This window comes from Curtobacterium sp. AG1037, from assembly GCF_003349855.1.
In the GTDB taxonomy this organism is placed as follows: Bacteria; Actinomycetota; Actinomycetes; order Actinomycetales; family Microbacteriaceae; genus Curtobacterium; species Curtobacterium citreum.
Window position 1 is genome coordinate 1 of record NZ_QQAO01000002.1, and the last position, 110,493, is coordinate 110,493.

Genomic DNA, 110,493 nt, shown 5'->3' on the forward strand with positions numbered 1-110,493 from the left:
ACCTGCACATCGTGTACGACACCGATCCCATTCGAACTGCTTGGGAAGCCCAACAGGCCGGCGGTAACCCCCGTTCATGAAGCAGCGAGCGACTACCCGATCATCACGAGCACTGCGTACGGGTTCGTCAGGAAAGTGTCGTCCCGCGTCGGGACTACATCCACGACGCCAGCTCGCTGGGTGACCCACCAGGCGGCCAACAACACGAGCGCGCCGGCAGGGGGGCTGAACACGAGCAACCGTTTCCTCATGGGATCACGGTACGGCGGCACGAAGCGTCGCAACGGCCGATGGCACGCCGTTCCGCCTAAAGGAGGACTCGTTCTTTGGGCGGATCGCGCCGAACTTCCGCCCTCCGTCCGATGAACGATCGGTTGACGAGACAGCCCCTCTGCGCCATGTTCGTGGGATGCCTGAGTGGAACGGTCTTCAGATCCCGGTGACTGATCTCCGTCTCGTGTTCGATCGGATCCTTCAGCACGTCGAACATGCGAACGGGGAGTCGGTCGTGCTGCGTGAGGACTACTTCTACTCGTTGCCCGCTCCGGGCCTGTACGACGTGTCGAGCAATCCACCCGAGGCCACGATCGGGCAGCTGACCGAGTCGTGGGACAACCTGACGTCAGCGCCGGCCGCCGACCGGACGTTGAACTGGGAACTCGTTTGGCTGGGCGACGTCCTACGAGCCATCGGGCATCTTCTGCCCGAGGGCGAGCAGCGTTCGGCAGACCGGTAGCCGATCCGCCATCGGGACATGTTGCAGGCGCGCGTGCGATCCTGTGAAGGTGCGCTATCGACTCATGAACGACTACAGCGCCGACTGGCCGCTCTGGCGGGACGACGGCGGAGCGCCGGATGGGGAGCCGCAGCTACCGGCGTGGCTCGAGGCAGACATTCGCCAATGGGCTGCCACATTCAATTCGCTGTACTCCTACGAGACTGGCTGGCCCGATACACGGACTTGCGATGAGCAGCGACTCAAGGGTGAGCGTCTGGCCGGGGCGATTGCTCGGGAACTGGGTCTGGGCGACTCAATCGTGTTCGCACACTGGGAAACGAACGTCGCCGGGCGGGAGTCCTAGGACGTGCCAGTGTGCCCGCCGGTTCTCATCTTGAGCTCGGTCAGCGAAGGCGGACCGTTGTCTCGGTAGCCGATCGGCTACCGGACGTTCGAGGAGCTGCGATACTCCCCCGGAGCCTGTGAGCAGCTCCGCTCGGTGTCGCCCTTCTAGCTTCGCTTCGTATCGCCTTCCTGGAGCAGCCGGATGCGGCGGTACAGGGTGGCGCGGGACATCCCAAGGTCGCGGGCAACCTGGGAAACTGGCTCACCAGCGTCGAGGAGCCGAACTGCGGCTCGAACCTGGCTATCCGTGAACAGCGCACGTCGGCCACCAAGATCCTGGCTGGCGTTGCGGCGTTTGGTGACGGAGTGGCGGACCCGTTCGCGCTTGATCTCGAGTTCAATCTGCGCGAGGGCCGCCATGACGGAGAACACCATGGACCCCATCGGCGTTGCCGTGTCGACGTCACCGCCCCCGCCACCGAGGTTCAGCACGCGAAGCCCAGCGTTCCGGTCACGGAGCTGCGCAGCAAAGCTGAGCATGTCGATCGTGGACCTGCCGAGTCGGTCGAGGGTGGTGACGACCAATGTGTCACCGTCATGCAGCGCGTCGAGTGCTCGGTCGAACGCCGGGCGCGAGGCGCGGGCTCCGGACACGCCGTGGTCGATGTAGAGGTCGTCGCGGCGGACACCCGCGGCGAGCAGGTCCTGTTCTTGCCGGTCGGTGTCCTGTTGCCGGGCCGATACGCGCGCGTACCCGATGAGCTTCACCAAGGTGCCGCCCGCGTCTCGCAACCTACCTTCACGACAGTGATTCTGTCCGTTGCTTGCGACACATAGTTGCGAGACTCGTCGCGCTACGGGATCTCGCGGATGTTGCGGGAGCGGTCGCGGCGCTGACGAGACGTCTCGCAACCATAGGGATCCACGACAAATGACGATGACATGCCCTCGCATGCGCACGAACCGTCATGGCGCGCCGAGGACGACTTAACCCTCAAGCTCGCCGCGAGACCGGCCACAACCTGCGCAACGAAGGCCCCGCGCTACGCGACGGCAGAACGCGTCAGGGCGGGCGCACTGCCAACAGTGCACCCGCCCGTCCGAGACGATTCAGTCGCGCCAGAAGTGATACTTCGAGATTAACTAACCCTCTGCTTCATGCATATCAACACGGTCAATAGGAATGCTTCATGAGTTATTTGCGCTCAGCATAAATTCAAATCAACGAATTTTTTTCCAAGCATCCCCAAGGAGCAACTTCGATCGCGGCCCGCAGCGGGCCTGCGTCATCAGCAACCGATCGCGCTCCTCGGGATCTGCCTGCACTGACAAAAGAAACTTGTCCAGGCTGCGACGCGTCATTTTCCACAAAGGCATCGATAGCTTGAGCGCTACGGGAGCATTCCAATTGCCGCCAACGGACTCCGCGTCGAGGTCGGCATCTTGCGAAAGCATCCACAGAACCTCTGCCTCCGTCCCGTTATTTCCAGCGAGGGTCTGTCGAACGCCGAGGGATGCGTCCCGAGATAGAACCAGGGCGACATCCGTCGGAAGCGCTGGATTGGCCGCCAAAGCAAGACGCTCCTCATCGGAACCAAACCTGGCGTAGTGCGCCGCGACCCGAGCGGGCAGCGAGGTGGCAGAAAGGCCCTCAACTCCCGGATACTCTTTGTCAGAACTTGCAGTCACTTGAGATCCCATTTGCACACTTCGCATCTCCCGAAGCTTCCCAGTCGGTGAAACGCTGCTTTCCATGCTTCACCGCTAGCTCCGTGGTGAAGTCGATTGTTTTACCACTCATTCGCTGGGGGGTTGTGAGGTACTTTTCCCAGTGGCCATTCATGTAGCCACTTCTCCAGCCCGTACTTGCAAGGTCCGCCTGCGAGAGGAATCCAATTTCGCGCACCTTCGACTGATAGGTCAGCCCATAGAAGAACCCAGTAGAAGGCGAATAAAGAGTGTTGTACTCAATGCGGCTAGTTTTGTTGCCTGGGTCAACAATCCAACGAAGCTTCACCTGATCCTTCAACACGCTAACGCCACGGCTGTTGATGACCCAGTGCTTAGCCCATTTGGTCTGCTCGTAAGAATAACCGCCATAGATTGCACCAGCAAGCACGACAGAGCCGTGTGACGACTTCGTTGACTTCATCGAGCTTCTAGTCGCCACAGGCTTACCCGAGCTGTCGTCAACCGCCAGGGTTTGCGCCTCGGCCGGCAGATCGGTGCCGTTACTCACAGCGGTCGCCGTCTGGGATGCAAGGCGAGCGGCGTCATCAGTGCTGAGCGAGGACAAGCCTGGGAAGTTCGTGGAGTTGCCGTTGGCGAGCACCTCACTCAGACCGTTCAGGCTTGCCGCCGTGGAAACAGAACCGTTGTCCGCCACCGCCCGATTGACCGCGTCCGCAAGTGTATCCGAGGACTGAATTGTCCAGTCAACGTCATCGGCCGCTGGGGCTTGCGCAGTAAATGTCCAGATCGGCGTCAATACCGTGATCGGCGTCGCACCGCCTCCGGACACACCGGTAATCGATGCCCGCCAATAGTATTGCTGCGCGCTCTTCAGGACTCCGTCTGGCATCGGGAAGCCCGCTGCGGCATCAGTCGGGTCGGACTGAGCGATGATTGATTTCATGTCCGAGGTGGTGCTTACAGAGAACACAACCTCCGCGCCGCTGTCAATCGCATCAGTTGCTGATTGAATACTCAAACTCGGTTCAAGATTCGTGGTGATACCGTCCGTGGGTGACTCAATGAAAGCTGCAGATGCCCAGTCTCCGAAGCCGACGACATATGGTGCCGAGACTGCTGTTTGGTTCTCGTCATCAGCATCGACGAGGCTCGCACTCAGCTGTGCTGCCCAGGCGCGTTCGGCACGTCAGCCTCAACGGTGGTCTGCGAATTTGTATTGAGCGCCAGAAGCGCACTCTCTTTCCCGTCCAACTCCACACGGACTTGCTGGCCACTGAAAGCAGCCGCCGGAACGGTAACGCCACAGACAGCGGGGCTCGACGGGAGCTCCTTGGCCCAGAAGCCATTTGCGTAGTTCTTACATACAATAGTTGGCGCCTGCGGGTTGGCGTACCAACCTTGCACGTCGATCACGTAGTTGGTGGCGTCCGCGACGTTATTGAGGGACACCTTCCCGGTTGTGCCGAGGGGCACGGTGATGGTGTTGGTGCGGATGGTGGTCTCGTCAAAGTTGATCGACGTCGTATTCGGGCGCGTTGTGCCATCGGCCCAAACCGTGGCGTTGCCTGAACCGGCGGTGCTCTTCAGTGCGGTGAGGGTTAGCACGACAGCGTTGATGCCTGAGCCCATGACGGGCACGCCGGCCTTGCCAGCGATCTGGACCGAACGTGTCTCGTTCTTGCCCATGACCGTGTTCCCGCTCGTGCGAGTGTCGTAGGCCCGCCCAGCACCGGGAGTGAAGACGGCGCCGCCCTTACCAGCGGCAGTGAAGTACCCCTGGATGTCGAGGACGAGATCGGCGGTGCTGTCCTGGTTGAAGACGGTCAGCTTGCCAGCAGAGGAGAGCTTGACCTGTGCCTGCATCGACGTCGCAACCCCGCCGCCGGCGTAGTTGAACGAGTTCGGGGGCCTGGTGCTGCCGGTCGGGTACGGGGTGAAGTAGCCAGAGGTGCTGCCCGTGTTCGCGGCGATCATGTTCACGATCACCGCGGACGCGTCCTTCGGCACGCCGGCGACGCCACCGACCTGCAGGTCCACGGTCTTCCCTGACGTCAGCGCCGCCTTTGGGGCGCCGGTGCCGTTGCGGGTGTCGACGATGCGGGACCCGTTCATCGGGACGAAGCCGCCAGGAGCGGTGCCATCGGTGTTCGCCGTGTAATAGCCCTGCACGTCCAGCAGGAGACGAGCGTTCGTCTCCGCAGACACCTGGATCGTGCCGTCACTGTTAATGGCCAGGACAGCGGAGAACGAGGTGTTCTGCTTGTTCTCGCCGCCGTAGATCCCCATCGTCGTGCTCGGCTCGTCATCGTTCGGCCGGCCGGTCAGGATGCCCTGGTTCGAGATCCCGATCAATGTTGCGACGACCGCGACCGAACCGGCGGAACCATCAGACGGAACTCCGCCCTTCCCAGCGACCTGGACCGTCTTCCACTGCTTGGCGGTCATCGCGCTATCGACGATGCGCGCCCCACCAACCGGAACGAAGACACCACCAGTACCGGTGTCGCTCAGCGCCTGAGCCGGCGTCGCGGCCAGGAAAGAGCCCAAGAGTGCCAGTGCAGCCAAAGCCGCGATGACAGCGCTGCGCTGTCGAACACGTGAAGCGTGCAAGCTGAGCACGAGACCCCCTCAGTCAGGCGACAGCACGGGCTGCTGTCAACTTGCGCAGCGTAAGAGGTGCGCGGCGGAGCCGAGATGCCACCGGTTTGGGTCACGGAAGGTAAACCCCCGGTCAGATCCGGTTGTACCGCGATGGACTGAGCTTTACTTCATACAAGGTCATCCGGCAGGCCGACCCCGGTAGCCGCCCGGACACCCGCCAGACAGACGCCCCACCCAGGGGCGGTACACAACGGACGCAACCTCGGCGCCGGCTGTGCTCGACCTCACCCGACACGGACCGCCACCAAAACGACGCCACAAAGCGAAGCTGCTCACAGCACAGTAGGACGGCACTCCCGGCGTCTCGTTAGCCGGTCGTCAACCGGACGCTCGGCAGTGAGGACGAGGTCTTTGAACGACTGCGCCGTCGCACTGTGTGACTGCTCACGCTGATCTGCGCGGTTCTGATCACGCTCTCTTGCCTCACTCACCCGCGGGTGATGCTGCGCGGAGGTAGGCGTACACCGTCTCTCGGCTGACGCCGTACTCCTTTGCCAGTACCGTCTTCGGTACTCCGGTGCCGGCGCGGTATATCAGCTCCGCGATCTGCACCGCACCAAGCGATCGCGCCCGGCCGCGATACACGCCACGCTGCTTCGCCAACGCGATGCCCTCGCGTTGGCGTTCGCGGATCAGTTCGCGTTCGAACTCCGCAAACGCACCCATCATGTTCAGCAGCAGGTTCGCCATCGCGCTGTCTTCACCGGTGAAGGTCAGCTGCTCCTTGACGAATTCGACGCGAACCTTCTTCTCCGTCAGCCGGCGCACGACCCGGCGGAGGTCTTCAAGGTTCCGGGCGAGCCGGTCCATGGAGTGCACCAGCACGGTGTCCCCGTCGCGGACGAACCCGATCATCGCGTCGAGCTGCGGCCGGTCGACGTCCTTCCCGGATGCCTTGTCCTCGAACACCCGATCCAGCGCGACGCCGTCGAGCTGCCGCACAGTGCTCTGATCCAATGTGCTCACCCGCACGTACCCGACCCTCTGACCCGACACGGTGCCTCCAACCCACATCTGTCAGGTTAGAGTCTATGAGCCTCCCACGCCTCTGTCAGAGAAGGCCGAATTGGACCCTAGTCGGACGCGCGTCGACCGCTCATGTTGACGTCTAGTTGGGGTGTACCTCAGGTGGGCGATGTCGAAGGCGACGCTGCGTCTTGAGAACCTGCACCATTGAGGTTGACGGTGACGCTTTCACACAGGCGCCCGTCGGCAAAACGATGAACCCAGTGCACCAGTCCTGCGTCGGCGCGGTATGCAATGTCGAGGCGTTCTCCCCCCTCCACGAGGGCGAGAGCGCGAGTCAACGTAGCCATCACCTCCGGGTTGGTGTATGTCGCCGTGGTGAATTCATCTGCACCCACTTGTACGGAAGTGGGCTCGTCGATGTCGGCGAGGAGTGGCCGAACGTCCAGATAGGTACTCACGGCGGATACTTCGTGCCCGTCGAGCTCGATCGTCTCCGAGTCGTACGAGGTGACGAAGACCGATCCGACGACGCGCACGGTGTGCCAATCGTCACGATCCCCAGAGCTGGTCGCGGCGATGACGTTGCGGTTTCCGTCAAGAGCGACGGTCCATGTTCCTTCCCGAGGTGCACTACCGGATGGCTCTGCTCCAGGAATCGGGTAGAGGGTCCCAGGGTGACCTTCCACCCGATCCCAGAAAGCAGCGTTGCTGAGCAGCTGGTCCCGCCAGAACCGCATTTCGACCGTCGTGGCGGTGTCGTTGGATGACATGACGCTGCTCCTGTGACGTGCTTCTAACTGCAGGTGATCGTGTTGACGTTGCCCGTCACGTTGCCGTAAGTACGGTTCTTGACCTTGAGGTTCCATGCAACCGGTCGGAAGTGTGCGCTACCTCGGCACTTCGCGTACGTGTGCGCGACGTGATACGCGCCCGCGGTGTACGCCCCACCGTTCGCCGCGACATCCTCGCAGTCGAAGTCTTCCGGACCGCCGTCACGGGTGCAGTACTGGATCGCGATACCGGTTCGGGCAGCGACGCTCTCCGTGCACCGTAGCTGCGATCCCCACTGAAACTCGTGCTCTGCCGGGACGGCAGTGACGGCGGTGAAACTGCCCTCGCAACCCCCGATCGTCACCTTGGACTGCCCGAATCGCGGGTCGGTCGTGCCGTCAGTCGGGATCGGAATCTTCCAAGTCTCCGCCGCGACCGTGTCCGTGCTACCCGGCGTGAGAACCACCGACGCGGCCGCATCGTTACCTGGCGTTGTGTCTGCGGTCGCCGCTGTCGCCCCTCCGAACGCTAGAGCGAGCCCCGCAGCACAGGCCGCGAGAACCATCGCAGCGCTTCGCTGCTTCGAGCCAAAGAACATCTCAATCCCCTAACCGATCGGCCCAGTGCCGATGCGCCCAAAGCTAGGGATGCTGGTATCCACCGCACCGGAGCAGTCAGGTGAACGTCACCTGTACGGACGCCTCCGCTAGAAGCGCAACAGATCGCGAGCGAGATCGTGCATGTCATCGCGAATCATCACACGGACACCAGTTGTCCCAGCAGCTCCGGGGGAGTGGCACAGCTCCTTGAACGTCCGATAGCCGATCGGCTACCGGGACGCGGTCATGGATCCTGGTAGCGCCATATGGCTGCTCGCAAGGCTGATCCGCGCCAGGGTCGTCAGGCTGTCTTGGGTGGTGCGAGGAGTGTGCCGCGGATGACGGAGCCGTGGAAGGTGCGGACGGCGACGGTGATCCACGCGGTGGCGAGGCCGGCGTAGTAGACGACTGCGAGGACGGCGACGACGGTGAGTCCGGAGTGCAGGGCGAGGCCGTTGAGGCCGGTGACGCAGGTGCCGACGGGGAACGTGAACGACCACCAGGTCAGGCTGAACGGCAGGTGTTCTCGGGCGGTCCGGATGGTGATGGTGAGGGCGATGACGGTCCACAGCAGCGCGAAGCCGAGCATCGCGAACCCGTACACGAGCGCCACGACCAGCAGCGCGTGGGCGGTCGAGGCGTCAACGACGGTGTGCGCGTTCGAGGCGAGGAGGTTCACCGCAGTGATCGACTGCCCGACCGGTCCGAGGACGATCCACAGGGTCGGCACCATGCCGGCGGCTCCGACCCTGTGCTGCGCGAGTCGGTTCCAGATCAGCGTGATCACAACCAGCGACGTGATGAGGCTGAGGCCGAAGAAGCCGTAGCAGGCCCACAGCAGTGTCTCGCGCGCCTGTCCGGCGGGGGCGTACGGCAGGAGGAGTGCGCCGGTGGAGGCGGACACCATGGGCGGGACGATGGGCATCAGCCACCCGCCGAACGCGGAGTCGGGCTTGTTCTCGTGACGGGTGAACGCCAGGTACGGCACGAGGACTGCGGTGAGCAGCCCGCCGACCGTGCCGATGGCCCAGAGGACCCAGTCGACGGTGACGGCCGCGGGGAGGCCGATCCAGTCCTTGCCGAGCAGGATCGTGCCGGCGCCGACGGTGAGGAACGCCATTGGCGGTGCCCCGTAGAAGTGCGAGATCACCGGGTGCAGGTGGTGCTTTGCCGCGGTGCTCCGGTATCGGACCCAGTGCAGGACCGTCGCGATGGTGAGGGCGACGAGCAGGATCGCGGCGATCGCCCAGACGACTGTTGCGGCGGTGCGGAGCCCCGGGAACTGCAGTGGGAGTGATGCAGCTGCGACGGCGACGATCCCGGTGCCCATGATCGACGCGAACCAGTTCGGGGTCAGGTTCGACACGATCAGACCGGGCCGCTCCAGCTCCCGGAACAGCCGCCGGTCGCGCGCATCGTGCTCGGACGTCGCGGGTGCGTGGGCGAGGTGAGCGGACATGAACCCATCGTGCGTGTGTTCCCCGTGGGTCGGGAACGGCGGACTCGTTGGCAGGGCACAATGATGGTTTGTGGGACTGCGGCGGTTGACGGACCGGACTCTGGACCTCGACACCCTCGAGGTCCTCCTCCGCGTCGCGGAGACCGGTTCGTTGACCCGCGCGGCCGAGGTGTTGGGGGTGACGCAGCAGGCGGTGTCTGCGCGCTTGCGTGCCGCGGAGCAGGCGACCGGTCAGCCGCTGGCGCACCGGACGGCGTCCGGGACCGCGCTGACCGACGCCGGCCGGGTGGTGCTCGGTCTGGGCGTCCCGGTGTTGGAGGCATCCCGGCGGCTCGAAGCAGGCGTCGCCGCGCTGCGGGAACCGGCTGGATCCCTCGTGGTCGCAGCGTCGCAGACGATCGCCGAACTTCTGCTGCCTGGATGGTTGCTCGCCCATCGGGCTGCCGCGCCGGATGCGTCGGTGCGGTTGATCGCGGGGAACTCCGCCGACGTGACCGACCTCGTCCGTTCCGGCGCTGCCGACGTCGGGTTCACGGAGACTCCTGCTGCGCCGGCTGATCTGTCCTCGCTGGTGGTCGACGAGGACGAACTGGTGGTCGTCATCGCTGCGCACCATCCGTGGGCGAGGGCTTCGGGCATCACCGCGGATGACCTCGCGGAGACGCCGCTGCTACTCCGTGAGGAAGGGTCCGGCACCCGCGCCACGGTCGAGGCATGGCTCGACGACGCGGGTCTGACGCTGGTTCCGCCGGCGGCGGTGCTGGAGACGACGGGCATCATCCGCGCCAACGCTCGAGCGGGCATCGCACCGGCGGTGATGAGTCTCCGCACCGTCGACACAGACCTCGCCGACGGTGCCCTCGTCCGAGTGCCGCTACTCGGCCCGCCACTGATCCGATCGCTGCGCGCGATCTGGACCGGCCACCCGGGGCCCGCCGTCACGGCATTCCTCGACAGCGCTCAACAGTCCCGATAGCCGATCGGCTATCGAGACACCCAATTGCGGCCGCGTTGCGCGACGCGAACGTCTGTGGTCCTGCTGTGACCGTTCACGCTGTGTTGCCTGGTTCTGGTCACGCTGTTGTGCATCATCCGATGACGAGTGTGCTGGCTGCTGCTTCGATGACGTCGTCGGTGATGGTGTCGAGCTCGTTGATCTTGAGGACGCGAGCGACCTGGGGGAAGAGGCGTTCGAGGAGCCGGAGGTTTCCACGTGTGATGCGGGCGATGGCCGCAACGGCTTGGTGATCGGTGAAGTCGTCTGGGTCGAGTTCGTGGCCGAGGCGTTTCCACTGCCGGTCGAGGACGAACATGAGTTCCTCGGTGGTGAGGGGTTGATAGTTGTGGGCGAACCCGAGCCGGCTGAAGAGCTGCGGGTAGTGGCGGAAGCGTTGGTTAAGGCCCGGCATGCCGATGAGGACGACGGCGACGCGGGTGCGGTCGTGGAGGTCGCGGAGCATCTCCAGCGCGGTGGCGGAGAGGCGTTCGGACTCGTCGATGATGATCAGCTCGACGCGGCTGGGGCTGGTGGGTGTGAGAGTTTTCCAGTCGTCGAGATGTTGGGTGATGAGCAGGTCGATGTCGTCGCCGAGTCGCTTGAGTTCGCTGGTGAGGTTGCGGGTGCCGGTGGTGACGGGCGGGGTGTAGAACACGCTCCGAGCACGCCCGGCTGCGGTGACGAGCTTGTCGTCGATGTCCCGTGGGCCGAAGTGTCCGCCGAGGTGGGGTTCGATGGTGTCCCAGTTGGCGTAGCGGCGGCCAGACATCGTCTTGCCGACGCCGGCGTCGCCGTAGCAGATCCCGATGGTGTGTTCTTTGCGGACGACGTTGGCGAACTCGGTGAAGCGGCGGTGTTCCTTCGTGATGATGAACTTGCCGGTCATGGGTGGTCCTCTTCGTAGGTCCGGAGCTTCGGTTTGGGCCGCGGGGTGGGCGGCACAGACTGGTCGGGGTCACGCGCGGGTAGGGCCCGTGGGATGCGTTCGTTGATGCCGGCACGAAGTTGCCGGCGTCGTGCCCGTCGTGCGGTGTCGATGTCGTGCAGGGAGGGGCGGAGGTTGGGGTGGTCCTCGTCGACGGCGACGCAGATGATGGTGTCGTGATCAAAGATGCGGATCTCGGAGACGTCGCGGGGGTCGTAGCGCACGGTTACGGGGTGACCGACGAAGCTGGCGAGGGTGGGGGCGAGGTAGCGCTGGCCGAGGAAGTGCACACCGTCGCGTTGCACGATTCGGCTGGTCGGCACGGTCAGCAGCAGTCCGTCGAGAGCTTCGAGCGAGTCAGGTAGGCGGGGCAGCCAACCGTCACCGATCCACGCGTCGTGGGGGCTGGTCTTAACCTCTCGATGCGTGCGGGTGTTGTAGCTGCTGATGAAGGATCGGACGGCGTCGTCGAGGTCCGGTAGCCGCAGCGTCGGCACGGCTTCGGTACCGGCGGCAAGGTGCCCGGGCAGCGTTGGGAGCAGTTCCGTGTTGATGGTGCCGAAGAAGCGTTCGATCTTCCCTCGGCCCTGTGGGCGGCCGACTGTGGAGTGGATGATCCGGACGTGCAGATCGCGGGTGGCGTGCTCGAGGTGGTGGCTGATGAAGTCGCTGCCGTGGTCGACGTGCAGCACGTCTGGAACACCGCACATCGCCCATGACGGGTCAGGTTTCGGCCAGATCGCTTGCCGGAGCGCGAGTGCGGTGTTCATCGCAGACGGTGCGCCGGAGAAGACCATGTAGCCGCAGATGGCGCGGGAGTAGTCGTCGAGGATGACAGTCAGCCACGGCCGGTCTGGTTTGTCGTCGGCGCCTCGGATGAGGATGTCGAGCATGGTGTGGTCTGCTTGCCACACCTGGTTCGGACGGGTTGCCCGTCGCCGGAGCACCAGTTCGTGCTTGTCGCGGTACGACGTCGGCCCGTCGAGGGCGAGCGTGATCATCGCGGGGTCAAGGCCGCGAACGATTCGTCGCACCGTTGAGTACGACGGTGCGATCGTTCCCACATCGGCTGCACCCTGGGCCACGAGCCGATGCAACGTCGCGACGGATGGTCGCGGCCTCGACAGTGCTAGCCCCTCGATGAGTCGGACCAGTTCCGGAGGCGTGGTCCGCTGGCCACTGTCGGAGCGGCGGGCGGTATCAAGTCCCGCGGCCCCGGCTTTCCGGTAGCGCGCCAACCAACTCGCGAGAGTCCGGACGGGGACGCCACTGTCGCGGGCGAGGACAGCGAGCGGGACCCGATCCTCGACGTGCAATCGGAGGATCTGCCACCGTGCTTCCGCGTCCACGCTGCGCTCGTTACATCGGTGACGTCGCTCCCGCGGCGTCACCCTGCAGGTGCCGGTAGATGGTGGGGCGGGAGACGCCGAAGGTGTCGGCGATCTCCTGGACGGTGTGCCCGCCGGCGTTGTACATCGCTCGGGCTTGCCGAATCTTGTTCGCGGTCATCTTGAACTTCGGCCCGCCGGAGCGTCCGCGGGCGCGGGCGGCGGCGAGTCCGTCGTGGGTGCGTTCGACGATGAGGTCGTGCTCGAACTCCGCGATCGCGGCAAGCATGTGGAAGAACAACCGCCCGCCCGGTGTCGTGGTGTCGATGCCCTGCGACAGCGCGCGGAGACCGACGCCGCGGTCGTGGAGCTCGTCGGCGATCTGCTTCAAGTTCTTCACCGACCGTCCCAGGCGGTCGAGCTTCGTCACCACGAGCGTGTCACCGCGGCGAAGGTAGCCGAGTGCTTCGGTCAGCGCCGGCCTCGTCGCGAGCGTGCCGGAGGCGTAGTCGACGAACACCTTCTCGCAGCCGGAGGCGTCGAGGACGTCGGTCTGCCCCTCGGCATGCTGCTCTCGCGTCGAGACTCGCGCGTATCCGACCGATGCCATGCGGGAACTGTAACGCGAACGCCGGGTTCGGTACATAGATCACGGACACGGATCACGAGACAGCGGCGCGCCGATTCCGCGCCAAGGCCAGCGCGCGTCTCGTGAACGACCGTTCACGAGTTGGATGCTTTCGCCCTAGTAATACCCCCGATACGGGTATATGCTCGATGTATGAGCACAGCCGAACTGCGGGAGCCGGCGTTCTGGGTCCTGACCACACTCGCTCGTGGTCGGGCCCACGGTTACGGGATCATTCAGTCCGTCGCCGAGCTTTCCGCGGGCAATGTCACGCTCGCAGTGACGACGCTCTACAAAACACTGGAACGGCTCGAGTCAGACGGTCTGGTGGAAGGCGCCGGAGACGAGGTCGTTGGGGGGCGTCTCCGGCGCTACTACACGCTTACCTCAGCGGGAACGCAGCGCTTGGAGGACGAAACCCAGCGCCTCGCGCTCAAGGTACGAGCTCTCGAAGCTGGCCTCCGTCGACCGGCCGTGGTCTCCGGTCGGGCGGTTGAAGCATGACCAGCGCAATGGAGCACCGGTACCGTCGCCTTCTCGCCTGGTATCCCCGCTCCTGGAGGGCGGCGCACGGCGAAGCCTTCCTGGGAACGCTCCTCGACGTCGCCGACGGTCAAAGCCGTGCGCATCCAACGTTCAAGGAGCGCTGGGCGATCGCCGAGCACGGGCTCGAGGCCCGCCTCGACCGTGTCGTCGTTCCAGAGGTTCGGAACGCCGCGAGCACCGTCGCGCTCGCGATGGGGGCCGGCCTGGCCCTGGCCGAGTTCGTCTTCACGAGTTGGTCTCCGTGGATCCGCAGCAACCCGACTCCGGGACTGATGGTCCAGGTCGGACCGTTCCGGGACACCGGCTTCGCGTTCGCCGCGCTCTGGATCATCGCGCTCCTGGCGGCGCTGACCGGGCGGTGGGCGATCGGGAGGGCAACGCTGTTCATCCTGATGCTGCTCGCTGGGGTGTCGCCGTACTTCTTCGCCTCCCCGTCCGGAGTGTGGAGCGTCGATCGAGCGACACTGTTCCTGCTCAGCATGTGTGCTGCCGTTGCGGCGATAGGCCGGCCGCACCGGTCGCATCACACCGCAGCCGCGACTGTTGGCTGGGCGCTGCTCGGTGCGCTCAGCTACGCCTCGACGAGCGACTTCACCGAGTGGCTCTACAGCCGATCGATCTGGAACGGAAACCTCTATGCCTGGTACGCAACGGGCGTCCTCGAGCTCGTAGCGATCGGGCTGGCTCTCGCCCGCTACTGGCGTCCTGCCTTCACGATCGTGCTGAGCCTGGTGCCGTACGTCGGGGCGCTCAGCTTCAATAGGCTTCGCGGGTACGTCGGTGACAGTGGTTCCGTCACCATCCTCGCCGTCCCACTCATCATCGGCTTGCTACTCCTAGCCCTTCATAGCGCTGGACGCCTGGAACTACCCCGCCCGCCGACCAAGCGGACAGCCAAACGAAGCGGTAGCTGAAGTTCGACGGCCGACTAGTTACGGCAAGAAAGCGTGACCACTTCTACGCAACTCAGCGTGAACGGCCACACGCACTGTCCGGATGAGTGGTCCGGAATAGGTTCCGGTGAAGGTCCGCTTAGCGAGACGGCCAAGCAGCTGAGTCGGCCTGCTCGTCGGCCTTCATTCGGCGCGACGGAACGCCGACTGGCCGGCCGAACGAATCACGTCCTCAGCTCGCTCGTTCCGAAGGGCTGCTGCTGGGCTCAGGCCGTTCAGGTCATCGTCAGGAGCATTCAGCGCGAGTTCGCAGACACCACGTTGAAGATCAACGGCGCCGCCCCCGGCCACGTCGCCACCGACTTCAACGACTTCCGCGGCACTCGCACACCCGACGAAGGTGCGGCTGTGGCGGTACGCCTGGCGACCCTGCCCGCGGACGGCCCCACCGGCGCGGTGTTCGAGGACGACACGCAGCTCGCCTGGTGACCGGGGCACCCCGGCCGGCCGGCGAGCAATCCGGTCTCCCCACGCACGGGGTCGCTCCGGAGCGTCCGCCGGAAGCGACGGGTCAGAGGCGGCGGAGGTTGATCCACACCGCCCGGGCGGGCCGATCGGACACGTTGCTCACGAGGTGCGCCCGCCGAGCGCTGAACTGCGCGACGTCCCCGGCGGCGGCGGAGAAGATCTCGCCGCCCAACTGCAGCTCGAGCTCACCCTCGAGCACGACCCCGATCTCGTCGCCCGGGTGCTGCGACGGGGTCCGCGCGTGCGAGGTGTGCGGGTCGAAGTCGTCGACGTAGACCTCGATGCCGAGGTCGGCGCGGTAGGCCGCGGTCCGCCGGTGCAGACCACCGTCGGTGACGTCCCGGATCTGGTCGCGGAACTCGACGATCGGTGAGTCGTCCGCGCCGCTCTGCGCGAAGAGCGTCGTGATCTGGACCCCGAGGGCCCGTGCGATGGCGTGCAGGGTTCCGAGCGACGCGGTGGTCCGACCGCGCTCGACGGTGCTGAGCATCGACAGGCTCAGCGACGTGCGCTCGGCCAGGTCCTGGAGCGTGAGCTCGTTCTTCTGCCGCAGGGCCCGGATCCGCTCGCCGATGCCGGCCACGACCGCGTCGAGGTCGTCGCCGTCCGGCATCGGGGCCGCGTCCGGACCGGCACTGGTGGCGGTCGCGTCCGCGCTGGTCGGGGTCGATGCCTGCATGCACCCATCATCGTCGGCGTGGCGCCCGTCGAGCGACGGGTGCGCCAGTGTTCACACACGGAAACACAGCTGCAACAATGTGAATGTAACTTTTCGCATCAGAGTGAAACACCCTGCTCGATCCCGATCCGCAGAGGACACCTGATGACCACCCATGCCGCTCCCCCGTCACCGCCCGCCAGCGCGCCCGCGCCCACCGTGCTCTCCGTTGGCTTCGGTGAGCGACTGCCCGCCGGACGCACCGCGCTCTTCGCCGTCCAGCACCTGCTCGCCCTGACCGGCATCTGGGTCTTCCCGAACGTGATCGGCAGCGCGCTGAAGCTGTCGTCCGACGAGGTCGCCCTGATGATCCAGGCGTGCTTCCTGCTCACCGGCGTCGTGACGATCCTGCAGTCCAGCCGCGTGCTGAAGCTCCCGATCGTGCAGGGCCCGACGGCGGCGTTCATGGTCGCGATCATCTCGTCGGGCGCCGCGTACGGACTCGGGACGGCCTTCGGGTCGATGGCGGTCGCGGGACTCGTCTTCATGCTGCTCACCGTCCCGCTCAAGCGCTTCGGGCTGTTCGGGCACGTCAGCGCCTTCGTCTCCTCGCCCATCGTCCTCGGCACGCTGTTCGTCATCATCGGGGCGCAGCTCGCGTCCATCGGGGCCGGCGGCTGGTTCGGCACGGCCGGGACGCCGTCCTACGGTGTGCTCGCGCTCGTCGTGACGGTCGCCACCGGGCTGATCGTCCTGCTGTGCCTGGTCGTCGGCACCGGGATCCTCAAGCGGGGTGCGATCTTCTGGGGGATCGTCGGCGGAAGCATCGTCGCGCTCCTGGTGGGGCAGTGGTCGTTCCCCGACCTGTCGGCTGCGCCCCTGGTCGGGGCGCCGCACCTGCTGCCGTACGGCTTCGGGGTCTCCCTGCCCGTCGTGGTCCTGATGCTCGTCGCGTTCCTGCAGGCCGGCACCGAGTCGATGGGGATGTACACGATGATCGCCAGCTGGGGCGGTGAGACCGTCGACACCGCCCGGGTCAACCGCGGGCTGTTCGCTGAGTTCGCCGGCACGGTCCTGGGGGCACTCTTCGGTGGCATCGGCACGACGTCGTACCCGGAGAACGCCGGCATCGTCCGGGTCTCCGGCGTCGGCAGCCGGTTCGTCACGATGACCGCCGGGGGCGTCGCCGTCGCCCTGGCCTTCTTCCCCCCGGTCAGCCTGTTCCTGGCGGGGATCTCCGGGCCGGTCCTGTCCGCGGCGACGACGATCCTGTTCGGGATCATCGCGGTCAGCGGCATCCAGATGCTCGCCGCGGTGCGCTGGGACGACCTGAACCTCGCCGTCGGCGCCACCGCGTTCATCGTCGCCCTCGGCGCGCAGTTCATCCCGACCGCGATCTCGTCGGCGCTGCCGTCCTCGGTCGCCACGGTCGTGACCAGCCCGATGATGATGGGCATGTTCCTGCTGCTCGGGCTGCACGGGGCGGTGAACCACGGGCTGCGACCGCTCCTCGCTCGTCGGGGTCAGCCCCGCCGGGTCGTCACCCCGCTCGTCCCCCGCACCGAAGGGAACACCCACGCATGACCACGATCACCGTCCACGGCACCCAGCGCACAGCCGACCCGCACGGTCCGCTCCGCGACTGGTTCGACCCCACCCACACCGCGATCGTTTCGATCGACATGCACGAGGGACACCTGTCCGAGGACCCGGCGTGCCCGTGCCCGGCTCCTCGCGGCCGGGCGATCGTCGGACCGATCGACGACTTCCACCGTGCGGCCCGCGCGCTCGGCATCCCGGTCGTGCACGTCCGGTCCGAGCTCCGCGCCTCCGGCATCGACGACGTCGGTGGGACGTCGGACAGCGCGTGGCGGACGACCTTCCCGCAGCACGTCGGTCCGATCCCAGGCGCGGCGGACCACGCACTCGCCGGGAGCCGGTGGACCCGGTTCGTCACCGAGGTCGAGCCGCAGGACGAGGTCGTGACCGGCAAGAAGCGCCTCTCCGCGTTCTACCCGACCGACCTCGACTTCCTGCTCCGTCAGATGGGCGTCCGAGCGGTGGTCCTCGACGGGATCATGGCCGACTGCTGCGTGCTCAACAGCGCGTTCGACGCGTCGAACCTGGGGTACCGCGTGTCCGTGCCGTCGGACCTGGTGCGCGGGACCGACGAGGGGCTCGAGCGCGCGGCGCTGTCGATGGTGTCGCTGCACCTGGGTGTGGTGACCGAGTCAGCCGAGCTCCTCGCTGCGTGGACGTCCGCGACGGTGGGCAGCCCCGGGCACCTGACCGCGTGACGACGACCGAGGAGCAGACAGCCCTCCCGACGACCGGTCGGACCGTCCGCGGGGCGTCCCCCGTGCCCGCCGCGGTCGTCACGGTCGGCACGATGGCACTGGCGACCGTGCCCACGCCGCTCTACCCGGCGTACGCACGCGCGTTCGACATCGACGAGACCGGCACCACGGTGCTCTTCGCGGTCTTCGCCCTGGGCGCCGTGGTCGGGCTGTCGATCGTCCGCACGCGGCGCTGCGCACGCTGGCCGGTCCGCGGTCGCATCGTCGTCGCCGCGCTGCTCGGGGCCGCGGCAGCCGTCGTGCTCGCGGTCGTCCCCGGTCTGCCCGCCTTCGTCGTCGGTCGGCTGCTGAGCGGCCTCGGTGTGGGCATCGCCGCCGCGAGCGCGGTCACCTTCGTCACCGACCGAGCCCGCGGAGCCGGGCGGCACGTCCGGTTCTGGGCGACCGTGACGCCGGGGCTCGCGATGGCCGGTCTGGCCCTCGGCCCCGCGGCAGCGGCGCTCCTGGTCGGGACCGGCGCGCTCCCGCGGTGGGCGCTGTACGTCGTGGTGGCGACCGTCCTGACGACGAGCGCCGCCCTGCTCGCACCCCGTGCCTCCCGTCCGGTCGTGCCGGAGGCGGCACACGGCGGACCGCAGCCGACGTCGGGTGCTGGCACGCGGTCACGCGTCCCGCGGTGGCCTGATCGTCTCGGCGCGTGCGCGGCCTTCGCCGTCACCGGTTGCTTCGGCGCGTTGACGCCGCACCTGCTCGCCGGCGGCGACCGTCAGCCGAGCGTGACGGAGGTCGGTGTGGTCGCCGCCCTGCCGTTCCTCGCCGGTGCGGTCGGGGCCACCGTGCTGTCCGAACGCGGCCGGTGGGCGTTCCCGCTCGTGGTGACCGGTTTCGTCCTGGTCGCGGTGTCGACCGCGACGGTCCCGGGGACGGTCGCCGGTACCGCCACGTTCGCCGTCGGGGCCGCGATCGCCGGTGCCGGCGCGGGGATCGTGTTCAGCCGCGCGCTCGGGTCCGCGCTGCGGAACGCGAGCCCGGACCGGCGTGGTGCCGCCGCATCCGACACGTTCACCTGCGCGTACCTCGGGCTCGCGGTGCCCGTCGTCGCGGTGGGGTCGCTCCTCGGCGTCGTGCCGCAGACCGTCGTGATCGTCGGGTTCACCGTCGTCCTCGCCGGTGTCGGGACGGTCCTGGTGCTGCGGCCCGGCTCGGGCCTCCGGGGCGCAGGACGGTAGCCGGTCGGTCGGACCCCTCGACAGCGCGCGTCCGTTCTGCCATCGTGTTATCGACCGATAACCCGACGGGAGGGCCGCCCCAGCATGAACGCGCGGCGTCTCCCTGCTCGGAACGACGAACTGCTCGCCGCCGCGGTGTCGGCGTTCGCCGCTCGTGGGTACTTCGGCACGACCACCGCACAAGTCGCTGCGGAGATGGGCGTCTCGCAGCCGTACGTCATCCAGGCCTTCGGCTCGAAGCGGGAGCTGTTCCTCCGTGCACACGCGCACGCCGGTGCGCGCATCGTGGCCGCGTTCCGCGCCGCCGGTCGTGACGGATTCGACCCGGCACGGCTGGGCGCGGCGTACATGCGGCTCGTCCGCACGGACCTGTCGGCCGTGCTCGTGCACGCCCACGCGTTCTCCGCGGCACCGGCGGAACCCGCGATCGCCGAGGAGGCGCGGCGCCTGTTCCGGGAGATCACCGCGGCCGTACGGGCCTCCGGTGCGACGGTGCCGGAGACCGCTGCGTTCCTCAGCCGCGGGATGCTCATCAACAACCTGCTCCTGATGGACGCCGCCGGCTCATCCGAGGACGCCGACGTCCTGGCCGTCGTCGCGGCGATCCTCGGCCCGACCGCACCGACCGCACCGACCGCACCGACGGCACCGACAGCACCGACGGCACCGACCGCACCGACCGCACCGACCGTCCCCACCCGTCCACCGACTGAAGCAGGACCGAGATGACCGAACACGTCCCGTTCACCGACAACGTCACCGACCTCTCCAACGAGGACGGCTTCCAGTTCGAGTTCCGCTGCGAGCGCTGCGGCAACGGCTTCCGGTCCGCCTTCCAGCGTGACCTTCGCTCGACCGGACAGAAGCTCGCCCGCGGACTCAGCGGGTTCCTGGGCGGCCCACTCGCCCAGGCGGGCTACATGGCGGACCGGCTGCTCGACCGCGGGACGAACTCACCGGCGAAGGACGCGGCGCTCCGCACGGCGACCGCCGAGATCGCGCCCCGCTTCCACCAGTGCCGCGGCTGCGGTGACTGGGTCTGCGGCGACGGCTGCTGGAACACCGACGTCGGGCAGTGCGTCCGGTGCTCGCCGGTCGTCGTCGAGGAGCTCGCCCGGCTGCAGGCGGAGGCCCGACGGAGCCAGATGCAGCAGCGGCTCGAGTCCGTCGACCTGGTCGGGAGCACCCCGCTGTCCCAGCAGGCGCAGCCGAGGTGCCCGTCGTGCGGTGCGCAGTCCCGCGGCGGGAAGTTCTGTGTCGAGTGCGGCGTATCCCTGGTGACCACCCGCGCCTGCTCCGGCTGCGGCACGGACCTGGCGCCGAACGCGCGGTTCTGCGCAGAGTGCGGGACGGCTGCCTGACGATGGCTCTGCGGACCGGGAGCCTGCTCGTCGTCGCGGTCGGTCTGGTCGTCGGGCTCTCGGGATGCGCCGGGACTGGTGCGGACGACGGGCCGACCGGCACCACGCACCGCGCCTCGACGAGTGCGTCGTCCACACCGTCTGCCGCTGGTTCCTCGGCCACCGCTGCCTCGGACGACGAGCGCGTCGCGTCCTTCTGCGCCGCGAACGCCGCGGCAGCGGAAGCCGTGCAGGGCGACGTCGCCGGGGACATCACGGCTCGACAGCGGCAGGCCGAGGCGACCCGGGCGCTCCTCCCGGTCCCCGATGCCGATTCCGATGTCTCCGCCGGAGCCGAGAAGTTCGCCGCTGCGGCCGACGAGACGGTCGCGATCCTCCGGACCTTCCCGCCCGAGAGCAAGGTGTCCGACGTCGGGACCGATCCGCGGTTCCTGCAGTCCGACGCGATGCGGGCCGCCGCGAGCGACGCCGAGTACCGGGCGTTCCTGGCGTGGGTGCTGCAGACGTGCATGACGACACAGTGAAGCGGGACCGGTCGACGCCCCCGGTTCTGGCTCCGATCCCAGTCCCTTCCTTCGAGAGGCATCAGCTCCCGGCACCGTCACACGGGCGGTCACCAGCTCCGCCCCGATCGTTCCGGTACTGTTCATGACGTACGAGGGGCGCGTCCCTATCGGGGGACCTCGTCTGGTTCGATTTCCGGAGCGCTCCACCACTTCACGCCGTTCGGCTGCTTCAGCCGTCCTCGGTCAGCAATCGCACGGTCGGCGCCCCGGGCTCGTTCCAGCGGAACAACACCAGGTGCCAGAGCCCTGGTCGCTTCCGGGACGGGTCGATCAGGCCGTGGGCCCCGGCCTCGACCAGGCGGTCGCGGACCGACCACGACGAGGGCACTCCCCCTGCGGCGACGACCTCCTGCCACGGCGCGGTCGCGTCGGCGAGGTCGATCCCCAGCTGCGCGAGGACCAGCGGGTCCCGCAGGTCGACGATCCGGGTCGCCTCGACATCGACCGCGACGATCGCGGGCTCTCGCGCCCGTGCGTCCCGGTGCGCGATCATCGCCGCCTCGACCCCGTCGACCGAGGAACTCAGGTAGAGGGTCGGTTCGTCCGCACGCGAGTACCGGCCGGGCAGACGGGACCCGGCGAGCACGGAGTCGTGGAACCGCGGGTCGACCGCGCGGTGGAACGTCCCCCGGACTGCGGGTCCGAGAGCCCACGGCACATCGCCCGTCATCGCAGCGGTCACGTCAGTACCCGCGTCGGTACAGCACCCGGAACACGACGACCCACGCGACCAGCAGGACGAGCCCGCTCCCGCCGACCCACGGCCCGACCGATCCCCCGGCGATCAGGGCGACGAAGCAGCACGCCGCCAGGAGCCCGGTCACGACGGCGAGCGGGATCCGGTAGCGCACGGTCCAGGTCCGCTCCCCGACCCGTCGCAGGTCGTCCCCGCTCACCGCAGCTCCAACCCCTGGTCCGCAGCCCGGAACCGGTCCGCCAGGAACCGCCCGTTCACCACGACCGCCGCCGCGTCCCGCCCGACGGCCGCATCGCGCATCCCCCGGGCAGCGGCCTCGAGCGCGTCGAGCTGCCGCCGAAGCGCCTCGAGCGGGGTGGACCCGTCGGACAGCCGGTGGGTCGCCGCCCAGTCCGCGGGCAGCGCCGCGTACGCCCGGAGCGTGTCCGGCAGGTAGACGGTCGCGGTGCGCGTGACGACGACCTCCGCGTCGCTCGCCAGGTCACCGGCGACGCGCGCCAGCGCGTCGGAGAGCAGCTCCACGATGCGGCCCACGGTGGTCGCGGCATCGGCCGGGAGGCGCGTGGCGGCCGCCGCCGACAGCGCGGCCAGTCCGCGTGGGACGTCCGCATCCGCGACACGGAACGCGTCGACGGTCCGGATGCCGAGCCTCCCGAGTGATGCGGCGACCGCCGCCGTGTCGCCGGCCGCGTCCGCGGCGACCGCCGCGACCTCACCCGCGAACAGGCCGAGCCAGGCCCCGAGGGGCGGCTGCCGCCGGGCGATGGTGACCCCGCTGGAGACCTGGGCGGCCTCGGTGACGAGTCGTCGGCCGTCGAGCTGCAGGGTGAGCGTCTCGCTCGCGCCCGTCAGGCGGAGCGAGCGGACGGCGCCGGGTCGGCCGGCCAGGCGGTCGCCGAGCGATCGGCTGCGGTCGACCGCCAGGACCTGGTCGACGACCGCCGGCGGCAGGGCACGGACGGCTGCGGTGGCGAGTCCGTCGAGCAGCGCCTGCGGGTCGTCACCGGCATCGAGGGGTGCGATCGGTCCGTCGGTCATCGATCGGTGAGGGGCAGCACGAGCGTGGGGGTCTCGATGACGTGGTCGGGACGGAGCGAGCGCACCGCGGTGCCGATCGCGAAGAACTCTGTCGTGTGGCCACCCCAGCGGTGCGGGAGCGACAGGAGCTGCACGCCGACGATGCCCTCGGCGGCCAGGTGCTCGGCCTCGCTCTGCATCCGGCCCATCGCGAGCTCCCGCGCGTCGTAGAGCGCCTCGGTGTACTGCGGGATCTCGGTGTTCATCCCGAAGGTCGTCATCGACGCCATCATCCCGCGGTGGGCGATGTGGTAGACGCAGGTGCCCATCGTCAGGCCGAGCGGGGCGTAGCCGGCCTGGATCAGCGTCCAGAAGTCCTGCCCGGACAGGTCGGACGTGAACGGCAGGCGCTTCGCGTTCCGCCACGTGCCCGTGGGCGGCGGGGCGTCCGCGACGACGGCGGTGCCGACGGCGATGAACTCGGCGAGGTCGTTGCCGTACTCCTTGAACTCGATCTCGAGCCGGACCCCGACGATGCCGTCCGCGCCGAGCCGGTCGGCCTCGGCCTCCATCCGGGTCATCGCGAGCTCGCGGGCGTGGTACATCGCCTGGCTGAGCTTGTCGAGCTCCATGTTCTTGGTCCAGCGCCCGGTCTGGATGCCCACGTGGTACACGCTCGAGCCCAGGACGAGGCCGACCGGGCGGAAGCCGGCCTGGCGGACGAGCAGGAACTCGTTCACGGACAGGTCCGAGGTGAAGAGCCGTCCCGCGCCGTCGGCGAGCCGGGCGGTGGCGTCCGCGGGGAGCGGCACGCTGCCGAGGTCTGGGGTGCTCATGGTCGGGCCTCTCGTGGGTCGGGTTCAGCGGTGTCGGGATGCGGAGCGGACGCCAGGGTCGGTCAGCGGGATGACGGACGTGACGTCGCGCCGGGTGACGGCCTGCGCGGAGCGGTCACGGAACGCGTGCATCGGTCCGGGAGCGATCGCCGTGCCGATGAACAGCGCCTCGGCGTGCAGGTCGACCTCGTCCCCGCACGAGGTCTCGAACTCGCCGACCGAGCTGCCGGTGACGACCAGGTCCGAGGCGCGGAGGGTGCCCGCGCGACGGGTGAGCTGCTGCCGGGCGTCGTCCCGGGCGGCCTCGAGCAGGTGGGTCAGGCCGTCGACCTCGGTGTTGCCGGCCCACGTCGAGCGCTGCTGCTGCAGGAGCGCGTCCTCGTGCTTCGTCGACACCGAGAGCCCCAGGGCCATGCCGCGCGGGACGTACCCGGACTGCAGCAGGGCCGTGGTGTGCTCGGCCGAGAAGCCGGCTGTCCACGGACCGGGTGCTCCGGTCCGCGCGCCGCGTCCTCCCGCTCGTGGGCTGACGGACGTGTCGAGCGTCCGGACGGCGGTGCCGACGGCGGTGAACTCCCAGATCTGCCCGTCGAGCCGGCGGCGCCGGACCTGCACGCCGACCACGCCGTCGGCGGCGAGCAACCCGGCCTCGGCGACCATCCGGTCGTGGGCGCCGTGCCACGCCCGCGCGAAGGCCTGCACGTACGCGCCGAAGCCCGCGTTCCGCCCACCGCGGCCACCCGTGGTGAGCACCGGCGACGTCCAGCCGCCGAGCATCCCGCGGCCGAGGGCGCCCATCCCGCTCCCGCTACCGGGGCCGAACGGGGACGCCGTCGCCCAGATGCCGCAGCCGCCGCCGGCCCAGCCGAGCTGCACGACCAGGGAACCGAAGACCTCGCCGACGGGCTGCAGGGCGACGGAACCGATCGCCGCGGCACCGGGAGCGGACAGCAGCGAGCCGGCGACACCGCTCTCCCGCTGGCGGGCGGCGCGGGCGTGCGCGGCCGGTGGGAGACCGTCGGACCAGGTCGCCATGCGCACCACCCCCGGGAGGCCGTCGTGCGTCGGATGCCGCACGTCGCTCAGCCTGGCACCGCCGGGGCCGGGTCAGTCGGTGGCTGTCGACAGTCTCAGTCGGCGCTGCGCTGTCGGGCCCGGCGCAGGGTCTCGCTCGGCTGCTCGCCGTAGCGCTCGGCGTACGAGGCCGCGAACCGACCGAGGTGCGTCAGGTGCCACCGCCGGGCGGTCTCCGCGACCCGGACGCCCTCGCCCCCCGCCACGAGGTCGCGGTGGGCTCCCTCGAGGCGCTCGGCCCGGAGCCGTTCCATCGGGGACTCCCCGTAGGCCCGACGCATCGCGCTCTGCACCCCGCGTTCGCTGAGGCCGACGGCGTCCGCGACGTCCCGCAGCGTCACCGCCTGCTGTGCGTGGTCGCGCAGCCAGGCGGCGGCCCGCGCGGCACTCGTGGTGGGCTCGGGCTCCTCGGCGTCGACGAGGGGGAAGGCGTCGATGACCGCGTCGGCGATCTCGGCGTTCAGGGCGAGGCGCTGGTCCTCGTCGATGCGGCCGTCCATGACCTGGGGCGCCCGGGTCCGGATGATCGCCCGGAGCGGTCCGAGGGCGACCTCGATGTCCGGCTGCTGGCCGAACACGAGCGGGCCCCGGACGAACCGGCCGCGGCGGGCGAGCGCCGCCCGGAGCACCCGGTCGGACAGGTGGAGGATCGTGATCTTGCGGGTGTCGGTCTCGAACGCGTACGACGACGAGGCGGAGAGCACGTAGGGGTGTCCGGGGACGGGGTGGAGCCGGGACCCGTCGCCCAGGTCCTCGACCACGGCGCTGCCGTCGCCGATCCAGAACACGATGTGCTCGGCGCGAGCGTCCATGCGTCCGGCCCGGGTCCCCTCGACCTCGGCGCCCCGCATGGACACGTCGGCGTCGCCCGCCCCGACGTAGCGGAAGGTCTCGAGCGCACTGTCGACCCCGCCGCTGATCCCGTAGATGCCGTCGAGCTCGTCCCCGCGGTCCTCGCTGATCGCCTCGACGTGGAAGCGACGGAAGGACCGGGGCTCCCCCTGCTCCGGCATCGTGGACATGACGGCATCATGACAGCACGACGACCTTGCCCGCGATCCGACCCGCGGCGCCCTCGGCGTGCAGGGCCGGGAGTTCGTCGAGCGGGATGCGCCGCGTGACCTCGACGTCGAGCTCCCCGGCGTCGACGAGGGACACCAGCTCGGTCAGGCGACCGCGGTCCGGCCGGACGAACACCGTCGCCGCGCGGACGTCGCGGTCGTCGTCGCCCGGGGTGGCCATGAACGCCGTGGTGCTGACGACGGTGCCGCCGTCGCGGACGAGCGCGACGAGCGCCGCGAAGTCCTGCGGGTCGATCGGCGCGAGGTTGAGGAGCACGTCCACCGGTCGGTCGACCGCGTCGTGCAGGTCGGTGGTGGTGTGGTCGACGACCTGGTCGGCGCCGGCGGCGCGGACGGCCGCTCCGCTCCGCGGGCTCGCGGTCGCGACGACGTGCGCCCCGAGGCGCTTCGCGAGCCGGACCGCGTACTTGCCGACGACCCCGCCGGCACCGACGACGAGCAGGCGCTGTCCGGCCGTGACGTGCCCGTCGTCGACGAGGGCCTGCCACGCGGTGAGAGCAACGGACGGCAGGGCCGCGGCGTCGACGAGCGGGATGCTGGTCGGGGCGGGGACCAGGGCCTCGGCCGGGGCGACGACGTACTCCGCGGCACCGCCGTCGCGCTCCATCGGGAGGAACCCGACGACCGCGTCGCCGACGGTGAGCCCGGTGACGCCGTCGCCGAGCGCGTCGACCGTGCCCGAGACGTCGTAGCCGGGGACGTGCGGCAGGACGACGGGGATCGGGAGGAACCCGCCCCGCATGCCGTTGTCCGCGGCGTTGTACGCCGATGCTGCGACCTGCACGCGGACCTCGCCCGCGGCGGGCTGCGGGACGGGGACGTCCTCGACCCGCAGGACCTCGGGTCCGCCGACCTCGTGGAACCGGACTGCCTTCATGGTGGCGCCTTCCGTCATGTGCTTCGAGTTCGAAGCATCTGACAGTGACGGTACACCTGCTTCGAGTTCGAAGCAACAGATGACAGCGGAACGGACGGGAGGCGCGTGGCGATGCCGCCATGCGCCTCCCGTCCGGACCTGGACCGGACCGCCTACCCGCGGTCACCCATCGCGTGTGCCGCCTGGTCGTACAGGCCGGTCGCCAGGTCGTTGAGGACCTGGTGGAGTTCGCCGCCGTGCGATCCGTCGACGGTGCGCAGCATCGCGCCGTAGCGCGCGCGGTAGTCGTCGACGACGGCCTCACCGTCGGGGAGCAGCCGCAGGAGCGACCCGCGCCGGTCCGAGGGGTTCGGTGCGCGCTCGACCAGACCGGCCGCGCTCATCCGGTCGATCATGTTCGTCACCGCACCGGACGTGAGCCCGAGGTAGCCCGCGACCTCGGTCGGGGTCGAGTACCCCGTGTCGCTGACGAGCACGAGCGCCCGCAGGGCGTTCTCGTGGATCCCCGCGCGTGCGCTCAGCTCGCCGACCAGGCTCGTGTTCGCGCGGACGACGGCGGCGAAGGCGGCCATCAGGTCGGCGTCCGTGGAGGGTGCCACTCGGGTCTCGTCTCGTCGGAGGGGGACGGCGTCCCCCGCTCTGGGGTAAGTGTACGACTGGCCAAGTTGGTTAATGGTTGATTATCTTGATGAGTGAAGCAAGTCGGCCCGAACCACGTGCTTCACCTTCTTCCGAACACCAACCGAACCGATGAGGTACACCGTGTCCAAGCTCCGCACCTCCGCGATGAAGCGGGTCCGTTTCGCCCCCGTGGCCCTCGTCGCTGGCCTCTTCGCCGCCGTCCTGCTCTCCCTCTCGCTCACCGGCACCCTCTCCGGGTTCGCCGCGAGCATCACGAACAGCGGCAACTCCGCCGCGTCCGGCACGCTCGTCATGCAGGAGCAGAACGCCGGAGCCACCGTCACGTGTCTCAGCACCGACGGCGGCTCGGTGTCCACCAACGCCGCGACCTGCTCGACGATCAACAAGTTCGGCGGCAGCACGACGATGACGCCGGGCAACACCGTCAACACCGCGATCTCGATCAAGAACACCGGCACCGCGAACGCGGCAACCTTCACGCTCACCCCGGGCGCGACCTGCACGCAGTCGAACAACGGCGCGCAGAACGGCACCGCGACCGACCTCTGCGCCAAGATGAACCTCGTCATCACCTCGGGCTCGACCACCGTCTTCAGCGGCACCCTCGCCAGCTTCAAGGGCGCGGCCGCCTCCGCCTTCACGATGCCGCCGGCCCCCGCCGCCGGTGCCGCGGTGCCGTTCAACTTCGCCGTCACGCTCGACAGCAGCGCCGGCAACACCTACCAGGGCCTCGCGGCGTCCGTCCCGATGACCTGGACGTTCACGGCCTGATCCGGCTCCGGTCCGGTCCCGCCCTGATCCCGGGCCCGGGCCCGGGCCTGGTCCCCGGCCCGACCAGGTCGCAGCTCCGACCCGACCAGCATCCCGACCCCGGGAGCGGCGCACGACACCCGGCGCCGCGACCGGCCTCCCGGTCCCCCACCGGGACCCACCCCCGGCGGTGTCCGACCGATCCCCCCATCCGGTCGGGCACCGCCTCCCCCGTCCACCACCGCCGCGTGACCCCACGCCACCTCGCACCACGTCACGCCACGTCTCGTCCGATCGGAGCAGCGCATGAGCCAGACCGCAGCCCTCCCGCTCAGCGGAACGCTCGACCGCCCGTTCCTGCGCGGTCGGCAGACCAGCCGCTCGGAGACGGTCGCCGCCTGGACGGTCGCGGTCGTCGCGGCCCTGCTGCTCGGCGCCGCGGTCCTGTTCCTCGCCGCCGGCGGTCGCTGGTTCGTCGTCGAGACCCCCTCGATGGGCGAGGCCGCCCCGGTCGGCACCCTCGTGCTCGACCTGCCGGTGGACGTCTCGACCCTGCACGTCGGGGACGTCGTGTCCTTCGAGACCGCGGCGAACCGGGGCGTCGTCTACACGCACCGCATCATCGCGATCGACGCCCACGGCGGGCTCCACACCCGCGGCGACATCAACGGCGCGACCGACCCGTGGACGCTCGGCCAGGCCGACGTGATCGGCTCGCCGGCGCTCCTCGTCCCGCACCTCGGTTGGCTCTTCCGCGCCGCGCCGATCCTGCTCATCGGCACCCTGCTCGTGTGGACCGTCACGAGCGTCTTCACCGACCGGGTCACCCGGAGCAGCCTGCGCATCGCCGGCGGCGCGCTCACCGCGTCGTACGCGGCGTTCGTCCTCAAGCCCTTCGTCAACGTGACGACGATCACGAACACGTCCAGCCCCGCCGGGGTCGAGGCGACCATCGTCTCCTCCGGTGTCTTCCCCGTCCGGGTCGAGGCGCACGGCGGCAACACCCTGCACCTCGTCGACGGGCAGGTCGGCCGCGTGGTCATCCACGAGCTCACAGAGAACGGGCACTACCAGATGACGTCGAACATCGACCTCGACCCGGTCGGCTGGGCCGCGCTCATCGCCGTGTGCCTGGTCCCGCTCGTCCTCTGCCTGGCCGTCGGCCGCGTCGAGACGGTGCGTGCATCATGACGGGCCTGCACGCCCTCCCGCGCGTCCGCCGTCGCCCGCTCGCGCTCCTGCGGCTGCGCCAGCCCGCGCTCCGGCGCCTGCGCGACGGCCGACTCGTCGCGGTGCTGCTCGTGGTGGCGCTCGCAGCCGTGGTGCTCCTCAACCAGTTCGCGCCGACCCGCTCGGCGTACAGCGCGGTCGTCACGGACTCCACGAACACCGCGGGCACGGCGCCGTACTTCACCTGCGCCGGTGCGGTCAGCGCGGACGCCTCCGGTGCGCTCTTCGCCTACCGGCTCGGTGAGGTCTCCGGGTCCCGGACCGCGGCCGACGCGTCCGGCAAGGCCGCGAACGGCACCTACCAGGGCAGCATGGTCGCGGCGACGCCGAACCCGAACGGGTGCGTCCGGGACACCGGGACCGCGTACGTGCTCAACGGCTCGACGAGCTTCGTGTCGACGCCCCGCGCGTACACCAACCCGACGACCTTCAGCGAGGAGGTCTGGTTCCGCACCACGGTCGCCGGCGGCCTGCTCATCGGCTTCGGCAGCAGCCAGACCGGGACCTCCGGCCAGCACGACCGCCAGACCTGGATCAACCCGTCAGGGCAGCTGGTCTTCGGCGCCTACAACGGGACGACGCAGACGATCACGTCGCCGCAGACCGTCACCGACGGCGCGTGGCACCACGTCGTGTCGACGATGTCGCCCGGGAACGGGATGCGGCTGTACCTGGACGGATCGCTCGTCGCGTCGAACGCCGCCTACACCCAGCCCGAGAACGCCACCGGGTACTTCAAGATCGGGTACGACACGATCGCGTACTGGCCCGGTTCGCCGTCCAACTACTCCTTCACCGGTTCGATGCGCTTCGCCGCCGTCTACGGCACGGAGCTGACCGCGGCGCAGGTCGCCGCGCACGCGGCAGCCGGACGCTGACACCGCGGCGTTCGCCGACCGGGCCGCGACCGGACGGGAGGCGCGTGGCCGGCCCGCCACGCGCCTCCCGTCCGTCCGTCGCGCACCACCGTGGGCCGGTGCGCCGACCGGACAGCCGTCCCGCGGACGCTCCGTGTCCTCCGGGGCGGCGCGCGTACCAAGGAACCTCACCGATCCACACGGAGGAACCACCCATGAGCAAGGAAGCGAACACCGCCACGCAGGAGACGCTCGGGGGCATCCTCGAGGCACGTGACTGGGGCCGCATGGCCGAGGCGTGGCACGAGGACGTCGTCGACCACGATCCCGCGCCGGGTCAGGCGCCGGGCCTGCAGGGGATCGTCGACTTCTGGCAGGAGTTCACGGCCGCCTTCCCCGACGTCACGCTCGAGGCCGACCCGCTCGTCGTGACCGACGACTTCGTGACCGCGGTCTTCACGATCCGCGGGACCCACACCGGACCGTTCCAGGGGCACGAGCCGACCGGCCGCTCCTTCGAGGTCCGCGGCATCCAGGTGTCGAAGTTCGTCGACGGTCGCATCGCGGAGCGGTGGGGCTCGACGGATCAGCAGGGCATCGAGGAGCAGCTGCAGCTCGGAGCGTCCGACGTGCAGTTCGTCAGCAAGGACTGACGAGCACTCGGGTACGCTCGCGCTCGTGCGTCTCCGGGTCCTCCTCGCCTCCGTCCTCGTCGCTGCGACCCTGCCGGTGGTGCTCGGCGCGGGACCCGCGTCGGCGCACGACGTCCTGGTGTCCTCGGACCCCGCGGCGGACGCGTCCGTGTCCGGCGACCTGGACCGGGTGACCCTGACCCTGTCGGAGCCGCCGCTGTCCGGCCTGCAGAGCGGGATCGTGATCAGCGTGACCGACGCCGGCGGCAGCGAGCACGCGCGGGGGGACGTCAGCACCGACGGGAACACCATCGGCACCGCGGTGGACCTGACGGACGCCGGGGTGTACCAGGTGCGCTGGCGGAGCGTGTCCGTCGACGGGCACCCGATCTCGGGCGAGTACGCCTTCACGTCGACCGGGGCGACGGCGACGGCGCCGGCGCCGTCCGCGTCGGCGCCGTCTTCGTCGGCCACGGCCGGTACTCCCGCCGTCGGCCCGTCACCGTCGGCCACCGCCACGGAGGTCGCGGAGGCGCAGGCCCCCGCGGCGCACCAGCACGGCGCCGCCACGACGATCTGGCTGCTCGCCGGACTCGTCGTCGTCGCCCTGCTCGCCGTGCTCGTCACCCGCCTGGTGCAGCGCCGGCGCGGCCCGGCGCCCACCGCCGAGGACGACCGGTGACGGCAGCCGCCGCCCGCGCCGCGCTCGCCGCCCTCGCTGCGGACCCGGCCCCGATCGCCCCGGTCATGCCGACGACGGCCGACCCGCGCGCAGCGGCCGTGCTCATGCTCTTCGGCGAACTCGACCACGTCCCGAGCACCCGTCCGGCGCGGGCCGAGGCCGTGCACCGGGACCTCGACGTCCTGCTGCTCGCCCGTGCTTCGACGCTCCGATCGCACCCCGGCGAGGTCGCCTTCCCCGGCGGACGGCTCGACCCCGGCGACGCGGACGCCCCTGCAGCGGCACTGCGCGAAGCCCGCGAGGAGACCGGGCTCGACCCAGCGGGCGTCGAGGTCCTCGGGACCCTGCCCGCCGTCCCGCTCGCGCACTCGAACCACCTGGTGCGGCCGGTGCTCGGCTGGTGGCGCGCACCGTCGCCGGTGCGGGTCGTCGACGAACGGGAGTCCGCAGCGGTCTTCCGGACACCCGTCGCGGACCTGCTCGACCCGGCGGTCCGCGGGGTGACGGTCCTGCGCCGCGACGGCCGGGAGTGGCGCGGGCCGGCGTTCGCGGTGCACTCGGAGCAGGGCGTCCACACGCTGTGGGGCTTCACGGCGATGCTGCTCGACGGGCTGTTCGACCGCCTCGGCTGGACCGAGCCGTGGGACCGGTCACGCGAGCTGCCGCTGCCGACGGAGCGCTGACCCGTGCTGTCGACCGTGCTCGCCGGCGTGCCGTGGGCGGCCTTCGTCGTCCTGGTCGCGGTGGTGGTCGTCGCACCGTTCGTCGGAGTGCTGCTCGCGCGGACGCCGCGGACAACGACGGTGCTGCTCGTGCTCGCGACGCTGGCGGTGCTCGGGCTGACGCTGTACCCGGACGGTGACCCCTCGCCGGCGGCGACGTGCTCGGTGGGGCTGCCGTACCTGTCGCCAACCGCCGCGGAGTCCGTCGCGAACGTGCTGCTGTTCGTGCCGCCGGCGTTCCTGGCCGGGATCCGCTGGCGGCACCCGCTGGTGGCCGTGGCGGCGGCGAGCGGACTGTCCGCTGGCATCGAGGCGCTGCAGGCCGTCGTGCTCGGCATCGGCCGGGCGTGCGACACCGGCGACTGGGTCACGAACACCATCGGTGCCGTGGTCGGCGGCCTCCTCGCGTTCGCCGCTCTGACCGTGGTCCGCCGCCGGTGCGCCCGTGGTCGTAGGGTCGTGGCATGACCGTCGTCGCGCTCGTGTTCGCCGCCCTCGCAGCGCTCCTGCACGTGTACATCTTCGCGCTCGAGTCCGTCCTCTGGACCACGCCCCGCGCCCGGAACACCTTCGGCACGACCGCCGAGGAAGCCCAGGCCACCCGGCAGCTCGCGTACAACCAGGGCTTCTACAACCTGTTCCTCGCGGTGCTCGTGATCGTCGGCGTCGTCGTGGTCGCCGCCGGCGGCACCGCGGTCGGTCTCACGCTCGTGGTCGCGGGCACGGCGAGCATGCTCGGGGCCGCCGTCGTGCTGTTCGCGAGCGACGCCTCGAAGCGCCGAGCGGCGAGCACCCAGGGGGCCTTCCCGCTCCTCGCGCTGCTGTCGCTCGGCGTCGCCGCACTCGTCTGAACGAGCGCAGCCAGGAGCACGAGCGCAGCCCGGGCGCCCCCGCTCAGTCCAGCGACGCGAGCAGCGCCTCGACCCGGCCCCGGATCTCGTCCCGTACCGGGCGCACCTGCTCGAGCGGCAGCCCGGCGGGGTCGGTGAGCGCCCAGTCCTCGTAGCGCTTCCCGGGGAACACCGGGCACGCGTCCCCGCACCCCATCGTCACGACGACGTCCGCCTGCCGCACGGCGTCGGTGGTCAGGACCGCCGGCTCGGCGCCGGCGATGTCGATGCCCTGCTCCGCCATCGCCTGCACCGCGACGGGGTTCAGCCGGTCCGCGGGCTCCGACCCGGCCGAGAACACGTCCACCCGGTCGCCCGCCAGGTGCCGCAACCACCCCGCGGCCATCTGGGAGCGGCCGGCGTTGTGGACGCAGACGAACAGGACGGCGGGCTTGGTGTCGGTCACGTGACCATCCTGCCGCGGAAGCGGCGGGGCGGGGGTGCACCGCGCCTCCAGGCAGGGGGGTGCGGTAGCGTCCGCGACGTGATCGTCTGGATCAACGGCACCCACGGGGCGGGCAAGACCACGACGGCGCGGCTGCTGCAGCCGCTCCTGCCGGACGCGCGCGTGCTCGACCCGGAGAAGATCGGCGAGGTCCTGATGGACGTGCGGCCGCCGCTGCCCGACCACGGTGACTTCCAGCACTGGGCCCCGTGGCGACCGCTCGTCGTCGAGACCGCGACCCGGCTGCTGGACCACGTCGGGGGCACGCTCGTGCTGCCGCAGACGGTCCTGGTCGAGGCGTACTGGCGAGAGATCGCGGACGGGTTCGCGGCGCGTCGGGTGCCGGTCCGGCACGTGGTCCTCGACGCCGACCAGGACACGCTGCGGGCGCGGATCGAGGGCGACACCGTCGTGGGCTACTCGCTCTTCCGGATGAGCCGGCTCGCGCCGTACGCCGAGGCGGCGCGCACCTGGCTGCACGACGCGGCCCAGGTCGTGTCGACGGTGGGGCGCGCACCGGAGGAGGTCGCGCGCGAGATCGCGCGCAGCGTCGCGGCGGGCTGAGCCGGTGGGCTGATCCGGCGGCTGACCCGTCGGTCCGTCGGTCCGTCGATCCGGCCGTCGGTCCGGCCGTCGGCCTGGAGGATCGGAGCCGGTCAGGTGGACACGGCCGGCTGGCAGCGTGGGCACCACCACACCCGCCGCGGTGGGGAGCCGACCACCTCGACGTCGTCCCGTGCCCGGACGCTCGTCCCGCAGCGGAGGCACGGTCGTCCCGCCCGGCCGACCACCCAGTGCCGCTCGCCGCGGCGGAGGACACCGGTCGTCACCTGGTACGCGTCCGGGACCGTCGCCGAGTGCCGGAGCATCCGCTGCGCCGTGTCCACCAGCGTCGGGACGTCGACGGTGCCGATCGGGCGGTCCGGGTGCAGGCCCCGGACGAAGCCGAGCTCGTTCGCCCAGAGGTTCCCGAGTCCGGCGACCCGACGTTGGTCGAGCAGGGCACGGCGCACCGGCAGGCCCGGATCGGCGGTCAGGCGGCGGACGGCCTCGACGCGGTCGAGGTCGTCGTGCAGCAGGTCCGGCCCGAGGTGCCCGACGGCGCGGTGCTCGTCGCGGGTCGGCAGCAGCTCGACCACGGGCAGGTCGAGGCCCCAGACGGTCCGGCCGTCCTCGAGGGCCATCCGCACCCGGGCCTGCTGCGCGGCGTGCACGGGGAGCCGGCGCCCTGCGGCGGTCACGGTCCACGAACCGGTCATCCGCATGTGGGTGTGCAGCGTGGTGCCGTCGTCGAACCGGGTGAGCAGGTGCTTGCCGTGGGTCGCGTGCCCGGTGATCCGGCGGCCGGTCAGCGGGGTGCCGGTCGCGTCGCCCCCGCGGAGCTCGCCCGAGCGGACACGGGCGCCGTCGACCGCGCGGAGGCGTGCCGCGAGTCGGTGGACGGAGTCACCCTCGGGCATGCGGCGACGGTAGTCCCGGCCGCCGACACCGGGACCGCGTGCGGTGGGTCGGTTCGTCCTGCCCGTGATGGAGCAGAAGACGTCGGGTGCTCGACCGGCGCCCGACGTCTTCTGCTCCACCGAGACGGCGGCGGGTCTCAGGCGGCGGTGGTCTGCGGGGTCCGGAGTGCCGGGCAGTGCTCCTGGGTGGGGTGCTCGGTGATCGCGATGACCTCGTCCAACCGGGCGCGCGCGGCCTCGAGCTCGGCGAGCTGCGCCGTGATCCGGTCCCGCTCGGCGACGAGCAGGGCGAAGGTCTCCGGCGTCGCCCGCCCCGCGTCGACGCAGGGCAGTAGCTGCACCACGGTCCGACTGGGCAGGCCGGCGGCGAACAGCTGCTGGACCAGGCGCACCCGGTCGATCGACGACTCCGTGTAGGTGCGCTGACCGCCCGCCGTGCGGACCGCGGTCAGCAGGCCCTGCTCCTCGTAGTACCGCAGGGAACGGACGCTCACCCCGGTCGCCGCCGCGAGGTCACCGATGCGCACGTCTTCTCCGATCCGGGCTTGCACCTGACACTGATGTGAGGTCTTAGCGTAGCCGAGCCGCCGCGGGAAGTGCCCGCCCGGCAGGAGGACACCATGGACATCGCCGGATCCGTCGCACTCGTCACGGGCTCGAACCGGGGCATCGGCCGCCGCTTCGCCGAACAGCTGCTCGAGCGCGGCGCGGCCAAGGTCTACGCGACCGCCCGCCGTCCCGAGCTGGTCGACGTCCCGGGCGTCGAGGTGCTGCCGCTCGACATCACCGACGAGGCATCGGTCGCCGCCGCGGCCGCTGCGGCACCGGACGTCACCCTGCTCGTGAACAACGCGGGCATCTCCACGACCGGGTCGCTGCTGCGCGGGGACCTCGCCGACGCCCGCCGCGAGATGGACACCCACTACTGGGGCACGCTCTCGGTGCTGCGGGCGTTCGCGCCGGTGGTCGAGCGGAACGGCGGCGGGGCGATCGTCAACGTGCTGTCCGCCCTGTCGTGGTTCGTGTACCCCGGGTCCGGGGCGTACGCGGCCGCGAAGGCCGCGGAGTGGAACCTCACCAACGCGGTCCGGCTCGAGCTCGTCGGCTCGGGCGTCACCGTGCAGGGGCTGCACCTCGGGGCGGCGGACACCGACATCATGGCCGGGTACGAGGGACCGATGATCGACCCGGCCGAGGTCGCACGGGCGTCCCTGGACGGCGTCGAGCGCGGCGTCGCCGAGGTCCTGGTCGACGAGTGGAGCCGCGGGGTCAAGGCGTCGCTGCAGCACGAGCCGGAGGCGTTCTACCAGCAGTTCGCCTGAGCACGAGCCGGCCGGCCCCGTCAGCCTGCGCCGCCCCCGGGACCGCGTGGTCAGGCCACCAGCGGTGCGAGCACGTCGACGACCAGGTCCGGGCGGGTGACGAACGGGTGGTGCCCGGTCGGGAGCTCCACCGCGTCCGAGGCGCGGGCGGCGTGCTCGCGCTGCAGGCCGGGGGTGGTGCTGCGGTCCTCGGTGCACACGAGCGCCGTCGACGGGACGTCCGCCCAACCGGCCCGGGTGGTCGGCGTCCCGAAGGCGGCGGCCGCCTGCGTCGTGGTCCGGGCGAACGCGTCGCGCTGGGTCGCCGCGTCCCCGTCCTGCAGGAAGCGCGCGCCGAACGTGTCGACGTCGTACCCGTCGAGGGCGATGCGGCCGTCCTCGACACGGATCGCCACCGGATCGGGCTCCGCGCCCATGATCGAGCCCTGCGTCGCCCCGACCGGCGGCGTGTAGCTCGACACCAGGACCACGTGCCGGACGGCCGGGTGGGTGCCGGCCTCGGCGATGACCGTCCCGCCGTACGAGTGCCCCACGAGGACGACGTCCCGGTGGGCGTCGAGCACGGCGCGGAGGGCGGCGGCGTCGGCGGCCAGGTCGGCGTCGGTTCTGCCGGAGCCGGGGGTGCCGGGCACCTCGCCGCAGGACGGCAGGGCGACGGCGACGCTCGGGCTCCCCGTCCGCTCGAGGAGCAGGTCGGCGGTCAGCTGCCACCACCACGCACCGTCGCGGACGAGGGCACCGTGGACGAAGACGACGGTCGAGGTCATGGTGCCGAAGGTAGGCACCCGCCTCGGCCGTCGTCCGGTCCGTTCGCTGACAGCGACCGAGCGGGGGTCGACCCCGTCGACCCCGTCAGCCGCGCAGGAAGTCCGCGATCGGGGTCGCGCCGCCGTTGAAGCGGATCGTCCGACCGGCCGTCGAGGGGTCCTCGAGCACGTCCGCCACCACGTGCGCGACGTCCGCGCGTGCCACCTGCGACGACGAACCGTCCCAGTCGACCCGGCCCGTGGACTCGTCGTCGGTCAGCGTGCTCGGCGCCACCACGGTCCACTGCAGGTCGGAGTCGCGCAGCACGGCGTCGGCGATCATCTTCGACTGGGCGTACGCGAAGAAGTCCTGGTCCTGCGGGACCCCGTGGTCGAGCTGCGACCCGGACCACGAGACCATCACGTACCGGTCGACCCCGGCGCGTGCCGCGGCCTGCACCGAGAGCACCGCGGCGTCCCGGTCGATCGCCCACGTCCGGTCGACCGAACCGCCACCGGCTCCGGCCGACCAGAGGACGGCGTCGTGCCCGCGGACCAGGTCCTCGAGGTCGGTGAGGGACTGCTGCTGCACGTCGGCGACGCGGGGTTCCCCGCCGTGGGCACGGACGTCGTCCTCCTGCTCCGGGTTGCGGATGACGGAGGTGACGCGGTGGCCCCGGTCGGTGAGGATGCGGGTCGCGAGGAGGGCGACCTTGCCGTGGCCGCCGAACAGGATGATGTCGCTCATGCCGCGGACGGTACGCGGACCGGCTCCGAGCGACCCGCACCGCGTGGTCCCCCGCAGGCCGCGCGCCCCGTCGTCAGTCGGTGGAGGTGCGCCGCCGCAGGCGCCGACGGACCGACGACCACGGCCCGGCCGCCGGGGTCCGTTCGCTCGGCGCCTCGACCTCGAGCCCGTAGTGCTCGCCGATGCGTTCGAGCAGGACCTCGCGCTCCGCCCGGTCGTACACGCGTCGCTCCCGCCGGAACGCGATCACGAGCGACCAGCACGTCAGCAGGAGCACGACGCTGAAGGGCAGCGCGGTCGTGATCGCCGCCGTCTTGAGCGCGTCGAGCCCACCGGTCAGGAGCAGCGCCACCGCGAGCAACGCCGTCACGAGCGCGAAGAACACGCGCAGCCGGTTCCGTGGCTCGAGCTGCCCGCCCGACGCGATCATCGCCATCACGAGCGACCCGGAGTCCGACGAGGTCACGAAGAAGATCCCGATCAGGATGATCGCCCCGAACGTCAGGACGACACCGGCCGGCAGGTCGCGGAGCAGCGTGAAGAGCGACCCCTCGACGTCGACCGAGCCGTCGGCGCCGACGAGTCCCCCGCCACCGGAGACCTCGCGGTGGATGGCCGCGCCGCCCATCACCGCGAACCACAGGAAGGTCAGGAGCGTCGGGACGAGCAGGACGCCGAACACGAACTCACGGACCGTCCGGCCCTTCGACACCCGGGCGATGAAGATGCCGACGAACGGCGCCCACGACATCCACCAGCCCCAGTAGAACGTCGTCCAGGCGCCCTGCCACTCCTCGCCCGCGGAGCCCTGCTGGGCGGTGACGTTGAAGGACAGCCCGACGACGTTCTGCAGGTACGCGCCGATGGACTGCACGAAGTCGCGGAGCAGGTACTGCGTCGGTCCGACGACGAGCACGAAGACCAGGAGCGCGGCGGCGAGCAGCAGGTTGAGGTTCGACAGGATCTTCATGCCCTTCGCCACGCCGGTGACGAGCGACACGATCGTCAGGGCGGTGATCACGGCGATGATCGCGATCTGGCTGACGGTGGTGCTCTCCGCGATGCCCGCGCTCTCGAGCCCGGCTCCGATCTGCAGCACGCCGAGGCCGAGCGACGTCGCGACGCCGAACAGCGTGCCGATGAGTGCGACGACGTCGATGACGTTGCCCCAGCCGCCGCGTACCCGTCGACCGAGGAGCGGCTCGAGCGCCCACCGGATCGACACCGGACGGCCGCGGCGGTGGATCGCGTAGGCCAGGGCCATCCCGAGCACGACGTAGATCGCCCAGGCGTGCAGCCCCCAGTGCAGGAAGGTCTGCGTCATGGCCTCCTGTGCCAGGTGCTGTTCCGACCCGGAGACCCCGGGGCGCGGCGAGGCGAAGTGGCTGAGCGGCTCCGAGACGCCGTAGAACACGAGTCCGATGCCCATCCCCGCCGCGAAGAGCAGCGAGAACCACGACCGGGTCGAGAACTCCGGTTCGTCCCGGTCCTTGCCGAGCTTGATGTCCCCGAACCGGCTGAAGCCGACGAAGAGCGCGAACGCGACGAAGAACGCCGCGGCGAGGACGTAGTACCAGCTGAAGTTCCGGACGATGCCGCGCTGCAGGGTGGCGAACACCGCCTCGGCCGATGCGGGAGCGACGAGCGTCCATCCCACGAACCCGAGCACGAGCACGGCGGCGGGCCAGAACACCCACCGGGCGACCCCGGTCGGCGGCGGCGTGGTGGTCGCGGGGTCAGCGGCGGGTGGTCTCGTCGTTGCCATCGGCCCATCGTGCACGCCCGGCCTGCTCCCTGTCTGGATGCACAGGGAACGAACGCGCGGCGACGCGCGAGTACCGTCCGACGGGACACGACAGGAGCGTCATGAGCAAGCAGCAGCACGAGCAGCACACCCTCGTCCGGAGCCTCGCCCTCGGGGTCCTGAGCGGCGGACGGAGCAGCACCCCGCTGGCCGTCCTCGCCCTGAACCACGACAACAGGGCCGTCAAGGGTGACTGGCAGCAGTGGAAGGCGTTCAGCACGCCCCTCGGCCGCGGTCTCCTCGTCGCGTCCGCGATCGGTGAGCTCATCGGCGACAAGTCCCCGAAGGCTCCCGCCCGCATCTCCCCGATGGGGCTGGTCGGCCGCATCGCCGCCGGCGCGTTCGCCGGTGCCGCGCTCGGCACCACCGGCCGTCGCGACCTGCGCCTCGAGGGTGCGGTCCTCGGCGGCATCGGCGCGGTCGTCGGCAGCTTCGTCGGATGGGCCGCCCGGAAGTCGCTCAGCGGCGCCGGTCTGCCGGACGCCGTCGGCGCGCTCGCCGAGGACGCCGCCGTCATCGCCGGCTCGGTCCGGGCCGTCCGCAGCGCCTGAACGCTGCTCGCCCGTCGGTCGGGAGGCGCGTGGCGGACCCCGCCCCGCGCCTCCCGTCCGTCCCGTGGGGCACGGACAGGGCCTGTCGGGGCCGACGCGACGCGCCTAGCGTGAGCACCATGCGCATCGTCGTCATCGGGGCCACCGGCCACATCGGCACGTTCCTCGTCCCCCGTCTCGTCCGCGCCGGCCACGACGTCGTGGCCGTGTCGCGGGGCACCAGCACCCCGTACGCCGACGCCCCGGAGTGGACGCGCGTCGAGCGCGTCGTCGCGGACCGGGAGCAGGAGGACCGCGACGGCACCTTCGGCGACCGGGTCGCGGCGCTCGCCGCGGACGCCGTCGTCGACCTCGTCTGCTTCACCGTCGAGAGCGCCGAACAGCTCGTCCGCGCGCTGCGCGGCAGCAGCACGCACCTGGTGCACTGCGGCTCGATCTGGCGGGCCGGCGTCTCGCACGTCCTGCCGATCACCGAGGCGACGATGACCCCGCCGTTCGGCGAGTACGGCGTCCAGAAGGACGCGATCGCACGGCTCCTGCAGGAAGAAACCGCCTCTGGTGGTGTCGTCACGACGTCCGTCCACCCAGGGCACATCAGCGGACCGGGGTGGATGCCGATCGGCCCGCTCGGCAACCTCGACCCGTCCGTCGTCACGAGACTGACCCGGGGCGAGACCGTCGAGGTGCCCGGCCTCGGTGCGGAGGCGATGGCCCACGTGCACGCCGACGACGTCGCCCAGCTGTTCCAGCTGGCGGTCGAGCAGCGTGACGCCGCGTCCGGCGGCGCCTTCTTCGCGACGGCTCCGACCGCGCTCACCGTGCGCGGGTACGCCCAGCTGGTCGCGTCGTGGGGAGGCCGGGAGGCACGGCTCGAGTCCGTCTCGTGGGACCGGTTCCGCGAGACCACGACTCCCGAGCACGCCGACGCGAGCTGGCAGCACCTGTCGCGCAGCCAGGTGTTCAGCACCGCCGAGGCGGAGCGGGTGCTCGGCTACGCGCCGGCGTGGACGGCCTCGGAGACGGTGCGGGACGCGCTGCGGTGGCAGGTCGAGCACGGTGGGCTCGAGGTCGGAGCGGGCACCACGGTCTGACGTCGGCTCCTGCCGTGGCGGAGCAGAAGACGTCGGGTACTTCTCCCGTGGTGGAGCAGAAGACGTCGGGTCGCCCGGGCGCGCCCGACGTCGTCTGCTCCATCGTCGGCGAAGTTGCGCACCCGACGGCGGTCGGGCTGGCCGGATTGCGTCAGTCGAGCTCGCGGAGCGGCACCGAGAGGATGCGGTCGTCGCCGTCCCGCGGGTCGCCGCGGCCGTCGGTGTTGTTCGTGACGAACCAGAGCGTGTCGTCGGGACCGGCGAGCACCGTGCGGATCCGTCCGAACTCGCCGGCGAAGGACACCGTCGACGTCGTGGGTTCGGCGACCGGCACGGCCCGGACGGACTCGCCGCGCAGGTTCGCGACGTACACGGTGTCACCGATCACGGCGAGGTCGCTCGGCGAAGCGTCGTCGGTCGCCCACTGCTGCACGGGGTCGACGAAGCCGCGGTCCTCGCCGCCGACGCCCTCGACCTCGGGCCAGCCGTGGTTCTCCCCCGCGACGATGACGTTGAGCTCGTCCCAGGCGTCCTGCCCGAACTCCGCGGCGAACATCGTGCCGTCGGCCGCCCAGCCCATGCCCTGCACGTTGCGGTGGCCGAGCGACCACACAGGTGAGCCCGGGAACGGGTTGTCGTCCGGCACCGCCCCGTCCGGCGTCACGCGGAGGATCTTGCCGGCGAGGGAGTCCCGGTCCTGCGCAGCCGGCCGGTCCCCGGCGTCCCCGACGCTCACGTAGAGCATGCCGTCCGGGCCGAACGCGATCCGGCCACCGTCGTGGAACGTGTTCCGGGGCAGGCCGTCGAGCACGGTGGTGGCGTCGCCGAGCCGGTACGAGCCGGTGTCGCCGGTCAGCGAGAAGCGCTGCACGCGGTTGCCGTCGTCGGCGGTCGAGTAGACGAACAGGTCGCCGTCGTGCAGGGCGAGCCCGAGCAGTCCCCCTTCGCCGCCGTGCCGGACGCCGGGGACGGTGCCGACCTCGCGGGTGGAGCCGTCCGCCCGCAGTTCGAGCACCCGGGCGGAGTCGCGCTCGCTGATGAGCGCGTCGCCGGAGTCGCCGACGGGGACGACCGACCACGGAGCGTCGAGTCCGGTCACGACCTCGGTCGTCGCCGCCGCGGTCGCCGGGCTGGTCCGGGACGGGGCGCTGCTCGAGCCGGACGTGCCGGTCCCACCGGTGCCGTCGGGGTCGCCGTCCGAGCAGGCGACGAGCGCCAGGGCCGCAGCCGCCACCAGCCCGACCGCGGACCACGACCGACGGGCACGGCCGACGGACCGACGTCCGGCGCGGCCTCCGGCGGAGCGAGCGCTGCGGGTCGTGCGGGTGCTGCGGGTGGTGTCCACGGTGATCCTCCCGGTTCGTCCCCCGAGTCCACACGACGCAGGCGGGAAAGCCCTGAGGGTTCCTGGCCGTGCCTCCCAGGACGCGGGACGTCGGCCTACCGTCGGGCGCACACCACCTCCGGAAGGACCACCCATGACCACCATCGCCATCGTCGGCGCCGGCAAGGGCCTCGGCGCCGCGGTCGCCGAGCGCTTCGGACGCGAGGGCTTCGCCGTCGCCCTGATCTCGCGCAACCAGGACCGTCTCGACTCCCTCGCGGCACAGCTCGGCGAGTCCGGCGTGACCGCGAAGGGCTTCGCTGCGAACGTCCGGGACGGCGACTCGCTCCGTGCCGCGCTCGAGGCGGCCACCGAGCAGCTCGGCCCGATCGAGGTCCTGCAGTACAGCCCGCTGCCGGCGAAGGAGTTTATGCGACCGGTCCTCGAGACGACCGCCGAGGACCTGGTCGGCCCGGTCGAGTTCTCGGTCTACGGCTCGGTGAACGCCGTCCGTCAGGTGCTCCCCGGCATGCGTGCGCTCGGCACCGGCACGATCCTGTTCGTCAACGGGGGCAGCGCGGTCCGTCCGGGCGCCCGCGTGACCGGCACGTCCGTCGCCTTCGCGGGCGAGAGCGCCTACGCGCAGCTCCTGCACGACGCCGTGGCCGAGGAGCACGTGCACGTCGGCCAGCTCATCATCCCGTTCGGCATCGACGACGGGCAGGACGCGCACTCGTCGGCGGCCGTCGCCGAGCAGCTCTGGACGATCCACTCCGAGCGCGGCGACTTCCGGACGTACGCGGAACCCCTGCCCGAGTGACCCCGGGCCGGGCCGACAGTCCGGTCCGGGTCAGGCGGCGGTGCGGGATATGGCGGCGGCCATCGCCCGCGCGACGCCCTGGTTCGCCTCGGCCGTCGGGTGGATGCCGTCCGGCGACGTGCCCGGCTTGTACGCGCCGTCGGCGGCACGCAGCGCCGTGAACGGGTCGACGAACGCCCACCCGTGCTCCGCCGCGTCGGTGCGCAGGGCGTCGGTGAGCACGATCTGACCGGTCCGACGGTCGGCGCCCCACCGGCTGTGGGTCCAGTCCGACGGCGGCCCGGCGACGACCAGGACGCGCTGCGCCCCGACCTTCCGGACGATCGCCCCGACGTTCGCGATCGTCGTCGCGGTCGGGACGGCCTGGTTGACGTCGTTCGTGCCGACCTCGACGACCAGGACCCGGGCGCTCGGCACGGGACCGATCTGCTGCAGCACCTGGTCGGCGCGGTACCCGCTGTGCGCGTAGCCGCCGACGGCGTGCAGCTCGTCGTCGGTCTCGAGCTGGTGCAGCCAGGAGTCCGGCCGTGCCGTGATCGAGTCGCCCGCGTAGGCGAACGGCACCGCTCCCGGCAGTGCGGGGGTGTCGAGCGCACCGGTCACGAACTGGTCGGGCGTCCGCGGGTCCGGCAGCGCGGTACCGGCGCGGTGTTCGGCGACGGCCGCCACGGGGCGGTCCTCGGCGCTCGCGGTGCGCGGCGTGGTGGTGACGAGGACGCCTGCGGTGACGAGGCAGGCTGCGGAGACGATGCTCGCCACGAGGACGAGCCGGCGGGTGCGGGACACGGGTACGAGCTTCTCCGGTGATCGGGGTGCGGGCCAGTCCCCCGAGCTGGGGAACGCGCGTTCTGGCTGAGGGTCCTCGCTGCCGTTCACAGGATTGCGGCCGGCGTCTCGACGAGGCGGTCGGCCCAGGTCGGTCGCGCGGCCACGGTGGTGCTGACGAGCACACCGGCGCCGTCCCCGGCCAGGCGACGGAGCAATCGTACGACGGTCGCGTCCCGCGGTTCGTCGGCGAGCACGAGCACCGGCGACCCGGCGATGTTCCGCGCGACGGTGACGAGCCGCTGCTCGGCCGCGGTCAGGTCGTCGGGGAGCGTGTCCGAGGGAGCGGTCACCCCGACCCGGGCGAGGGCGGTCGTCGCAGCGGCGATCGCTTCGTGGGTGTCCCACCCGTCGAGCTCGAGGGGCAGCGCGGTGTTCTCGAGCACCGTCAGCGACGGGACGAGGCGGTGGTCGGTGCACACCGTCCCGACCAGCCGTCGTCGGAGCGCCGTCGCCTCGGCGACGGCCAGACCGTCGAGCGTGCGGTCGCCGATGCGCGGCGCGTTCCGGACCGACGTCATCACCGCGGAAGCGCCGTCCCCCGTGATGGCGACCACCTCACCCGCGTCGACTCGCAGGACAGAACCACCATGGGTGGTCACCGCGACGATCGTCGCGGTCTGCCGCCGCCCCGTCCCGACGAACATGCCGCTGCCGGCATGCTTCGTCGCCGCACCCTGTGCCCCCACGTCGTCCCCCCGGTTCCGTCCAACGGACGCGACCAGTGTGCACCGGCCCCGCGTCCGCACGCGAGCGCCGTTGCCGAGTCGTGATGCAACGGACGGGAGGCACGGTGCCAGCTGGCACCGCGCCTCCCGTCCGGTGGGTGGTCGCGTCCGCGACCCGCCCGCTCAGCCGTGCAGCTTCGACAGCTCCGCGAACTCGTCGTCGGTGAGCTCGATCGTCGCGCCCTGCAGGTTGTCCTCGAGGTGGTCGACGCTCGACGTCCCGGGGATCGGCAGCATGACCGGCGAGCGCTTGAGCAGCCACGCCAGTGCGAGCTGCGCCGGGGTCGCGCCCTTGCGCTCGGCGATCTCGGTCAGCGGGGAGTCCTCGCCCGTCAGGCCGCCGGTCGCGAGCGGGAACCACGGGATGAAGCCGATGCCCTGCTGCTCGGACCAGTCGAGGAGCTCCTCGGCGTCGCGCTTCTGCAGGTTGTACAGGTTCTGGACGGAGACGATCGTCGCGACCTCCTGGGCGGCCTTGACCTCGTCGACCGACACCTCGGACAGGCCGATGTGCCGGATCTTGCCCTCGTCCTGGAGCTTCTTGAGCTCGCCGACCTGGTCCTCGAGCGGGACCTTCGGGTCGATGCGGTGCAGCTGGAACAGGTCGATGCGCTCGAGGCCCAGGCGGCGGAGGCTCATCTCGGCCTCCTGACGCAGGTACTCCGGGCGGCCGACCGGCGGCCACTCGTTCGGGCCGGTGCGGGTGAGGCCGGCCTTCGTCGCGATGACGACGTCGTCGCCGTACGGGTGCAGCGCCTCGCGGAGCAGGTCCTCGGCGACGTAGGGGCCGTAGGAGTCGGCGGTGTCGAAGAAGTCGACGCCGAGCTCGACGGCGCGCTTGAGGACGCGGATCGCCTCGTCGTGGTCCTTCGGCGGGCCCCAGACGCCGGGTCCGGTGAGCTGCATGGTGCCGTAGCCGAGGCGGTGGACCTCGAGGTCGCCGCCGATGCGGAACGTGCCCGAGGCGGCGGCAGGACGGTTCGTGGTGTCGGTACCGGTGGTCATGTCCCCGGTCTACGCCGTGACCGTGTCCCGTCCCTGAGCCGGTGTCCCCCGCGCCCGGCCTGGCCCGAGTCTCGGGCTGGGCGACGAGTTCCGGGTGCCGGGACCCGAGTCGTGTCGCCGACGGCGAGACTCGGGGCGGCGAAACCTGCGGGCGGCATGCCGAGGGTCAGACCCAGTGCGGCTGGTCGAACACCCCGCCCGGGTCCGCCTGCTCCGCGATCCGGTGCAGCCGCGAGGTGTTCACGTCGAAGTACGCCGTGGGGTCGGTGATCGCCGCGTCGCAGTAGTTCGCGTACGCGCCGTCACCCCACGCCGGGGTCATCGCCTGCCGGAATTCACGGACGTACGCGTCGAACGGCGCCGGGTCCGCCCCGTCGGCGAACACCGCCGTGTACTGCACGGTCATCAGGGCGTCCCGCCACGGGAACGCCGAGTCCGTCCGCCCGACGTCGGCCACGACGCCGCCGAGCGCGTCGAGCGAGACCCCGCCCTCCCGGTTCCCGGCGACGTCCCCGGCCGCCGCGGCCCGTCGGACGAGCACGTCGACCTGGTCGTCGGTGAGCTTCCGGCCGCCGATCGACGACGTCGCGGCCTCGGACACGCGCTGCGGCGCCCCGGCGAGTCGCACCATTGCGTCGCCGTAGGACAGCTCGTCGGCGGTGTGCGACGTCGGCGAGGCCCCGGTGGCGGCGATGAACCCGTCGACGGAGGCGTCCGCCCCGGTCTTCGCACCGGTCCACACGCCGGTGACGGTGACCGTCGGGGTGGTGTGCCTCGTGCCGTTCAGGAGCTTCAGGGTCGACCAGAGCTGCGGGTCGGCGACCGGCGCCCAGTCCTGCCACGCCCGCACCACCGCGGCCGCGGCGGACCAGGGGAACACGATGCTGAACAGCAGCACGTCGGGGGCAGGCTGCGTCCGGAAGGTCATCGACGTGACGACCCCGACCGTCCCGCCACCACCGCCCCGGCATGCCCAGAACAGGTCCGGCTCGGCGGTCGCGGAGACCTGGTGCACGGCGCCGTCGGGCGTCACGAGCGTCACCCCCGTGAGCTGGTCGCACGTCAGGCCGAACGACCGGACCAGGACGCCCACCCCGCCGCCGAGCGTCAGTCCGCCGATGCCGACGGTCGGGCACGACCCGGCGCCGATCGCCCGCCCGGCCCGGGCCAGTGCCGCGTACACGTCGGCGAGCCGGGCTCCCGGACCGATCGTCGCGGTGTCCCCGTCGACGCGGACGGCGTCCAGGTCCTGCGTGCTGACCACGAGCGAGCGCGGGACGTCGGTCCCGGGCGCACCGCCGGCGGACCAGCCCGTGTACGAGTGCCCGCCGGCCCGGAGCGCGACCGGCGTGCGGGTGTTCCGGCCGAAGGCGAGCGCGGCCTGCACGTCCGTGACGCCGGCGACGCGGAGCACCGCCTGCGGATCGGCGTCGTCGTAGCGGGGGTTCTGCAGCTTCCGTGCGGCGTCCCACCCGGACGACCCGGAGCGCAGGAGCGTCCCGGTGACGGCCGCGGCCAGGGCGTCCCACGAGTCCGGCCCTCCGGCGGCGGTCGGGGTCGGCGGGGTCGGCGTGGACGGTGCGCCCGAGGACGACGCGGACCCGGATGCGGACGGGCTCGGTGCCGGCCCCGGCCGCGAGCACGCGGCGAGCACCCCGACCAGACCGAGTCCGACCCCGCCGGCCAGCACCGTACGTCGACCCGGCGTCCCGCTCCCCCGTCGCTCCTGCACCCGACCTTCCTACGCCGAGGCGCCCCGGGCCGTGCGGGTCGGCGCCGCGCTGCTGATCCGCACCGCGTCCGCCCACGCGTGCACCCAGTCGGGCAGGGTGAGGTCCCGCGGCGCCCCGCCGGCCGCGGCGACGAGGTCCTCGGGCGTGACCGTGCCGCCGGTCCGACGGAGGAACCGGGCCTGCACGACCGCCCGCGCGACGACCGATCCCCGCCGCTCGAAGGTCTGCTCGATGTACACGGCGCGGTCGTCGACGCCGAGCACCCGGGTGACGAGGGTGAAGCGCTGCCCCAGCGTCAGCGACCGCTTGTAGGTGATCGTCTGCGCCGCGACCACGGCGTACCAGCCGCGCCTCGAGGCCTCGTGCCAGAAGCCGGACCGCGTGAGCAGGTCGTACCGACCGAGGTCGAGCATCGACAGGTACTTGCCGTTGTTCACGTGCCGCAAGGGGTCGAGGTCGGTGAGCGCGACCCGGAACGGCGTCCGTCCCTCGTCCCAGAGCGAAGGCCGTCGGCCCGAGCGGAGTCCCGCGAGACGGATGCGCACGGTCAGGAGGAACAGTCGCAGGTACAGGTTCACGGGCACGATCGAACCACAGCCCGGCGCCGACACGACAGACCGGCCAGGACGCGTGGGACGAGCTGGCTCAGCCGAGCGGGCCGCCCCCGGCACCGCTGATGCCCGGGTGCGCGGACTTGGCCTGCCCCTCGACGATCGCGTGCGCCGCCGAGGCCTGGGACATGGCCCGCTCCCCGATGCGCGGGTCGACCGGCTCCAGGTGCGCGAGCGTCCGTCGACGGCGCACGTTCTGCAGCTCGAGCACGACGAGCAGCGCGGCGATGGCCACGGCCACCCCGATGACGATCCCGATGACCACCACGGTGTCCCCCTCCGGTCGCACGGACCCTGTCCGTCCCCGCAGCCTAGCCCCGTCGGTGCCTCCCGCACAGGGGGTCGGCAGGAGTAGACCTGCACCCATGCAGACACACACGCTCGCAGACCTGGAGGTCGGCGCCGTCGGCCTCGGCACCATGGGCATGAGCGCCTTCTACACGGGCGCCGGCACCGACGACGACGAGTCGATCCGCACCATCCACCGCGCGATCGACCTCGGCGTCACCCTGATCGACACCGCCGAGATGTACGGCCCGTACACGAACGAGGTCCTCGTCGGGAAGGCCCTGCAGGGTCGCCGCGACGACGTCGTCCTCGCCACGAAGTTCGGTCTCGTCGAGCACGTCCCCGGCGAGACCCAGCCGAGCACCGACCGCAAGCTCACGAGCGCACCGGAGTCCGTCCGCGAGGCGCTCGAGGGCTCGCTCCGCCGCCTGGGTACCGACCACATCGACCTCTGGTACCAGCACCGCGTCGATCCGGTGGTCCCGATCGAGGACGTCGTCGGCCAGCTCGCCGGCTTCGTGCAGGAGGGCAAGATCCGCCACTACGGCCTGTCCGAGGCAGGGTCCGAGACCATCCGCAAGGCCCACGCCGTGCACCCGGTGACGGCTGTCCAGAGCGAGTACTCGCTGTGGACCCGCGACCCCGAGGACGACGTGCTCGGCACGCTCCGCGAGCTCGGCATCGGCCTGGTCGCGTACTCGCCCCTCGGCCGCGGCTTCCTGACCGGTGCGATCACGAAGCCGTCGGACCTGGACGCCGACGACTTCCGCCGCGACAACCCCCGCTTCCAGCAGGAAGCGTTCGAGCAGAACGTCCGCATCGTCGACGAGGTCAAGGCCGTCGCGTCCGAGGTCGGTGGCACCCCGGCGCAGGTCGCGCTCGCGTGGCTCCTCGCCCAGGGCACCGACGTCGTCCCGATCCCCGGAACGAAGCGGGTCTCCCGCCTCGAGGAGAACGTCGGCGCCGCCGACCTGACCCTCTCGGAGTCCCAGCTGCAGCGCCTGTCCTCGCTGCCGGTCCCGACCGGCGACCGCTACCCCGACATGTCGAGCATCGGTCGCTGACGCGACCACAGGACGGACGGGAGGCCCGTGGCGGATCCGCCACGGGCCTCCCGTCCGTTCCGTCCCCATCTGTGGAACGCGCGTTCCGGCGCGCGGTCGCGTGATCCGGGCGACCCACCGCCGACACGGCACGGAAACACCCGCTCCGTAGCGTCCGAGGAGACGAGTCCGACGACGCCGAGGGGGCACCCGTGACCGACACGAACCAGACGACCGACGCCCGTCGCGAGGACGGCGTCGACACCGTCCCGCCGCTCGCCCGGCTGCTGCCGCTCGGGCTGCAGCACGTCCTCGCGATGTACGCGGGGGCGATCGCCGTGCCGCTCATCGTCGGCGGTGCACTCGGCTTCGACCGGGCCGACCTGGCGTTCCTGATCAGCGCAGACCTGTTCGTGGCCGGCCTCGCGACGATCGTGCAGTCCGTCGGCTTCTGGCGCTTCGGGGTCCGGCTGCCCCTCGTGCAGGGCGTCACCTTCGCCGCGGTCGGCCCGATGATCGCGATCGGGACCGAGCACGGCATCACGGCGGTCTACGGCGCGACCATCGCGTGCGGCGTGTTCATGGTCGTCGTCGCCCCGTGGTTCTCGCAGCTCGTCCGGTTGTTCCCGCCGATCGTCACCGGCACCGTCATCCTGATCATCGGCCTGTCCCTGATGAGCGTCGCCGCCGGCTGGGTCACCGAGGGCGGGAAGGACGGCGCCGCCCGTCCGCTCGACGTCGCCTTCGCCGCCGGGGTGCTCCTGGCGATCGTCCTCGTCGAGCGCTTCGCGCCGCGCGGACTGGCGCGCGTCTCGGTGCTCGCCGGCCTGCTCCTCGGCACGGTGGTGGCGCTGTTCGTCCCGGGCATGGTGGACGGGTCCGGGATCGGCGAGGCCGCCTGGTTCGCGGTCGTCACGCCGTTCCACTTCGGCCTGCCGACGTTCGACCTCGCGTCGATCGTGTCGATGCTCGTCGTCGGGCTCGTGATCATGACCGAGACCACGGGCGACATGGTGGCCGTCGGCGAGGTCGTCGGGCGACCGGTGTCGAAGCGCACCCTCGCGGACGGACTGCGGGCGGACGGGCTCGGCACGGTCGTCGGCGGGGTGTTCAACACGTTCCCGTACACGGCGTTCGCGCAGAACGTCGGCCTGGTCGCGCTGACCGGCGTGCGCTCCCGGTACGTCGCCACCGCCGCGGGCGGGATCCTCGTCGTGCTCGGCCTGGTGCCGAAGGTCGCGGCGGTCGTCGAGGCGATCCCGCACGCGGTCCTCGGCGGTGCCGGGGTGGCGCTGTTCGGCATGGTCGCGGCTTCGGGCATCAGGACGCTGTCGAAGGTGCGGTTCGACAACCGGAACGTGCTCGTCGTGGCGCTCCCGCTCGGGATCGCGCTGCTGCCGACCGTCGCGCCGTCGATCTACGCGGCGTTCCCGACGCGGTTCACTCTCGTGTTCGACTCGGGCATCTCGGCCGGTGCGGTCGCGGCGATCCTGCTCAACCTGCTGCTCGCGTCGCGGAGCGTCCGGGAGCGGTACGGCGACGACCCGGCGGTGGGGTCGTACGACGCGATGCGGTCGACGGCGCCGATCGCGGTGCCGCCGCGGGGGTAGGCGGGGCGGGCGCCGCGCCCGCGGCGGTGCGCCCGCGCTGCTGAGTCTCGGGCCGCTCTGGCCGGGCCGCGCCCGCGGGTCAGCTGCCGCGGTACGTGCTGTACGCGAAGGGGCTGAGCAGGAGCGGCACGTGCAGGTGTCCCGTCCCGGTGACGCTGAACGCCACGACGACGTACGGGTGGAACGTGGGCGTCCCCGACGCGCGGTGGTACGCCCCGGTGTCGAAGCGGAGCTCCAGGTCGCCGCGGGGCAGCACGTCCGGCCCGAGCCCGGTCCGACCGTCGGCGTCGGTCTCCCCCGTCGCGAGCACCTCGCCCGCCGCGGTCCGCAGGGTCACGCCGACCCCCGCCGCCGGGCGACCGGATCCTGCGTCGAGGACGTGCGTGGTCAGGTGGGGCACGCCGAAGGTCGCACGGATCCGGTGCTGCGCGATGTCGGCCAGGGCGGCAGCTGCCTCGCAGACCTCGACCCCGGGGTCGTTGCCGAGCCGGCGCTCGAGCTCGGCCAGCAGCTCCTCCGGGGTCCGACCGGCAGCTCGGACCAGGAACACCCGTCCGAACCGCTCCTCGTAGTCGGCGTTCCCCCGCGCGATCGCTGCCGTGACGTCGTCCGCCGCGGTCGCCATCGCCCCCTGCTCGCGTGCCGAGGACGCCTCGGTGGTGCGCTCGCCGATGCGGGGGTGGTGTGCGAGAGCCGCGTCGAGCTCGTCCGCGCCCCACTGCTCGGCGGCCGTCGCCGCGGCCGAGGCCAGGGCGGCGACGGAGCGGTACGGCCGCCCGGCGACCAGGGCGTCGGCCCACGCAGGAACGGCAGCCCAGTGCAGGGCGACGTCCCGGGCGTCGGCGGCCGGGGCGGTGTCGAAGTCACGAAGGTCCATCCGGTCACCCTAGGGACCGCCCGTTACCGCCGCGTTTCGGCGCCGCCCCCACCTTCCTTCCGCAAAACGCAAGGTCGGCGGTTCCTCGCAGCGACATACCGCTGCGAGAAGCCGCTCCCGTTGCGTTTTGCGGAAGCCAGCGCGACCCAGCAGGCCGGGGCCCGGGCCCGAGCTCACAGCTCGGCGGCAAAGGACGCGACGCGGAGCTGGAGGTCCTCGATGCGCCGGAGCCGGGCGCCCTCGACGTCGAAGCCCTCGTACGCCGGGGGCAGCGGTCGCCGGACGTTCCGCGAGCACTGGAAGTCCTGGCACACCAGGGTCCCGACGGTGTTCCCGTTCCGACCGGCCTTCCCGGATCGCTTGGCGGCGTAGAACACGACGTCGTTCGGCAGCTTGACGTCCTGGCACCACGAGCACTGCGCCCGGGAGCGCGGCGACGCCTCGGCCTGCCGGAACAGGATCCCGACGAGGTCGCCCTCGAGCGTGGGCACGACGGCGTACGCGCGCCGGGAGGTCTTCGGGTCGCGCCAGCCGAGGAAGTCGAGCGACTCCCACTCCAGCGTCTCGAAGTCGGTGGGCAGGGTGACGTCCCCGACCTCCTTGCGGGAGGCGTTGACGAAGGAGGAACGCAGGGTCTTCTCGCTGATGGGCAGCACGGTGTGGTCGCTTTCGGAAGTGCCCGGGCGCAGGGGAAGCGCCGCACGGGCGGAGGGATGGTCAGGGATCGACGACGGCGGCCGTGCCGAGGGGCACAGCCGGGGGCGTCACGCCCTGATGCCGGCGCTCAGCGCGCCGACCACCTCCTGCTGACTCACGGTTCCACCCTACGACGCGGTGTCAAGCCGAGCGCACGAGCACGACGGACCCGTCGTACGTCGGCCGGCGCCGCAGGTGTCCGTGCCGTCGGTCCCACTCGCCCGTCTCGAGCGCGGTGCGCAGCGCGGCCACCGAGCGACGGGCGGTGAGGTCGTCGACCGCGTCCCACGCCGGGTCCGCCGCCCGGGTGGCGGAGTCCAGCAGCCGCTCCGGTCGGGCGTAGAACGTCTCCGGGAATACTGCGACGCACGTGAACGGGACCGGCAGCCGCGTGCTCTCGACCGTTCCGCCGAGCGCTGCGGCCAGGCGGTCGAGTCCCGGGTACCCCTCGGCCCACGCGGCGCTCACGGCGGGGGCGTACTCGATCAGCCAGTGGTCCTGCACGCGCTCGGGGTCGACCGTCAGCACGACGACCGGGCCCGTGACGGCACGGCGGATCTCTGCGAGTCGTGCCTGCACCGCGGGCCACACACCCGGGGACAGCGCGACCACCGCCGCGTCCGCCGACGGCAGCGGACCGTCGAGGCCCACGCTGACGACCTCGCGGTCGGCCGGGGCGTACGGCGTCCCGTCGAGCGCGAGCACCGTGCGTGCGGGGCCGACGGCGGCGCGCACGGCCCGGGCGAACACGGGCTCGGGACGGCGGTCCCGGTCGGAGGCTGCGCCGATCACGACGCCACCCTACGTGGGGCGCTGCTACCGTCGCTGCATGATCTCCGGGGGATTCGCCGTCGTCAGCATCGTCTACCTGCTCGTGGTCGTGGCACTCGCCGTGCTGACGATCGCACTCATCGTGCTCGTGTTCGCCGCGATCAAGGTGCTCCGCCTGTCCGCGATCGAGCGCGACCTGCGCATCGAGCGGCTCCGGTACAAGGCGAGCAAGCGGGCCTTCGACGGTCCTGCGCGCGGCACCGACACGGACGACTCCACCGACTAGCGGTCGCCCCGGTCACCCTCGGCGTCACCGGCACGCACCGCGGCGTACTGCTCCGCCCGCTCCGTCGCGGCCCAGGTCCCGAGCAGCGCCAGCGACCGCTCGGACTCGCTCCCGGGCTCGGCCGAGTACGAGAACATCGTCAGACCGGGGTCCGCGACGAGCTCGAGCGCCTCGAAGTCGAGTTCGAGCTCCCCGACGATCGGGTGCGCGATCCGCTTCTTCCCGCGTCGGTGCAGGCGTACGTCGTGCGCCGCCCACCACGTGCGGAACTCCTCGCTCCGCGTGGACAGCTCGCCGACCAGGGTCACCAGGCCGGGCTCGCACGGGTTCGCGACGGCAGCCGCACGGAGCACTGCCACGGCGTCGCGTGCCGTCGCCGCCCAGTCCGGGAAGAACTCGCGAGCCGCCGGGTCGAGGAACGTGAAGCGCGCGGTGTTCACCGGACGCCCGGGTCCGGCGAACATCGGGGCGTACAGCGCCCGGCCCAGCTCGTTCGTGGCGACGACGTCCCCGCGCTCGTTCCGCACCCACGCGGGCGCACCGGTGATCGCGTCGAGCAGCCGCTGCACACCCGGACGCACCCGGGTCGGGACGTTCCGGTGCATGACCTTCACGCCGGCGTTCGCCAGTCGCGCGAGGTCGAACAGATGCACGCGCTCGTCCTCGTCGAGCTGCAGCGCTCCGGCGAGGCCCTCGAGCACGCTGTCCGAGACGCCCTTCAACGAGCCGCGTTCGAGCCGCGTGTAGTAGTCGACGCTCACCCCCGCGAGCATGGCGACCTCGTGCCGCCGCAGTCCCGGCACGCGTCGGACCCCACCGCCGAACGACGGCATGCCGACCAGGTCCGGAGTGAGTCGCGCTCGCCGTGAGGACAGGAAGTCACGGATCTCGTTGCGCACGTCGATGCCCATGCATCGAGCCTACGTCGCGGGACCGGCCCCGAGACAGGTACCGCCAGTGCCGGTGACGCCCGTCGGGACGGCTCGCGACCGTCGCGGGGTGACCGACAGGCGGACTGGAGGCACGGTGCGGGCTGGCACCGCGCCTCCCGTCCGTGGCGGGTGACCGGCTGACGGACTGGAGGCACGGTGCGGGCTGTCACCGCGCCTCCCGTCCGGTGGGTCAGACCTGGGCGACCGGGGCGGGCGGCTCTGCCGGCGCGGGCACGCGGGGGGTGATCCGCACCCGCGCGACACGGTGACCGTCCATGGCGGTGACCTCGAGCCGGTGGTCCCCGGCCTCGACGACGTCACCGACGCGGGGCACCCGGTCGAGGCGGACCTGCACGAGCCCGCCGACGGTCTCGTAGTCGCCGTCGGGCAGCTCCGGGCCACCGTCGGCGGCGAGGTCCTCGAGCACCGTCGCGCCGTCGATGCCGTCGGTCTCGGCCGCGGGCTCGTCGTACTCGTCGCGGATGCGACCGACGAGGTCCTCGAGCAACGCCTCGAGCGTGACCATGCCGGAGCTGCCGCCGTACTCGTCCACGACGAGGGCGATCTGGTGTCCGTCGGTCCGCATGTCGGCGATCGCGCCGGAGAGCGACTTCGTCTCCGGCAGGGCGAGCACCGGCCGCACGAGCGTGGCGACCGAAGCCGTCGGGTCGGCGGGGCGCAGGAGGTCGCGGAGGTGCACGAAGCCGGCGACGTCGTCGCGGGAGCCCTCGGTCACGAGGTACCGGGTGTGGCCGACCTCGATGGCGTGGTCCGTGGCGTCGGCGATCGTCATCGCGGCGTCGATCGTCGAGACGTCGTACCAGGGGCGCATCGACTCGCGGAGGATGCGGTCACCGGCGTCGAGGGCGCTCCGGGCGATCCGGCGTCCCTGTGCGTCGATGGCGTCGTGGTCCTCGACCAGGCCGCGGAGCTCCTCGGTGCTCATCGACTCGCTGCGGGCGTCCGGGTCGCCGCCGAGCAGCCGGACGACGGCGTTCGTGGTCTTCGACAGCACCCAGATGACCGGGCGCATGGCGGTCGCGAAGCGGTCGAGCGTCGGCGCGACGGCCATCGAGAAGCCCTCGGCGCGCTGCAGGGCGAGCCGCTTCGGGACGAGCTCGCCGAACACGAGCGACAGGTACGCGATGACGAGGGTCATCAGCACGAGGGCGATCGCCTCGGCGGCGCCGCGGTCGAGACCCATGCCCATCAGCAGCGGGGCCACGTCCGGGGCGATCGACGACGCACCGTAGGCGGCCGAGAAGAACCCCGCCACCGTGACGCCGATCTGCACGGCGGACAGGAACCGGTTCGGGTCCCGGCCGAGCGCGGCGACCCGGGCCCCGCGGGAGCCACGGCGTTCGAGTTGCTGCAGCTGGGACTCACGGAGCGAGACGAGGGCGATCTCAGCAGCGGCGAACACGCCGCCGACGAGCACGAAGAGGATGACGAGCCCGAAGGCGACCCAGGTGTCGGTGCCCATCAGCGGGACACCTCGGTGGGTCGACGACGGGCGGGCGGTCTGTGGTGATCGTCCATGGCTGTGATCCTGCACAGGATCACTGGGACGTCACCGCACCGGTGCTGCACGAGTGCTGTGCACGCGGGATGCGGCCCGCCGTCAGGTCGTGAGGGAGCGGCCGATCCGGGCTTCGAGCCACGCCTCGGGGTCGATCGGGGTGACGCCGTCCATCAGGACCTCGAGGTGCAGATGCGCCCCGGTCGAGACCCCGGAGGACCCGACCTTGCCGATGAACTCCCCCGCCTCGACCGTGTCGCCTGCCTTGAGCGGCGACGAGCCCGGGATCATGTGCCCGTACAGCGTCGCGACCTTCCGGCCGTCGATGACGTGGTCGATGATGACCGCCGTGCCGTACGAGAAGTACGTACCGGAGACCCGGACCTTGCCCGCGGCGACGGCTCCGATCGGCGCCCCCATGCCCGGGTTGAAGTCGAGCCCCTGGTGCAGGGACGAGCAGGCGCCGCACGGGGCGGAGCGGTACCCGAAGCCCGAGCTCATCCGCACCGGACCGGGGAACGGCGACCGGACCTCGCCGCCGTAGGACACCGACGTGCCGGGTGAACCGGCCGTGCCGCCGCCGACGGTGAACCCGTCACGGTCGAGACCGTTCGCAGCGACGGCCTGGGTCACCGCGTAGTCCTGCGTGCGGATGATCGGCGCGATGGTCGACGTCGCGGTCGAGGACCCGACGCTCGCGTGCGCCGGCATCGCCGACGCGGCGAACATCGCGAGGGCCGCTGCCGCACTGGTGAGCGTGATGCGGCTGGCGCGGTGGCTGCGGGTCGGGCGGGAGGCACGGGGGACGGCCGTCACGGGCGTCACGTTCCGGCGGCGGACGACCTTGGTGATCCGGGCGTCCACGTGCTCGGTGGCGACGCGGGCGGCGGCGACGCGCTCCCCCGCGCGCTTCGTGGTCGGTGCGGGGGTCGCAGCCGTCGGGGCGGGGGCCGCAGCGGTCGAGGCGGGTGTCGCAGCTGCGGGAGCGGCGGTCGTGACAGCCCGAGCGGAGGCAACGGGGGCGCCGGGAGCGTCGGTGTGCGTGATGCGGGGGCGGGCGGAGCGGGGGCGGCGTGCGGGCTTCCGGGCCGCGGCGCGCTCGGCCTCGAGGGCAGCGCGACGGGACAGGTGCACGACCGGGGTCCCCGGCTGCTGCTGGTCGTGGTCGTGTGTCGTCGTCATGGCCGCCCACCATTCTGCACGAGTCTGTCGCTTTGTACAGGCCTCGTCGTGATCTTCCCGTTACCGAACGGCTGGGAGGCTCCTGATCCGATCCGTGCGCTGCGTGCCGGCTGGGTGCGGGATCGGTAGTGTCCGAGTCCAGCGACCGGAAGGACCTGCGCCATGGCCCGAACGCCGCGGGAGCGACACGAACCGATCGACCTCGCGACCGCCGAGGTCGTGCTCGCGGGTTCCCAGGAGCTGCTCCCGGTGCTCCGCGCCGCGGCCGTGCGGGCCGGGGTGGACGCCACCCGGATGCGCGTCGTCGGCGTGGACGACCTGCCCGATCCGCACTGCTCCGCCGAGGCCGAGCTCGCCGTCATCGCGATCCGCCGACCGGGCGAGGACCCGGCGTTCCACCGTGCGCACGAGGCCGCCGAGCTCATCGCGCCGCTGCTCGCACCGAACGCGGTCCGCGTCGTGATCACCGTCTCCGGGGTGACCCGGCTGGCGCCGAAGGTCGAACGGACCCTGACGTCCGAGGTCCTGCACCAGATCGGCGCTGCATCGGCGTCGTCCGGCTTCAAGCGCCCCTTCCGGAACCTGCGGGACCGCCTGGGCGTCGCGGGGCTGCGTGCCTCGGGCGTCCGGGTCTTCCGGATCACCGCCTGATCAGCCACTCGCTCGGTCATGCGTCCAGGCTGGCGCGCCAGTCCGGCTCAGGAGGCGTCGTCCGCCGAGCTGTGGACGGCTGACGCCTGCACCCCCGGGTGTGGAGGAGCGTGGTGCGCCACGAGGGCGACGCTCCCCACGGCCACGACGAGCGCGAGCCCGCCGGCCGTCACGGTCGTCCCGAGTCGACGGAGGCGCGACCCGGATCGGCGAGAGCGCGGGGCGAAGCGGGCTGCCCCGCCACGCGGCTCCGGTCCGACGAGCCACGGTCCGGATCCGTCGGGGTCGTAGGAGAACGGCCCCGCGCCGTCCGGGGCGTACCGGTGCGGACCGCTGCCGTCCGCCGCGTAGGCTGACCGCAGGTCGTCAGCGGTCCACCCGAAGTCGTTCGGTGTCCGTCGTGCCCTGCCCATGTCGCGCTCCTGTCGGTCCTGCGGGAGACCATGGAAGGCGACGAACCCAAGAGCATCCGATGTTCCTCCCGGACATCCGCTGGGCGTCTGCCGGAGGCGAGCCGAACGCCTGTCGGGGGCGCGCCGGACCAGGTATCTTGATGTCGAGACATCCCGCACCCCGAGTAGCGTGGACGTACCGACGGTTGAACAAGGGAGTACCCGCCAGCATGGCCAAGATCATCTACACCCTCACCGACGAGGCACCGTTCCTCGCGACCCACTCGTTCCTCCCGGTCGTCGAGGCGTTCGCCCGCACGGCCGGCGTCGACGTCGAGACGCGGGACATCTCGCTGTCCGGCCGGATCATCGCCCAGTTCCCCGAGCGCCTCAGTGACGAGCAGCGCCTGGACGACGCCCTGGCCGAGCTCGGCGAACTCGCGAAGACGCCCGAGGCGAACATCATCAAGCTGCCGAACATCTCGGCGTCGATCCCGCAGCTCAAGGCAGCGATCAAGGAACTCCAGGCGCAGGGCTACGACCTACCCGCCTACCCGGACGAGCCCACCACGGACGAGGAGCGCGACGTCCGCGCCCGCTACGACCGCGTCAAGGGCAGTGCCGTCAACCCGGTGCTCCGCGAGGGCAACTCGGACCGTCGCGCGCCGCTGTCGGTGAAGAACTACGCCCGGAAGCACCCGCACCGCATGGGTGCGTGGAGCGCCGACTCGAAGACGAACGTCGTGACGATGGGCGTGGACGACTTCCGCTCGAACGAGCAGTCGTGGATCGCCCCCGCCGACGACACTCTGACCATCGAGTTCGTCGGGCAGGACGGCGAGACCACCGTCCTGAAGCAGTCGATCCCCGTCCTCGCGGGTGAGGTCGTCGACGGCACCGTGCTGCACGTCCGGGCGCTCGAGGCGTTCCTCCGTGACCAGATCGCCGCCGCGCAGGAGCAGGGCGTCCTGTTCTCCGTGCACCTCAAGGCCACGATGATGAAGGTCTCCGACCCGATCATCTTCGGCCACGTCATCCGGGCGTTCTTCCCGTCCGTGTTCGAGCGGTTCGGGGCCGACCTCGCCGCCGCCGGGCTGAACCCGAACGACGGCCTCGGCTCGATCCTCGCCGGGCTGGACAGCGTGCCGAACGGCGCAGCGATCAAGCAGGCGTTCGCGGACGGCATCGACGCCGGCCCCGAGCTCGCGATGGTCGACTCGGACAAGGGCATCACGAACCTGCACGTCCCGAGCGACGTCATCGTCGACGCCTCGATGCCGGCGATGATCCGCACCTCCGGCCACATGTGGGGCCCGGACGGCGAGGAGCACGACACCCTCGCGGTCATCCCCGACTCGAGCTACGCCGGCATCTACCAGGCCGTCATCGAGGACTGCCGCGTGAACGGCGCCTTCGACCCGTCGACCATGGGCTCGGTGCCGAACGTCGGCCTCATGGCGCAGAAGGCCGAGGAGTACGGCTCGCACGACAAGACCTTCGAGGTCCCGGGTGCCGGTCGCGTCCGCGTGGTCACGAGCGGCGGCGAGACCGTCATCGAGCACGAGGTCGAGCAGGGCGACATCTGGCGCGCGTGCCAGACCAAGGACGTGGCGATCCGCGACTGGGTGAAGCTCGCGGTCACGCGTGCCCGCGCCACGGGTTCGCCCGCCGTGTTCTGGCTCGACGAGACCCGTGCGCACGACGCCAACCTGATCGGGCTCGTCCGCACGTACCTCGGCGACCACGACACCGACGGCCTGCAGATCGAGGTCATGTCGCCCGAGGACGCGATGCGCTTCTCGCTCGAGCGCATCCGTCGCGGCGAGGACACCATCTCGGTCACGGGCAACGTCCTCCGCGACTACCTCACCGACCTGTTCCCGATCATGGAGCTCGGCACCTCGGCGAAGATGCTCTCGGTCGTCCCGCTGCTCGGTGGCGGCGGGCTGTTCGAGACCGGTGCCGGCGGCTCGGCCCCGAAGCACGTGCAGCAGCTCGTCGAGCAGGACTACCTGCGCTGGGACTCCCTCGGTGAGTTCCTCGCGCTCGCGGTGTCGTTCGAGCACCTCGCGGGTGTGACGGGCAACGCGCGGGCGAAGGTCCTCGCGGACACGCTCGACCGCGCCACGGGCACGTTCCTCGACGAGAACAAGTCTCCGGGCCGCAAGATCGGCACGATCGACAACCGCGGCAGCCACTTCTACCTGGCGAAGTACTGGGCTGACGAGCTCGCCCGCCAGACCGAGGACGCCGAACTCGCAGCGGCGTTCCAGGGCCTCGCGGCGACGCTCGACGAGCACGAGCAGACCATCGTCGACGAACTCGTGGCCGTCCAGGGCAAGCCCGCCGACATCGGCGGGTACTACCGGCCGGACGACGCCAAGACGAGCGCCGTGATGCGCCCGTCGGCGACGCTGAACGAGGCGCTGGCCGCGCTGTAGACGCGCGCCGGTAAGGACGGGAGGCACGGTGCCAGCTGGCACCGTGCCTCCCGTCCGTCTGTGCGTGCGCCCGCAGCGCCGCGCCCGCCCGCCCGCGTCGCCCCGCTGGCCCGCCGAGCGGGCCATCTCTGTCACGCTCGGGGCCGAGCGTGACCGAAATGGCTCACCTCGCGGACGTGAGCGGCATGTCGTGCCCGCTCGGGCGTGCGTGCCTGCGCGCGCCGCGCCCGGGTGCCCGCGCCTCAGCCCCGGGACGGCACCGGCGGCCCGACCACCAGCAGCCCCGAGAACACGAGCGCCACCGCGACGACCCCGATGCCCGCCGCCACCGCGGGCCGGCGCACCACGAAGAACAGCAGGCGGTCCCACACGCCCGAGCGTCCGTCCGGTGAGCGGCGCCAGGGGCCCTCGAGCATCCCTCGCCGGGCGACCGCGACCTCGAACGGCACCGTGGCGTAGGGCACGACCGCACTCGCCCACCCGAGCACGAGCGCCCCCGCCGACCAACGCTGGTTCACCGCGACGACCGTCGTCACGACCAGGTACGCCAGGAACACGAAGCCGTGCACGCTCCCGCCGATCCGCACTCCCCAGTCGCCGGCGTCCAGCCCGTACTTCAGGACCATCCCGGCGATGAGCAGCGTCCAGGTCACGAGTTCGGCCACCGCGGCGGCACGGAACAGGGATCGGGGAGTCATGCCGACATGCTGGTGCACGAACCGGGGAGACCGCCGACACGGGCACGGTAGCGTCGGGGACATGTCAGCGCCGACCGAGAACCGTCCCCTGAACATCGTCGTCTGGAACGAGAACGTGCACGAGAGCCGCGGTGACGAGACCGTGCTCGGGCACTACCCGGACGGCATGCACACCGTGATCGCCGCCGCCCTGCGCGAGCAGCACCCGACCGCCGAGATCACGACCGCGACGCTGCAGGAACCCGAGCACGGCCTGACCGCGGAGCGCCTGGCGTCCACCGACGTCCTGTTCTGGTGGGGCCACGTCGCCCACGACCAGGTCGCGGACGAGGTCGTCGACCGCGTGGTGAAGGCGGTGCACGCGGGCATGGGGCTCGTGGTGCTGCACTCCGGGCACTACTCGAAGCCGTTCACGCGCCTGATGGGCACGACCTGCTCGCTCAAGTGGCGGAACGACGGGGAGCGCGAGCTCGTCTGGACGATCGCGCCGGAGCACCCGATCGCCGCCGGCGTCCCGCACCCGATCGTCATCGACCGCCAGGAGATGTACGGCGAGTACTTCGACATCCCGCGCCCCGACGAGGAGGTCTTCCTGTCGACCTTCGCCGGCGGAGAGGTGTTCCGGTCCGGCGTCGCCTACCGTCGTGGCCTCGGCCGGGTCTTCTACTTCTCGCCCGGCGACCAGGAGTACCCCGTCTACCACCACCCGGACGTCCAGCGGGTGCTCGGGAACGCCGCTGCCTGGGCCACCCCGACCTCGGCGCGCCGGACGCTCAGCGCGGACCCCCACCCGCGGGACTGGTTCCTCGCCGGTGGAGCGGGTACAACGGAGGGGTGACCGACCAGCTCGACGGTGCGGACAGGCGCACCGCCGTCATCGAGGCGCTCGACGTCCTCGGCGCGGGTCCGGAGGAGCGGTTCGACCGCATCACCCGGATGACGCACGAGGCGTTCGGCGTGCCCCTGACGTTCCTCAACCTCGTCCACCACGACGTCGTCACGACGCAGTCGACCTTCGGGTGGCACCAGGGGACGAGCGTCCCGGCGAGCGAGCAGTTCTGCGCGACGACGGTGCTCACGCCCGAGCCGATGGTGATCCCCGACACGGCGCTCGACCCGCGCTTCGCCCACACCGCCGCGGTCGCCGAGCACGGCATCCGCTTCTACGCGGGCGCGCCGCTCAGCACGCTCGACGGCACCCGGGTCGGCACCCTGTGCGTGATGGACGCGCAGCCGCGTGAGTTCTCCGCCGCGGACGTCGCCCTGCTCCGTGACCTCGCGCGCTGGGCGGAGCGCGAGCTCGTCCACTCGATCGAACGCGCGCGGGTCCAGCGGGTGCTCACGGGGCTGCTGCCGGAGCCGCTCGTGCTGCCCGGCGGGACCGTGGACGGACTGGTCGTCCCGCACGAACGCGGCGGGGACCTCGTCGACTGGCGGGTCGCGTCCGACGGTGCGCTGCACGCGACGGTCGGCTCGGTGGCCGCCGCCGGTCGCGCCGCGGCGCTCCTCGCAGCCTCGGCACGCGCCGCGGTCGTCGCCCGCACGGACGTCGCGGTGGACGCGGCGATCACCGGCCTGGAGGCACAGCTCACCCCCGACCTGTCGGCCGCGGGGGCCGTCGGGTCACTGCTGCACGTGCGGCTCGACCCGACGGACGGCCGCGTCACGTGGGCGGACGCGGGCCACGGGCTCGCCCTGCTCGCCCGTGCGGACGGGTCGGTGACGCCGATCCGCTCGACGGACCGACCCTTCGGCCTGCAGCACACCGGGCACCGGCGCACCACGGGGTCGGCCGACCTCGGGCACGGGGACCGCGTCGTGCTGCTGACTGCCGGGGCGCTCGCGCTCGCCGGGGTGGCGGACGTCGACGGCTTCGCCGACGTGGTGGCCGCGCACCCGGACGACCTGCTCGGACACCTGCGCGGCCTGCTGCCGGCGGACGGTGCCGGGCGGGACCTCGCGGTCGTGCAGGTCGGGCGGACCTGACGCGCGCCGGGTCCGTCAGCGGACGGTGCTGCGCCGGGCGCGGTCCGGGCCGCCCGTGAGCGTGACGACCAGGAGCGTGCCGAGCAGCGCGAACCCGGCGAGCTCGACGCCGAGTCCCGCGGTCTTCCAGTACGCGCTGCCGACGACCTGCGGCTGCGTGATCGCGTCCGGCCACCACTGGTCGAGCGTCGGCACGGTGCCCGGGAACGGGTCGAGCCCCAGGACCACGAGCCCACCGAGCAGCAGCACGACCCCGAGGCCCGCCATCGCGGCCCGGGACCGGTGCAGCATCCGGACGATGAGCGCGGCGGCCATCCCGGCGAAGCCGACGACGGCGATCAGGAACGCGATCACGACGACGGGCTGGGGGGCCAGCGCGACCCAGTCGAGCACGGCGATCGGCAGCAGCAGCCACCGACCCGCTCGTGCCCAGGTCCGTGGGCTCCGCCATCGCTCCATGCCGGTCACCGTACGACAGTGCGCCGGGGGGTCCCCTGAGGACCCCGGAGCACACGCCCCGCGTCGCTACGATCGACTGCATGGCGCAGGACGGCAGGGTTCGGCAGCAGCGTGCGGTGGCGACCCGGGCGGCCCTCATCCGGGCGGCCGCCGGCGAGTTCGACGAGCGCGGGTACCGCGGGGCGTCGATGGACGGGGTGGCCGAGCGCGCCGGGCTGACCAAGGGCGCGCTGTACTTCCACTTCCGCTCGAAGGCCGACATCGCCGGCGCCGTGATCGCCGAGCAGCACGAGGTCTCGCGTCGGTACGCCGAGCAGGCGGCGCTCCGCGGCACCACACCGCTCGAGTCGCTCATGTGGATGTCGCAGAGCGTCGCGACGCAGATGGTCCGCGAGGTCGTCGTGTCCGCCGGCATCCGACTGTCGACCGACGAGCACGCGGTCGACGTCCCCCGGCGCGACCCCTACACGGACTGGATGCACCACACCGCGACCGTCGTCCGCCGGGCGATCGACGCTGGCGAGGTCGACCCGTCGTGGGACCCGGAGCTCGTCGGGCGCGTGATCAGCCCCGCGTACACCGGGGTGCAGATGGTGTCGGACCTGCTGCACGACCGCGCGGACCTGTACGAGCGGCTCCGCGAACTCTGGTCGGTCCTGCTCTCCGGGATCGTCACGGAGCAGACCCGCCCGGCGATCCCCCGCCTCGTCGCGATCATCGCGCCGGACCCCGCCCCGGCCGACTGAGCGACGCGGGTCCCCCCAGGGACACCCACGTCGTCTGGGTGTGAGGATACCAAGGAGTACGTTTCCGCTCGATCCCCCGTTCACGGGGAATCGAGGATCGTTCCACTACCGTGACCGGATGCCCACTCCGCCCGCCGAACACGACGTCGACGTCGCACTCGTGGCGGCCCTGCTCCGGGACCAGCACCCCGACCTCGCGGACCTGCCGCTGCGGGTCGCCGCGAACGGCTGGGACAACGTGCTCGTGCGTGCCGGGGACGACCTGGCGGTGCGACTCCCCCGCCGCGCCGCCGCAGCCGTCCTCGTCGAGCACGAGCAGCGCTGGCTGCCGGATCTCGCGGCGCTCGTCGCGGACGTCGTCCCGGTCCCGGCGCCCGTGCGCACCGGCCGCCCCGCGCTCGGCTACCCGTGGTCGTGGAGCGTCGTCCCCTGGTTCGCGGGCACCCCGGCCGGACCGGTCGCGCAGGGCGAGCGGGTCGCCCGGGCGCTCGCCGCGTTCGTCCAGCTGCTGCACGTCCCCGCACCGGCGGACGCGCCCGTGAACCCGGTCCGTGCGGTGCCCCTCGCGACCCGCGACGCGGCGGTCCGCGCGCGCCTGGACGGACCCGGCGTGCCGCGGGCCTTGGCCTTGGGCGAGGCCTGGCGGACCGCGGTGGCCGCACCCGCGCACCACGGGCCTCCCGTCTGGGTGCACGGCGACCTGCACCCCTGCAACCTGCTCGTGACCGACGACGCCGACGGCGCACGCCGCCTGGCGGCGGTCGTCGACTTCGGCGACGTGACCGCGGGCGACCCCGCCGTGGACCTCGCGACCCGCTGGCTGACGCTCGACCGGGAGGCGCGGCGCACCTTCACGACGGCCGTCGCGGCCGACGACGCCACCTGGACGCGCGCCCGGGGGTGGGCGGTCGCCATCGCCTCGGCGCTCGCCACGAGCGACGAACACGCCTTGCGGACGGTCGCGGCACGGGCCATCGACGCGGTGCTGGACGACTGAGGTCGCACGGGCTTATCGTTCCCTCACCTGTCCGTGCACTGGAGATCGGAGGGGCCTGATGACCCTCGAGTTCCGCGTCCCGCACGACGTCGACACCGACGCCTCCCCCGCCCCGTCCGCCCCCGCCGCAGATCGTCCGCGGCACGGACTCCGTGCACTCCTCGACCGCTGGGCGGTCCGCCGAGCCGCGGCGCGCGACCGACGGATCGTCGAGCACCTCCGGGAGCTCGACGACCTGCAGCGCCTGCTCACCACCGCGCGCGAGGTCGTCGAGCGCGGCTGGACCCAGCACGCGTGGTTCGCGTACCTCGACGAGCACGGACGGGTCCGCAAGGCCTCGAGTGCCGCGGCGATGGACGTCCAGGGCCGGCCGCTCGTCGCCGCGTGCCTGGTCGGCGCGGTCGTCTCCGCCGCCGGTGGTCCGCAGGCGGTGCACTCGCAGCCGGTGCAGCGGGCGCTCGACCTGGTCTGGCACGCACTGGCCCGTGACGAGGGACAGCCGGTCGCCTGGTGTCCCGCACCGGACCTGCGGATGGCCCGGGTCCGCGACCTGACGAGCTGGAACGACGCCCCGACGCGCACGGCCGCCGAGGTCGCGTCGCTGCTCCTGACCGCGGAACGCGTCGCGGTGCACGAGTCGGAGCGCGTGCAGGCCCGACGGGTGGCAGCATCGGCGACATGACGAGTGCCGATCCGGTCCCCGAGGTCACCCCCGCCCAGCCGACGGCGTCGATCGCCGCGACCGGCCTGTCGTCGCTGTCCGCCGAGGGCACCACGCCCACGACGGACGCGGCGATGGTCAAGGAGACGCTGCACCGGTACCTGCAGAAGCACCGCGCCGCGCTGCTCGCGAAGCTCGACGGGCTCGCGGAGCGGCAGGCCCGGTGGCCGCTGACCCCGACCGGGACGAACGTGCTCGGCCTGGTCAAGCACGTCGCGGGCGTGCAGGCCGGGTACCTCGGGCTCGTGTTCGACCGGCCGCTGCCGGACGCCCCGGCCTGGCTCGACTCGTGGGACGGCGCCGACATGTACGCGTCGCTCGACGAGTCGATGGCCGACGTCGTCGCGTTCCACCACCGGAGCGCCGCGCACGCCGACGCGACGATCGCGGCGCTCGACCTCGACGCCCGCGGGGTCGTCCCGTGGTGGCCGGAGGACCGCCGCGAGGTCACGCTCCACCGGATCCTCGTGCACATGGCCTACGAGACCGCCCGGCACGCGGGGCACGCCGACATCGTCCGCGAGATGCTCGACGGTCTTGCAGGCGACGGGGACGGCAACCTCGCCGCGAAGACGCCCGACGAGTGGGCGACGTGGCGGGCGCACCTGGTCGACATCGCCCAGCGGTCCGGGCTGCCGCGGTCCGACCGATAGCCGAGGGTCGTTCGGTATCGTTACCACTCTCCCAGGTTGACACCGAGGGGTACGTCCTGACCAGGGGTTCTCGTCTGGGCGAACGCCCAGGAACGTCCTGTTCCGAACCTTTGCCGTTGTACAAGTACGGGGTGTCCTGCGTACGGTCGGACGGGTTCGTGCCCCGTCGAGTGGGGCGTTCGGCCGACAGGGAGGGGTGCCCACCCGTGTTCCAGTACGTCTCGGAGCGATGGGACCAGATCTGGTTCTCGTCGTGGCAGCACTTCTCGCTGGTGGTCCAGTGCACGGTGCTCGCGACGCTCATCGCCGTGGTGCTCGCCACGCTCGTGTACCGCAGTCCACGGCTCAGCTCGGCCGCCAACGCGATCTCGGCGATCGGCCTCACGCTGCCGTCCTTCGCCGTCATCGGCCTGCTCATCGTGCCGCTCGGGTTCGGCGTCGTGCCCTCCGTCGTCACGGTCGTCTTCTTCGCCACGCTGCCGATCCTGCGGAACGCCGTCGTCGGGCTCGCCGAGATCCCGCCGACCGTGGTGGAGTCCGCCCGCGGCATCGGGATGAGCCGGATCCGCACGCTCGTGCAGGTCGAGCTCCCGATGGCGTGGCCGATCATCCTCAGCGGCGTGCGGGTCTCCGCGCAGATGGTGATGGGCATCGCCGCGATCGCCGCCTACGCACTCGGCCCCGGACTCGGCGGCTTCATCTTCTCGGGCCTCTCCCGCCTCGGCGGGGCGAACGCCCTGAACTCGGTCGTCGTCGGGGTCATCGGGGTCGTCCTGCTCGCCCTCGTCCTCGACCTGCTCCTCATCGGCCTCGGCCGCCTGACCACCTCGAGAGGTATCCGTGTCCAGCACTGACCACGCCACCACCGACCACGCATCCGGCACCGCGCCCGAGGGGGACGTGACCGGCCGGAGCATCCTGCTCGACGAGGTCACCAAGCGCTACCCGGGCCAGCAGAAGCCCGCCGTCGACGGCATCACGCTCGAGATCCCGGCCGGCAAGGTCGTCATGCTCGTCGGCCCGTCCGGCTGCGGCAAGACCACGACCCTCAAGATGATCAACCGGCTCATCGAGCCGACCGAGGGCCGCATCGTCGTCGGCGACGAGGACGTCACGAGCATCGACGGCGACGAGCTCCGCCGCCGCATGGGCTACGTCATCCAGGCCGGGGGACTCTTCCCGCACATGACGGTCGCCGCGAACATCGCGATCGTGCCGAAGATGCTCGGCTGGTCGAAGGAGAAGATCGCGGCGCGCGTCGACGAGCTGCTCGACCTCGTCTCGCTCGACCCGGACACCTACCGCGACCGCTTCCCCCGCGAGCTCTCCGGCGGGCAGCAGCAGCGCGTGGGCGTCGCCCGAGCGCTCGCCGCGGACCCGCCCGTCCTGCTCATGGACGAGCCCTTCGGTGCCGTCGACCCGATCACCCGGCAGCGCCTGCAGGACGAGCTCCTGCGCATCCAGGAGGAGCTGCACAAGACGATCGTCATCGTCACGCACGACTTCGACGAGGCCGTGAAGCTCGGTGACTGGATCGTGATCTTCACCGAGGGCGCGCACATCGTGCAGTACGACACCCCGGAGCGGATCCTCGCGGAACCGGCCAACGAGTTCGTCGAGAACTTCATCGGCTCGGGCGCCGGGCTCAAGCAGCTGACGCTGAACCGCGTCCGCGACGTCGAGCTCGCCCCCGCGGTGACCTGCTCGGCCGGCGAGGAGACGAAGGCCGTGCTGCAGCGGATGGACGAGGCCGGCGGGCACCAGCACGCCGTCGTCGTCGACCGGCGCCAGCGTCCGGTGGGGTGGCCGACCCGCCGCCAGCTCGAGCGCCTGACCCGGGTGCCCGAGGGGATCGAGCCCGACCTGCCCGTCGTGGGCGAGGCCGCGACGCTCAACGACGCACTCGACACCATGCTCGTGTCGAGTGCCGGTGCGGCGCTCGTCACCGGTCGCGGCGAGTCCTTCCGCGGCGTCATCACCGTCGAGACCGTGATGGACGCCATCACCCGGTCCCGTGCGGCCGCCGCGTCCGACCAGGCGTACGCCCCGGTCGGCACGAACACGAACCCGATCGAGACCCTGCCGTCCTCGCCGGCAGCGCCGACGATCGCCGCCTCCGGGGAGGAGCTGTGACCGCGGTCGCCGCCGGCCCGACCGCCGGAGCCGGCACCGCCGAGCGCACCCCGTGGAAGGGCCTGCTCGTCCAGCCGATCGCGATCCTGGTCGTCCTCGCCGGGTTCGTCGTCTGGCTCGCCACGGCGGACCTGACGGCGACCGAGCGTTCGACGCTCAACCCGAGCGGCATCCTCGACCTGACCGGGCAGCACCTGGTGCTGACCCTGCAGGCGACGGTGCTCGTGCTCGTGATCGGCATCCCGCTCGGCGTGCTGCTCACCCGCGGGCCGTTCCGCCGGGCGAGCACGGCCGTGATCGCCGTCGCGAACTTCGGCCAGGCGGCCCCCGCGGTCGGGCTCATCGTGCTGCTCGCGGCGTGGCTGGGACTGAACAGCTGGTCCGCGGTCGTCGCCCTCGTGCTCTACGCGATCCTGCCGGTGCTCAGGAACACGATGCTCGGCGTGCAGAGCGTCGACGAGCGGCTCGTCGAGGCCGGGCGGGGCATGGGCATGAGCGCCTTCGCCGTCCTGCTCAAGGTCGAGCTGCCGCTGGCCGTACCGGTGATGCTCTCCGGCATCCGCACGGCGCTCGTGCTGCTCGTCGGCACCGCGAGCCTGGCGACCTTCGTCGGCGCCGGTGGTCTCGGCCTGCTCATCACGACGGGCGTGAACCTGTTCCTGCCGAAGGTGCTCGTCTCCGGGGCGCTCCTCGTGGCGCTCCTCGCCCTCACCATCGACTGGATCGGCCGTGTCGTCGAGACGGTCGCGCGACCGAAGGGACTCCGATGACCCCCGACAGCCCGACCCACGGCCCGACCGGAGCCGACGCTGCGGGCGCACCCCGTGCCTCCCGTCCGTCGGTCCGTCGCCGCGTCCTGACCGCCGCCGCCGTGGCGGGGGCGAGCGCCCTCGCCCTGACCGGCTGCGGCCTGCAGCCCGCCGCGTCCTTCGTCCCCGGAGCGGCACCCGGCTCGATCCAGCGGATCGACGACCTGCCCGACGACGCACACCTGACGGTGACGTCGAAGAACTTCACCGAGCAGCTCGTGCTCGGCAAGATCGCGGTGCTCGCCGCGAAGGCCGCCGGGTTCGACGTCACGGACGAGACGAACGTGCCGGGATCGGTCGCGGTGCGCGAGCTGATGACCTCGCACGGTGCGGACTTCACGTACGAGTACACGGGCACCGCCTGGCTGACCTTCATGGGCCACGAGCAGGGGATCCCGGACAAGACCGAGCAGTGGCAGGCGGTGAAGCAGGAGGACGCCGGCAACGGGCTGACCTGGCTCGAGCCGGCGCCGATGAACAACACGTACGCGTTCGCGGTCCGGGACGAGGCCGTGTCCGAGCTCGGCGACGTGCAGACCCTGTCGGACATCACGAAGCTGCCGCTCGACCAGCGCACGTTCTGCGTGGAGTCGGAGTTCAACTCGCGTGCGGACGGCTTCAAGCCGATGCTCGAGAAGTACGGGCTCGAACTCGGCGGCTCGGGGGAGAACGGCGTGCCGACCTCGAACGTCAGCATCCTCGACACCGGGACCGTCTACACGGCGACCGACCGGGGCAAGTGCAACTTCGGCGAGGTGTTCACGACGGACGGGCGCATCAAGTCGCTCGGGCTGACGGTGCTCGAGGACGACCGCGGGTTCTTCCCGGCGTACAACGTGGCCCCGGTGATCGACTCGGCGACGCTGCGCGAGTACCCGCAGCTCCGCGACGTGTACGACCAGATCTCGCCGAAGCTGACGGACGCCGTGCTGCAGGAGCTGAACCGGCAGGTCGACGTCGAGGGGCGGGAGCCCGCGGACGTTGCGTTCGACTGGATGGTGCGGGAGGGCTTCATCACGAAGCCGTAGCGGGCTGCGCGGGCGCCGGGTGGGCGGGTGCGCGGGTTCGCGGGTTCGCGTGGGTGAGCGGGTGCGCGGGTTCGCCTGGGTGAGCAGAAGACGTCGGGTCCTCGAAGGAGACCCGACGTCTTCTGCTCACCCACGGGATGCGTCGGGTGCCGACGGACGGACTGGAGGCACGGGGCCGGTCAGGCCAGGCGGGTCGCGGTGTCGCGGATGGTCGCCACCAGGCGCGCGCGCACGTCGGCGGGGTCCGACCCGTCACCCTTCGCGGCACTGCGGAGCCCGGTCATGCACATGCCGAGGAGCATCTCGGCGGCCTCGGGCGTCGCCGCGTCCGGACCCCAGGCCGGGTCGCGCGCGAGGATCGTGCGGACGGCCCCGGTCATCGCCTCGGCCACCAGGGTCATCCGGGCGACCTGCCGGCGCATGAGCTGGGGGAAGCGGACGACGACCTCCTTGCGGTCGACGCGCTCGGACTCGTCGCCGAACGAGTCGCCGAACACCAGGAACGCCAGGTCCACGACCGCCTCGACCACCGGACGCCCGGCCACGGCCTGCAGGTGCGCGTCGAGGGTCTCCGGGGACAGGTCGAGCTCGGTGTGCCCGAGGACGGCGTCCTCCTTGCTCTCGAAGTAGTTGAAGAAGGTGCGCGGCGAGACGTCCGCGCGCGCGGCGATCTGCTCGATCGTGGTGCGGTCGAGGTCGTGCTCGAGGGCGAGGGACCGGGCCGCCCCGGCGATGCGGCGGCGGGTCTCGAGGCGCTTGCGGTCGCGCAGGCCCATCGTGGGCACGGGCGCGGTGTCGGACATGGCTCGACTGTAACCGTCGGCGGGCTGCAGAAGTACAGTGTGTGCAAACTTGCAGGGACGCAGGGTGTTCTCCGGAGCGCGGCCCGTCCGTCGCGATCCGGACCGGACGGCGGGGCGACGCGTGCATAGTGTCGGACGCGTGGCGGCATCCGGACGGGACCTCGGGGACGGGTACACGCTCACGCTCCGCGACCTGACCACGGTCGACGCCGTGCACGAGCTGGTGCAGGCGAACCTCGACCGGCTCCGGACCGCCGAGCCGTGGGCGTGGGCGCCGACGAGCCGCGACGACATGCTGCGGTACACCGAGCAGCTGCTCGGGCAGTACGCCATGGACCGGGCGGTGCCGTGCGTCGTCCGGTCGGCGGAGCGCGTCGTCGGGGTGGCGTCCCTGGCGGTCGACCCGTACCTCGGGCAGGCGTCGCTCGGCTACTGGATCGACGCCGACTTCGAGGGCCGGGGGATCGTGCGGCGTGCTGCGTCCGTGCTCGTGGGGGTCGCCCGCGAACGCCGGGCGGCGCGGGTGGAGATCCGGACCGGCGTCGACAACGTCCGGAGCCGAGCGCTCGCGGAACGCCTCGGCTTCGTGCACGAGGGGACCCTGCGGAGCGCGTTGCCGCTCGGTCCTCGGCGGATCGACGTCGCGGTGTACGGCCTGGTGTTCTGACGCTGCGTGGCTGCGTGGCTGCGTGGCTGCGCGGGCTCGAGCGGAGGGGCCTGCGCGCGTGCCGGATCAGCGGCCCTGGGTCGCCCCGGTCCACACCGCGAAGGCGCCGCCGACCACCAGGAGCACGAGGAGCAGGACCCAGACCGCGAGCGCGACGAGGTTGAGCAGGATGCCCCACCCGGCGCGTCCGCGGGCCAGGGGTTCCCGACTCCGCGACGCGATGCCCAGGCAGAGCCCGACGACCGGGGCGAGGAACGTCCAGCCGGCCAGGAGCGAGCAGATGCCGAGGACGAGGCTCGCGGTTCCGAGACCGGTGCGGGGGGAGTGCGGCGTGGTGTCCATGTCCTCGACGGTAGGGAACCGCCGACGGTCGTGCGTCCCTCCGCGGTGTGATCCCCGGGTCCCCCTGCGGACGGACGGCCGAGCGCCGGTATCGTCGGAGCATGGCCCTGTTCGGACGACGCAACAAGCACGACGTGCGCGACCGCCCCGTGAGCCAGGTGGAGTTGAAGCGTGCCGTGGACGAGGGGTTCCTCATCGCGAAGGCCGCGATCGTGGTCGCCGTGGCGAACCGGATCATCACGAACTCCCTGCGTGACCAGGGGTACTTCGACCACGCCGTGATCGCCGAGGCCACGCGCGAGGAACTCCACCGCATGGCCGAGGAAGAACGCGGGGACGCCGCCCGGATGCGGGAGATCCGCGCGACCTCGAGCAAGCAGAAGGGCCGGTCGCGGCACCAGCACGACTACAAGCGCGGCGACGACCTGAAGCTCCGCACCCGTGAGGCCACGTACGAGCAGCTCGCGACGATGCTCGACCGCCGCCGGGACGACCAGGGCTTCGTCGACGGGATCGTCCTGCAGGCGCGAGCACGGGCGTGGGACGACATCGGCACGACCGTCGTCGGGCGGCTCGGGTGGGCGCAGCGTCCGACCGAGGGCTACGAGGTCGGCCGAGACGAGCGCGTGCAGCAGATGCTCGACGAGGACTTCGCGGCGCTGCTCGCCGAGCACCCGGTGGGGGAGTCGCCCGCGACGACCCCGGCGGACGCCGACGAGCCGGACGACCTCGACGCCCCCGACGAGGGCACCGACCCGGCCGACGCGGACGCCGCTCGCCCCTGACCGCACCCGAGGCCACCGGTCCCTAGGCTCGACCCATGGTGGATGCGGTGGTCGTCGGAGCCGGACCGAACGGACTCGCGGCGGCGGTGACGCTCGCACGCGCGGGCCTGTCGGTCGAGGTCGTCGAGCGGAACGACACGATCGGCGGCGGCGCCCGGACGGCCGAGCTCACGCTGCCGGGCTTCCACCACGACGTCTGCTCCGCCGTGCACCCGATGGCGCTGCAGTCCGAGTTCTTCCGGCTGTTCCGCATGGAGGACCGCATCGAGCTCCGGCTGCCCGAGGTGCAGTACGGGCACCCGCTCGACCGCGGCGACGCCGGCATCGCGTACCAGGACATCGACCGGACGGCGGCGGCCCTCGGGCTCGACGGCCCGGCGTTCCGGAACCTCATGGCGCCGCTCGCACGCAGCGCCGACCGGGTCGCGGACTTCGCCACCGACGCCCTGCTCCACGTCCCGCGGCACCCCCTCACCGTGCTGCGCTTCGGACTCCGGGCCCTCGAGCAGGGCTCCGCGGCCTGGAACGTGCGCTTCCGCGAGCAGGTCGCCCCCGCGATGGTGTCCGGCGTCGCCGCGCACTCGATCCAGCACATGCCGTCGCTGTCCACCGCGGCCGCGGCCCTGTCGCTCGGCTCGTACGCGCACGCCCGGGGCTGGCCGGTGCCGATCGGCGGCAGCCAGGCGATCGTCGACGCGCTCGCCGCGGACCTCGTCGCACACGGCGGGCGGATCGAGACCGGACGGGAGATCCGGTCCCTCGGCGACCTCACCCCGGCCAAGGCGGTGCTCTTCGACACGAGCGTGCCGGGCATGCTGCGGATCGCCGGGAAGCAGATCCCGACGCCGAAGCGCGGGGCACTGCGGCGCTTCCGGTTCGGGAACGCGGCGGCCAAGGTCGACTTCGCCCTGTCGGACCCGGTGCCGTGGACGAACGCGGAGCTCCGGAAGGCCGGAACGGTCCACATCGGTGGGACCCGGTCGGAGATCGCGGCCGCCGAGCACGCCGTGGCGCACGGCCGGCACGCGGACCGACCGTACGTCCTCGGGAGTGAGCCGACGGTGGTCGACCCCGGTCGGGCCCCGCGCGGCAAGCACGTCTTCTGGGCGTACGCGCACGTGCCGGCGGGCTCGGACGTCGACCCGACCGAGGCCGTGGTGCGGCAGGTCGAGCGGTTCGCACCGGGGTTCCGCGACACGATCCTGCAGTCGGCCAGCCGGACCGCCGTGCAGATGGCCGAGTACAACCCGAACTACGTCGGCGGGGACATCGCCGCCGGCGCCGCGAGCTTCTGGCAGCTCGTGCAGCGCCCCGTCCTGTCGAGCGACCCGTGGCGGATGGGCGGCGGCATGTACCTGTGCTCGGAGGCGGCCGCCCCCGGGCCCGGCGTGCACGGCATGGCGGGGTGGCACGCAGCCCGGAGCGTGCTGCGGCACACGTTCGGGCTGTCCGAGCACGTCGACCTCGCACCGGAGGAGTGACCATGGCCAAGAACGTCAGGAACCTGCGCTGCAGCCCGGAGGACGTCTTCGACGTGCTCCGCGACGGCTGGCTCTACCCGACCTGGGTGGTCGGCGCCTCGCGCATGCGCGGCCAGGACCCGGGCTGGCCCGCGGTGGGCACCGAGCTGCACCACTCGTTCGGCATCTGGCCGTTCCTGATCAACGACACGACGACCGTCCTCGAGGTCGACGAGCCCCGCCGCCTGGTGATCCAGGCGAAGGGCTGGCCCGTGGGCGAGGCCCGCGTCGAGGTCACGGTCGAGGAGCACCCGCGCGGCTGCCGGGTCACCCTGCGGGAGAACCCGGTCCGCGGTCCCGGGGCGCTCGTCCCGGGGTTCATCGCGCAGCCGGGCATCTGGATCCGGAACAACGAGAGCATCCGGCGGCTCCGCTGGGTCGCGGAGGGCCGGTCGCGGAACGGGTGACGTGACGGCCTGGAGGACCGTGGCGGGGCCCGCCCCGATCCTCCCGGCCGTCATCGGGTCACCCTTCGCGACTGAAGGCGCTCGCGCGCCGCACCTGGTCGTCCGTCAGGGCGACCCCGGTGTACCGCTCGAACTGGCGGGCCGCCTGGAGGGCGATGACCTCGGCCCCGGTGACGACCTGCTTGCCGGCCGCGCGTCCGGCGCGCACCAGCGGCGTCTCGGAGGGGAAGGCGACGACGTCGAAGACGGTCGTCGCGGCGTCGATCCGGTCCTGCTCGAAGGCGAGCACGTCCTGCTCGTCGCCCTGCATGCCGAGCGGCGTGACGTTCACCAGGACGTCGGCGTCCGGCGCCTGCTGCTCGGAGGCGACCCAGTCGAAGCCGTACTGCTCGGCCAGGGCGGGACCGGCCTCGGTGTTGCGCGCGACGACCGTCAGGCGCTCGAAGCCCGCGCCGCGGAACGCCGCCGTGACGGCCTTCGCCATGCCCCCGGAGCCGCGGAGCACCACACGGGACGCGCGGTCGACGCCGTGGGTGTCGAGCAGGGACGCGACGGCCTCGTAGTCGGTGTTCGACGCGGTGAGCACACCGTCGTCGTTCACCACGGTGTTGACGGACCGGATCGCCTCGGCGGACGGCTCGACGACGTCGACGAGGGGGATGACCGCCTCCTTGAAGGGCATCGACACCGAGCAGCCGCGGATGCCGAGCGCACGGATGCCGGTCACGGCGCCGGGCAGGTCCGTCGTCGTGAAGGCCTTGTAGGCGTAGTTCAGCCCGAGCTCGTCGTAGAGGAAGTTGTGGAAGCGGGTGCCGATGTTGCTCGGTCGTGCGGCCAGCGAGATGCAGACCTGCATGTCCTTGTTGAGGATGGGCATGGGTCGAGTGTCCCACGGACATGCCGATGGAGCGGTCCACTCTGTGCGCTGACCGCCTGCCCGTCCGGACGGGTTAGTGTGGCGGGGTGCCGGTCTCCGTCTTCGATCTGTTCAGCGTCGGGATCGGCCCGTCGAGTTCCCACACCGTCGGGCCGATGCGTGCCGGAGCGGCCTTCGCGGCCCGGCTGGCCGGGGCACCCGTGGCGACGCTCGACGTCCACCTGTACGGCTCGCTCGCGTCCACGGGGCAGGGACACGGCACGCTCGGTGCGGTCCTCGCCGGCCTGATGGGCTCCGACCCGCAGACGGTCGACCCGGACGCCATGGCGGCTGCGCTGGCCGAACTCGAGCGGACGGGGGAGCTGCCGCTGGCCGGGGGACCGACCGTGCCCTTCCGGCAGGCCGACATCGTGCTGCACCCGCTCACCATGCTGCCGCGACACCCCAACGCGATGCGCCTGGGTGCCTGCGACGCCGCGGGCACCGTGCTCTGCGAGGAGACGTACTACTCGATCGGCGGCGGGTTCGTCACGAGCGACACCGAGGGCGCCGTGGCCGAGGCCGCCATCCCCGTCGACGACGCCGTGCCCCACGCGTTCTCGAGCGGCGCCGAGCTGCTCGCCGCCTGCGCCGCGACCGGCCTGCCCGTCAGCGGCATCGCGATGGCGAACGAGACCGCCTCGCGCACCGAGGAGCAGGTCCGGGCGGGACTCCTGCACGTGCACGACGTGATGCGCGCCAGCGTCGACCGGAGCATCCGCCGCGCCGGGACCCTGCCGGGCGGGCTGAACGTCCGTCGGCGCGCCGCGAACTGGTACGAGCAGCTCACCCGCGACGACCCGCACCACGACCCGCTGTTCGCGATGGAGTGGGTCAACCTGACGGCGATGGCGGTCAACGAGGAGAACGCCACCGGCGGCCGGGTCGTCACGGCGCCGACGAACGGTGCCGCCGGGATCATCCCCGCGGTGCTGTACTACGCGCTCACGTACGTGTCCGAGGTCGCCCCGGACGAGCGCGACGACGCCGTGGTCCGCTTCCTGCTGACCGCCGGGGCGATCGGCTCGATCTACAAGGAGCGGGCGTCGATCTCCGGCGCCGAGGTCGGGTGCCAGGGCGAGGTCGGTTCCGCGGCGTCGATGGCGGCCGCCGGGCTCGCCGAGGTGCTCGGTGGGACGCCCGAGCAGGTCGAGAACGCGGCCGAGATCGCCATGGAGCACAACCTCGGGCTGACCTGCGACCCGATCGGCGGGCTCGTGCAGATCCCGTGCATCGAGCGGAACGCCATCGCGGCGAACAAGGCGATCAACGCGGCGCGGATGGCGCTGCGGGGCGACGGGGTGCACCACGTCTCGCTCGACCAGGTCGTCGAGACCATGCGGCAGACCGGCGCGGACATGTCGACGAAGTACAAGGAGACCGCGATGGGCGGGCTCGCGGTGAACGTCCCGCTCTGCTGACGCGCTGCCGCAGTGCCGCGCTGCCGCTGCTGCGCTGCCGCACTGCTGCGCCTCCGCCCTGCTGGGACCGGACGCACGAACGCCCCCACCGTTCCCGGTGGGGGCGTTCGACGGTCCTGCTGCGGTCAGGCGCGGCTACCGCGACGGCCCGTGATGAGACCCCAGATGACGAGCACGACGAGCGCGCCCAGGATCGCGATGATCCACGACTGGATGCTGAAGAAGCCGTTGTACCCGACGCCGAAGACCGCGCCGCCGATCCAGCCGCCGATGAGGGCACCGATCACGCCGAGCACGAGGGTGGCCAGCCAGCCGCCGCCCTGACGACCCGGGAGGATCAGCTTGGCGATGGCACCGGCGATGAGGCCGAGGAGGATGAAGCCGAGGAAGCTCATGGTGATGTCCTTTCAGACGAGGGGGTGGAGCGTGATGGGCCGGGGGAGCCGGCCCGGGGTGCGTCAGGACGCGAGGTCGACCGCGGGGACGAGCGGTTCGTTGCCCGGAGCCGACGACGTCTGGGCACGCAGGAGCGCAGCCATGTCGATCGGCTCGGTGGGGAGGTGTTCCGTACGCATCGCGCTGTCCTCCGGTCGTTTCAGTAGTTTGACTAACTACTTGTACTCCCGGCCTGCTCCACGGGTTCCCAGCGCGTGCTGGTGTGCGTTTCCTGGATCATTCCCGTGTGGTTGCCCGGAGTCAGTCCTCGAGCATCTCCAGGCGGGTGGACCCCGGAGCGACGTGGTGCTGCCCGTCGTCGGTGCGGACGATGAGCGACGGGCGGTCACCGGCGTCGAGGACGTCCACCGCGGTGCCCGCGACCGTCCGCCCGCGGTCCCGGTAGCGGACCACGGCGTGGATCGGCACTTCGTCCGGGTCCACCGGCCGCCAGCCGAGCGGTCGCGCGGTGTTCGTTGCCATCCGGACATCATGGCGGCTGTCCACTTCACGCACCCAATCGACGAGCGCGGCTCACCTGCACGCGGCTGCCCCGCGCCCGGTCGCCCTGGGATCGGAGGGCGGTCGGCGGCTGGCGGGTAGCGTCCGCGCCATGAGCGAGCCCGACCGTGACCACCTGGACGACGGCGTCGACATGAGCTTCGAGGAGCGGCGCCAGGACACCCTCCGCCGGATGTCGGGCTCCGACGCGCACGACGCCGATCCGCGGGTCGCCGTCTCACGGGCCGAGGACGGAGACGTCCGGATCGACGTCGCCGACACCGCCGCGGTGCGTCCCGGCGACGCCGACGCGTCGGACCCACGAACCGACTGACCCGATCCGGACTCGCAGGACGCAACGACAGCGGTTCCTCGCAGCGCAGTACCGCTGCGAGGAACCGCCGACCTTGCGTTTCGCGGAACAGCAGCGGCGGCAGCGGCAGCGAGCGGCCCGGCGGGGGAGGACGGTGGCGCGCGGCATGATCGTGGGGTGCACCTGGTCCTCCACCGCGTCGACGGCGGCGTCACCGCGACGCCCCTGACCGACGCGGGGGCGTCGGCGGGCGAGCCGACCCGCCTGGACGAGCCGCGCCTCCCGGCCTTCGTCGCGGCACACGACGGACCGGACGTCCGGTGGGTCTGGGACGACACCGCACGCTGGTACCCGGCCGTCCTACGGGCCGGCGGCCGCGTCGGCCGCTGCACCGACCTGCGCCTCGTGCGCCGCATCCTGCGCGGCGCGCTCGCGACACGGGGCACCGCGCTCGCGGCGGCTCCGCCCGACACGTGGGACGACCCCGGCCAGGAGGCACGGGTCACCCGACCGACGCAGGCGTCGCTCTTCGACGACGCACTGTTCACGGTCGCACCGGCCGACGACGCGGCCGACCCGGTGGCCGAGCTGCGCGCGCAGCTCGACGCGGTCGCGACCTCCACCGCGCCGGGCGCCATGCGCCTGCTGACCACCGCGGAGTCGGCCGGTGCGCTGGTCGCCGCCGAGATCCTGCACGCCGGGCTGCCGTGGCGGGCGGACGTGCACGCCCGGCTGCTCGAGGACGCGCTCGGCCCGCGGGTCCCGCCGGGCGTCCGACCCCGTCGGCTCGAGGAGCTGGCCGTCGTGATCCGCGGGCACCTGGCGGACCCGACGCTCAACCCGGACTCGCCGACCGACGTGCTGCGGTCCCTCCGAGCGGCGGGCCTGATGGTCGCGAGCACGCGCAAGTGGGAGCTGCAGGAGCTCGAGCACCCGGTCATCGCGCCGCTGCTCGAGTACAAGAAGCTGTCGCGGCTGATGACGGCGAACGGGTGGACGTGGCTCGACGAGTGGGTGCAGGACGGGCGGTTCCACCCGAAGTACCTGGTCGGCGGCGTGGTGACCGGGCGCTGGGCGGCGGACGGCGGCGGCGCCATGCAGCTCCCGAGGACGGTCCGGTCCGCGGTCGTCGCGGACGAGGGCTGGACGTTCGTGGTCGCCGACGCGGCGCAGCTCGAGCCGCGGGTCCTCGCGGCGATGTCCGGTGACCGGGCGATGGCGGCGGCGGGGGACGGCCGCGACCTGTACGACGGCGTGGTGGCCTCGGGTGCGGTCGAGACCCGGCAGCAGGCGAAGGGCGCGATGCTCGGTGCGATGTACGGCGCCACGCAGGGCGACGGCGGCCGGCTCGTGCCCCGGCTGGCGCGGGCGTTCCCGGCGGCGCTCGGACTGGTCGACCGGGCGGCCCGGGCGGGGGAGCGCGGGGAGCCGGTGACGACCCTGCTCGGACGGACCTCGCCGGTGCCGGACGCGGCGTCCGCGGCGGCGCGGGCGCGGGCGTGGTCGGTGGACGGCACCCCGGCGCAGCAGCGGGCCGTCGAGTCGCGGGCGCGGAGCTGGGGGCGGTTCACCCGGAACTTCGTCGTGCAGGGCACGGCGGCGGAGTGGGCGCTCGCGTGGATGGGGTCCCTGCGCACCCGGCTCCTGACGCGGTTCCCGGGGCCGGTCACCGACGGGCCGCACCTGGTGTTCTTCGTGCACGACGAGCTCGTCGTGCACACCCCGGTCGAGCACGCCGAGTGGGTGGCCGAGCAGGTCCGAGCCGCCGCGGTGGACGCCGGACGCCTGCTGTTCCGGGACTTCCCCGTGGTGTTCCCGCTCACGGTGTCGACCGTCCGCGACTACGGGGCAGCGAAGGACTGACGGCCGCGCCCGGGACGGCCGCGCGCGGCCGGCGCCACCCGCGGCCGTGCGCTCGCAGGTGCGGGCGGGCAGGGTGGGTCGATGCAGCAGCAGCGAGACCACGAGGAGCCGGAGGGCACCGCCGACGCCGTCGCGCGTCGTGTCGTCGACGCCGAGCGCGCCGCCGCCCCGCGGGACCGGCACGTCGGTGACGTCGACCTGACCTCGTGGCGGTCCCGCGCCGGGCACGCCGTCGCCGAGGCCTGGGCGGCGCTCGGCCGACGGTACGGGGCGCTGCCGCTCCTGGTCCTGACGCTCCTGGTCGGCATCGGGATCGCGGTCACGGCGACCTGGGCGGCGTCCGAGGTCTACGACGCCGTCCGCGAGCACGACGACGTCGCCGTGCTCGACCGTCCGGTGCTCGACTGGATGCTCACGATGCGCTCCCCGACGGCCGACCGGCTCGTCACGTGGTGGACCGACATCGCCGGCACGGTCGGGATGCCGATCGTCGCCGTGCTGTTCCTGGTCGGCTTCACGGTCCAGCGGCGCGCCTGGACGCCGCTCGTGCTGCTCGTCGCGGCGAGCGGCGGATCGCTCCTCATGACCATCGCGGGCAAGGACCTGATCGGCCGGGCCCGTCCGCCGCTCGCCGACGCGGTGCCGCCGTACGAGCACTCGCCCTCGTTCCCGTCCGGTCACACGCTCAACGCCACCGTGGTCGTCGGCACGATCGTGTACCTGCTCATCCTGCGCCAGACCCGCACCGTGACCCGGGTGTGGACGATCGTCGTCGGCACCCTCTTCGTGCTGTCGATCGGCGTCTCGCGGGTCTTCCTCGGCCACCACTGGACCACCGACGTCCTGGCGGCGTGGGCCCTCGGAGCGGCCTGGCTGGCGATCGTGATCACCGCCCACCGGCTGTACCTGACGGCCCTGCGCCGCGGTGCCGACCCGGTCCGCGGGTCGTCCCCGGTCAGGTCGTCACGGTAGGTTCCGGGGCATGGCAGAACGGGTCTTCGGCGGTCGGTACCGCGTCACCGGGACGCTCGGACACGGTGGCATGGCCTCCGTCTACCGGGCGGTGGACGAGCAGCTCGGCCGCGAGGTGGCGGTCAAGGTCTTCCGCATCGGTGCCGTCGACCACGGGGAGCGCGCCCGCGCCGAGGCCGAGATCCACACGCTCGCGGCGCTCCGCAGCCCCGCGCTCGTCACGCTCTACGACGCGGCGCTCGACGACGACGAGGGCGACTCCTACCTGGTGATGGAGCTCGTCCCCGGGAGCGACCTCGCCACCCGTCTGCACGAGGGCGTGCTCGACCCGGCGACCACCGCGCGCCTCGGTGCGCAGGTCGCCGACGGGCTCGCGGCGGTCCACGCGCAGGGCATCGTGCACCGCGACGTGAAGCCCGCGAACGTCCTGCTCGAGAGCGACGGCGAGCACGTGAAGCTCGCCGACTTCGGGATCGCCCTGCTCCGTGACGCCGCCCGGGTGACCGGCACCGGCACCGTGATGGGCACCGCCGCGTACATCTCGCCGGAGCAGGTCACGGGGCACGAGGTCACCGGCAAGGCGGACGTCTACGCGCTCGGCCTCGTGCTGCTCGAGTGCTTGACCGGGAAGCGGCCGTTCCCCGGCAGCGCGGTGGAGTCGGCGACCGCGCGGCTCGCCCGTGGCCCGGAGATCGACCAGCACCTGCCGACCGCCTGGCGGACCCTGCTGCACGTGATGACGGCGCAGGACCCCGCCGACCGTCCGAGCGCCGCCGAGGCCGCGCAGCGACTCCGCGCCCTGGGCCGGGACGACGCCGCGCCCGCCACGCAGCTGCTGCCCGCCGGACCCGGGACGATGACCCGTGCGGCCGGTGGCGCAGCGGGGGCGGCCGCGGGTGCCGCCGGTGCCTTCCTCGGCGCCGGGGCCCCGGACGCAGCGCACGGCGACCAGGCGACGCAGGCGATGCCGACGGCCGGTGCGGACGCGCCCACGCAGGCGTACGACCGGACGGCCGTGCTCGGGCAGCCCGGTCGCGCAGCGGGGCAGGACGACGTCGCGACGACCATGCTCGGTGCGCAGCGGGGCGGTGCGGGTGCCGGTGCGGCCGGTGCCGCGGCCGGAGCGGCAGGCGGTGCTGCGGCAGGCGGGGCCGCTCGACGGACGGACGACGACGGGCGACGCCGTCGCGGGCCGGTCATCGCGGCGGTGGTCATCGGCATCCTGGTGCTCGCCGGCATCGTCGTCGCGGCCGTCGCCCTGGGCGGCGGCGCGAGCACGCCGGCGCCGACGGAGTCCGGCCAGCCGACCCAGCAGTCGAGCGAACCGGCCGAGGAACCGAGCAGCGAGCCGTCGCAGGAGCAGTCCAGCGAGCCGGAAGAGCAGCCGAGCCAGCCCCAGGAGCAGCCGAGCGAGCCCGAGCAGCAGCCGAGCTCGCCGGCGGACGACCCGACCGTCGGACCCCAGCCGGGCGGGCCCGCCTCGAACCCGGTCCAGTCCCCGCAGGGCGGTACCGATCAGGGCAACGCCGGCCCCGGCAGCAACAGCGGGCCGGGGAACGACAACGGCAAGGGCAAGGACAAGAAGGACCCGGCCGACACGACGGTCGGCGAGACCCTGCCGACCACGCCGACCGTCGGCTGACGGCGGCTGCGCAGGGGTTTCGTCGACACCCTGGAGGAAATAGGGTCGTCGGGTGCGTGAACTGCGACGGAGCGGTGGCCCGACGACGGCGGTGGCGGCCCGGGACGGGGTCGGTTGGGACTCGGCCGAGGCCTGGCTGCTCGAACGCCCGGCGGGGGAGACGACGGTCGAGGGGGTCCTGCCCGGCTTCGCCGGACGGACGATCGCACCCGGAGACGAGCTGTCGTGGGTCTGGTTCCCCGAGCGCACCCTGCCGGCCGGTCACGACGAACCCGACGAGGCGGACCTCGCGCACTTCTGGGACGCGACGGCCGCCGGCCTCGACGTCGTCCTGACCGACGGCCGACGGCTGAGCGACACCGCCCACGACCAGTACGGCGCCGGCCTGACGCCCGCGGCCCAGGCAGCGGCGAAGACGCAGTGGGTCGACCAGTGGAACCGTCGCGCGGTCGACCTCACGCCGTTCGCGGGTGCCGTCGTGGACCGCCTGGAGGCACGGCTCGGCGCCGCCGGACCGGCTGCGGACGACGACGGGGAGCGCCCGGCGCTGCGCGGCTGGTTCGACGCGGTCCGGATCGGACCGGCGCGCCCGGAGCCGGCACGGCCGATCGACCACGTCCGCACGACCCGCGGCAGCCAGTCGTCGTCGCGGTCCTCGCGCGGCAACACCGCACCGGTCGTCGGGGTGCCGCACGGCGGGGTGCTCGGCCTGCCGATGACCGACGCGTCGAGCAGCCACTGGCCGTACGCGTACCAGGAGCACGCCCGGACGGAGCCGGACGGCCGCGTCCGGTCCGCGCTGCAGGGCTTCGCCACGAGCCACCTGCCGTCGCCGTGGATGGCCGACCGCGGGGTGTTCCAGCTCATGCCGTCCCCGCTCGACGAGCCGGACGTCGACCGGACCGCCCGGGCGCTGGGCTTCGACCACGACGACGAGCAGGACGGGCCGCACCGCTACCGCGTCGCCCTCGACCAGGGCGTCACCGCGACGATGACCGCGGGGGAGTTCGCCCTGGGGTTCCGGTTCACCGGCACCCGGGCCGTCGTCCTCGACCACCACGGCCGCGTCGACGACGTCTCCGTGACGATCGACGACGGCACGGCAGTGGTGGAGTGCCTGCTCGACGACCGACCCGGCACCCCGCCGCACCACCTGCACGTCCGGATCGCCGGAGCCACCGCGGACCGCACGGTCGTCCGGGACGGCATGCTCCGCGGCTGGGTGCAGGTCGACGGCGCCGCCGCGGGGCACACCGACGTGGCGCTCGGCATCTCGACGGTCTCGATCGAGGACGCCCGCGCGAACGCCCGTGCCGCCGGGGACGTCGACACGATGTGCGCGCGGGCCGAGGACGCCTGGACCGCCGCCCTCGGCACGCTCGAGGTCGAGGGAGCGACACCGGACCAGCTCGTCTCGCTGTACTCCGGCCTGTACCGGCTCTTCCTGTTCCCGCTCACCGCGGGGGAGACCGCACGAGACGGCGTCCCGCGGTACCGCTCCCCGTACGGCGACGTCCTCGCCGAGCCGATCCGCGACGCCCCGGGCCCCGAGGTCGTCGAGGGCACCCTCAGCACCACGAACGGGTTCTGGGACACCTACCGGACCGCCTGGCCGCTCCTCGCGCTCCTCACCCCGGACCGGGCGGGTGCGCTCGCCGAGGGGGTCGTCGGCCACTTCCGGGACGGCGGGTGGACGCCGCGGTGGAGTGCCCCCGGCGCCGAGGACTGCATGACCGGCACCACGAGCGACACGGTCTTCGCGGACCTCGCCGTGAAGGGCGTCACCGGCTTCGACCTGGCGACCGCCTACCGGAGCGCGCTGCGGAACGCGACCGTCCCGGCACGGGACGAGCGCGTCGGGCGGAAGGGGATCCTCCCGGCCGTGTTCCGCGGCCACGTCGACACGGCGACGCACGAGGGCATGAGCTGGACCCTCGACGCGGCGATCAACGACTGGGGTCTCGCGGTGATGGCGGGCCTGCTCGCATCGCGGGCGACGACCGCGGACGACCTGGCCCGGTACGAGGCCGAGGCGGAGTGGTTCGCGCGCCGCTCGCTGCAGTACCGGAACGTGTTCGACGCCGAGCGCGGGTTCTTCGTCGGCCGCGACCCCGACGGCTCGTGGCGGGTGGGGACGGGGTTCGACCCGCGCGACTGGGGCGACGACCACACCGAGACCAACGCCTACGGAACGGCGTTCACCGCACCCCACGACCCGGCGGGCGTCGTCGACCTGCACGGCGGCCCCGAGCGCTTCGACGCGGCGATCGACCGGTTCTTCGCGACCCCGGAGACCGGCGCGACCGTGCACTCGGGGTCCTACGGCTTCGCGATCCACGAGATGACCGAGGCGCGCGACGTCCGGATGGGCATGCTCGGGCTGTCGAACCAGCCGGCGCACCACATCCCGTTCTTCCCGATGGCCACCGGGCGCCACGACCTGGCGCACCGCGTCGTCCGGGAGTGCCTGGAGCGGCTGTTCGTCGGGTCGGACCTCGGGCAGGGGTACCCGGGCGACGAGGACAACGGCGAGATGAGCGCCTGGTACGTCCTCGCGACGATCGGGCTGTACCCGCTCACGCCGTCGACCGGGGCGTACGTGCTCGTGCCGCCGTCGGTCCGGCGGACGGTGCTGCGGCCCGCCGGTGGGGCGTCGGGTGGATCGCCGACGGTGATCGAGGTCACGGGTGACTCGTCGGGTCCGTACGTCGCGTCGGTGACGGTCGACGGCGAACCGTGGACGTCCGTGAGCATCCCGCACGCGGTCGTGGTCGGGGCGTCGCGGATCGTGTTCACGCTGTCCGACGAGCCCGCCGGGTGGGCGGCGGACACCCGGCCCCTGTCCGCGTCCGAGGTGCACGGGTACCGGGACGTGCCGTGGGACCTGCTGCCCGGCGGCGTGACCGGGGCTGCTGCCGCGTTGGCGGACGACACCGGGCGGACCGTGACGGCGCTCGCCGCAGGGTCCGGGGTCGCGTTCGCGGTGCCGGAGGTGCCCGCGTCGCTGTACACCGTCACGGTGGCGGAGCCGGGGTCGTACTCGTGGGACGTGTCGCTCGGCGAGGCCCGGGCGTCGGTGCGGGACGCCGCGTTCGCGTGGCCGGGGCAGACCCGGGTGTTCCGGTTGCAGGGCGTCGGCACGTCGTTCCGGTTCACCGCGGTGACCGACCTGCGCCTGACGCAGCTCGAGCTCGTCGCGGCGGACGGACAGCGTTGACGCGCCGTCCACCCGCCCGGAGCATGCTGCGACCATGTCGATGAGTGCACCGTTCGATCCGGAACAGCCAGGCGCCGACCTCCCCGTGGACGGTTCGGACGCGACCGAACTCGAGGTGGAGGAGGACCGCGGGGCCGACGTCGGTCCGGACGCGGCCGATCCCACCCGCGGGCCGGTCGACCACCACGAGGAGGACGAGGCCGGCGGCGGCCCGGTGTTCCGATGCCCGCAGGCGGGTGAGCGGCTGCACCCCGACGACCTCTGAGTCCCCACCGCGTGCTCCCCGCGGATTGCCAAGCGCGGCGGGCATGCTCTCCGGCATGTCGATTGCGAACTCGTTCGACCCGTCGCAGGGTCGCGCGATCCCCGAGGATCAGGTGGACGAGGACGGGCTGGAGCTCGACGCCGAGACGGCGGCCGCGCTCGGGATCTCGTTCGACGTGGTCGGTGGTGCGTCCGCCGACCCGACCCGGGTGTCACCCGTGGACGTCGCCGTGCCGAGCGCGCCCCGCGACGCGGACTGAGCCGGGCGCGGGGGCCCCGGCCGCCGGGTGGTTCGGCGTGCTCCCGCACAACCGGGAGCACGCCGCGCCACGGGATTCCGCGGTTCGGCGTGCTCCCGGTTGTGCCGAGCGCCGCCGACGCCCGGGCGCGCTCAGGGGATGGTGTGGCCCGCGGCGGTGAAGATCCGGTACCACTCCTCGCGGGAGAGCACGACGTCCGACCCGGCAGCGGCCTCCCGGACGCGCTGCGGGTTCGTCGTGCCGAGCACCACCTGGAAGTGCGCGGGATGTCGGGTGATCCAGGCCACGGCGATGCCCGTCGGGGTCACCCCGTGTGCGGCCGCGACCTCGTCGAGCACGTCGTTCAGCTCGGCGTACTGCTCCCGGTCGCCCAGGAACACGCCGTCGAAGAACCCCTTCTGGAACGGCGACCAGGCCTGCAGGGTCACGCCGGTCATCCGTGCGTGGTTCAGGATGTCGTTGTCCCGGTCGATGGACTGGTCGAGGCCGCCCATGTTGGCCGCGACCCCCTGCGCGATGACGTTCGCGTGCGTGATGCTCAGCTGCACCTGGTTGAACGCCAGCGGCTGCCGGACGTGCTGGCGGAGCAGGTCGACCTGACCGGGCGTGTGGTTCGAGACGCCGAAGTGGTGCACCTTGCCGGCGGCGTGCAGCTCGTCGAAGGCGCGGGCGACCTCCTCCGGCTCGACCAGGGCGTCGGGCCGGTGCAGCAGCAGGACGTCGACGTAGTCCGTCCGCAGGGCCTCGAGCGACTCGTGCACCGACTCGATGACGTGCTCGTACGAGAAGTCGAAGTACCCCTGCCGGATGCCGACCTTGGTCTGCAGCTGGATCGCCTCGCGCTCCGAGGACGACAGCGTGACGGCCTCGCCGAAGCGGGCCTCGCACCCGTGCCAGCCGCCGTAGATCGCGGCGTGGTCGAACATCGTGACGCCCCCGTCCCGCGAGGCGGCGTACAGCGACCGGATGTCCTCGTCGCTCATGTCGTTGATCCGCATGAGCCCGACGACGACGTCGGACGCGGTGAGGTCGGTCTGTGGCAACTCCAGTGTCTTCACGTGCTCGATCCTGCCAGCCGACCCGCTCCGCAGGCAGGCCCTGCGGGTGCCCGTCGGCGAGGCCGGTCGCGTCCGACGCGACCAGGCGACGGACGGGAGGCGCGTGCCGGGCCGGCACCGTGCCTCCCGTCCGGTGGGGGTGCGGCCCGTCAGCGCGCGCCGACGCGCGCCGGCGTGAGCAGCTCCAGGAACGCGAGGTCGTCCGCGACCTTCGCGATGAGCGCGTGGTCGAGCGACGGGATCGTCGGGGAGCCGAGCGGCCGGACCCGGCGGACCGCGGCGGCGAAGCCCTCGGCGGGGATCGCGGAGCCGGCGTGCGGTGCCTCCGGGACGGCGAACGCGTGCATCAGCGGCAGCACCGATCGGGCGCGGTCCTCGTCCGGCAGGGCCGCCAGGGCCTCCCGGAACCGCGTGACCCACTCGGCGTGGTCCGCGATCCGCTCGACCGCGTGCCCGTCCTCGACCAGCCAGTCGACGAACGTGTCGAGCGAGACGCCGTCGTCGTGCGGGTTCACGACGTTGTAGGTGTGGTGGCCCGAGGTGACCGCCGCGCCGATCGAGTCGATCGCGGCGGCCGTGAAGTCCGCTGGCAGCCCGTCGTAGTGCGACCGCTGCCGTGAGCCGTCCGGTGCGGGCTGCACGAACGACGCCGGCGCGAGGCCCGTCGCGAGCACGCTCCAGACCAGCCGCGTGAACACGTCGGGCAGGTTCACCTGGCCGCGCCAGCGGGGGTGCGCCAGGACCATGTCGGAGCGGAACACGGCGACGGGGACGCCGTGGTGCTCGTGCGCCTCGCGGAGCAGCACCTCGCTCGCCCACTTGCTCGCGCCGTAGCCGTTCGCGTACTCGTCCGCGACCGTCCACTCCGGGATCGTCGTGCGGATGTCCGCCCGTTCGTCGAGCGCGGCCGGGGCGTCGGGTGCGACGTCCTCGGTGGTGCTCGGTCGGGCACCGCCGGCGACGGCGACGCTCGACACGAACGTGACCGGGACGCTCCCGGCGGCGATCGCGAGGCGCAGGACCTCGGCGGTGCCGACCACGTTCGGGCCGAACAGCGCGGAGTACGGCAGCACGTGGTTCACGAGGGCCGCGGCGTGCGCGACGAGGTCCACGCGGGCGGCGAGGTCCCGCCACCGGGCCTCGTCGAGGCCGAGCAGGTGCTCGCTGACGTCACCGGCGACCACCTCGAGCGCGCCGTCGAGCTCGCCGAGCCGCGCGACGAAGGCGGGGTCGGCGGCGAACGCGGCCTCGAGGCGACGTCGGGCGTCCGCGTCGTCGGCACCGCGCACCAGGCAGACCAGGGTGCCGCCGACGGGGGCGAGCCGCTCGAGCCAGTCGATGACCGTGAAGCGTCCGAGGTAGCCGTTGCCGCCGGTGAGCAGGACGGTGCGGGGCCCCGCGTCGGTCCCGGCGTCAGCTGCCCGGTCCGCTGCCGGGTCCGCTGCTGCCCGGCTCGCCGTGGGCCGCCCGACCGGTTCGGGGACGGTGCCGAGCAGCCGGTCGAGGCGCAGGTCCGCCGCGCGCAGCACCGTCGGGTCGGCGCCGTGCACGCGGGCGAGGGTCGGTCGGTCGTCCGCGGCGGACCGCTCGACGAACGCGGCGACGGCGGCGAGGTCGTTCGTCGGGTCGGTGATCACGCCGACGGGGACCTCGGCGTCGAACACGTCCTCGAGGATCCCCGAGAAGGTCAGGGCGGAGAGCGAGTCGCCGCCGAGGTCCGAGAAGCGTGCGGCCGCGGCGGTCTCGGGGGACACCTCGGCGTGCAGGAACTCCTGCGCCGCGCGGACCACGGTGTCGACGACCGGCTCGTCGGCCACGTGCGCGCGGAGGGCCGCGACGAGGGTGCCGCTCTGCTGCGCGTCGACGGCGTCGTACACCGCGGCGAAGCGCTCGCCGTAGCGCTCGGTGAAGCGCGGGCGCAGGAGCTTCCGGGCGTCGGAGAGCATGCCGTTCTCGACCGTGAAGGGGTCCGGCTCGACGATCACGCCGCGGGGCACCTCGTACGGGGCGAGTCCGTGCTCCCGCGCGGTGCGCTGCAGGGCGGCGAGGACGTCGCGCTCGGTCGCCGCCGGGTCGGTGGGGACGACCACGGCGAGCAGGAACGCGTGCCGGCTGTCCCCGTGCAGGGCGACCTGGCGGACCTCGGGAGTGCCGCCGTAGGTCGCCTCGAGCGCGGCGACGGCGACGAACTCGCCCTGCGAGAGCTTGATCACGTTGTTCCGGCGGTCGAGGTACGCGTACGTGTCCGGCCCGGTCTGCGCCATCACGTCGCCGGTGCGGTAGAAGCCGTCCTCGTCGAAGACCGCGGCGGTGACGTCCGGGCGGCGGAAGTACCCGGGGATCACGGCCGTGCTCTTCACGAGCAGCTCGCCGCGCGGGTGGGGTCGGTCGGTGGTCCGGTAGCCGAGCTCGGGGACGTCGACGAGCTTGTGCTCGGTGACCGGCGGCTGCTGGACGACCCCGTCGCGCAGGATGCTGCCGGCCTCGGTCGAGCCGTAGAGGTCGTGCAGGGTCGTCCCGAGGCAGTCCTCGACGTACGCGCGGAGCTCGGGGGTCAGGGGTGCGCTCGCGCAGATCGCCTGCCGGATCCGTCCGCCGAGCGCTCGGACGCGCAGGTCGGCCTGCACGGCGGCGCGGACGGCGGCCGGGTCGGTCGCGTCCGCATCCGCCCCTGCCCCGGCCAGGCGGCGCTGTTCCTCGCGCTCGCCCTCCTGTCGGATCATCTCGGCCACGCGGGGCACGAGGACGAGCTCGGTCGGGGCGTACACCCGGAGGTCCTCGAACAGCGTCGACAGGTCGGTCGACGTCGCGAGCGCCAGGGTCCCGCCGCGGCCGAGCGTGGCGAGCACGGCGGCGCGTCCGGTGAGGTGGCTCATCGGCAGGTAGGCGTACCCGACGACGTCGGCGGCCGGGGCGGCGGTGGTGTCCGGGGCGGTGCGGTCGCTGCGGTCGGGGCGCAGCGCGTGCCACAGCCGTTCGACCATGGCCCGCGTGTACATCGCGCCCTTGGGGGTGCCGGTGCTCCCGGACGTGTAGAGCAGGAGCGCGAGCGGGTCCTCGCCCGCGGCGGGGTGCCACGGCGTCGGGCGGGACAGGTCGGTGCCCCGGCCGACGAGCGCGCCGAGCGTGGGCAGGCCTTGGTCCCCGTCCTCGTCGCCGGCGTCCAGCAGCACGGTGCGCGCCGCGGCGTCCGACGTCGCGAGCACCGCCCGGGCCGTCGGCAGGTGCTCGGCCGCGACGCCGAGCCACACCGGCTCGGTCTCGTCGACGATCGCCCGGAGCGCCGACACCGGCGCGCTGGTCTGCAGCGGCACGGTCACCGCGCCGAGGATCCAGGCCGCGAGCTCGAGCGTCACGACGTCGGCGGTCGCGGCGCCGAGCACCGCGACCCGGTCGCCCGCCGAGACGGTCTCGCCCAGGACGGCCGCGACCGATCCGGCGCGGTCCCAGAGCTCCCGGAAGCTCGTGTCGGTGACGGTCGTGCCGTCCCGGTGCCGCAGTGCGGTGTGGTCCGCGTGCTGCGCGAACACCGCCTCGACCGACGTGTCGTCGTGGTGTTGGTCCATCGTTCGTCCCTTCGTCGTTCCTCGGGCGCGCCCCTGCGCGCCCGTCTCAGCGCTCGTGGAGCGCCGCCCCCGCCAGCGCCGCCCCCGCCAGTGCCGTCCCCCGATCAACCGCCCAGTGCCCCGTCGCGGTGAACGCCGGCCCCCGGCGCTCGGTCGCGGTGAAGCTGCCGTCCCGGTGCAGCTCGACGGTCGCGCCGTCGATGCCGAACCAGCCGCCGTGCGCCGCGGTCCGCGCCTTCGCGACCGCCTCGGACGCGGCGAGCAGCACGCTGTCCGGACTCTCAACCCCGATCCGGCGCAGCGCGCGCAGACCGGCCGTGACGGGCGTGCTGTCCAGGTCCGCGATGCGTGCGAGGACCCCCGTGGGCAGCGGTGCCGCCGGGGTCGCGTCGATGCCGACGCCGGCGTGCTCGTCGCGGCGTCCGACGGCGCACGCGCGGAGTCCGGTGCAGTGCGTGATGGTGCCGACGACCCCCTCGGGCCAGACGGGCGCGCCGTCCCGCGCGACCGGCAGGGACCCCGCGCCGATCCCGGTCGCCGCCAGGGCGCGGCGGGCGAGCAGCCGTCCGGTCAGGAACTCCGCTCGGCGGGCGGGCAGTGCTCCTGCGACCGCGGCCGCCTCGTCGTCGGCGAGGGCCCCCTCGAGGTCATGCGTCGCGGTCGCGACGACCACCGAGGCGGGCAGGAGCGCCGACCAGGGGGACCTCCGTCGAAGTTGCACATTGCAATCAGACGCCGGCTCCCTCGGAGTCCCCCGAACAGGGCACGTCTCTGAGGCCCGTCTGAGCGCGGGGATGGCCTCGCCGTCGCCACGCGGCGATGCCACCGCGGCACCCGCCTCCGAGCGAACGACGAGAACGTCCTCCGTCCGCGGATAGCGGGTGCGTGAGCAATGCGATCGTCCTTCTCGGCGCCTTCGTCCTCGACCTCAGCGACCTGTGGGAAGCGCTCTCACCGTTCGAGCGGTTCCTGCTCGAACAACTCCGTGACGCGAGCCTCGCGTCTGTCGGGCTGGAGTGGCCTCCGTTCGTCTGACCTCGGTCAGGCGGGCAGCACCGCGACGACCGCGTGCCGGTCGCCCCACGCCGCGGTCAGGGTCTCGCCCTCGGGTACCGGGAGACCGACGACGCGGAGCACCACGAGGTCGCCGTGGTCGGTCCGCACCGTCGTCTCGGTGCCGTCGGTGTGCGCGGCGACCGTCGTCACCGTGGGCGAGACCGCTGCCGTGCCGCTGCCGTGCGCCGTCCCCTCCTTGTCGAGGTGTCCGGCGCCGTCGGCGCGCTCGAGCTCGGCCTCGTGGCCGCCCGTCGCGATCGCGCGCCGGACGACGTCGGCGTAGACCGGGTCGCCGGCGGCGTCGTACACCCAGCGGCGACCGAGCACGGAGTGGTCCATCTCGGTGACGAGGTGCGCCCGGGCGGCGTCGAGCGGCGCTCCGCGGTACGTCAGCGGGGTGTGCAGGAGCCGGCCGTCCGGGGTCTGCACGAGGAGCACCTCGACGCCGACCTCGCCCGCGGGGTCGTCGAAGCGGAAGCGCGTCACGACCTCGACGGGATCGCCCGCCGTCAGGCCGCTCCACGGCTGGGCCGGGAGCCAGGCGGCGAGGGCCTCGGCCTTGGACGGTCGGAGTGTCGCGCGGTGGATGACGGCCATGGACCGACGCTACCGAGCCGTCGCCTCAGTGCACCGAGAACCCGCCGTCGACGGCGATCGACTGTCCCGTGACGTAGGCGGACCCGGGCCCGGCGAGGAAGACCGCCGCGGCCGCGAAGTCCGAGGCCTCGCCGTTCCGGCCGACGAGCGTGCGGGCCGCGAGCGCGGCGACCCGTTCCGGATCGGCGGAGAGCCGTCGGTTCAGCGCGGTCTGCACGAAACCCGGCACCAGGACGTTGGCGGTGACCCCACGGCCCGACCAGGCCTCCGCCTGCGACCGGACCAGCGCCTCCAGGGCGGCCTTGGAGACCCCGTACGCGCCGCTCGCGGCGAACGGTCGGTGGGCCTGCTGCGAGCTGATGCCGATGATCCGGCCGTACCCGCGTGCCGCCATGCCCGGCGCGAGCCGCTGCCCGAGGACGAACGGTGCATCCAGGTTCACGGCCATCGTCGCGTCCCAGGTGGCCTCGTCGAGCTCCGGCATCGGCGGGCGCAGGTTGATCCCCGCCGAGTTGACCAGGACGTCGACCTCACCGACGGCATCGGCCAGGGCGTGGGCGCCGCCCCGGGTCGACAGGTCCGCGACGAGACCCGTGGCGGATCCGCCCGCGTGCTCGATCGCGGCGACGGTCTCGTCGATGGTGGAGCGTGTCCGGGCTGCGACCACCACGTGCGCCCCGGCGTCCGCCAGTGCCTCCGCGATCGCCCGCCCGATGCCGGAGCTCCCGCCGGTCACCAGGGTGCGACGTCCGTCCAGACCGAAGAGCTGCTCGAGCGACATCGGGCCAGGGTAGCGAGGCTGCGTACGCTGTGGGGGTGCGCGACGACCTGCTCCCCGTGCTCGCCTGCCCCGTCTGCGCCGAGCCGCTCGCCCGCGTCGCCGACGGCTCGGTGGGGTGCACGACCGGACACCGGTACGACGAGGCGAAGCAGGGCCACCTGACGCTGCTGCCCGCGAAGCGCCGCGCACTGACCGCGGACACGCCCGCGATGGTCGACGCCCGGCTGCGCTTCCTCGGCCGCGGGCACTACGCCCCGGTGGAGCGGGCGCTCGCCGCGGTGGTCGCCGAGACGACGGCGCCCGGAGTCGTGCTCGACGTCGGGTCCGGGCCCGGCACGTACCTGGCCCACACCCTCGAGACCGGGGCCGCGGTCGACCGCCTCGGCGTCGCGCTGGACCTGTCCGCCGTGGCGATCCGTCGTGCCGCGCGCATCCACCCGCGGGCGGGAGCCGTCGTCGGGGACGTGACCGAGCGCCTCCCGGCCGTCGACGACGTGGCCGCGGTCGTGCTGGACGTCTTCGCGCCACGCAACCAGCGGGAGTACGCGCGGGTGGTGCACCCGGCGGGGGCCCTGGCGGTGGTGACCCCGCGGACCGGCCACCTGGCGGAGCTCGCCGAGGCGACGATCGCGGTGGACCCGGAGAAGGAGCGGCGGCTGCACGACTCGCTGACGCCGTCGTTCGTGCTGCGGAGCTCGGACGACCTGACGTGGACGATGGAGCTGACCGCGGAGGACGTGCACGACGTGGTGCACATGGGGCCGAGTCACCACCACGTGGACCCGGAGCGGACCTTCGGGTCGGCGACCGTCACGGCGGCGGTGACGGTGAGTACCTGGACGCCGGTGGGCTGAGGGCGCCGCGCGTCTGGTGCGGTGCCCGTGCGTTCGTGGAGCAGAAGACGTCGGGTCGCCCGGGACGGACCCGACGTCTCCTGCTCCATCGACGAGGCTGACGCGGCAGCGCTGACGCGGCAGCGCCGACGCACCCGCGCCGTGCCTCAGCCCTGCAGCGCCGCCACGTCCAGCTGCCACACGACCCCGAAGCGGTCGCGCAGCTGACCGGCGAGCGGCGCCCACGGCGACGGCCCGAGCGGCTGCCGCACCTCGGCGCCCTCGGACAGCCCGTCCCAGTACCGGGTGACCTCGTCCGCGTCGTCGCCGTGCACGAAGACGTAGAAGCCGTTCGTGCCCTGGTCGTACGGCTGGTCCGGCCAGACGTCGAACGCCATGATGCGGAAGCCGGCCTCGGTGGTGACCTGTCCGAAGACGATCCGGTCGGCCCAGGCCGGGTCCTGCGACGCGCCCATCTGGCCGTAGGTGGTCGCCTGCACGGTGCCGCCGAAGGCAGCCGCCCAGAAGTCGAGGGCCTCGAGGGCCTGTCCGTCGAAGTTGATGTGGGTCGTGATCTCGATGCTCATGGGACGAGGATGTCGGGCATTGCGGTCAGATCGTGACCGCTTCTCGGGGCATGATCGTGGACATGGCCGATCCGTCCTCGCGCATGCTCGCGCTGCTCTCCCTGCTGCAGGTGCACCGCGAGTGGCCGGGCGACGAACTCGCGACCCGACTGGCCGTCAGCCCGCGGACCCTGCGCCGCGACGTCGACCGGCTCCGCGACCTCGGCTACCGGGTCGAGGCCGTGCGCGGGCCGGCGGGCGGGTACCGCCTGGGCGCCGGGTCCGACCTGCCGCCGCTGCTCTTCGACGACGAGCAGGCCGTCGCGGTCGCCCTCGCCCTCGCCGTGGCGCCCGCGTCCGGCGCCGACATCGCCGAGGCCGCCGCCCGTGCGCTCACCACCGTCCGACAGGTCATGCCGGAGCACCTCCGGAACCGTGTGGACCTCGTCGACGCCGTCACCGCACCCGGCACGACGCGTGCGGACCCGGAGGTGCTGGTCGCCGTGAGCGCCGCCGTGCACCGCCACGAGGTCCTGCGCTTCGGCTACGGCGAGCGCGACACCCTGCACCGGGTCGAGCCGCACGCGGTCGTCGCGCGGAGTGGCCGCTGGTACCTGCTCGCGTGGGAGCCCGAGCGCGACGACTGGCGGACCTACCGCGTCGACCGGATCGCGCCGCGGATGCCGACCCGACTCCCGTTCACCCCGCGTCCGGTGCCGGGCGGGGACGCCGCCGCGTTCGTGTCGGCGCGGTTCCGGGGCTCGGACCGCGACGACGTCTGGCCGTGCACGGGTTCCGTGCTGGTGCGCGCCGAGGACGCGGCGCGGATCGCCCCGTTCCTGCCGGAGGACGCCGTCGTCGAGGCGCTCGGTGACGGCCGCAGCCGGGTCACCCGCGGGTCGTGGTCCTGGGACGGACTCGCGGGTGCGTTCGCCGCGTCCACCGTGCCCTTCCAGGTCGAGGGGCCGGACGCGCTCCGCGACGCGGTCGCCGCGCTCGCGGGTCGGCTGCAGGAGGCCGTCGGCGATCGACCCCCGTCAGTTCGTCCCTGATCGCCGAGGGCCGTTCCAAAGCGGTTCGCTGAGCCAGGCCGGGTCGGCACCGGTCGACCGGACGTCGATGCCGTCGATCTGCGGGAAGTCAGCCAGCAGCGCCGCGGTGCGCCGCTGCCAGTCACCGTCGGACGGGACGGACTCGAGCAGGTGCGCGAGCACCGCGAGGACCTCGTAGACCCCGAACCGCTTGGGTGCGGCTCCGGATCCGAGGTGCGCGAGTGTGGGGACCTGCGTCGCATTCGGTCGTTTCGGTGCGGCGACGAGCTTGCGGTTGAACAGCCGGGCGTGGTGCGCCGCGACGTTCCGGACGTAGTTCACGGACGCGAGCCAGCTCCGCATCAGTTGCTTGGTCGGCACCGAGAACGCCGCCGCGACCTCGGTGGCGAGGTCGTTCCGGAGACCGCTGTACAGGCGGCACACCTGCCCCAGTTCGAGCAGCTCCACGACGACCCAGATCGGCATGTGGCCGTCGTACCGCTCGCGGAAGTGCGCGACGAACGACTCGTCCGACCGCGCGCATCGTTCGTCGAGCCGTTCCAGCCACCGCTGGTGTTCGCTGCGCGGGTCAGTGCCCGGACGTGGTGCGGTGAAGGCCGTGCTGAAGACCGACCGGTCTTCGTGCGCGAACGGTGCGACCCGGCCGAGGACGTGCGCCAGCCGGGTGCGGACCGCGACCTCCACCCGCTCCACCGCCTCGAGCACGAGCAGACGCAGGGCGCGGTCGAAGACGATCAGCGCACACGCGTCGTCGAAAGCCGCCGTCGGACGGAACCGCTCCTCGACGAGTGTCGCCGCGCGTCCGTGTTCGTCGGTCACACTGCGGGACACGCGGAACGGGTAGAGGTAGCCCGTCAGTCGGTAGTAGCCGACCTCGGCGAGGACGGCCGCCGCGCGGTCCGGGTCAGCGATCGAGAGCCCGCGTCCGCGCAGGGTCGCGATCTGGTCGTCGATCGACAACCACGGCTTCGTGTACGGCAGCTCGTCTCCCCCGGTACGAGAAAATCGGCCCGAGCCGTGAGGCGAGCGGGCCGATCATGATGCTGCAACGGTATCAGCGCGGCTCCACCTCGGCAACGGGGGGAACCACCGCGGCTCGCGCCGCGACGGGCGTTAGGGCGGCGCATGCGTCCGTCAGCAGGCCGTCAGGATCCCGTTAGGACCGACCTGGAGGCGCGTCACCGGATCCAGCATCGGTTCCGCACCACACGTGGTGCGGCCCGAACCGCCCGGCTCGGACCCCGCAGCAACCCTGGAGTCCCTCGTGTTCGACGTCTTCGTCGTCGCCGGTGTCCTCGCCGTGTTCGGCGTGGTGGCACTCATCGCCAAGGGGGTGGAGCGGCTGTGATCGTCGTCACCATCGCCGCAGCCGTCCTCGGCATCGCATCGGTCGTCTACCTGGTGTGGGCCCTGGTCCACCCGGAGCGCTTCTGATGGCGGGCTCCACGGTCGACACGTGGGCCGGCATCGCCCAGGTCGCGACCCTCGTCCTGCTCCTCGTCGTCGCCTACCGTCCGGTCGGCGACTGGATGGCGCACGTGTACACCCCGACGAAGCACACCCGCGTCGAGCGCGGGGTGTACCGGGTGATCGGGGTCGACCCCGACGCCGAGCAGTCCTGGCCCGCGTACCTGCGCGGCGTGCTGCTCTTCAGCGTCGTCGGGGTGTTCGTCGTCTACCTGCTGCAGCGCATCCAGGTCGTGCTGCCGGGCGACCTCGGGCTGCCGAACGTCGGGCCGTCGCTCGCCTTCAACACGGCGGCGTCCTTCGTCACGAACACGAACTGGCAGTCCTACTCACCCGAGGCCACCCTCGGCTTCTCGGTGCAGATGGCGGGCCTCGCGGTGCAGAACTTCCTGTCCGCAGCGGTCGGCCTCGCGGTCGCCGTCGCCCTGGTCCGCGGGTTCGCCCGCCGGAAGTCGGGCACGCTCGGCAACGTCTGGGTCGACGTGGTGCGCGGCACCGGTCGCCTGCTGCTGCCCGGCGCGTTCGTGTTCGCGATCGTGCTCATCGCGGGCGGCGTCGTGCAGTCCTGGGGTTCCGGGATCGACGTCACCACCCTCGCCGGAGGCACGCAGCACATCCCGGACGGCTTCGTCGCGTCGCAGGAGGCGATCAAGGAGCTCGGCACGAACGGTGGCGGCTACTTCAACGCGAACTCGGCGCACCCGTTCGAGAACCCGCAGGCGTGGACGAGCCTCGTCGAGGTCTTCCTCATGCTCGTCATCCCCTTCTCGCTGCCGCGCACCTTCGGGCGACTGGTGGGCGACGACCGCCAGGGCTACGCGATCCTCGCCGTGATGGGCGCGATCTTCCTCGTGTCGCTCTCGGTGATGTCGATCGCCGAGCTCGCCGGCGGCGGGACCGCGACCCAGGCGGCCGGTGCCGCGATGGAGGGCAAGGAGATGCGCTTCGGCATCCTCGGCACGACCCTCTTCGGGACGACCTCCACCGCCACGTCGACGGGCGCCGTGAACGGCATGTTCGACAGCTTCACGCCGATCGGCGGCATGATGGCGCTCCTCAACATGATGCTCGGCGAGATCAGCCCCGGCGGCGTGGGCTCCGGCCTGTACGGCATGCTCGTGCTCGCGGTCATCACGGTGTTCATCGGTGGGCTGCTCGTCGGACGCACCCCGGAGTACCTCGGCAAGAAGATCCGTGCCCGTGAGATGACCTTCGCGGCGCTCTACATCCTCGTCACGCCGACCCTGGCGCTGCTCGGCACCGGACTGTCCCTGGCGATCCCCGGCGTCCGTGAGCAGGTCCTCGGCACGAGCATCTTCAACCCGGGCAACCACGGCCTGTCCGAGCTGCTGTACGCCTTCACCTCGGGCGCGAACAACAACGGCTCGGCGTTCGGCGGCCTGACCGCGAACACGACGTGGATGAACTCCGCGCTCGGCGTCGTGATGCTGCTCGGTCGGTTCATCCCGATCGCGCTCGTCCTGGCGCTCGCCGGGTCGCTCGCCGCCCAGGACAAGGTGCCCGAGACCAGCGGCACGCTGCCGACCCACCGACCGCTGTTCGTCGGCCTGCTCGGCGCCGTCGCGGTGATCGTCACCGCCCTGACCTACTTCCCGGTCCTCGCCCTCGGACCGCTCGCAGAAGCACTCGCCCGATGAAAGCCCAGCCGATGTCCAAGGACACTGCAATGACCACCGCGACCGACGCGCCGGAGACGACCACCGCCTCCAGGCCGACCACCTCGTCCGCCTTCGGACCCCGACAACTGGCGGCGGGCCTCCCGGGTGCCCTGCGCAAGCTGGACCCGCGCCTGATGTGGCGCAACCCCGTCATGTTCATCGTCGAGGTCGGTGCCGCGCTCACCACGGTGACCGCCTTCGTCGAGCCGTCCGTCTTCACCGCCGCGATCGCGGTGTGGCTCTGGCTGACCGTCGTCTTCGCCAACCTGGCCGAGGCCGTGGCCGAGGGCCGGGGCAAGGCCCAGGCCGACACCCTGCGGAAGACCCGGTCCACCACGAGCGCGCAGCGCGTCCGTGGGTACGACGCGACCGGCGACCCCGCCGCCCTGCACGCCGAGACCGAGGAGCTCGCCTCCGTCGACCTCGCCAAGGGGGACGTCGTGGTCGTCGTGGCCGGCGAGGTCGTCCCCGGTGACGGCGACGTCGTCGACGGCATCGCGAGCGTCGACGAGTCGGCCGTCACCGGTGAGTCCGCGCCCGTCATCCGCGAGTCCGGCGGCGACCGCAGCGCCGTGACGGGCGGCACCCGCGTGCTGTCCGACCGGATCGTCGTGCGGATCACCTCGACCCCCGGCGAGACGTTCATCGACCGGATGATCCGCCTGGTCGAGGGTGCGGCGCGGCAGAAGACGCCGAACGAGATCGCGCTGAACATCCTGCTCGCGTCGCTGTCGATCGTGTTCGTGATCGTCTGCCTGACGATGCAGCCCATCGCCGGCCTGGTCGGCGCGACCGTCAGCGTGCCGGTGCTCATCGCCCTGCTCGTCTGCCTCATCCCGACCACCATCGGCGCGCTGCTCTCCGCGATCGGCATCGCCGGCATGGACCGGCTCGTGCAGCACAACGTCCTGGCGATGTCCGGCCGTGCGGTCGAGGCCGCCGGTGACATCACGACCCTGCTGCTCGACAAGACCGGCACGATCACGTACGGCAACCGCCAGGCCTCGCGCGTGGTGCCGGTCCCCGGGGTGCCCGAGCGCACGCTGCTCGAGGCCGCCGCGCTGTCGAGCGCCGCGGACAGCACCCCCGAGGGACGCTCGATCGTGACGCTCGCAGCGGCCGACGGTGTCACGCCGGGCAACCCCGCCGGGGCGACCGAGGTGCCGTTCACCGCGCAGACCCGCATGTCCGGCCTCGACCTGGCCGACGGCGCGCAGATCCGCAAGGGTGCCGCGGCCGCCGTGCTCGCCTGGGCCGGGGACGGCGACCCCGCGGTCGTGGCCGCGGTGGACGCCACCGTCGCCGAGATCTCCGACCAGGGCGGGACGCCGCTCGTCGTCGGACGCCGGGACGCGTCCGGCGCCGTCGCCCTGCTCGGCGTCGTACACCTGAAGGACGTCGTCAAGGACGGCATGGCCGCCCGGTTCGCCGAGCTCCGGAGCATGGGCATCCGCACGGTGATGATCACCGGCGACAACCCGCGCACCGCGAAGGCGATCGCCGCCGAGGCCGGTGTCGACGACTTCCTCGCCGAGGCCACCCCGGAGGACAAGCTCGCGCTCATCAAGCGCGAGCAGGAGGGCGGCAACCTCGTCGCGATGACCGGTGACGGCACGAACGACGCCCCCGCCCTGGCGCAGGCGGACGTCGGCGTGGCGATGAACACCGGCACCACCGCCGCGAAGGAGGCCGGCAACATGGTCGACCTCGACTCCGACCCGACGAAGCTCATCGACATCGTCCGGATCGGCAAGCAGCTGCTCATCACCCGCGGCGCGCTCACCACCTTCTCCATCGCCAACGACGTCGCGAAGTACTTCGCGATCATCCCGGCCATGTTCCAGGCGGCGTTCCCCGGCCTCGCGGCGCTCAACATCATGGGGCTGCACAGCCCGTCGTCCGCGATCCTGTCCGCGGTCATCTTCAACGCCCTCGTCATCGTGGCGCTCATCCCGCTCTCCCTGCGGGGCGTGCGCTACCGGGCGGCCTCCGCGTCGTCCGTCCTCGGACGCAACCTGCTCGTCTACGGGCTCGGCGGCGTCATCGTCCCCTTCGTCGGCATCAAGCTGATCGACCTCGTCGTCGGTCTCATCCCGGGGTTCTAGTCCAATGGCATCCGTACGGTCCACCTTCCGCTCCACGGGCGTGGCGATCCGCCTCACCCTCCTGTCCACCGTCGTCCTCGGCGTCGCCTACCCGCTCGCGGTGTGGGGCGTCGGCCAGGCCGCCTTCCACGACCAGGCGAACGGCTCGATGGTCACCGACTCGTCGGGCAAGGTCGTCGGCTCGTCCCTCATCGGGCAGTCGTTCGACGGCAAGGACGCCGACCGGTGGTTCCAGTCGCGTCCGAGCGCCGCGGGCGAGAAGGGCTACGACGCGAACGCCTCGTCCGGCTCGAACCTCGGCCCGTCGAACCCCGACCTGACGAAGGCCGTCGAGGAGCGCCGCGCCGCGCTGGCGAAGGCCGACGGGGTGTCCGCCGCGGACGTCCCCGCCGACGCGGTCACGGCGTCCGGCTCCGGGCTCGACCCCGATATCAGCCCGGAGTACGCGCTCCAGCAGGTGTCCCGGGTGGCCTCGGCCCGCGGCCTGTCCGCCGACGCCGTCCGCAAGCTCGTCGACGACCACACCGAGTCCCGGCAGCTCGGGTTCCTCGGCGAGCCCGTCGTCAACGTGCTCGAGCTGAACCTGGCGCTCGCCGCGACGCGCTGAGCGTTCCCGATGGCACCGTGCGTCGCACCCCGGTCCGGACGTCGCACCCCGCAGTGTCGGGGTGCGGTGTCCGGACCGGGGTGCGATCCACGAAGGACGCACCGCACAGCGGAGCACGCACCGAACAGCGAGAGGATGACCCCGTGAAGCGAGGCAAACTGCGGGTCCTGCTCGGCGCGGCCCCCGGCGTCGGCAAGACGTTCACGATGCTCGAGGAGGGGCACCGCATGCAGGCCGAGGGCCGCGACGTGGTGGTCGCCGTCGTCGAGACCCACGAGCGTGCCGCCACCGCCGCCCTGGTCGACGGGCTCGAGGTCGTCCCGCGCCGGATCGTCGAGCACCGCGGGGTGTCCCTCGACGACATGGACCTCGACGCCGTCGTCGCCAGGGCCCCCGACGTCGCCCTGGTCGACGAGCTCGCGCACACGAACGCCCCCGGCAGCCAGAACGAGAAGCGGTGGCAGGACGTCGAGGCGCTCCTCGCCGCGGGCATCAGCGTCATCTCGACCGTGAACATCCAGCACATGCAGTCCCTCGGCGACGTCGTCCGCGAGATCACCGGCACGGTGCAGCGCGAGACCGTCCCGGACGCCGTGGTCCGCGCCGCCGACCAGATCGAGGTCGTGGACCTCGCCCCGGCGTCCCTGCGCGAGCGGCTGTCGGACGGGCTGGTCTACCCGGCCGCCCGTATCGACGCGGCCCTGTCGAACTACTTCCGACTCGGCAACCTCACCGCCCTGCGCGAGATCGCCCTGCTCTGGCTCGCCGACGAGGTCGACGACGCGCTCAAGGCCTACCGCGCCGAGCACGGCATCGACCACCGCTGGGAGACCCGCGAGCGCGTGCTCGTCGCCCTGACCGGCGGGCCCGAGGGCGAGACCCTGCTGCGCCGCGGTGCCCGCATCGCGGCCCGCAGCGCCGGCGGCGAGCTCGCGGCCGTGCACGTCACGACGAACGACGGGCTCCGCGTCCGGCACCCGGGCGCCCTCGGCAAGCAGCGCACCCTGCTCGAACAGCTCGGGGGGACGTACCACCAGGTCGTCGGCGACGACGTGCCGACCACCCTGGTCCGCTTCGCGAAGTCGATCGACGCGACCCAGATCGTCATCGGCGTCAGTCGGCGCACACGGCTGGCCGCCGCCATCACCGGCCCCGGCATCGGCAACACGGTCATCCAGGAGTCCGGCGACATCGACGTGCACGTCGTCACGCACGAACGGGCCGGCGGCGGGTTCGCACTGCCGAAGCTCGGCGGCAGCCTGTCCCGGGCCCGGATCGCCGCGGCGTTCGTGCTGTCGCTCACAGTGGGGCCGCTCCTGACCTGGCTCCTGTCGCGGACGGACGACCCGGACTCCATCACGGTGGACGTGCTCGCGTACCAGCTGCTCGTGCTCGTCGTGGCCCTGGTCGGGGGGATGTGGCCCGCCGTCTTCGCCGCGGTGCTGTCCGGGCTGAGCCTCGACTTCTTCTTCGTGCAACCCCTCTACCAGGTCACCGTTCAGCAGCCGTGGCACCTCGTGGCCCTCGTGATGTACGTGATCAGCGCCGTGCTCGTCAGCTTCGTGGTCGACCGGTCCGCGCGCCGGAGCCGTGCGGCCCGTCGGGCGGCGGCCGAGTCGGGGCTCCTCGTCGGGATCGCCGGCAGCGTCCTCCGCGGCGACGACGCCCTGCAGGCGCTCCTCGACCGGACGCGCGAGGCGTTCGGGTTCACCGGCGTGCGGATCCGGCAGGGCGACGAGGTCCCGGCCACGTCGGGCACGTTCGCGGGCGCGCCGGACGCGACCACGAGCCTCCCGTCCGGTGCCGTCCTGGAGTTCTCCGGTGCCCCCGACGACCCGACCCAGCGCCGACTGCTGCGGGTCGTCGAGCAGCAGCTCGACGCCGCCGTCGAGCACCGCGAGCTGACCCGCACCGCGGTCGACGCGGAGCGCATCGCGGCCGCGGACCGGGTACGGAGCGCCATCCTCGCGGCCGTCGGCCACGACGTGCGGCGGCCGATCGCGGCCGCGTCGGCGGCCGTGCAGACGCTGCACGCCGCCGACATCGAACTGTCGCCGGCCGACCGGGAGGCCCTGCTCACCACCGCCGACGAGAGCCTGCGCCAACTCGCCGGTCTGCTGGCCGACCTGCTCGACGTGAGCCGCGTGCAGGCCGGGGTGCTCGCCGTCACGCCGCTGCCGACCGCCCTCGAGACGGTCGTCGCACCTGCCCTCGACGAACTCGAGCTCGGACCGGACGACGTCGACCTCGACCTGCCGGGCGACCTGCCGCCCGTCCTCGCCGACCCCGTGCTGCTGCAGCGCGTCGTCGTGAACCTGCTCGCGAACGCGAGCCGCTACGCGCCGGACGGCACCCGGGTCCGCGTCGCCGCGAGCGCCTTCGGTGGCGGGGTCGAACTCCGTGTCGCCGACCGCGGACCCGGCATCCCCGAGGACCGACGCGACGACGTCTTCCAGCCGTTCCAGCGGCTCGGGGACACCGACAACGAGACCGGCCTCGGGCTGGGACTCGCGCTCGCACGCGGGTTCACCGAGGGCATGGGCGGCACGATCGAGGTCGACGACACCCCCGGCGGGGGCCTGACCGTCGTCGTGCGGCTGCCGATCGCCGGACACCTGGGAGTGGATGTCAAGTGAGCACCAAGGTCCTCATCGCGGACGACGACGCGCAGCTCGTCCGTGCGCTCTCCGTGACGCTCGCCGCCCGCGGGTACGAGGTCGCGACCGCCCGCGACGGCCGTGCCGCGATCGACGCCGTGATCACCGAGCGCCCGGACATCGTGATGCTCGACCTCGGCATGCCGCGGCTCGACGGCATCGGCGTGCTCGAGGGCATCCGCGCCTGGTCCCAGGTGCCCGTCCTCGTGCTCTCCGGGCGGACGGACTCGTCCGACAAGGTCGACGCACTCGACGCCGGCGCCGACGACTACGTGACGAAGCCCTTCCAGATGGACGAGCTGCTCGCCCGCCTCCGGGCCCTCGGCCGACGGCAGGCCACCGCTGCGGCGACCGCCGGGGCGACCCCCACCGTGGTGATCGGCGAACTCGTGGTCGACCTCGTCGCGAAGCAGGTCACCCCGCCGTCCGGCCCCGCGATCCGGCTCACCCCGACCGAGTGGCGGCTCCTCGAGGTGCTCGTGACCAACCCCGGGCGGCTCATGACCCGCGAGATGCTCCTGACCGAGGTGTGGGGTCCGACGCACGGGAACGACTCCGGGTACCTGCGCCTCTACATGGCGCAGCTGCGGCGGAAGCTCGAGCCGGAGCCGTCGCACCCGCGGTACCTGGTGACGGAGTCGGGGATGGGGTACCGGTTCGCGCCGAACGGAGGTGGGGGCCTTCCGTCCTGAACTGCGCCCGACGCGCGTCGGCGCCGCCGACGTCCCGGACCTCCACGCCTTCCTGACCGCGTGCGACCTGACGGTCGCCGGGCTCGCCGAACCAGCGGTCCGCCTGTGGGTGGTCCGGGACGCGGCCGGCTCCGTCATCGCCTCCACCGGGTACGAGACGGGGTCGGACGGGAGGCACGTCCTCCTCCGCAGCGTCGCCGTCGGTCCGGCGCTCCGCGGCGCCGGAACGGGGACGGCGCTGGCGCGGTTCGTGATGACGGCCGCGGCGGCAGCGGACGCGCGGCGTGCGTGGCTGTTCAGCCGCCGGTCCGGCCCGTTCTGGCAGGGGCTCGGGTTCGCGCCCGCCGACCGCGAGGAGCTCGCCACCGTGCTCGCGGGTGCGACCCAGGTCGAGTTGTTCCGTGCGAGCGGCCAGCTCGGGCGCGAGGTGGCGCGGAGTCGCCCGCTGGGGCGGCGGGAGGTCTTTCGGTGCAGCTCGTGCCCGGCCGGAGTCGTGTCTTGATGCCCGATCGTGGAGCAGGTGCCCTCGGGTCGGAGGGCACCTGCTCGTGGTTCTCGGCGTCGGTGACGTGGTGATCAGCTGGGGAGGCCCTACCGCGGTGATCGGCGGCGGGCTGGAGCGACGGCCGGCAGAGTCGCCGCGGCAGCAGCGATCGCGAGGGTGGCGAGCCCGGTGCCGACGGCGATCGATGGCCCCGCGGACACTGCCCAGGTCGCTCCTCCGAGCGCTGTCGCGGCCCCGGCGCCGTACATGAGCGCTGCCGGGACTCTTCGGCAGCGGGACCGGGCCCAGTTGTTGCCGGGCCTGATCAGCCGCGGTGGGTACACCATGAGGATCACGAGGATCACCCAGGCGAGGCTGTAGGGCGTTCCGAGGGCATCCCGGGCAACGTCGAGCGCGGTCACGGCGACGGCAACGCCGAACCCGGCGATGCTCAGCGTCAATCCCAGGCGGGTGGGTGGCACGACTTGCTGATTCGACATGGTGAGCCTGCTCCCGTTCCCTACTTCCGGCAGTTGACGATCACCGGGTAGGGCGGGCCTGCGGAGATGACCTTCTGGAGCGCGATGCACCTGCCTGCGTTGTGCGCTCGCTTGGTCATGTCGACCACGATCCCGGTGGCGATGCCGCAAGCCCATGCTGCCGGCCCGCAGGCGGCCGCGATGATCGCCGAGACCGTTGCGAAGGAGCCAGTCGCCATGTAGGCGGTGTCGGCCTTGGAGTAGATGAGCGTGCAGTGGATCAAGTTGCACTCGAGCGTCGGGTGAGCCACGTAGACACGGTTCGACGGTCCGGTCGTGGACTGGCTGAGTTCGACCGTCGTCCGGATGGATCCATCTTCGTAGGTCCGCGTCGTGACCATGCCAGCCGCTTCCTGTGTCTCGACAGAAGAGATCGGCACCGACGAGCTGAGCTCCGAGTCGAGGGAGTCGCCGGCACGGAGCTTGCTGATCAAGCGGTCCTCGATCGACGTCGAGAGCCCGGCTTCTCGGATGGTCGCGCGGATGCGGTCCTCCTCTGCCGGTGCGATCCGGCTCGGTGCGGCGTTCGCGGGTGCTGCCATCAGGGACGTTGCGATGATCGCGGCAGTGATCGCGAAGACGCTGGTGAGGAGCGACGGACGTGAGCGACTCATGTCAGCCTTTTCTTCGGCCTGCTGGCCATTGGTCGGGTCGGCCTCGTTGCCGACGACCCCAGCCTGACGACTGGTATCTGGAATGTCAACGGCGGCCCCGCAGCTGCGTGTGTGCCCGCTGCGCGTGCCCGGCGATCCCTTAGGCGCGTCCAAGGCAGCAGCGGGCGTCCGCGAACCTGTGCGCCGCACGCTCGGGGCATGACCGAGACGATCCCCGCCGAGCGACCGCGCCTGCTCCCACCTCCCACCCGTCCCCACGGCGTCCGGGACCGCCTGGCCGGTCTCGTCCGGGGCCGGGCCGACGCCGCACGGTGGGAGCGTCCGGCGTTCCTCGGCCTGCTGTTGGCGACGGGTGTGCTCTACGTCGTGAACCTCAGCGTGAACGGCTGGGCGAACGCGTTCTACACCGCGGCCGTCCAGGCGGGCAGCCAGAGCTGGGAGGCGTTCTTCTACGGGTCCTCCGACGCCGCGAACGCGATCACCGTCGACAAGCCTCCGGCGTTCCTGTGGGTGATCGGCATCTCGCTGCGGCTGTTCGGACTGAACTCCTGGGCGGTCCTCGTGCCGCAGGCGCTGATGGGTGTCGCGTCGGTCGCGGTCCTGTACCGGATCGTCCGGCGGCGGTTCTCGGCCGGGGCCGCGCTCGTCGCCGGGGCGGTGCTCGCCACGACGCCGGTGGCGACGCTGATGTTCCGCTACGACAACCCCGACGCGCTGCTCGTGCTGCTGACCGTCGGCGCGATCGCCCTGACCCTGCGCGGGGTCGAGTCGGGTCGGATGCGCTGGGTGGTCTGGGCCGGGGTGCTCGTCGGGCTCGGGTTCCTGACGAAGCAGCTGCAGGCGTTCCTCGTGCTCCCACCGCTCGTCGGTGTGTACCTCGTCGCGTCGCCCCGGCCGGTCCTCCGGCGGATCGGGCACCTGCTCGCCGCGGCGCTCGCCGTCGTGGTGTCCGCCGGGTGGTGGGTCGCGATCGTCGAGCTCGTGCCGGCATCGGCCCGGCCGTACGTCGGCGGGTCGCAGACGAACAGCTTCCTCGAGCTGACCTTCGGCTACAACGGCCTCGGTCGGGTCACGGGCGACGAGACCGGCAGCGTCGTCCCCGGCGGAACCACCGGCGCTGGGTCGTGGGGGTCGACCGGGCTGACGCGGCTGTTCGGCTCGGAGTTCGGCACGCAGGTCACCTGGCTCCTGCCGACCGCGCTCGCCCTGCTCGTGGTCGCCCTCGTCGCGGTCGGGATCCGGCGGCGGACCGACCCGCGGCTCGCGACCGTGCTCGTGCTGGGCGGGTCCCTGCTCGTCACGGGCCTGGTGTTCAGCTTCATGGGCGGGATCTTCCACCCGTACTACACGGTGGCCCTCGCGCCGTACATCGCCGGACTGGTCGGCATCGGCGCGGGACTGCTCTGGCAGCGCCGGAGCGAGCTCGCCTGGCGCATGGTCGCCGCGGCCGTCGTCGCGCTCTCCGGAGCGTGGTCGTTCGCCCTGCTGTCGCAGGCGTCGTCGTGGCAGCCCTGGATCCGGTGGGTGGTCGTCGCCGCGGCGCTCGCCGGGGCGGTGCTCGTCCTGCTGCCGCCGCGGGGCAGGGGTCTCGCGGGTGCCACGGTCGCCACCGTGCTCGTCGCGGCGCTGCTCGGCCCGACGGCGTTCTCGGTGCAGACCACCACGGTCGGGCACACCGGGGCGCTCCCGACGGCCGGGCCGAGTGTCTCGTCGGGTGGCTTCGGCGGCGGCCGCGGCGGTGCCCCCGGTGGCCAGGGCGGACCCGGTGGCCAGGGTGCGCCGGCGGGCACCGGTGGTCCGGGTGGCCAGGCGGCCGGTGGCGTTCCTGGCAGCCAGACCGACGGCCAGGCGGCTGGCGGCCAGGCAGCCGGTGGCCGACCCGGTGGCACGACGAGCGGGGGGATGAACCTGCTCGGCGGGTCCACCGCGGTGTCGGACGCCGTGGTCTCCGCCCTGAGCGCCGACGCCGACGACTACACGTGGGCGGCCGCGACGGTCGGGTCGAACAGCGCCGCCAGCTACCAACTCGCGACGGGCGATCCGGTGATGGCGATCGGTGGCTACAACGGCACCGATCCCGCCCCGACCCTGGCGGAGTTCCAGCGGCTCGTCGCGGCGGGCAAGATCCACTGGTTCGTCGGCGGTAGCTCGGGCACCGGGAGCGCGAACAGCAGCGGGAGCGACGCCGCCGAGCAGATCGCCGAGTGGGTCGCCGCGCACTACGAGGCCGAGACGGTCGACGGCGTCACGATGTACGACCTCACGCCGGCCTCCTGACCCCGACGGGCCGCCCGGGTCCCGCGCGGCCTGATCGGTGGAGCAGAAGACGTCGGGTCGCCCCGGGCTCACCCGACGTCTTCTGCTCCACCACGGCCCGGGGCATCCAGGACGGTGCGGCGGCGCGGCGGTGGCGGGCGGTACCGTCGAGCCGTGACGATCGAGCTCCGCCGCGTGACGGCCGACGACTGGGCCACGTGGCGCCCCGTCCGGCTCGCCGCCCTCACCGACGCCCCGGAGGCCTTC

120 protein-coding genes and 1 pseudogene (1 of these 121 only partly in view) are annotated in these 110,493 nt (G+C 72.2%); 64 read left to right on the forward strand and 57 right to left on the reverse strand.

Going from position 1 to position 110,493, the window contains the following annotated elements; translation table 11 throughout:
* The first annotated feature begins 409 nt into the window (after positions 1–409).
* Positions 410–736 carry a hypothetical protein gene (locus DEU32_RS02405; protein ID WP_114849216.1) on the forward strand — a complete coding sequence of 109 codons (327 nt, stop codon included), beginning with the start codon at positions 410–412 and terminating at the stop codon, positions 734–736.
* 492 nt (positions 737–1,228) lie between these two features.
* On the opposite strand, the gene DEU32_RS02415 is transcribed toward DEU32_RS02405, so the two are convergent.
* From DEU32_RS02415 to DEU32_RS02435, 8 genes are all read right to left on the reverse strand, one after another.
* Positions 1,229–1,834: a recombinase family protein gene (locus DEU32_RS02415; protein ID WP_114849523.1), complete on the reverse strand. Its 606-nt coding sequence runs from the start codon at positions 1,832–1,834 to the stop codon at positions 1,229–1,231.
* Between the two features lie 450 nt (positions 1,835–2,284).
* Positions 2,285–2,752, reverse strand: a complete 468-nt coding sequence (locus DEU32_RS16840; protein ID WP_147281391.1) for a hypothetical protein — start codon at positions 2,750–2,752, stop codon at positions 2,285–2,287.
* A complete protein-coding gene (locus DEU32_RS16845) occupies positions 2,736–3,698 on the reverse strand; it encodes a hypothetical protein (RefSeq protein ID WP_147281392.1) in 963 nt (320 codons plus the stop codon). Before DEU32_RS16845 ends, DEU32_RS16840 begins: the two co-directional genes overlap by 17 nt.
* A gap of 212 nt (positions 3,699–3,910) precedes the next feature.
* Positions 3,911–5,374: a hypothetical protein gene (locus DEU32_RS02420; RefSeq protein WP_147281393.1), complete on the reverse strand. Its 1,464-nt coding sequence runs from the start codon at positions 5,372–5,374 to the stop codon at positions 3,911–3,913.
* 465 nt (positions 5,375–5,839) lie between these two features.
* A complete protein-coding gene (locus DEU32_RS02425; protein ID WP_114849219.1) occupies positions 5,840–6,412 on the reverse strand; it encodes a recombinase family protein in 573 nt (190 codons plus the stop codon).
* 128 nt (positions 6,413–6,540) lie between these two features.
* Entirely contained in the window at positions 6,541–7,155 is a 615-nt protein-coding gene (locus tag DEU32_RS16850; protein ID WP_141861286.1) for a hypothetical protein, read from the reverse strand.
* Positions 7,156–7,178: 23 nt separating this feature from the next.
* Positions 7,179–7,754: a hypothetical protein gene (locus DEU32_RS02430; protein ID WP_147281394.1), complete on the reverse strand. Its 576-nt coding sequence runs from the start codon at positions 7,752–7,754 to the stop codon at positions 7,179–7,181.
* Between the two features lie 302 nt (positions 7,755–8,056).
* The gene (locus tag DEU32_RS02435) at positions 8,057–9,214 is read right to left on the reverse strand and encodes a TDT family transporter (protein ID WP_114849221.1); all 1,158 of its coding nucleotides are present in this window, start codon (positions 9,212–9,214) and stop codon (positions 8,057–8,059) included.
* Positions 9,215–9,284: 70 nt separating this feature from the next.
* Here DEU32_RS02435 and DEU32_RS02440 point away from each other — a divergent pair, with 70 nt between their 5' ends.
* Complete coding sequence (locus tag DEU32_RS02440; RefSeq protein ID WP_114849222.1) at positions 9,285–10,190, forward strand: LysR family transcriptional regulator; 906 nt, start codon at positions 9,285–9,287, stop codon at positions 10,188–10,190.
* Between the two features lie 112 nt (positions 10,191–10,302).
* Here DEU32_RS02440 and DEU32_RS02445 read toward each other — a convergent pair whose 3' ends face one another.
* From DEU32_RS02445 to DEU32_RS02455, 3 genes are read right to left on the reverse strand one after another with little or no spacing between them, the layout of a single operon-like run.
* Positions 10,303–11,097 (reverse strand): AAA family ATPase, encoded by a 795-nt coding sequence (locus tag DEU32_RS02445; protein WP_114849223.1) that lies wholly within the window; start codon positions 11,095–11,097, stop codon positions 10,303–10,305.
* The gene (locus DEU32_RS02450) at positions 11,094–12,485 is read right to left on the reverse strand and encodes a Mu transposase C-terminal domain-containing protein (protein WP_114849224.1); all 1,392 of its coding nucleotides are present in this window, start codon (positions 12,483–12,485) and stop codon (positions 11,094–11,096) included. Before DEU32_RS02450 ends, DEU32_RS02445 begins: the two co-directional genes overlap by 4 nt.
* Positions 12,486–12,495: 10 nt before the next feature.
* On the reverse strand, positions 12,496–13,074 hold the full coding sequence (locus tag DEU32_RS02455; protein ID WP_114849225.1) for a recombinase family protein: 579 nt from the start codon (positions 13,072–13,074) through the stop codon (positions 12,496–12,498).
* A 171-nt stretch (positions 13,075–13,245) separates the two neighbouring features.
* On the opposite strand from DEU32_RS02455, the gene DEU32_RS02460 reads away from it, so the two are divergent.
* From DEU32_RS02460 to DEU32_RS16855, 3 genes are read left to right on the forward strand one after another with little or no spacing between them, the layout of a single operon-like run.
* A complete protein-coding gene (locus DEU32_RS02460) occupies positions 13,246–13,596 on the forward strand; it encodes a PadR family transcriptional regulator (RefSeq protein ID WP_114849226.1) in 351 nt (116 codons plus the stop codon).
* The gene (locus DEU32_RS02465; protein WP_114849227.1) at positions 13,593–14,552 is read left to right on the forward strand and encodes a hypothetical protein; all 960 of its coding nucleotides are present in this window, start codon (positions 13,593–13,595) and stop codon (positions 14,550–14,552) included. Before DEU32_RS02460 ends, DEU32_RS02465 begins: the two co-directional genes overlap by 4 nt.
* Positions 14,553–14,609: 57 nt before the next feature.
* A complete protein-coding gene (locus tag DEU32_RS16855; protein WP_147281395.1) occupies positions 14,610–15,020 on the forward strand; it encodes a hypothetical protein in 411 nt (136 codons plus the stop codon).
* An 82-nt stretch (positions 15,021–15,102) separates the two neighbouring features.
* On the opposite strand, the gene DEU32_RS02470 is transcribed toward DEU32_RS16855, so the two are convergent.
* Positions 15,103–15,738 (reverse strand): helix-turn-helix domain-containing protein, encoded by a 636-nt coding sequence (locus tag DEU32_RS02470; RefSeq protein WP_114849228.1) that lies wholly within the window; start codon positions 15,736–15,738, stop codon positions 15,103–15,105.
* Between the two features lie 144 nt (positions 15,739–15,882).
* Between DEU32_RS02470 and DEU32_RS02475 the strand changes: the two genes are divergently transcribed.
* From DEU32_RS02475 to DEU32_RS02500, 6 genes are all read left to right on the forward strand, one after another.
* A complete protein-coding gene (locus tag DEU32_RS02475; RefSeq protein WP_114849229.1) occupies positions 15,883–17,301 on the forward strand; it encodes a uracil-xanthine permease family protein in 1,419 nt (472 codons plus the stop codon).
* On the forward strand, positions 17,298–18,014 hold the full coding sequence (locus DEU32_RS02480; RefSeq protein WP_114849230.1) for a cysteine hydrolase family protein: 717 nt from the start codon (positions 17,298–17,300) through the stop codon (positions 18,012–18,014). Before DEU32_RS02475 ends, DEU32_RS02480 begins: the two co-directional genes overlap by 4 nt.
* The gene (locus DEU32_RS02485; protein WP_141859533.1) at positions 18,011–19,243 is read left to right on the forward strand and encodes an MFS transporter; all 1,233 of its coding nucleotides are present in this window, start codon (positions 18,011–18,013) and stop codon (positions 19,241–19,243) included. The genes DEU32_RS02480 and DEU32_RS02485 overlap by 4 nt, the downstream gene beginning before the upstream one ends.
* An 84-nt stretch (positions 19,244–19,327) precedes the next feature.
* Positions 19,328–19,972 (forward strand): TetR/AcrR family transcriptional regulator, encoded by a 645-nt coding sequence (locus tag DEU32_RS02490; protein ID WP_114849232.1) that lies wholly within the window; start codon positions 19,328–19,330, stop codon positions 19,970–19,972.
* Complete coding sequence (locus tag DEU32_RS02495) at positions 19,969–20,604, forward strand: zinc ribbon domain-containing protein (RefSeq protein ID WP_114849233.1); 636 nt, start codon at positions 19,969–19,971, stop codon at positions 20,602–20,604. The genes DEU32_RS02490 and DEU32_RS02495 overlap by 4 nt, the downstream gene beginning before the upstream one ends.
* A 2-nt stretch (positions 20,605–20,606) precedes the next feature.
* A complete protein-coding gene (locus tag DEU32_RS02500) occupies positions 20,607–21,128 on the forward strand; it encodes a hypothetical protein (RefSeq protein ID WP_147281396.1) in 522 nt (173 codons plus the stop codon).
* A 211-nt stretch (positions 21,129–21,339) separates the two neighbouring features.
* Here DEU32_RS02500 and DEU32_RS02505 read toward each other — a convergent pair whose 3' ends face one another.
* From DEU32_RS02505 to DEU32_RS02540, 8 genes are all read right to left on the reverse strand, one after another.
* Positions 21,340–21,852: an RES family NAD+ phosphorylase gene (locus DEU32_RS02505; protein WP_229666849.1), complete on the reverse strand. Its 513-nt coding sequence runs from the start codon at positions 21,850–21,852 to the stop codon at positions 21,340–21,342.
* Between the two features lies 1 nt (position 21,853).
* On the reverse strand, positions 21,854–22,066 hold the full coding sequence (locus DEU32_RS02510; protein WP_114849235.1) for a hypothetical protein: 213 nt from the start codon (positions 22,064–22,066) through the stop codon (positions 21,854–21,856).
* Positions 22,063–22,905, reverse strand: coding sequence for a hypothetical protein (locus tag DEU32_RS02515; protein ID WP_114849236.1), 843 nt, complete (start codon positions 22,903–22,905; stop codon positions 22,063–22,065). The genes DEU32_RS02510 and DEU32_RS02515 overlap by 4 nt, the downstream gene beginning before the upstream one ends.
* A complete protein-coding gene (locus DEU32_RS02520) occupies positions 22,902–23,720 on the reverse strand; it encodes a heavy metal-binding domain-containing protein (protein WP_114849237.1) in 819 nt (272 codons plus the stop codon). The genes DEU32_RS02515 and DEU32_RS02520 overlap by 4 nt, the downstream gene beginning before the upstream one ends.
* Before the next feature lie 24 nt (positions 23,721–23,744).
* Positions 23,745–24,755 (reverse strand): heavy metal-binding domain-containing protein, encoded by a 1,011-nt coding sequence (locus tag DEU32_RS02525; protein ID WP_114849238.1) that lies wholly within the window; start codon positions 24,753–24,755, stop codon positions 23,745–23,747.
* A 95-nt stretch (positions 24,756–24,850) separates the two neighbouring features.
* Positions 24,851–25,816, reverse strand: coding sequence for a helix-turn-helix transcriptional regulator (locus tag DEU32_RS02530; RefSeq protein ID WP_114849239.1), 966 nt, complete (start codon positions 25,814–25,816; stop codon positions 24,851–24,853).
* A 7-nt stretch (positions 25,817–25,823) separates the two neighbouring features.
* On the reverse strand, positions 25,824–26,753 hold the full coding sequence (locus tag DEU32_RS02535) for an NADP-dependent oxidoreductase (protein WP_114849240.1): 930 nt from the start codon (positions 26,751–26,753) through the stop codon (positions 25,824–25,826).
* Between the two features lie 152 nt (positions 26,754–26,905).
* Complete coding sequence (locus DEU32_RS02540) at positions 26,906–27,352, reverse strand: MarR family winged helix-turn-helix transcriptional regulator (protein WP_114849241.1); 447 nt, start codon at positions 27,350–27,352, stop codon at positions 26,906–26,908.
* A 151-nt stretch (positions 27,353–27,503) separates the two neighbouring features.
* On the opposite strand from DEU32_RS02540, the gene DEU32_RS02545 reads away from it, so the two are divergent.
* The 8 genes from DEU32_RS02545 (at position 27,504) to DEU32_RS02580 (ending at position 33,119) form a co-directional block, all read left to right on the forward strand.
* On the forward strand, positions 27,504–28,166 hold the full coding sequence (locus tag DEU32_RS02545; RefSeq protein WP_114849242.1) for a hypothetical protein: 663 nt from the start codon (positions 27,504–27,506) through the stop codon (positions 28,164–28,166).
* Positions 28,167–28,451: 285 nt separating this feature from the next.
* Positions 28,452–29,336, forward strand: a complete 885-nt coding sequence (locus tag DEU32_RS02550) for a S26 family signal peptidase (protein WP_114849243.1) — start codon at positions 28,452–28,454, stop codon at positions 29,334–29,336.
* Positions 29,333–30,253 carry a LamG domain-containing protein gene (locus DEU32_RS02555; RefSeq protein ID WP_114849244.1) on the forward strand — a complete coding sequence of 307 codons (921 nt, stop codon included), beginning with the start codon at positions 29,333–29,335 and terminating at the stop codon, positions 30,251–30,253. Before DEU32_RS02550 ends, DEU32_RS02555 begins: the two co-directional genes overlap by 4 nt.
* A 194-nt stretch (positions 30,254–30,447) precedes the next feature.
* Positions 30,448–30,885 (forward strand): ester cyclase, encoded by a 438-nt coding sequence (locus tag DEU32_RS02560; RefSeq protein ID WP_114849245.1) that lies wholly within the window; start codon positions 30,448–30,450, stop codon positions 30,883–30,885.
* Between the two features lie 25 nt (positions 30,886–30,910).
* Positions 30,911–31,546, forward strand: a complete 636-nt coding sequence (locus DEU32_RS02565; RefSeq protein WP_181819174.1) for a copper resistance CopC family protein — start codon at positions 30,911–30,913, stop codon at positions 31,544–31,546.
* Positions 31,547–31,611: 65 nt separating this feature from the next.
* Positions 31,612–32,229, forward strand: a complete 618-nt coding sequence (locus DEU32_RS02570) for a CoA pyrophosphatase (RefSeq protein ID WP_114849525.1) — start codon at positions 31,612–31,614, stop codon at positions 32,227–32,229.
* Between the two features lie 3 nt (positions 32,230–32,232).
* Positions 32,233–32,736, forward strand: coding sequence for a VanZ family protein (locus tag DEU32_RS02575; protein WP_114849247.1), 504 nt, complete (start codon positions 32,233–32,235; stop codon positions 32,734–32,736).
* The gene (locus DEU32_RS02580; protein WP_114849248.1) at positions 32,733–33,119 is read left to right on the forward strand and encodes a DUF1304 domain-containing protein; all 387 of its coding nucleotides are present in this window, start codon (positions 32,733–32,735) and stop codon (positions 33,117–33,119) included. Before DEU32_RS02575 ends, DEU32_RS02580 begins: the two co-directional genes overlap by 4 nt.
* Positions 33,120–33,162: 43 nt before the next feature.
* Here the strand turns inward: DEU32_RS02580 and DEU32_RS02585 are convergent, their stop codons facing one another.
* Complete coding sequence (locus DEU32_RS02585) at positions 33,163–33,564, reverse strand: arsenate reductase ArsC (RefSeq protein WP_058740639.1); 402 nt, start codon at positions 33,562–33,564, stop codon at positions 33,163–33,165.
* 78 nt (positions 33,565–33,642) lie between these two features.
* On the opposite strand from DEU32_RS02585, the gene DEU32_RS02590 reads away from it, so the two are divergent.
* A complete protein-coding gene (locus DEU32_RS02590) occupies positions 33,643–34,167 on the forward strand; it encodes an AAA family ATPase (RefSeq protein WP_114849249.1) in 525 nt (174 codons plus the stop codon).
* Positions 34,168–34,259: 92 nt separating this feature from the next.
* Here DEU32_RS02590 and DEU32_RS02595 read toward each other — a convergent pair whose 3' ends face one another.
* Both DEU32_RS02595 and DEU32_RS02600 read right to left on the reverse strand, forming a co-directional pair.
* The gene (locus tag DEU32_RS02595) at positions 34,260–35,063 is read right to left on the reverse strand and encodes a DNA-formamidopyrimidine glycosylase family protein (protein ID WP_114849526.1); all 804 of its coding nucleotides are present in this window, start codon (positions 35,061–35,063) and stop codon (positions 34,260–34,262) included.
* Between the two features lie 137 nt (positions 35,064–35,200).
* Entirely contained in the window at positions 35,201–35,590 is a 390-nt protein-coding gene (locus DEU32_RS02600) for a MerR family transcriptional regulator (RefSeq protein WP_114849250.1), read from the reverse strand.
* A 93-nt stretch (positions 35,591–35,683) separates the two neighbouring features.
* On the opposite strand from DEU32_RS02600, the gene DEU32_RS02605 reads away from it, so the two are divergent.
* Positions 35,684–36,385: an SDR family oxidoreductase gene (locus DEU32_RS02605; RefSeq protein ID WP_114849527.1), complete on the forward strand. Its 702-nt coding sequence runs from the start codon at positions 35,684–35,686 to the stop codon at positions 36,383–36,385.
* Between the two features lie 50 nt (positions 36,386–36,435).
* On the opposite strand, the gene DEU32_RS02610 is transcribed toward DEU32_RS02605, so the two are convergent.
* The 3 genes from DEU32_RS02610 to DEU32_RS02620 form a co-directional block, all read right to left on the reverse strand.
* Positions 36,436–37,152: an alpha/beta hydrolase gene (locus DEU32_RS02610; protein WP_114849251.1), complete on the reverse strand. Its 717-nt coding sequence runs from the start codon at positions 37,150–37,152 to the stop codon at positions 36,436–36,438.
* Positions 37,153–37,237: 85 nt separating this feature from the next.
* The gene (locus tag DEU32_RS02615) at positions 37,238–37,879 is read right to left on the reverse strand and encodes an SDR family oxidoreductase (RefSeq protein WP_114849252.1); all 642 of its coding nucleotides are present in this window, start codon (positions 37,877–37,879) and stop codon (positions 37,238–37,240) included.
* A gap of 73 nt (positions 37,880–37,952) precedes the next feature.
* Positions 37,953–39,644: a BCCT family transporter gene (locus DEU32_RS02620; RefSeq protein ID WP_114849253.1), complete on the reverse strand. Its 1,692-nt coding sequence runs from the start codon at positions 39,642–39,644 to the stop codon at positions 37,953–37,955.
* 101 nt (positions 39,645–39,745) lie between these two features.
* On the opposite strand from DEU32_RS02620, the gene DEU32_RS02625 reads away from it, so the two are divergent.
* Positions 39,746–40,234 (forward strand): DUF4126 family protein, encoded by a 489-nt coding sequence (locus DEU32_RS02625; protein ID WP_181819175.1) that lies wholly within the window; start codon positions 39,746–39,748, stop codon positions 40,232–40,234.
* 119 nt (positions 40,235–40,353) lie between these two features.
* The gene (locus DEU32_RS02630) at positions 40,354–41,325 is read left to right on the forward strand and encodes an NAD(P)-dependent oxidoreductase (protein ID WP_114849529.1); all 972 of its coding nucleotides are present in this window, start codon (positions 40,354–40,356) and stop codon (positions 41,323–41,325) included.
* A gap of 151 nt (positions 41,326–41,476) precedes the next feature.
* On the opposite strand, the gene DEU32_RS02635 is transcribed toward DEU32_RS02630, so the two are convergent.
* On the reverse strand, positions 41,477–42,670 hold the full coding sequence (locus DEU32_RS02635; protein ID WP_258554758.1) for a sorbosone dehydrogenase family protein: 1,194 nt from the start codon (positions 42,668–42,670) through the stop codon (positions 41,477–41,479).
* A gap of 133 nt (positions 42,671–42,803) precedes the next feature.
* Here DEU32_RS02635 and DEU32_RS02640 point away from each other — a divergent pair, with 133 nt between their 5' ends.
* Positions 42,804–43,469, forward strand: coding sequence for an SDR family NAD(P)-dependent oxidoreductase (locus DEU32_RS02640; RefSeq protein WP_114849255.1), 666 nt, complete (start codon positions 42,804–42,806; stop codon positions 43,467–43,469).
* Positions 43,470–43,499: 30 nt separating this feature from the next.
* Here the strand turns inward: DEU32_RS02640 and DEU32_RS02645 are convergent, their stop codons facing one another.
* The 6 genes from DEU32_RS02645 to DEU32_RS02670 form a co-directional block, all read right to left on the reverse strand.
* Entirely contained in the window at positions 43,500–44,255 is a 756-nt protein-coding gene (locus DEU32_RS02645) for an SGNH/GDSL hydrolase family protein (protein WP_167509951.1), read from the reverse strand.
* Between the two features lie 86 nt (positions 44,256–44,341).
* Entirely contained in the window at positions 44,342–44,983 is a 642-nt protein-coding gene (locus DEU32_RS02650) for an ATP-binding cassette domain-containing protein (RefSeq protein ID WP_147281397.1), read from the reverse strand.
* Positions 44,984–45,145: 162 nt separating this feature from the next.
* Positions 45,146–46,027 carry an aldo/keto reductase gene (locus tag DEU32_RS02655; protein WP_058740627.1) on the reverse strand — a complete coding sequence of 294 codons (882 nt, stop codon included), beginning with the start codon at positions 46,025–46,027 and terminating at the stop codon, positions 45,146–45,148.
* Positions 46,028–46,193: 166 nt separating this feature from the next.
* Positions 46,194–47,759, reverse strand: coding sequence for an FAD-binding oxidoreductase (locus DEU32_RS02660; RefSeq protein WP_114849258.1), 1,566 nt, complete (start codon positions 47,757–47,759; stop codon positions 46,194–46,196).
* Positions 47,760–47,768: 9 nt separating this feature from the next.
* Positions 47,769–48,338, reverse strand: coding sequence for a thioesterase family protein (locus DEU32_RS02665; protein ID WP_114849259.1), 570 nt, complete (start codon positions 48,336–48,338; stop codon positions 47,769–47,771).
* Positions 48,339–48,405: 67 nt separating this feature from the next.
* Positions 48,406–48,639 carry a hypothetical protein gene (locus DEU32_RS02670; RefSeq protein ID WP_141859475.1) on the reverse strand — a complete coding sequence of 78 codons (234 nt, stop codon included), beginning with the start codon at positions 48,637–48,639 and terminating at the stop codon, positions 48,406–48,408.
* A gap of 97 nt (positions 48,640–48,736) precedes the next feature.
* On the opposite strand from DEU32_RS02670, the gene DEU32_RS02675 reads away from it, so the two are divergent.
* Positions 48,737–49,723 (forward strand): aldo/keto reductase, encoded by a 987-nt coding sequence (locus tag DEU32_RS02675; protein ID WP_114849261.1) that lies wholly within the window; start codon positions 48,737–48,739, stop codon positions 49,721–49,723.
* Positions 49,724–49,914: 191 nt separating this feature from the next.
* Positions 49,915–51,312 carry a nucleobase:cation symporter-2 family protein gene (locus tag DEU32_RS02680; RefSeq protein WP_258554759.1) on the forward strand — a complete coding sequence of 466 codons (1,398 nt, stop codon included), beginning with the start codon at positions 49,915–49,917 and terminating at the stop codon, positions 51,310–51,312.
* A gap of 79 nt (positions 51,313–51,391) precedes the next feature.
* Here the strand turns inward: DEU32_RS02680 and uraH are convergent, their stop codons facing one another.
* The 4 genes and pseudogenes from uraH to DEU32_RS02700 form a co-directional block, all read right to left on the reverse strand.
* Complete coding sequence (uraH, locus tag DEU32_RS02685) at positions 51,392–51,712, reverse strand: hydroxyisourate hydrolase (protein WP_058741990.1); 321 nt, start codon at positions 51,710–51,712, stop codon at positions 51,392–51,394.
* A gap of 18 nt (positions 51,713–51,730) precedes the next feature.
* Positions 51,731–52,189: pseudogene (uraD, locus tag DEU32_RS02690) on the reverse strand (2-oxo-4-hydroxy-4-carboxy-5-ureidoimidazoline decarboxylase); the annotation flags it as partial.
* A 173-nt stretch (positions 52,190–52,362) separates the two neighbouring features.
* Positions 52,363–52,845, reverse strand: a complete 483-nt coding sequence (locus DEU32_RS02695) for an FBP domain-containing protein (protein WP_114849262.1) — start codon at positions 52,843–52,845, stop codon at positions 52,363–52,365.
* Between the two features lie 181 nt (positions 52,846–53,026).
* A complete protein-coding gene (locus DEU32_RS02700) occupies positions 53,027–53,677 on the reverse strand; it encodes an SAM-dependent methyltransferase (RefSeq protein ID WP_114849263.1) in 651 nt (216 codons plus the stop codon).
* A 37-nt stretch (positions 53,678–53,714) separates the two neighbouring features.
* On the opposite strand from DEU32_RS02700, the gene DEU32_RS02705 reads away from it, so the two are divergent.
* A complete protein-coding gene (locus tag DEU32_RS02705; protein ID WP_114849264.1) occupies positions 53,715–53,942 on the forward strand; it encodes a hypothetical protein in 228 nt (75 codons plus the stop codon).
* Here DEU32_RS02705 and DEU32_RS02710 read toward each other — a convergent pair.
* The 3 genes from DEU32_RS02710 to DEU32_RS02720 all read right to left on the reverse strand — a co-directional run bounded on the left by DEU32_RS02710 (position 53,939) and on the right by DEU32_RS02720 (position 57,575).
* Positions 53,939–54,853: a helix-turn-helix transcriptional regulator gene (locus DEU32_RS02710; protein ID WP_181819176.1), complete on the reverse strand. Its 915-nt coding sequence runs from the start codon at positions 54,851–54,853 to the stop codon at positions 53,939–53,941. The genes DEU32_RS02705 and DEU32_RS02710 overlap by 4 nt on opposite strands.
* Positions 54,854–55,064: 211 nt before the next feature.
* Positions 55,065–56,357 (reverse strand): hemolysin family protein, encoded by a 1,293-nt coding sequence (locus DEU32_RS02715; protein WP_114849265.1) that lies wholly within the window; start codon positions 56,355–56,357, stop codon positions 55,065–55,067.
* A 138-nt stretch (positions 56,358–56,495) separates the two neighbouring features.
* Complete coding sequence (locus DEU32_RS02720; protein ID WP_114849266.1) at positions 56,496–57,575, reverse strand: M23 family metallopeptidase; 1,080 nt, start codon at positions 57,573–57,575, stop codon at positions 56,496–56,498.
* Between the two features lie 162 nt (positions 57,576–57,737).
* On the opposite strand from DEU32_RS02720, the gene DEU32_RS02725 reads away from it, so the two are divergent.
* A complete protein-coding gene (locus tag DEU32_RS02725; protein ID WP_114849267.1) occupies positions 57,738–58,226 on the forward strand; it encodes a hypothetical protein in 489 nt (162 codons plus the stop codon).
* A 47-nt stretch (positions 58,227–58,273) separates the two neighbouring features.
* Here the strand turns inward: DEU32_RS02725 and DEU32_RS02730 are convergent, their stop codons facing one another.
* Entirely contained in the window at positions 58,274–58,639 is a 366-nt protein-coding gene (locus DEU32_RS02730; protein WP_114849268.1) for a hypothetical protein, read from the reverse strand.
* A gap of 209 nt (positions 58,640–58,848) precedes the next feature.
* Between DEU32_RS02730 and DEU32_RS02735 the strand changes: the two genes are divergently transcribed.
* A complete protein-coding gene (locus DEU32_RS02735) occupies positions 58,849–61,059 on the forward strand; it encodes an NADP-dependent isocitrate dehydrogenase (RefSeq protein ID WP_114849269.1) in 2,211 nt (736 codons plus the stop codon).
* A gap of 242 nt (positions 61,060–61,301) precedes the next feature.
* Here DEU32_RS02735 and DEU32_RS02740 read toward each other — a convergent pair whose 3' ends face one another.
* Entirely contained in the window at positions 61,302–61,757 is a 456-nt protein-coding gene (locus DEU32_RS02740) for a DUF3817 domain-containing protein (protein ID WP_114849270.1), read from the reverse strand.
* A 61-nt stretch (positions 61,758–61,818) separates the two neighbouring features.
* Here DEU32_RS02740 and DEU32_RS02745 point away from each other — a divergent pair, with 61 nt between their 5' ends.
* Both DEU32_RS02745 and DEU32_RS02750 read left to right on the forward strand, forming a co-directional pair.
* Entirely contained in the window at positions 61,819–62,595 is a 777-nt protein-coding gene (locus tag DEU32_RS02745) for a ThuA domain-containing protein (protein ID WP_181819177.1), read from the forward strand.
* Positions 62,592–63,743, forward strand: coding sequence for a GAF domain-containing protein (locus DEU32_RS02750; protein WP_114849271.1), 1,152 nt, complete (start codon positions 62,592–62,594; stop codon positions 63,741–63,743). The genes DEU32_RS02745 and DEU32_RS02750 overlap by 4 nt, the downstream gene beginning before the upstream one ends.
* A 15-nt stretch (positions 63,744–63,758) precedes the next feature.
* On the opposite strand, the gene DEU32_RS02755 is transcribed toward DEU32_RS02750, so the two are convergent.
* On the reverse strand, positions 63,759–64,202 hold the full coding sequence (locus tag DEU32_RS02755; RefSeq protein WP_114849272.1) for a disulfide bond formation protein B: 444 nt from the start codon (positions 64,200–64,202) through the stop codon (positions 63,759–63,761).
* An 80-nt stretch (positions 64,203–64,282) separates the two neighbouring features.
* Between DEU32_RS02755 and DEU32_RS02760 the strand changes: the two genes are divergently transcribed.
* The 8 genes from DEU32_RS02760 to DEU32_RS02795 all read left to right on the forward strand — a co-directional run bounded on the left by DEU32_RS02760 (position 64,283) and on the right by DEU32_RS02795 (position 71,289).
* The gene (locus DEU32_RS02760) at positions 64,283–64,948 is read left to right on the forward strand and encodes a ScbR family autoregulator-binding transcription factor (protein ID WP_083519857.1); all 666 of its coding nucleotides are present in this window, start codon (positions 64,283–64,285) and stop codon (positions 64,946–64,948) included.
* Between the two features lie 118 nt (positions 64,949–65,066).
* The gene (locus tag DEU32_RS02765; RefSeq protein ID WP_114849273.1) at positions 65,067–65,945 is read left to right on the forward strand and encodes an aminoglycoside phosphotransferase family protein; all 879 of its coding nucleotides are present in this window, start codon (positions 65,067–65,069) and stop codon (positions 65,943–65,945) included.
* A 58-nt stretch (positions 65,946–66,003) separates the two neighbouring features.
* Positions 66,004–66,627: a hypothetical protein gene (locus DEU32_RS02770; protein ID WP_114849274.1), complete on the forward strand. Its 624-nt coding sequence runs from the start codon at positions 66,004–66,006 to the stop codon at positions 66,625–66,627.
* The gene (locus DEU32_RS02775; RefSeq protein ID WP_114849275.1) at positions 66,624–67,319 is read left to right on the forward strand and encodes a DinB family protein; all 696 of its coding nucleotides are present in this window, start codon (positions 66,624–66,626) and stop codon (positions 67,317–67,319) included. Before DEU32_RS02770 ends, DEU32_RS02775 begins: the two co-directional genes overlap by 4 nt.
* Before the next feature lie 206 nt (positions 67,320–67,525).
* The gene (locus tag DEU32_RS02780; protein WP_114849276.1) at positions 67,526–68,173 is read left to right on the forward strand and encodes an ABC transporter permease; all 648 of its coding nucleotides are present in this window, start codon (positions 67,526–67,528) and stop codon (positions 68,171–68,173) included.
* Positions 68,160–69,452: an ABC transporter ATP-binding protein gene (locus tag DEU32_RS02785; RefSeq protein ID WP_114849277.1), complete on the forward strand. Its 1,293-nt coding sequence runs from the start codon at positions 68,160–68,162 to the stop codon at positions 69,450–69,452. Before DEU32_RS02780 ends, DEU32_RS02785 begins: the two co-directional genes overlap by 14 nt.
* The gene (locus DEU32_RS02790; protein WP_114849278.1) at positions 69,449–70,222 is read left to right on the forward strand and encodes an ABC transporter permease; all 774 of its coding nucleotides are present in this window, start codon (positions 69,449–69,451) and stop codon (positions 70,220–70,222) included. The genes DEU32_RS02785 and DEU32_RS02790 overlap by 4 nt, the downstream gene beginning before the upstream one ends.
* A complete protein-coding gene (locus DEU32_RS02795) occupies positions 70,219–71,289 on the forward strand; it encodes a glycine betaine ABC transporter substrate-binding protein (protein ID WP_114849279.1) in 1,071 nt (356 codons plus the stop codon). Before DEU32_RS02790 ends, DEU32_RS02795 begins: the two co-directional genes overlap by 4 nt.
* Positions 71,290–71,468: 179 nt before the next feature.
* Here DEU32_RS02795 and DEU32_RS02800 read toward each other — a convergent pair whose 3' ends face one another.
* On the reverse strand, positions 71,469–72,092 hold the full coding sequence (locus DEU32_RS02800; RefSeq protein ID WP_058741306.1) for a TetR/AcrR family transcriptional regulator: 624 nt from the start codon (positions 72,090–72,092) through the stop codon (positions 71,469–71,471).
* Positions 72,093–72,231: 139 nt separating this feature from the next.
* Here DEU32_RS02800 and DEU32_RS02805 point away from each other — a divergent pair, with 139 nt between their 5' ends.
* A complete protein-coding gene (locus DEU32_RS02805) occupies positions 72,232–72,759 on the forward strand; it encodes a GNAT family N-acetyltransferase (RefSeq protein WP_180225939.1) in 528 nt (175 codons plus the stop codon).
* A 66-nt stretch (positions 72,760–72,825) separates the two neighbouring features.
* Here DEU32_RS02805 and DEU32_RS02810 read toward each other — a convergent pair whose 3' ends face one another.
* The gene (locus DEU32_RS02810) at positions 72,826–73,101 is read right to left on the reverse strand and encodes a hypothetical protein (RefSeq protein WP_114849281.1); all 276 of its coding nucleotides are present in this window, start codon (positions 73,099–73,101) and stop codon (positions 72,826–72,828) included.
* 101 nt (positions 73,102–73,202) lie between these two features.
* Here DEU32_RS02810 and DEU32_RS02815 point away from each other — a divergent pair, with 101 nt between their 5' ends.
* From DEU32_RS02815 to DEU32_RS02825, 3 genes are read left to right on the forward strand one after another with little or no spacing between them, the layout of a single operon-like run.
* Positions 73,203–73,886 carry a hypothetical protein gene (locus DEU32_RS02815; protein WP_058741309.1) on the forward strand — a complete coding sequence of 228 codons (684 nt, stop codon included), beginning with the start codon at positions 73,203–73,205 and terminating at the stop codon, positions 73,884–73,886.
* 35 nt (positions 73,887–73,921) lie between these two features.
* On the forward strand, positions 73,922–75,367 hold the full coding sequence (locus DEU32_RS02820) for an NAD(P)/FAD-dependent oxidoreductase (protein ID WP_114849282.1): 1,446 nt from the start codon (positions 73,922–73,924) through the stop codon (positions 75,365–75,367).
* A gap of 2 nt (positions 75,368–75,369) precedes the next feature.
* Positions 75,370–75,813, forward strand: a complete 444-nt coding sequence (locus DEU32_RS02825) for an SRPBCC family protein (RefSeq protein ID WP_058741311.1) — start codon at positions 75,370–75,372, stop codon at positions 75,811–75,813.
* Positions 75,814–75,871: 58 nt separating this feature from the next.
* On the opposite strand, the gene DEU32_RS02830 is transcribed toward DEU32_RS02825, so the two are convergent.
* Positions 75,872–76,690, reverse strand: a complete 819-nt coding sequence (locus DEU32_RS02830) for a shikimate 5-dehydrogenase (RefSeq protein ID WP_058741312.1) — start codon at positions 76,688–76,690, stop codon at positions 75,872–75,874.
* An 86-nt stretch (positions 76,691–76,776) separates the two neighbouring features.
* Between DEU32_RS02830 and DEU32_RS02835 the strand changes: the two genes are divergently transcribed.
* Positions 76,777–78,150: an L-serine ammonia-lyase gene (locus tag DEU32_RS02835; RefSeq protein ID WP_114849283.1), complete on the forward strand. Its 1,374-nt coding sequence runs from the start codon at positions 76,777–76,779 to the stop codon at positions 78,148–78,150.
* A 125-nt stretch (positions 78,151–78,275) separates the two neighbouring features.
* On the opposite strand, the gene DEU32_RS02840 is transcribed toward DEU32_RS02835, so the two are convergent.
* Positions 78,276–78,545 carry a GlsB/YeaQ/YmgE family stress response membrane protein gene (locus tag DEU32_RS02840; protein ID WP_058741314.1) on the reverse strand — a complete coding sequence of 90 codons (270 nt, stop codon included), beginning with the start codon at positions 78,543–78,545 and terminating at the stop codon, positions 78,276–78,278.
* 301 nt (positions 78,546–78,846) lie between these two features.
* The gene (locus DEU32_RS02845; RefSeq protein ID WP_058741315.1) at positions 78,847–79,068 is read right to left on the reverse strand and encodes a hypothetical protein; all 222 of its coding nucleotides are present in this window, start codon (positions 79,066–79,068) and stop codon (positions 78,847–78,849) included.
* 130 nt (positions 79,069–79,198) lie between these two features.
* Here DEU32_RS02845 and DEU32_RS02850 point away from each other — a divergent pair, with 130 nt between their 5' ends.
* The 7 genes from DEU32_RS02850 to DEU32_RS02880 all read left to right on the forward strand — a co-directional run bounded on the left by DEU32_RS02850 (position 79,199) and on the right by DEU32_RS02880 (position 87,617).
* On the forward strand, positions 79,199–79,420 hold the full coding sequence (locus DEU32_RS02850) for a hypothetical protein (protein WP_058741316.1): 222 nt from the start codon (positions 79,199–79,201) through the stop codon (positions 79,418–79,420).
* A gap of 156 nt (positions 79,421–79,576) precedes the next feature.
* Positions 79,577–81,262, forward strand: a complete 1,686-nt coding sequence (locus DEU32_RS02855; protein WP_114849284.1) for a bifunctional 3'-5' exonuclease/DNA polymerase — start codon at positions 79,577–79,579, stop codon at positions 81,260–81,262.
* A gap of 81 nt (positions 81,263–81,343) precedes the next feature.
* Positions 81,344–82,234, forward strand: coding sequence for a phosphatase PAP2 family protein (locus tag DEU32_RS02860; protein WP_114849285.1), 891 nt, complete (start codon positions 81,344–81,346; stop codon positions 82,232–82,234).
* A 10-nt stretch (positions 82,235–82,244) separates the two neighbouring features.
* Complete coding sequence (locus DEU32_RS02865; RefSeq protein WP_114849286.1) at positions 82,245–83,876, forward strand: serine/threonine-protein kinase; 1,632 nt, start codon at positions 82,245–82,247, stop codon at positions 83,874–83,876.
* 52 nt (positions 83,877–83,928) lie between these two features.
* Positions 83,929–87,093: a GH92 family glycosyl hydrolase gene (locus DEU32_RS02870; protein WP_258554760.1), complete on the forward strand. Its 3,165-nt coding sequence runs from the start codon at positions 83,929–83,931 to the stop codon at positions 87,091–87,093.
* 34 nt (positions 87,094–87,127) lie between these two features.
* Positions 87,128–87,358, forward strand: a complete 231-nt coding sequence (locus DEU32_RS02875) for a hypothetical protein (RefSeq protein WP_147281398.1) — start codon at positions 87,128–87,130, stop codon at positions 87,356–87,358.
* A 55-nt stretch (positions 87,359–87,413) separates the two neighbouring features.
* Entirely contained in the window at positions 87,414–87,617 is a 204-nt protein-coding gene (locus DEU32_RS02880; RefSeq protein WP_141859439.1) for a hypothetical protein, read from the forward strand.
* Positions 87,618–87,748: 131 nt separating this feature from the next.
* On the opposite strand, the gene DEU32_RS02885 is transcribed toward DEU32_RS02880, so the two are convergent.
* The 3 genes from DEU32_RS02885 to DEU32_RS02895 all read right to left on the reverse strand — a co-directional run bounded on the left by DEU32_RS02885 (position 87,749) and on the right by DEU32_RS02895 (position 92,962).
* Positions 87,749–88,675: an aldo/keto reductase family oxidoreductase gene (locus DEU32_RS02885; RefSeq protein WP_114849289.1), complete on the reverse strand. Its 927-nt coding sequence runs from the start codon at positions 88,673–88,675 to the stop codon at positions 87,749–87,751.
* A gap of 149 nt (positions 88,676–88,824) precedes the next feature.
* Positions 88,825–92,241, reverse strand: coding sequence for a thioester reductase domain-containing protein (locus DEU32_RS02890; protein WP_114849290.1), 3,417 nt, complete (start codon positions 92,239–92,241; stop codon positions 88,825–88,827).
* 46 nt (positions 92,242–92,287) lie between these two features.
* Positions 92,288–92,962, reverse strand: coding sequence for a 4-phosphopantetheinyl transferase (locus DEU32_RS02895; protein ID WP_114849291.1), 675 nt, complete (start codon positions 92,960–92,962; stop codon positions 92,288–92,290).
* Between the two features lie 164 nt (positions 92,963–93,126).
* Here DEU32_RS02895 and DEU32_RS17030 point away from each other — a divergent pair, with 164 nt between their 5' ends.
* Positions 93,127–93,276 (forward strand): hypothetical protein, encoded by a 150-nt coding sequence (locus DEU32_RS17030; RefSeq protein ID WP_181819178.1) that lies wholly within the window; start codon positions 93,127–93,129, stop codon positions 93,274–93,276.
* 6 nt (positions 93,277–93,282) lie between these two features.
* Here DEU32_RS17030 and DEU32_RS02900 read toward each other — a convergent pair whose 3' ends face one another.
* Positions 93,283–93,894 (reverse strand): CG0192-related protein, encoded by a 612-nt coding sequence (locus DEU32_RS02900; protein WP_114849292.1) that lies wholly within the window; start codon positions 93,892–93,894, stop codon positions 93,283–93,285.
* 25 nt (positions 93,895–93,919) lie between these two features.
* Positions 93,920–94,675 carry an SDR family NAD(P)-dependent oxidoreductase gene (locus DEU32_RS02905; RefSeq protein WP_114849293.1) on the reverse strand — a complete coding sequence of 252 codons (756 nt, stop codon included), beginning with the start codon at positions 94,673–94,675 and terminating at the stop codon, positions 93,920–93,922.
* 35 nt (positions 94,676–94,710) lie between these two features.
* On the opposite strand from DEU32_RS02905, the gene DEU32_RS02910 reads away from it, so the two are divergent.
* Complete coding sequence (locus DEU32_RS02910) at positions 94,711–95,529, forward strand: putative RNA methyltransferase (RefSeq protein WP_147281399.1); 819 nt, start codon at positions 94,711–94,713, stop codon at positions 95,527–95,529.
* Positions 95,530–95,675: 146 nt separating this feature from the next.
* Here the strand turns inward: DEU32_RS02910 and DEU32_RS02915 are convergent, their stop codons facing one another.
* On the reverse strand, positions 95,676–96,095 hold the full coding sequence (locus DEU32_RS02915) for a VOC family protein (protein ID WP_114849295.1): 420 nt from the start codon (positions 96,093–96,095) through the stop codon (positions 95,676–95,678).
* 62 nt (positions 96,096–96,157) lie between these two features.
* Between DEU32_RS02915 and DEU32_RS02920 the strand changes: the two genes are divergently transcribed.
* Positions 96,158–97,126 (forward strand): YafY family protein, encoded by a 969-nt coding sequence (locus DEU32_RS02920; RefSeq protein WP_114849533.1) that lies wholly within the window; start codon positions 96,158–96,160, stop codon positions 97,124–97,126.
* Here DEU32_RS02920 and DEU32_RS02925 read toward each other — a convergent pair.
* Positions 97,112–98,086: an Abi family protein gene (locus DEU32_RS02925; RefSeq protein WP_167509949.1), complete on the reverse strand. Its 975-nt coding sequence runs from the start codon at positions 98,084–98,086 to the stop codon at positions 97,112–97,114. The genes DEU32_RS02920 and DEU32_RS02925 overlap by 15 nt on opposite strands.
* A 250-nt stretch (positions 98,087–98,336) precedes the next feature.
* On the opposite strand from DEU32_RS02925, the gene DEU32_RS17035 reads away from it, so the two are divergent.
* The 8 genes from DEU32_RS17035 (at position 98,337) to DEU32_RS02960 (ending at position 106,835) form a co-directional block, all read left to right on the forward strand.
* Positions 98,337–98,474: a hypothetical protein gene (locus DEU32_RS17035; RefSeq protein WP_167509948.1), complete on the forward strand. Its 138-nt coding sequence runs from the start codon at positions 98,337–98,339 to the stop codon at positions 98,472–98,474.
* The gene (locus tag DEU32_RS02930; RefSeq protein WP_058729515.1) at positions 98,471–98,560 is read left to right on the forward strand and encodes a potassium-transporting ATPase subunit F; all 90 of its coding nucleotides are present in this window, start codon (positions 98,471–98,473) and stop codon (positions 98,558–98,560) included. Before DEU32_RS17035 ends, DEU32_RS02930 begins: the two co-directional genes overlap by 4 nt.
* Positions 98,560–100,251 carry a potassium-transporting ATPase subunit KdpA gene (kdpA, locus tag DEU32_RS02935; protein ID WP_114849297.1) on the forward strand — a complete coding sequence of 564 codons (1,692 nt, stop codon included), beginning with the start codon at positions 98,560–98,562 and terminating at the stop codon, positions 100,249–100,251. The genes DEU32_RS02930 and kdpA overlap by 1 nt, the downstream gene beginning before the upstream one ends.
* A gap of 29 nt (positions 100,252–100,280) precedes the next feature.
* Positions 100,281–102,377 carry a potassium-transporting ATPase subunit KdpB gene (gene kdpB / locus DEU32_RS02940; protein ID WP_114849298.1) on the forward strand — a complete coding sequence of 699 codons (2,097 nt, stop codon included), beginning with the start codon at positions 100,281–100,283 and terminating at the stop codon, positions 102,375–102,377.
* A gap of 4 nt (positions 102,378–102,381) precedes the next feature.
* On the forward strand, positions 102,382–102,984 hold the full coding sequence (gene kdpC, locus DEU32_RS02945; RefSeq protein ID WP_114849299.1) for a potassium-transporting ATPase subunit KdpC: 603 nt from the start codon (positions 102,382–102,384) through the stop codon (positions 102,982–102,984).
* Between the two features lie 143 nt (positions 102,985–103,127).
* Positions 103,128–105,620, forward strand: a complete 2,493-nt coding sequence (locus DEU32_RS02950; protein WP_114849300.1) for an ATP-binding protein — start codon at positions 103,128–103,130, stop codon at positions 105,618–105,620.
* Positions 105,617–106,333: a response regulator gene (locus DEU32_RS02955; RefSeq protein ID WP_058740724.1), complete on the forward strand. Its 717-nt coding sequence runs from the start codon at positions 105,617–105,619 to the stop codon at positions 106,331–106,333. Before DEU32_RS02950 ends, DEU32_RS02955 begins: the two co-directional genes overlap by 4 nt.
* Positions 106,314–106,835 (forward strand): GNAT family N-acetyltransferase, encoded by a 522-nt coding sequence (locus tag DEU32_RS02960; RefSeq protein WP_258554761.1) that lies wholly within the window; start codon positions 106,314–106,316, stop codon positions 106,833–106,835. Before DEU32_RS02955 ends, DEU32_RS02960 begins: the two co-directional genes overlap by 20 nt.
* A gap of 89 nt (positions 106,836–106,924) precedes the next feature.
* Here the strand turns inward: DEU32_RS02960 and DEU32_RS16860 are convergent, their stop codons facing one another.
* Together DEU32_RS16860 and DEU32_RS02970 are read right to left on the reverse strand one after the other, a co-directional pair.
* Complete coding sequence (locus tag DEU32_RS16860; RefSeq protein ID WP_141859416.1) at positions 106,925–107,317, reverse strand: hypothetical protein; 393 nt, start codon at positions 107,315–107,317, stop codon at positions 106,925–106,927.
* Between the two features lie 20 nt (positions 107,318–107,337).
* Entirely contained in the window at positions 107,338–108,123 is a 786-nt protein-coding gene (locus DEU32_RS02970; RefSeq protein ID WP_141859413.1) for a hypothetical protein, read from the reverse strand.
* A 45-nt stretch (positions 108,124–108,168) separates the two neighbouring features.
* On the opposite strand from DEU32_RS02970, the gene DEU32_RS02975 reads away from it, so the two are divergent.
* Complete coding sequence (locus DEU32_RS02975; RefSeq protein ID WP_114849303.1) at positions 108,169–110,247, forward strand: glycosyltransferase family 39 protein; 2,079 nt, start codon at positions 108,169–108,171, stop codon at positions 110,245–110,247.
* Between the two features lie 153 nt (positions 110,248–110,400).
* A protein-coding gene (locus DEU32_RS17040) for a GNAT family N-acetyltransferase (protein WP_181819179.1) crosses the window boundary here: on the forward strand, positions 110,401–110,493 show its 5' end (the start). 1,074 nt of this gene lie beyond the right edge of the window; the window shows 93 of its 1,167 coding nt (coding positions 1–93); the start codon lies at positions 110,401–110,403; its stop codon lies off the right edge, out of view.

Coding starts and splice junctions, on each gene's coding strand:
- DEU32_RS02405 (WP_114849216.1), top strand. CDS start 410: ATGCCTGAGTGGAACGGTCTTCAGATCCCGGTGACTGATCTCCGTCTC.
- DEU32_RS16845 (WP_147281392.1), bottom strand. CDS start 3,698: ATGAAATCAATCATCGCTCAGTCCGACCCGACTGATGCCGCAGCGGGC.
- DEU32_RS16850 (WP_141861286.1), bottom strand. CDS start 7,155: ATGTCATCCAACGACACCGCCACGACGGTCGAAATGCGGTTCTGGCGG.
- DEU32_RS02430 (WP_147281394.1), bottom strand. CDS start 7,754: ATGTTCTTTGGCTCGAAGCAGCGAAGCGCTGCGATGGTTCTCGCGGCC.
- DEU32_RS02435 (WP_114849221.1), bottom strand. CDS start 9,214: ATGTCCGCTCACCTCGCCCACGCACCCGCGACGTCCGAGCACGATGCG.
- DEU32_RS02445 (WP_114849223.1), bottom strand. CDS start 11,097: ATGACCGGCAAGTTCATCATCACGAAGGAACACCGCCGCTTCACCGAG.
- DEU32_RS02455 (WP_114849225.1), bottom strand. CDS start 13,074: ATGGCATCGGTCGGATACGCGCGAGTCTCGACGCGAGAGCAGCATGCC.
- DEU32_RS02460 (WP_114849226.1), top strand. CDS start 13,246: ATGAGCACAGCCGAACTGCGGGAGCCGGCGTTCTGGGTCCTGACCACA.
- DEU32_RS02465 (WP_114849227.1), top strand. CDS start 13,593: ATGACCAGCGCAATGGAGCACCGGTACCGTCGCCTTCTCGCCTGGTAT.
- DEU32_RS02470 (WP_114849228.1), bottom strand. CDS start 15,738: ATGCAGGCATCGACCCCGACCAGCGCGGACGCGACCGCCACCAGTGCC.
- DEU32_RS02475 (WP_114849229.1), top strand. CDS start 15,883: ATGACCACCCATGCCGCTCCCCCGTCACCGCCCGCCAGCGCGCCCGCG.
- DEU32_RS02480 (WP_114849230.1), top strand. CDS start 17,298: ATGACCACGATCACCGTCCACGGCACCCAGCGCACAGCCGACCCGCAC.
- DEU32_RS02490 (WP_114849232.1), top strand. CDS start 19,328: ATGAACGCGCGGCGTCTCCCTGCTCGGAACGACGAACTGCTCGCCGCC.
- DEU32_RS02495 (WP_114849233.1), top strand. CDS start 19,969: ATGACCGAACACGTCCCGTTCACCGACAACGTCACCGACCTCTCCAAC.
- DEU32_RS02500 (WP_147281396.1), top strand. CDS start 20,607: ATGGCTCTGCGGACCGGGAGCCTGCTCGTCGTCGCGGTCGGTCTGGTC.
- DEU32_RS02515 (WP_114849236.1), bottom strand. CDS start 22,905: ATGACCGACGGACCGATCGCACCCCTCGATGCCGGTGACGACCCGCAG.
- DEU32_RS02520 (WP_114849237.1), bottom strand. CDS start 23,720: ATGAGCACCCCAGACCTCGGCAGCGTGCCGCTCCCCGCGGACGCCACC.
- DEU32_RS02525 (WP_114849238.1), bottom strand. CDS start 24,755: ATGGCGACCTGGTCCGACGGTCTCCCACCGGCCGCGCACGCCCGCGCC.
- DEU32_RS02530 (WP_114849239.1), bottom strand. CDS start 25,816: ATGTCCACGATGCCGGAGCAGGGGGAGCCCCGGTCCTTCCGTCGCTTC.
- DEU32_RS02535 (WP_114849240.1), bottom strand. CDS start 26,753: ATGAAGGCAGTCCGGTTCCACGAGGTCGGCGGACCCGAGGTCCTGCGG.
- DEU32_RS02545 (WP_114849242.1), top strand. CDS start 27,504: ATGAGGTACACCGTGTCCAAGCTCCGCACCTCCGCGATGAAGCGGGTC.
- DEU32_RS02550 (WP_114849243.1), top strand. CDS start 28,452: ATGAGCCAGACCGCAGCCCTCCCGCTCAGCGGAACGCTCGACCGCCCG.
- DEU32_RS02555 (WP_114849244.1), top strand. CDS start 29,333: ATGACGGGCCTGCACGCCCTCCCGCGCGTCCGCCGTCGCCCGCTCGCG.
- DEU32_RS02560 (WP_114849245.1), top strand. CDS start 30,448: ATGAGCAAGGAAGCGAACACCGCCACGCAGGAGACGCTCGGGGGCATC.
- DEU32_RS02570 (WP_114849525.1), top strand. CDS start 31,612: ATGCCGACGACGGCCGACCCGCGCGCAGCGGCCGTGCTCATGCTCTTC.
- DEU32_RS02580 (WP_114849248.1), top strand. CDS start 32,733: ATGACCGTCGTCGCGCTCGTGTTCGCCGCCCTCGCAGCGCTCCTGCAC.
- DEU32_RS02595 (WP_114849526.1), bottom strand. CDS start 35,063: ATGCCCGAGGGTGACTCCGTCCACCGACTCGCGGCACGCCTCCGCGCG.
- DEU32_RS02605 (WP_114849527.1), top strand. CDS start 35,684: ATGGACATCGCCGGATCCGTCGCACTCGTCACGGGCTCGAACCGGGGC.
- DEU32_RS02610 (WP_114849251.1), bottom strand. CDS start 37,152: ATGACCTCGACCGTCGTCTTCGTCCACGGTGCCCTCGTCCGCGACGGT.
- DEU32_RS02615 (WP_114849252.1), bottom strand. CDS start 37,879: ATGAGCGACATCATCCTGTTCGGCGGCCACGGCAAGGTCGCCCTCCTC.
- DEU32_RS02620 (WP_114849253.1), bottom strand. CDS start 39,644: ATGGCAACGACGAGACCACCCGCCGCTGACCCCGCGACCACCACGCCG.
- DEU32_RS02625 (WP_181819175.1), top strand. CDS start 39,746: ATGAGCAAGCAGCAGCACGAGCAGCACACCCTCGTCCGGAGCCTCGCC.
- DEU32_RS02630 (WP_114849529.1), top strand. CDS start 40,354: ATGCGCATCGTCGTCATCGGGGCCACCGGCCACATCGGCACGTTCCTC.
- DEU32_RS02640 (WP_114849255.1), top strand. CDS start 42,804: ATGACCACCATCGCCATCGTCGGCGCCGGCAAGGGCCTCGGCGCCGCG.
- DEU32_RS02655 (WP_058740627.1), bottom strand. CDS start 46,027: ATGACCACCGGTACCGACACCACGAACCGTCCTGCCGCCGCCTCGGGC.
- DEU32_RS02675 (WP_114849261.1), top strand. CDS start 48,737: ATGCAGACACACACGCTCGCAGACCTGGAGGTCGGCGCCGTCGGCCTC.
- DEU32_RS02705 (WP_114849264.1), top strand. CDS start 53,715: ATGATCTCCGGGGGATTCGCCGTCGTCAGCATCGTCTACCTGCTCGTG.
- DEU32_RS02710 (WP_181819176.1), bottom strand. CDS start 54,853: ATGGGCATCGACGTGCGCAACGAGATCCGTGACTTCCTGTCCTCACGG.
- DEU32_RS02715 (WP_114849265.1), bottom strand. CDS start 56,357: ATGGGCACCGACACCTGGGTCGCCTTCGGGCTCGTCATCCTCTTCGTG.
- DEU32_RS02720 (WP_114849266.1), bottom strand. CDS start 57,575: ATGACGACGACACACGACCACGACCAGCAGCAGCCGGGGACCCCGGTC.
- DEU32_RS02725 (WP_114849267.1), top strand. CDS start 57,738: ATGGCCCGAACGCCGCGGGAGCGACACGAACCGATCGACCTCGCGACC.
- DEU32_RS02730 (WP_114849268.1), bottom strand. CDS start 58,639: ATGGGCAGGGCACGACGGACACCGAACGACTTCGGGTGGACCGCTGAC.
- DEU32_RS02735 (WP_114849269.1), top strand. CDS start 58,849: ATGGCCAAGATCATCTACACCCTCACCGACGAGGCACCGTTCCTCGCG.
- DEU32_RS02740 (WP_114849270.1), bottom strand. CDS start 61,757: ATGACTCCCCGATCCCTGTTCCGTGCCGCCGCGGTGGCCGAACTCGTG.
- DEU32_RS02745 (WP_181819177.1), top strand. CDS start 61,819: ATGTCAGCGCCGACCGAGAACCGTCCCCTGAACATCGTCGTCTGGAAC.
- DEU32_RS02755 (WP_114849272.1), bottom strand. CDS start 64,202: ATGGAGCGATGGCGGAGCCCACGGACCTGGGCACGAGCGGGTCGGTGG.
- DEU32_RS02760 (WP_083519857.1), top strand. CDS start 64,283: ATGGCGCAGGACGGCAGGGTTCGGCAGCAGCGTGCGGTGGCGACCCGG.
- DEU32_RS02765 (WP_114849273.1), top strand. CDS start 65,067: ATGCCCACTCCGCCCGCCGAACACGACGTCGACGTCGCACTCGTGGCG.
- DEU32_RS02770 (WP_114849274.1), top strand. CDS start 66,004: ATGACCCTCGAGTTCCGCGTCCCGCACGACGTCGACACCGACGCCTCC.
- DEU32_RS02775 (WP_114849275.1), top strand. CDS start 66,624: ATGACGAGTGCCGATCCGGTCCCCGAGGTCACCCCCGCCCAGCCGACG.
- DEU32_RS02795 (WP_114849279.1), top strand. CDS start 70,219: ATGACCCCCGACAGCCCGACCCACGGCCCGACCGGAGCCGACGCTGCG.
- DEU32_RS02800 (WP_058741306.1), bottom strand. CDS start 72,092: ATGTCCGACACCGCGCCCGTGCCCACGATGGGCCTGCGCGACCGCAAG.
- DEU32_RS02810 (WP_114849281.1), bottom strand. CDS start 73,101: ATGGACACCACGCCGCACTCCCCCCGCACCGGTCTCGGAACCGCGAGC.
- DEU32_RS02815 (WP_058741309.1), top strand. CDS start 73,203: ATGGCCCTGTTCGGACGACGCAACAAGCACGACGTGCGCGACCGCCCC.
- DEU32_RS02820 (WP_114849282.1), top strand. CDS start 73,922: ATGGTGGATGCGGTGGTCGTCGGAGCCGGACCGAACGGACTCGCGGCG.
- DEU32_RS02825 (WP_058741311.1), top strand. CDS start 75,370: ATGGCCAAGAACGTCAGGAACCTGCGCTGCAGCCCGGAGGACGTCTTC.
- DEU32_RS02830 (WP_058741312.1), bottom strand. CDS start 76,690: ATGCCCATCCTCAACAAGGACATGCAGGTCTGCATCTCGCTGGCCGCA.
- DEU32_RS02840 (WP_058741314.1), bottom strand. CDS start 78,545: ATGAGCTTCCTCGGCTTCATCCTCCTCGGCCTCATCGCCGGTGCCATC.
- DEU32_RS02845 (WP_058741315.1), bottom strand. CDS start 79,068: ATGGCAACGAACACCGCGCGACCGCTCGGCTGGCGGCCGGTGGACCCG.
- DEU32_RS02850 (WP_058741316.1), top strand. CDS start 79,199: ATGAGCGAGCCCGACCGTGACCACCTGGACGACGGCGTCGACATGAGC.
- DEU32_RS02860 (WP_114849285.1), top strand. CDS start 81,344: ATGCAGCAGCAGCGAGACCACGAGGAGCCGGAGGGCACCGCCGACGCC.
- DEU32_RS02865 (WP_114849286.1), top strand. CDS start 82,245: ATGGCAGAACGGGTCTTCGGCGGTCGGTACCGCGTCACCGGGACGCTC.
- DEU32_RS02875 (WP_147281398.1), top strand. CDS start 87,128: ATGTCGATGAGTGCACCGTTCGATCCGGAACAGCCAGGCGCCGACCTC.
- DEU32_RS02880 (WP_141859439.1), top strand. CDS start 87,414: ATGTCGATTGCGAACTCGTTCGACCCGTCGCAGGGTCGCGCGATCCCC.
- DEU32_RS02890 (WP_114849290.1), bottom strand. CDS start 92,241: ATGGACCAACACCACGACGACACGTCGGTCGAGGCGGTGTTCGCGCAG.
- DEU32_RS02900 (WP_114849292.1), bottom strand. CDS start 93,894: ATGGCCGTCATCCACCGCGCGACACTCCGACCGTCCAAGGCCGAGGCC.
- DEU32_RS02905 (WP_114849293.1), bottom strand. CDS start 94,675: ATGTCGCTCGAGCAGCTCTTCGGTCTGGACGGACGTCGCACCCTGGTG.
- DEU32_RS02915 (WP_114849295.1), bottom strand. CDS start 96,095: ATGAGCATCGAGATCACGACCCACATCAACTTCGACGGACAGGCCCTC.
- DEU32_RS02920 (WP_114849533.1), top strand. CDS start 96,158: ATGGCCGATCCGTCCTCGCGCATGCTCGCGCTGCTCTCCCTGCTGCAG.
- kdpA (WP_114849297.1), top strand. CDS start 98,560: ATGGCGGGCTCCACGGTCGACACGTGGGCCGGCATCGCCCAGGTCGCG.
- kdpB (WP_114849298.1), top strand. CDS start 100,281: ATGACCACCGCGACCGACGCGCCGGAGACGACCACCGCCTCCAGGCCG.
- kdpC (WP_114849299.1), top strand. CDS start 102,382: ATGGCATCCGTACGGTCCACCTTCCGCTCCACGGGCGTGGCGATCCGC.
- DEU32_RS16860 (WP_141859416.1), bottom strand. CDS start 107,317: ATGTCGAATCAGCAAGTCGTGCCACCCACCCGCCTGGGATTGACGCTG.
- DEU32_RS02975 (WP_114849303.1), top strand. CDS start 108,169: ATGACCGAGACGATCCCCGCCGAGCGACCGCGCCTGCTCCCACCTCCC.